The sequence below is a fragment of the Chitinophaga sp. RAB17 genome (assembly GCF_052114225.1).
GTDB lineage: Bacteria > Bacteroidota > Bacteroidia > Chitinophagales > Chitinophagaceae > Chitinophaga.
In genome coordinates this window covers 1,211,101-1,326,443 of sequence record NZ_JBFREI010000001.1, presented here as the reverse complement: position 1 = coordinate 1,326,443, position 115,343 = coordinate 1,211,101, and the positions used below count along the sequence as shown (strand labels likewise).

Below are 115,343 nucleotides of genomic sequence, written 5' to 3'. Positions count from 1 at the left end.
AAAATAAGTTCAGTTATTTTCCTTCTGTGTCCGCAGGCTGGATCGTTTCTGAAGAACCTTTCATGAAAGACCAGCAATTATTCAGTAACCTGAAATTACGCGGCAGCTGGGGATTAACAGGAAGTGAAGGCGTAGGTCCTTACAGTACCTTCTCCGCTTACTCCAACAGGATAGCCTCATTTACCAACTCCACTTTCCTGAATGGTATTGTATTGGGCAATATTGGTAACCCTGACCTGAAGTGGGAAACCACTGAGCAACAAAACATTGGATTGGATATCGGATTTTTAAAAGGGCGGATTAATGTGAGCGCAGATTATTTTGAGAAAAATACCCGTGACCTGTTGCTGAATGAAACTTTGCCTATTTACCTTGGCGGAAATGTGATCACCCGAAATGTGGGTACTGTGCGGAATAAAGGCTGGGAAGTAGCTGTGGACGCAGATGTAGTTAATGACAGATTCGTGAAGTGGAATACCGCCGTGAATGTTTCCTTCATTAAAAATAATGTAGTGTCTATTGGCGCCGGTAAAACCATTCTGTTTGATCCCAATAACCGTAAGATCGGTTCCGGTATGTCGCCTCAATCTGAATTTGTGGTGATGCCTGGTCAGCCATTAGGGGCTATTTGGGGCCTTACGTACCTCGGTACATGGAAACCGTCGGAAGCAACAGAAGCGGCCAAATTTGGGGCTAAACCCGGCGATTCCAGGTACCTGGATCTGAAAGCAGATGGTGTGATAGATGCCAATGATTATGGCGTGATCGGCACCGGTATTCCTAAAACATCTGTAGGTTGGAATAACACGGTTTCTTACAAACATTTTTCCCTCAATATATTCTTCCAGGGTATGTTTGGTTTCGATCGCCTGAACTATAACAATGCCGCAACCATGTACTATGGCGGCGATGCCAGGGAAGCTACCCTGCGCCAGATCAAAGACCGGTACATTCCGGGTGTAAATGAAACATCGAATATTCCGGCTTTCAGTACTACCAACAGGAACTTCACGCAATCTACCCGTTTCCTGGAAAAGGCAGATTTTATACGGTTGAAGAATATCAGTCTGTCCTATGAATTCCCTAAATCTGCTATACGGAACATTGCCGCCATCAAGGTTTTCATTGGCGCCACCAACCTCCTCACGATTACAGATTATAGCGGTATAGATCCGGAAGCCAATTCTTCCGCAGGAGACTTCCGCCAGGGTATTGACTACGGTTCTTATCCGAATGCTAAAACTATTACGGGCGGTTTTTCGCTTAGTTTTTAAATCATTATCAAACGGTTCCACATGAAAAAGATATATTCATTTGTACTCATCATCATATTAACAGGTTGCAGTAAAGCGCTGGAAGAAGATCCAAAAGGTCTGATAGCAGGAAACGCAGGTCTCAGTAGCCAGGCTGGTTTGGAAGCGGCACTCACAGGTGCCTACGGCAGCCTGATGGTGCCATGGGAAAGTGGCTTTACTACGGTATCACAAATTGCTATGTGCATGGGAGGAGATGATCTTACTACCCATCCGGGTTCCAATAAAGAAGAATTCCGGGAGTTTGACCGGTTCAATGTTTCTTCTCTCAATAGCCGTATGGTGCCTATCTGGCGGGGCTGTTACAAAACTATTCAATCTACTACCAACATTATCAATAACTACAACGCCGTATTGGATGGCAACGAAACCACTATCCAAACCATTGTGGGAGAAGCTTACTTTTTACGTGCCCTCTGTTACTACTGGTTAACAAGATATTGGGGAGAAGTACCAGTGATTCCATCTGAAAAATACACATCAGATTTGCTGACCCTGAAAAAGAGTACGCCGGCGGTAGTATACAAACTGATAGAAGCAGATTTGCTTAAAGCAGAAGCGTGGGTGCCTAATGCCAAACGTGATCCGGGAAGACCTAACAAGGGGTCGGTGAAAGCATTGCTGGCAGACGTATACCTCACCGAAGGTGGCTGGCCTTTGAAAGATGTATCGAAATATGCATTGGCTGCTGCAAAAGCGAAAGAAGTAATCGACAATAAAGCCACCTACAAGTTTGACCTTTACCAGGATGGGTACCTGAAAATTTTTGCGGGTGGTACTTCGGAAGATGTGTTCGCACTGTTTACACGTGGGCAGTGGTCTACTTATAATTCTTTCTATGGCCTGTCTACCATGCCGGAAAACGAAGGCGGTTGGTCTGACTTCTTCCCGGAAATTAATTTCTTTAATAACTTCCCTGCAGGCACGCGGAAAGATGCCACTTTCTCCACACAGTTTGTGATAAAAGGCGATACTATTTCCTGGCAGAATGTAACCACCAAACACCCATACTATAAAAAATTCACTATCCAAACCGGGCAGAAAGATACGTACATGTCTAACAACCCCGTGATCATGTTGCGTTATGCACAGGTGTTGCTTACGTATGCAGAAGCACAGGCGCGCGCTACCGGCATACCCAATGAAGAAGCCTATGCCGCCATTGATGCCGTACGTTTGAGAGCTGGTCTCGGAAAACTCACCGCAGGCTTATCAGGTCCTGATTTCGCCGAAGCAGTGGTCAATGAAAGAGCCTGGGAATTAGCCGGAGAATGGAATCGTTGGTTTGATCTTATCCGCCTGGAAAAGGTGGAAGCGGCCAATGCGAATAAAGATCCCAATGATCTGCCCTTGAGTGGCGCTATTACCAAACAAAAATACTGGATGCCTATTCCGGGTGTAGATGCTGTTATCAATCCGAATCTCTAGTGATTTTTATTCCGCGATAAAATAATACCCGTTATGAAAAAAACTTTACTGCTCGTATTGTGCAGCATACTGCTGTGCAATATCCTCCATGCCCAGTACCTGCTACTGGACGATATGGAAGGCCATGGTCCCTGCTCCGGCAGATGGTCGTATTACGCAGGGGCAGGGGCCACCGGGTCGGTACTATTTCATGTAGCCAATCCAGCTCCCTCCTCTGTAAATCCCAGTCCCTATGTAGCAAAATTCACGAAGGACACTTCCTGTTTTGAGTACATGAGCGCCAGCTGTCCGCTCACTTCCACCTTCGATCTTTCGTCCAACAGTACTTTCAATATGCTGGTATACAGCAATGTGAAAGAAGAAATTATGTTTAAACTGCAGCCTGGCAGTGACTACACGAAGGCTGTATTTTTCACGTACAAGGTCACTAACATCAATCAATGGGAAGAAGCTACTTTCAATTTCCAAAGTGTAAAGAACAGAACAGATCTGAACAATATTTCGGTACAATTTATTGATGGTAAAAAAGCCAATGGCATTTTGTATTTCGACCTGGTACAGGCGCCTAATCCTGTCGGGATCACGTTAACGAATACACGTATCCTGATGGGACAGGAAAATGGAGCCATCATTCCTGCAAAGCTGAATGGTGCTGCGTTTAAACCAACCCTGAATAAAGGGGCCTGGAGTGCTGCGAATCTTCCACCCGGTGTTACGATCGACAGTATTCAACGGGTAAATGATACCATTGCCAACATCGTACTGGCAGGTAATTCGGCTGCCAACTATTCCAAAAGAACCTTGCAGTTATCTGTTGCAGGCACGGAACTGGATACTGCCAATACCCCTTTTTATATGGCTAAAGGAAATGCTGTGTTTGAAGGGAACCCGGCGTGGACCATGATCTTCGGTGATGAATTCAATACAGGTGGATTACCTGATCGCACAAAGTGGACAGTAGATCCACGCCCAAAAGGATGGATCAATGGAGAACAACAGGTGTACACGGATACCACGCATGACAACATCCGCGTGAGGAATGGCGACCTGGTAATCACCGGAAAAAAAGATTTTCCGAATGGAAATACCACGGAGCCGTGGTCTTCCGGCAGATTGATTTCCCAGGGTAAGATGGATTTTACCTACGGTAAAGTAGAAGTACGGGCCAAACTACCCAAAGCCAGGGGCTCCTGGCCAGCCATCTGGCTCATGCCCACTACCAGTGCATATGGTGCATGGCCCCGTAGTGGTGAACTGGATATCATGGAACACGTAGGTAATAATCTTCGTACTGTATTATCCACGGTGCATACGCAAAATAACAACTGGACAAACGGTGGGCATCTGAGTGCCTCCCGTGTGATCCCGGATGTAAATACTGCTTACCACGTATATGCAATGGAGTGGTCAGCAGATTCATTGATCTTCACTTATGACAGCAGTCGCGTGTATGCATATGCAAATCCGCAAACAGACTGGAAAGACTGGCCCTTTGATCAGAAATTTCATGTAATCCTGAACCTGGCCATAGGTGGGGGAATGGGTGGTACCATTACGGAGGCTGACTGGCCGGATAGTATGAATGTAGATTATGTAAGAATTTACCAGAAAGGTTTGGGTACACCGGTACTGGATACTATCCTGGTGGCTCCTGCCAACCAGGTATTGCTTCCTGGCAAGTCCATTCAGTACACCGCTACCGCCAATGATCAGAACGGACGCCCTATAACAATCAGTCCTGTGTGGAGTATCACTGGTGCCGGCAATACTATTACTACCGGTGGCCTGGCGACCTTCCAGTCTTCCGGCACTATAACGGCAACGGCTACTGTAGATAGCGTTACCAGGTCTACCACTACCTACGCCAATATCCGCCCTACCAATTATAAACCGATACCGGCGAGGATAGAAGCGGAAGCTTTTGATAACAGCAATACCTGCTGTACAGAACCGGCAGGAGATACGAGTGGCGCGGTAAACGTGAGCTACATTGGAAAAGGCAGCTGGATGGAATATGATATTGATGTACCGGATAGCGCTATGTACCGGATCCAGTTTAGGGTAGCAGTTAGTACAGTATCGAACATATCTGTTCAACTGGATACCACCAACCTGGTGACCATGAACCTGCCCGTGTCCGGTGGCTGGCAGAATTGGAGTACCGTCTCTTCTCCCGCTTTCAAACTAAAAAAAGGACGGCAAACGATCCGGATCTACGCCAATACTTCCGGCTGGAATTTCAACTGGCTGAAGTTCATTCCTGCAAATGCAGTGGCACTTAACTCCATTACCGTTGCACCGGATTCTGTATCAGTGACGGCACTCGCCACAAAGCAGTTTACGGCCAACGGATTTGATCAGTTTGGAGATAAGATGGCTATTACGCCGGAATGGAAAGTGAATAATAGTTTTACGATGATCAACCAGGCGGGTTTATTTACCGCCGCAGATACCAGCGGATACTTCACCATTCAGGCAAGGGACTGCGGTGTTACAGGCACTGCAACGGTGAAGGTATTGCCACTGCCAGTGCTCACGCGTATCAGGATATTCCCTGACACTGTTACCATTCCGGTGACTGCCAGTTATACATTCACCGCTAAAGGATATGATCAGCTGGATAGCACCATGATTTTGCCATCTTCCAAAATATGGGCGGTAACAGGTGCCGGTAATAGTATTAATGCCAATGGTGTTTTAACAGCCGGTAATACAACCGGCAATTACCAGGTAACATTAACCGCGGGTGCTATAAGAGATACGGCCAACATATCACTGGTATACGGTTGTACAGTGAATAGTAAGTATGAAGCGGAATCCGCATCTTCTATTTCTTCCGGCCCGGTACTGGAAGCCTGTACTGATGAGGGGGGCGGTCAGAATTATAAAAACCTGTATGCAGGACATTGGTTTGCCTACAGTACGCTGAATGTGCCGGTAGCCCGCAGGTATAATATCAGTCTGAGAGTATTGTCCACTGCGCCATCACAGGCATCGGTAGGCCATGGTGGTCAGACGTTTGGCACCATCAACATTCCTTCTACCGGTGGTGTCTGGAAAACAATTAAAGATACCATCACACTGCCGGCATTATCTTATACCGGTATTCATGTGGTATCGGGTACCTTTAAGTTCAATTGGTTCAGTATTGATGATTGTGTAGCACCACCACCTCCGCCATTGGCGAGAATTGAGCTGACACCGGGTGATGTATCGCTGCCAGTCAGATCAGCACAGCAGTTCACCGCCAAAGGATATGATGCGGATAGTAACGAAGTAATATTGGCTGCACCAGTTTGGTCTGTAACCGGAGCGGGTAATGTTATCAGTGCAGGTGGATTGTTCACGGCAGATACTACAATAGGTAATTATACAGTAACCGTTACCGCGGGAGGCATCAGCAAAACTGCCACGATCCACATTGCAGAATACAATTGCTCGGTGAATAACAAATACGAAGCAGAAAGTGCGTCTGCCCGCATCTCCGGCCCGGTACTGGAAACCTGTACTGATGTTGGCGGCGGACAGGATTTTACAAATTTAAAAGTGAGCGATTGGTTTGCGTATAACAACCTGGTTGTGCCAACTGCCGGTAAGTATACGCTGCGCATTCGTGTATCCACCACTGCTCCTGCGCAAGTTGGTATTGGTAATGGGGGCGTGGTTTTCGGCGTTGTTAATCTGCCTAATACCGGGGGGACCTGGCAAACCATCAGCGACACCGTTACATTGCCGGCATTGACTTATACCGGTATTCTCGTGAGAGCCGGCACGTTTAAATACAATTGGTTTATCATTGATAATTGTACACCGATACAGCCATTATCCGGTATGACGTCGGCTGTGGCAGCACCTTTCAAAACAATTACCCTATCAAAAACACGGGTTTATCCAAATCCTTTTGCAACGCAACTCACCATTGAGTTCCAGGAAGCTTATCATACTGCCACTTTGATAGATATAACAGGCAAGGTGATACAACAATGGAAGATAGCACCAGGGACGTTCAGGATGAATAAAAATCTCGGGAATCTGCGGAGAGGAATGTATCTGCTAACGTTGGAAGGAAGAGGGAAGAGCGAAGTGATAAAGGTGATTAAGTTATAATTGAAGAAGGCTGACCTAAGAGGGTCAGCCTTTTTTCTTATGTTTCTGAGAAATTATTCAATATCAAAATCCAACAATAAAGAAAGGTCAACTTCTAACCCCTATGCTAATTCTGTTACTGCAATTAAAGTAACATTCACTTTCCCCATTTCCATTGCACTTATTTTACTGTAATCCACCCTGTACTTCTTAAGGAAATAAATGTATGTGACTTTCCTTGTATTGACAGGAAATGCGGCGTTGTATCAAAGAAACTTATTAACTTAGTTGTCTCAAAAACCCACAATAAGTATCGTTTAAATTCCCTCATTTTTAAACTTATAACCATGACACCATTATCCAACAACTCCGGCAACAGCGTGCAGCCGGCAGGTGCACAAACTGCAGTATTATTAACTTATGTAACGTATGCTTCCGATCCTGTTAATGACATCAGCAGCTACTTACCCGGATGGAAAATAGTCTGGAATGGTATCCAGACCTCCGACGGTAACTATGCTTTTATAGCAGTAGATGCTACCGGGGCAAATTACGCGCTGGCAATCCGTGGCTCCCTGCCTCCGCAGGATGTATTTGATAACTGGGATGCTTTTGCGAACTGGATACTAGAGGACCTGGATGTAGTAACGCAGGTAAGCTGGCCTTATGCTTCCACCCCTAATCCACTGATCAGCAACGGCGCCAATACTTCCTTTACCAATCTGCTGGACATGCAGGACGCACTTGGCTCCGGTGTGTCGCTTACTGATTACCTGGTAACCAATGTTATTCAACCAGGGAATCCGCTGACGATTGCAGGGCATAGCCTGGGCGGTAATATTGCCAATGTATTTACTTCTTATTTCATCACCACCATTACCGGCGAGCAATATTCTTCGGATAATGTGTCTCTTTATACTTTTGCGGCGCCTGCACCAGGAAATGGTGATTTCGCCACTGACCTGGATACCAAGTTACCGGCAGCCTGGCATTACCAGAATGCGAATGATATTGTACCCAATTTCCCGGTTTCTGATACTATCTTCCTTACCGGATTTTTATACGATCCTGCTCCGGCGGCTTCTGCAATCACGGTTACCTACAAAGGCTATACAGTTAGTCTTCGGGAGGCATTTTTCCTGTTATCCGGCGTGTTCCTGCTGTATGGTTATCAACAGCAGAGTAATAACTACACGATCTTTAATACCGCCCTGTATACGGAGTATGAAAGCAATACTGCCGACGACTGGTTTGCACAGGCGGGTAGTCAACATGCGGTGAGTAACTACGCTGCATTCCTGGGGGTGATGCTGCCATTGCAGCCGGCCACTCAGGGGGTGTAAATTCCTGTCATATTACGACCGGCAGCAAGCGATGCATGCCGGTCGTAATATTGATTATTTCTTCACCGTACTCGCTGTACAGCCGCCACCAACGTTCATCCCCCGTTTTTTTAAAGTAACATTAATTATTTATCTACCGGTGTAGGATTCTTAATAAAAAATAATCCATCAAATACATTGGGCCACATACCAATAGTTGGTATATAATCCATGATCATACCCGTTGCCGGATAACCTATCTTACCTTTCATCGTTTGATAATTAGTGAAGCTGTACTTGTAACCGGTTTTTGACAGCTGGCCTTCTATACTTTCCGGCGTTACCGGAGGAATAGTTTGCAGTTTACCATCATTGAAATCTATGAAGGTACCTGCCGCCCCGGTAAAGCCAATCGTATAGGCTTCCTCGCCAAAATGCTGATGAACAGCAACACCCAGTGGTACATAGGATGCGTAGAAACCGGTCAGTCCGGGATTCTCCGCTTTAAGGTCGCTGGTGCCTTTAGATACATGGAGGTTATGCGCCCATACAATGATTTTTTGGCCGGGGTATACTTTTTCTGCCAGCCATATGATGTTCTCCGCCATTTGCAGATCACGTACACTCATTTCATTGCCTTGTACCATTTCCCAATATCGGGTGGCTTCTGATTCAATGCTGCATACTACCCGGTACCAGAATCCGCCGGAAGTTATGAAGTGATTTTCAGGCGTCACATCGTTAGGTGATAATGTCTTTTTCAGTTCCGCCAGTTTGCTGAAAAATACTTTCTTCTCTTCAGCAGCAGGACGGTAGGCCCGGGAAGCCATAGTTGCTACGGAAAGTTTTTTGAATACTTCCCAGTCAGGCCCCAGCAGGGAAGGGTATTTGCCTTGCAGGAATTTTTCGAAATCAGGAAATAGCAGTGTCTTTGCTTTTTCGCCGGAGTGCTGACTTTCAAATCCTGTTACCGTCAATTGATCGGGTTGATGCACTTTTGACTGGATGTAATCGAACAAAGGAATCATCTGTTTACTGCCGGCATACATGTAGAATAAGCTGCCGGGAATTTCTTTTCTAAAGCTGCCATTGTTGAGTGTATTTTCCCAGATGCGGGCTACATCATAAAAGCCGCTTTCAAATGCGAGTACGTTGAAACCCAATTTTTCATGCAGATATTTTATGATTCTCGTTTTTGCTAGATAAGTTGATCCTTCGCCATGGGTTTGCTCTCCCAGCAGCACAATCCGGGAATCGCCTATGGCATCTTTGATGCTTTGCAGGTCAGAGAAATCGGTATCAGCAGGATCAATAGATCTGATGGCCGAAATATTTTTTGCAGGGATTTGTTGCTGGCTGCTGCAGGGTAATGCGAGCAAGAGGAGACCGGTGAGTAGCCGGCTTATACGGACAGGGGACATAGCATAATTTTGAGGTTGTAAACATAAGGGTTCGCTGGCAAAATATTTCAATGGCAGCGCTCTTTTGTTGGTTAAATGTGATGGGTGGTATTTACCGGAGGGAACAGCATTCAGCCAGGTGTTGTTCCCCTTGTTTTGCCCCGGTATTTTAAATGTAAAATGTTTTGATTAACCTTGTATCCCGGCGGGATGAAATGCCGCTCGTACCCTTAATATAATCACCTTTTCATTAAATACTAACTGTTATGAATCTACGATTACCAGTTGCCATTGGTATTATTGCATTTGCCCTTGCTTCCTGCGGAGAAAAAAAAGCCCCTGTAACAGCTGCTGAAGCACTGCCACTCACAGGTACCTGGAAATTAGCCTATAGTAAAATGATTAAGAATGGTGACACCAGCACCACTTATCCTGTACCAGGTAAGCCTAATGAAATGATTAAAATGTTTAACGGTAGTCATTTCTCCTTTTTTTCACATGACCTGTCGAAAGGAAGTGATAGCGCTACGGCTGCCTTTAGTTCGGGTGCGGGCACTTATACCTTAACAGGTGATAAGTACGAAGAGCATCTGCAATATTGCAGTTTCCGCGGTTGGGAAGATAAACACTTTTCTTTTACACTCACTTTACAAAATGATACGCTGATACAACGAGGCATCGAAAAGATTGATAGCCTGAATGTAAATCACGAAATTGTAGAAGCGTATACCCGTTTACGTTAAACCTGGTACATATGAGTGCAAATATTCCTTTCCAGACAATAGACTGGTCTGCCATAGAAAAAACAATTCATCCTGGAGAAACCGGAACGTCCTGGTGGCAAACGTTACAGCTGCCGGGGCTTAGAATAAGGATCGTAGAGTATTCGCCTGGTTACCTGGCGGATCACTGGTGCCGGAAAGGACATATTGTTCACTGTTTACAGGGAGCGTTCATCAGTGAGATGGAGAATGGAGAACGTTTTGAGTTGTCTGCCGGTATGAGTTATGTGGTATCAGATGAATTAAGTTCTCATCGTTCGGTTGCTGATGAAGGCGTAAAACTGTTAATAGTAGATGGAGATTTTTTGAAACCATAAGTTTGAATTTTAAAAGAAAACGGAGATAGGTAGGTATGCTACTTATCTCCGTTTTTTATTTGAAGGATTTTTACTGCTTTTTGAGAGGTACTTTTTAATGTAACCATTTGGTTACATTAATTCGGCTCGTTAGCAAATGCATTCTTTCCCTGATCGGCCATGGGCGTGATTCTTACCATTTTTTAAACATTCGTGCTTAACAACTGCTTAACCAGTTGGCTCATTTTATAGCATTACTTTTAAGTTAAGTTTTAAAAAAGGGATGTGAAATAAACCACTTTCAACCACCGTGTTAAACCAGTAGAAAAGTAATTTTCTAAAACCGGACAGCTTAAAAAATCATGTAAATTTTTCCTAAACCAGTCTCTCAAAAAGGAAATGAGAATGCAACAAAACAACCAAGATGCAGTCCTCCTGGAACTGCTAAAAGATGGTAGTGCCGAAGCTTTTACGACAGTGTACACTAAGTATCACCGTATTTTGATGATGCTCGCCGTAGACATGCTCAAAGACGAAGATAAGGCAGAAGATCTTATTCAGGAGTTTTTTATCGATTTCTGGCAGAAGAAATTGTTTCTGAAAATTGACGCTAATTATCAGAATCGCGACAGGGCTTCTATCATGAAGTGTTATCTGTATGCCAGCGTACGTAATCGCTGTCTCAATAAAATTACGAGGGAGAAGAAATTTACCAGTGTCATTCCGGATGAAGCCTTTCTGCCAAGTGATCCACTGGAAAGCAAAGAAATTTATTTCCAGGTAAATACTGCCCTGAAAAAGAAAGTACCACCTAAATCATCCACCGCTTTCCGTTTAAGGCATTATGACCAAAAGAGTCATAAAGAAATAGCCGAAGAAATGAATACCAGTATTCAAACGGTTAAAAACCAGATCGGAACCGCTGTAAAAATTTTACGTGGTCATTTTAGTCCTGCCCACCTGTAAATCCAGGTAAACCTCTCATAGCATTTGTTAAACGCTTATACCTTGTTGCGCACCGCCTTTTAATAGGCACAGGAATTGGCATGTCAATATATTGGTAATCCGGGCTTAACAAGCCCGGACTGCCCTTTTAACGAATGGTCAAAACGGTTGCCTTTGTGAATAAATAAATAATTCCTTATTGCGTAAATCGTTTTCCCGATTGCGTAGCTGCTTTTGTCTTTTATAGCCTCTCTTTGCACCTGCGAAAATGCTAAACAAAGACCAAAAATGATAAGGGTATATCTTCTTCTTGCCTTCTTTATACTTCCCTTTTTTACCTATGGTGGTATCCCGGACGAAGGGGCCAGTAATAGCGTACAGGGCGTAATTACTACAACAGACGGCCATCCGGCCAGTAATGTAACGGTGCTGCTGAAAGGAATTTCAAAAGGAACCGTTACCAACCAAAGCGGGGAGTTTCTTTTTAAGAATGTTGCCAATGGGCATTATCAGCTGGAAGTTTCTATGATAGGATTCGAAACGATCCGGCAAGCCATTACTGTGGAAAACGGTAAAAATGTGGTGCTACAGATCGTTCTGCAAACTTCTTCCCAAAAACTGGAAGAAGTAGTGATTACCAGCGGCGGTAACCGTTTTGCCAAAAAGGAAAGCGAGGACGTATCTAAACTACCCCTGAAAAACCTGGAGAATCCACAGGTGTACAGTGTAGTAGGAAAGGAGCTGATGAAAGAACAGGTGATCACCGACTATAACAGTGCTTTTAAGAATATTCCCGGAGCAGGCATCCCCATTGTATATAACCAGGGCAGAAGCTCGGCGATCTCCAGGGGATTCACCACCGCTAACCTGGTACGTAATGGGGTAGGTAGTTTTGTGTATACCAACGTAGATCCGGCTAACCTGGAACGGATTGAAGTCATTAAAGGCCCCTCTGCTACTTTATTCGGCAGTACTTTATCCTCTTACGGTGGATTATTTAACCGGGTCACTAAAAAGCCCTTCGAAAGTTTTAAAGGAGAAGTATCCTATTCAGGTGGTAGCCGGGATCTGAACCGCTTAACGCTGGATGTGAATACTCCTTTGAATGAGAAGAAAACGGCCTTATTCCGCTTTAATGGCGCTGCACATACAGAACGCAGCTTCCAGGATGCCGGCTTCAGTAAAAACTTTTTGCTGGCGCCCAGCTTTTCCTATAAGGCAAACGACCGCCTAACCTTCCTGCTCGATGCGGAAATGAGCGGTTATAAAGCCACCTCCCCGGTTAGAATGAACACTTACGCCAAAGGGAAAGCGCATAGCGTGGAAGATATGGGTGTGCCTTACAATATGTCTTTTGCGGATAACGCTATCTATTACACCAGTCAGCAGTTGAACATATTTGCCCAGATAAAGTATAAACTGTCCGATAAATGGACTTCACAAACCGTTGCTTCCTGGACACGCTCTTCTTCGGAAGGCTATACTACCCAGCTGAACGTAGTGAGCGATAGTACTCTCAGCCAGGCAGTTACTTCACAAACCTATCCCTATCATGGGCTGGACATTCAACAAAACTTTATAGGGGACTTCCATATCGGTAACATGCGTAACCGGTTGGTAGTTGGGGCGGATTTTTACCGCCTGAGAGCTTCCCGCAATGATGCGACTATCAGTATGCCTGCAGTGAATTTCAGAACGCCGCCTCCGGGTTATAACGGCTTTAACCGCGATAAAGTAGGTCCGCTGTTCAATAAAGTACCTTTTACCATTTTCGACAGTAACCGGGAAAATACCTACAGTGTTTATTTTTCTGATGTGATCAATATTACGGAGCAACTGCTGGTAATGGCCAGCTTACGGTTAGATGATTACCATAACCTGGGTGCTTATTATCCCGGTAAGGATTCTACGGCCGGAGCATTCAGCCAAACGGCTCTCTCACCCAAGTTTGGTGCAGTATACCAGATTATCAAAAGCCGCTTGTCTTTATTTGCCAACTATATGAATGGGTTTCAAAATCAGAGTGGTACCGATTTTAATGGCAATACTTTCAAACCACAGCAGGCCAACCAGATCGAAGGGGGCGCCAAACTGGACCTTTTCAATGAAAAGCTGAACGCTACTTTCAGTTATTATAATATCTCCGTAACCAATTCCACCTATGATGACCCGGCACATGGCGGTTATCAACTTCAGGATGGTACCCAGGTGAGTAAAGGATTTGAGGCAGAAGTGATTGCCAATCCTTTAGCTGGACTTAACATCATCGCCGGATATACTTACAACGAAAGTAAGATGGATAAAGCATCGCCTAAATTACAGGGATTACGCCCCAGCGCTGCGGGACCAGCTACCATGGCTAACCTGTGGATTAGCTATCGATTGGTGAAAGGCGCTGTAAAAGGCCTGGGGCTTGCCTTTGGCGGAAACTATGGCAGCCAGTCTTTCCAGACCAATACCAGTACTTTTGCGTTCACGATACCGTCTTATACCGTTATGGATGCATCCGTATTCTACGACCGGAAAAAATACAGGATCGGGGTAAAAGTGGATAACCTCACCAACGAAAAATACTGGTCTAATCGTCTGGCGGCCCAGAACACCACAAGGGTGACCGGAAATATTACCGTGAAATTTTAGCATAAGTAAACCCTGCATAATAGCAAAAGGGAAGTACCCGGTGTTTTCCGGTGCTTCCCTTTTTTGCAACAGGCTTTTATCCCTGGTATACTACGTTATGTAAATGCTGCTCTTTAATAATCTTTCCCGCTTTCCAGTGAGCTACTGAAATCTGGCGGTAGTTGACCGCACCTATTTTACTGTTGGTAAACTGGTAATGCCATTGCGCTACGGAGTAATTATCGATGACGATACTGTTTTCCAGCATCATTTTCATATCCGTGGTATTGCCTAAAAAACCGGTAGCCGCCTTGCGCAATGCTTCCAGTCCATTAATGGCCGGACCATCATTATCTGCCGAGCTTACGTTTTCATCATAATACTGGTCCAGTGCTTCCATAAATTTACCTTGCCCAACCAGGTGGTGAAACGCTGCTACCCTTGCTTTGAAGTCTTCCATACTTTTTTTACCAAATTTCCTCCATTAAAGTTTGGCAGTATTGTAAAAAGGCGACAATATGCAGGATGCCTGCATTTGAAAAGAAGCAAGACGTTCCGACAGGAATCCTGAACCGGGAGAAAGGAGCCCCTTTCTTTCAGTTGAACAGGTATTTCCCTACTGCATGGCTGGCCGATTTTGTAGAGCATTACTGGATCGTGGAGTGGTCATTGCCGGCAGGATATACCCATGTGCAGGAGGTATTGCCCACGTTGTCTGTACAGCTGGCATTTCAGCTCAATGAAGCCATTGTACACGGTGTTAAAAAGCAACGATTTATTCAGCACATCTCCGGAACAGGCAGGGTAGTAGGCGTGAAGTTTAAACCGGGCGGCTTTTATCCTTTTCTCAAAAAATCAGTATTAACGATTGCACATCACGAAATGGACGCATATGCCCTACTGGGCATTACAACGCCACCCGTACACGTTCCTGTGTCCGGTGAACACGGGCCTGTGCTTGAAGCAATAGAAGTCCTGCTGCATTCCCTTCTCCCGAAAAAAGAAGAAAAAATGCTACTGGTACAACAGATCGCTGCTACTGCATTGGCTGATAGAACGATGATTTCTACTGCCAGGCTGGCGGCACATTTCCACCTGACCATCCGCACATTGGAGCGGCTTTTCAGTAAGTATGCCGGTATCAATCCTAAATGGGTGATTAAGATTTTCAGGTTTCATGATATCGTAGAACGTATTGCCGGCAGCAATGAAGTGAACTGGGCCCAGCTGGCAATCGATCTTGGATACTTCGATCAGGCACACTTTATAAAAGATTTTCGGATGATCATGGGGAAAACGCCCCAGGAGTATGCGTTGGAGTGCAGGAAATCATAGCAGCTGCGATCAGGATGAGAGCGCTTTTCATTTTAATGCCGCAAGCAACGATTAAAGGTAATTATACGTAGTACCTATAAACAGCTGTTATGAAAAAAGTATCTTTTTTCCGTCTTTACAGGACACAGTTGCTGGCATACAGTTTAGTGGTAATTGCTGCATGGCTGGCCGCTTGTAGTAAAGGTAACGGATATGGAGGTGGCGATGGTACCAATCCACCTCCTGCGGGAACATCTTACACCCTGAGTGCAACTCTTAATGGCGCACAGGAAACACCTCCTAATTCAACTACCGGTTCAGGAACACTTACGGGTACTTATGACCCTATTTCGTACCAGGTGAATTACACCGTTACATGGACAGGGATCAGTGGTGCTCCTAATGGTATGCACCTGCATGGCCCGGCAGTGGCGGGGCAAAGTGCTGCGGTAGTAGTAGGGATTACCGGCTTTTCCGCAACCACTTATGGCAGTGTTTCCGGATCTGCGGTGATCACGCAAAGTCAGGGCACTGATTTGATAGCCGGGAAATATTATGTTAATATTCATACTGCCGCTTATCCTGGCGGAGAAATAAGGGGACAGATCAGCAGCATGAAAAAATAGTATTCATACGGAATGCGCAGAAACGCAGCGTTCATTTGGCCTTAAATGGGCCATCCTTGCATATTTATGGCCAAATTGAAAACAGGCATCCGGCGCCTGTTTTTTTTGCATAAAACAAACAGATAGGACTTACCGCATTAGCTTTATGGGAACGATATTATTATATTGCGGACCAAAATCGATCAATTGATTGTTCCGGTTTTGCCGGGCTAAGGACATGCATAGGTCTTATCATTACTAAAATAATTTTTACTTGCCGGATATTTCTTCATATAACGAGAAGGAGTTCCTGAATGCTATTGCGGAGGGTGATGACGTAGCTTATGCGCAATTATACAGGCATTACTGGAATGAAGTGTACTCACTTGCGCTGGCGTTCTTGAAATCTCCTGCCCTGGCAGAGGATACCATACAGGAAGTATTTGTAAAGCTTTGGCTAAAAAAAGAAAGTATTACTGAATGGAAGGATTTCAGGGCTTATTTTATGGCGATGGTGCGTAATGAAATCATCAATACATTGCGCCAGGGAAAACGTCATATGCTGATCCGGAATATCAACCCCGAAATCGAAACAACCCAATCTTCTCCCCAGGAAGAATTATTGCGTAGTAAGGAAGCAGCTACCCTGATACAGGAAGCGCTGAGCAGTTTACCCGTAAAACAACAAACTGCCTTTTCCCTGAGCCGCACAAACGGGCTTACGCACGACCAGATTGCCGCACAAATGCAGCTCTCAAAAAAAACAGTGGCTAACCTCATTACGCTTGCGCTGAACCATATCCGGGATTATCTTCATCGAAAAGGATATCTCCTGGAAGTCTTATTGGTGGCTATAAGTCTGCTTTTTTTAAAAAAATAGCTGTTTTTTCGGGAGTATCATTTTCATTTTACGTCTTATATCTACACATATGTGTCCGATCCATAAAAGAAGTATGTTCATGAACACGCCATTTATTGAACTGATTGATGCCTGGCTGACTGATGCTTTGACTCCCCGGGAGGAAGAGGCTTTTATAATTATGCTGGAAGACAAGGCTAATTATGACATACTGGAAAGGGTTATAGCAGAAAAAGCCGAAGCACAATCCCTGATCGGCCTGGAAGATGTGAACCGCAGAGAGAAAAGCCTATTGGCTTTGCAGCAAAAATTGGAGGTATTGAATAAAGAATTGCCTGTTGTGCCATTGATACGTCCCCTGTATAAGCGGATATGGGCAGCTGCGGCAGTGCTGTTGGTACTGGCCGCAGGAATATATTTCCTGCTACCTGCTGGTCAGCAGAAGCGCTTTGTTGCTGTGCCACCTACTGCTAAGTCATCCGACATTGCGCCGGGAAGAAATGGAGCGATACTAACGCTTTCAGATGGATCAGCTATAGTACTGGATAGTGTGAAAGATGGGCTGGTGGCCAATCAGAACGGCGCAAAGATAATGTTACAGCAAGATGCATTGACTTATGCTTCCAGTGGACGAAAAACGGGAGAAGTCACTTTGAATATGATATCTACTCCACGGGGCCGGCAGTTCAGAGTAGTTTTGCCGGATGGTACAAAGGTTTGGTTAAATGCTGCTTCTTCTGTTAAGTATCCTACTGCTTTCAGTGGACGGGAAAGAAGAGTGACTGTTACCGGAGAAGCCTACTTTGAAGTGGCTGAAGATGCACAGGCGCCCTTTTACGTAGGTATCAACCGGGAAACCGAAATACAGGTATTAGGAACAGATTTTAATATTAATGCCTATGGGGATGAACCGGTTATTAAAACCACGCTGTTGACAGGGAGCGTGAAAATAGTCAGGGGGAACAGGGCAAGCATACTGAAACCGGGAGAAGAAGCGGCAGTGCACACGATCAATGCTCCCAATACAACTATTAGTATACAACCGGCGGATATTGAGAAAGTCGTTGCCTGGAAAAAAGGCATCTTCGATATGGAAGGAGAAGGGACCGCCACCTTTATGCGTCAGCTATCGAGGTGGTATGACCTGGAAATAGTATATAATGGCCCGGTACCTGAAAGAAAATTTCATGGAAAATTAGGAAGAGACCTGCAGCTGTCACAGATACTGGATGTGCTTTCACAATTCAATATCCGGTATCAATTAACCGGAAAAGTATTAACAATAGAATAAACCACCATTAAGATAAGTAAATCACTATTAAATGATCTGACTATGATTAGATGAAATGACATCTGAAAAAACAGCAGAAAAAAACCGGAAGTGTTACTAGCACTCCCGGTATAAAACGCTGGCTGATTTCAAAAACAACTTGCACTTCAATACAGGACTGCCTTATTATCAACCAACAAACTGATGCAAAAGTATGCAATTAAATGCTTTTTGTAACCGGGGAAGCTTTGTGTTCACAAACTGCCGGTTAATCAACCAAACTTTGCGAGTTATGAAATTGACCGCATTTATTTCCCTTGTCTTTTGCCTGCATATTTCAGCCAGGAGTTTTTCTCAGAAGATAACTTTTACAGGGAGTAAAATGAAATTGGAAAGAGTATTGGAAGCGGTAGAGCGGCAAACAGGCTTCGTTGCCTTTTATGATGAAGAGGCATTGAAAACTGCTCATCCCGTAACCGTTTCAGCCAACAACCAATCTTTAGAAGTATTCCTGAAAGAAATCTTTAAGGATCAGGCGCTGGGGTTTACCATAAAGAATACCTCCATTATCATCAGCAGAAAAAATATACCTTCTGAACAGGCGAATGTGTTGCCATCTTCGCTTTCCATACCGCCCATTAAGGGAACCATCCGTGGTCCCGATGGTATTGCACTTTCTGGAGTATCCGTTCGCATACAGGGATCCAACAAGGGGGCCATAACGGATGCAAATGGTCAATTCACCATCACCGTGAAGGAAAATGATATACTGATGATCTCTTACGTAGGATTTACCGGCCTTTTTTTTAAGGTAAATGTTTCAGGTGCACTTTCCCTTATGGCAACTGATAAGCAGGTAAACTCAGCGCTGGTGCTACTCAACACGGCTGATGGTCCTGTGATCCGGCTGGAACCAGATCCCACACAGTTGGAAACAATTACGGTGAATACCGGCTATCAGCAGATTTCAAAAGAAAGAAGTGCAGGCGCTTTTTCCAACCCGGAAATGAGCGTGGTGAGAGATCGCAGCACCAGTATGAATATCCTGCAAAGGATAGAAGGACTCGTGCCCGGTTTCGTGGTCAACAACTCCCCCAGCGCTGCTACTGATGGTACCACATTCCAGATACGTGGACTCAGCACCATCAAAGCAGATAAGAATCCATTGTATGTAGTGGATGGTATGCCGGTGAGCAATGTAACTTTCATTAATCCGCAGGATGTAGCGGATATCAGTGTGTTGAAAGATGCTACGGCTGCTTCGATCTGGGGCGCCAGGGCATCTAACGGTGTTGTTGTGATCACCACTAAAAAAGGATATGCGCACAATAAATTAAGTGTGGCATATGATGGCTTTGTGAGCTTTCAGGGAAAACCGGATTTCAGTTATTTCCCCGTATTAAACAGTCAGCAATACATACAGGCTGCTAAGGAAACTTTTGATCCGGTTAATCAGCCATACAGTATTGCCAGTACCTACACTCCCGGCGCAGGAAATCATACAGGGCTTTCTCCGGACCGGCAAATACTGTATGATATGTATAGGGGAGTGCTTTCCGCTGCTCAGGGTAATGCCAGGCTGGATAGTTTATCCGGTATCAATAACCTCGATCAGATAAAGGATAGCTGGTACCGGCCGGCCAGGCTAACGAATCATACCGTATCCGTATCAGGGGGCTCAGAGAAGCACACGTTTTACGGATCCATGGCCTACACCGGCACAACAGACAATACCCCTGGTAATAGTAACAATACCTATAAGTTAAATGCCCGTCAGGACTTTAACTTTAATAAAAACCTGAAGGTTTTCCTGCTGACAGATATTACTAACCAGGCGGTTGCTACCCGGCGCGCTATATCTCCGGACGCCCGCTTTTTGCCATACCAGTTATTCACCGATGCTTCCGGTAAAAGCATTTCCATGCCATACATGGGGTACCTGGGCAATGAATCCAGGGCAGATATGGAAGCGAGAAGCAGGATTAATCTCGACTATAATCCGGTCGATAATATCAGCACAGGTTATACAAAAGGGAATGCATTGCTCGCACGCATCAATACAGGCATTACCATTAATCTGACACATGGTTTTCGGTTTGAGGGCATGTATGGCTATATAAAGGGGAATAACAGGACGGTTGTTTATGATGATAATACCAACTATCAGCAACGGGTGAAGGTGGTTAACTTTACGGTAGCACCAAATGCTGCCGCTATTCCTGTATATAATCTGCCAACAACCGGTGGACAGTATAATGTAGTCGGCACTAATCAGGACAACTGGATAGTAAGGAATCAACTGGTATTTGACCGTAGCTGGAAAAACAGCCGTCATCAGTTGACAGCGCTGGCGGGACAGGAAGCACAGGAACAGAAAGTTATTTTTAATAACAACCGGCAATATGGTTATGATGAGCGGCTGCAGACATATGCACTGGTTAATTACCAGGCATTAGCAGCTACCGGGGTTAAAAATCCGGTAATGGCCAGCTCCTCCAATGGCTCCTTTTTAACAGATACGATTTTCTCCCAGTCAGAAACGGTGTCTCGCTTTACTTCCTGGTATCTGAATGCTGCATATACTTTCAACCGCAAATATTCGTTGAATACCGCCTGGCGCAAGGATCAGAGTAACTTGTTCGGGAAAAATAAATCTGCCCAAAGTAAACCAGTATGGAGTGTAGGGCTCAAATGGGATATTTGTAATGAACCATTCTTTGATGCGGTAAAAGGTGTTAATAACCTGGCATTACGAGCTACTTATGGTATTACAGGTATCTCTCCAACTCCAGGCAGTGCCTCTTCTTATGATATTTTGTCGGCTGCTAATGCTCCCAATGCTCCTGGTGGGAAAAGTCTGTATGTGTCATCCCCTGCCAACCCGAATCTGACATGGGAAAGCACCAAAACCTTTAATGTTGGGGTTGACTTTGCATTTCTCGGTCAACGCCTTACAGGGTCGGTAGATGTATACCGGAAAAAAACGACCAACCTACTCGGTAGCATGCCGGTAAACCCACTCACGGGCTATACCAGCATATTTGGAAATACCGGAGATATTACCAATAAAGGAATAGAGCTTACACTTTCTTCCGGCAATATCATGACGAAAAATTTCAAGTGGATTACCATGCTGACGATGTCGTACAATAAGAATAAGATAGATAAATTAGTACAGCAATTCCCTTATACGACTGGTGGCCAGGTGATCAACAGCGCAAATTATCGCGAAGGATATCCCGCCTTCGCTCTCTGGGCATATAATTTTGCAGGATTGGATAATATGGGCGATCCGCTGGTAAAACTGAATGATAAAACAGTCACAAAAGATCCTACCGCGGTGAAAGCAGGTGATGTGGTTTATATGGGCGTTTATCAGCAGCCCTGGAGTGGCGGACTGTCCAATATTTTCAGCTATAAATCTTTTATGCTGAACGTAAATATTATTTATAACGTGGGGAATAAAATGTTCAGGAATGTAAACCGCACCTATACCGGTTATAGCTTTATCAATAACCAGGACTTCTCCTCCGGTAATCTGCATGCAGATTTTGCCAATCGCTGGAAACAACCGGGCGATGAATCCCACACCAATATTCCGTCTTTTGTAACCACAGCAGAAAATACCACCAGGCGAAATACGGATTATTACATATTCGGTGATCTCAACGTGGTAGATGCTTCTTATGCCAAGATCCGCGATATTTCACTGTCTTATTCGCTATCACCCGCTGTTGTCAAAAAGATACACGCAGAACAACTGACATTTCGTGTACAGGTATCCAACCTGATGCTGTGGAAAGCCAATCACGATAATATTGATCCGGAATTTCAGGACGCAAGATTTGGTATCCGTAGTGGTATGCCGGTGAACCAGGGGGCGCTCACCATCGGCGCTCATTTAACATTCTAAAAAAATAAGGAAATGCTGATGCTGAATAAAAAAATCATTTACCCTTTTATAGCACTACTGGCCCTTACAATAGGGGGCGGGTGTAAAAAAGATTTCCTGGAAATCAATCCAAAGGGAGTACTGATTGCTGAAAAAACATCCGACTATGATCAGCTACTGAACTCAAATATCACGGTCACCTTACAACCTCAATTAGTATCAGGGGATGAATTGGCGGGCATCATGCCCTATGTTGCCGGAGAAATGACACCGGAGTTCCAGAAGGCATTCAGATGGGAAGATGACGTTTACCTTCCGGATGCTTCCCAGACCGAATGGACGATGCTCATGCGCCTGATGTATCAATACAATAAGGTGATTAATGAAGTGATGGATTCCAAAGAAGGAAGCGATGTACAAAAGCAGTCTATCCGTGCGGAAGCCCTTGCCTGCCGCGCCTGGTGCAACTTTATGATGGTAAATTTTTACGGTAAGCCGTATAATGAAGCCACGGCAGCTACGGACCTGGCTATCCCCAAATTGCTGGCCGCCGACGTAACACAAACAAAATTTACACGCGCTTCAGTAAAGGAAATTTATGAACTTATTATCAGCGATCTTTCCAATGCGCTGCCCAATTTACCGGCTACACTCACCAATCGCATCAGGATGTCCAAACCAGCCGCAGAAGGATTATTGGGTAAAGTATATGTCTTCATGGGGCAATTTGATAAAGCCCTGGTGCAGCTCAATGCGGCAGTAAATGATTTGCCCGGTGCCAGTATCCCTGTTGGGTTGTATGATTACCAGAAAGAGTTTGCATCCGGAGGCGCTTTTACTCCCGTAAGCCCGGTTACAGGGCCTTCCAGAGGAATTCTTAATATCGACCAGGAAGTCCTTTATCTGCGGCAAACGTTTAACTATTTCGGTTTCGTATTCTCTTCCGTTGTGCTGAATTCCCGGGCTGTTAGTCTGTACTTGCCGGGTGACTACCGACGGGGATTTTTAACACCCAACCCATTCGGTGATTTCACAAATGTATATCCGGATGGTATGCTCCGGGCCTGGGGTAATGGTGCTGTCACCAATGTTGGTATCAATGTCCCTGACATCTATTTGCTGAGGGCTGAATGTAAATCACGTGGGAACGATCTGGCTGGTGCGGTGGCAGATATGGAAGCCTTCCGGCAGAAGAGAATGCCGGCAGCAGAAGTGGCAATACCCACTGCTATAGCCACCGATAAGATAGCCCTGACAACATTCATCCTGAACGAAAGGATCCGCGAATTCCCCGTGCAGGGATACCGCTGGTTTGATATGCGCCGACTTTCGGTGGATCCTGTTTATAAGTCAACAGTGGGTACCACGCATACAATATATGATATGAGCGGAGCAGTAACGGGCACTTATACCCTGCGACCAGAGCGGTTAACGCTTCGGATTCCGCTATACATCTCTAACAGTAACCCGGATATGGCGCAAAATCCATAACCCTATTTTTAAAAATAATAAATCAAGAATAAAATGCGACTATTTTTCATTTGCCTCCTTTGTGCTATTACAATAGGATTGCAGGCACAAAAAAAGACAGTAATCATTGCAAAAGTGAATGGCCTGGAAAAAGATACCGCCGTATGGGGCATCCGGGGATTTGATGAAACGGTACACCCTGCGATCGAAATATGGCAAACTGCAAAGCCAGGTAGTGATCATATGGTGAGGTTTGAGTTTCAGCTGAATCATCCTCAGGAATTGTTGTTCTATACCACACATACAAGAGCGGCGGTTTTTATGGCGCCGGGAGACGTAATAGAGTTGAGCTACGATGCCATCAATCCGGATTCTACAATGGTATTCAGCGGAGGAGGAGCAAAAAGTTCTGCCGTATTAAATCAGTTGAACAAGATTTTTGCGACAGACTGGAATAAGCTGGATAGTACTACTACGGGCAATACTTTTGCTGCATTCTATAAGAATGTATACGCTAAGCAACTAGCCATTTTACAACAAAACAAAAAGGTGCTGCCCCCTTATTTTTATACTTATGCAGCAGCAAGTATCTATGCGTATGAATTTTCCGGTTTAATTAGTGTGCCTGGCCTTTTGCAGATGGTTAAGCAAAAAAAGAAATCCGATTGGCTGCCCGCTGACTACTGGTCATATATTAATTCCGTTAAACTGGATAACAAGTGGTTGATTAATCCTAATTATATTAAACTGCTTAATTATTCCTATCCCGCTTTATTACTGGATAAAACCCGCATGGATAAAGGACTGTATGATGAGCCACTGGAAAGAGGCGATAAGCTGCTGAGTATATACGAAATCCAAAAGGAGAAGTATAAAAAGTATCCGGAAATTATGGCCAAAGCATTGCCATCTGCCATCACCAATGTACTCCAGAATTCGCCTGATGTTACTAAGAGAAAAGAATTGCTGGATGATTACCTGGAGAACTACTGTAAGAATGATAAAGAACGGGATGAGCTGAAAGCACTCTATGGCAGACTGGCAGCTGTTGGGACAGGAAAAGTGCCGCCGCCTTTTACCCTAAAGGACCTGTATGGTAAAGATGTTTCATTGGCCGATTTTAAAGGCAAGGTGATATATATTGATTTCTGGGCCAGCTGGTGTACTCCCTGCAGAGCACAAATGAAAGAAGCGGCTCCGGCATTACATAAGAAGTTCGAAGACAATAAAGACGTGGTATTTCTTTATATCAGTATAGATGATAATGCCAATGCCTGGAAAAAAGCGATTGAAGATGATAAAATAACCGGGATTCACCTGTTGTCTGATAATGGCGCGAAAGGGCGTCTGGCGCAACTGTTTAATATCAGTGGTGTTCCGCGTTATATGATTATCGATAAGCAGGGAAAGGTATTTGATAATGATGCGCCCCGGCCAAGTGAAAGTAAAACAGAAGAAAGGATAAAAGACGCGTTAAAGGCTTCTTAGCCGGCTAAATAGCGACTACTGTATTATTATAAACCGGGGCACGATATGAGGTGCTCCGGTTTCTTTACTTTAAAACAGTTCACTTCAATACCAGAATTCAGACTAATGTCGGGTAGAGCATATGGAATAGCTAACCAGTCATCCCTCCTGATTCATTTTCGCTGTTCTTCATTTTCGCTTCATCTTCCCGTTTTAGTTTTGTTCTGACATTAAAATATTGAACAACCTAAAACCAGGATCATGAAAGCAAATGGATTAATGGCCATCGCCTTATTATTCTCAACTGCTGCCTTTGCACAGCAGGCATCAGTAAAAACTACTACAAATGTAAATAGTCAGGTCAGCGCAGGAAAGACCAGTCTGGGTGCTGGTAGTACAACTACCAGCTCTTCCACAGCTACCGTGAACCCCGGTAACAACAGCACGGCGGGCAGCAATGGGACGCAGATCAGTTCCACCGGCAGCGGTAGTGTAACAGGCGTAGAAAGTGCCGGAAATATTACTGCACATCAGGCTACCGGTGCCGCTATAGCGGTAGAAAATACCGTGGGAAATACCTTGCAGACTGCCGGAAACGCCGGTTTGAAGTTGGAAAACAAGGTGAGTAATACTATTAAACCCGCCACCAGCATTAATACCACATTGAATCATACCTTGAATATACAATCTGCTCCTATCCGTATTAATACCCGTATAGGAGGAGGTGCCGCCCTGGGCATCTTGTAGATTTACCTGAAAAAGCAGATTTTTGCTGCTATTTGCAACAAAAATCTGCTACTTTTATCATGATGATTAAATTCCTTTTATCTGCGCTCGTTGTTGTGCCGGCACTGCTGCTGGCTAAACCACATGCGGGTTATGGGAATATACCTACTGCTGATACACTGCAACCTGTCAGGACAACGTCCGATAAACCAATTGAAAAACCAGTTGAAAAATTGCAGGAGCATTTACCAGAGATAAAAGAAGTGCCAAAATCGAGGCGTTTAATTAAACCGATGGCTGTTCCCTCTCCATTGCCCATTAAGCCAATCCGGATCATTAAGCCGAAAATCATCCCGGGAAAAATATTCTGACCGGGCAAAAGATGACCATATGAAATGTATACTGATATTATCGGTTGTATGGCTATGCCATGCCACTGCAGCGCAGGCGCAAACAGACACCACACATATATCCGCTGACACTACAGCTGTAAGCAGGAAGGTGACCCTGACAATGGGATTGCTATATTCCAATAATGCTAATTATTACGGGCAGACGGCGATCAAACCAATGCCTTACGCTGCGGCCAGCGCCACTTTACAGTTCCGTTCCGGGATCTATTTTTCAGGAGTGGGATACCGTTTACTGAATGATTCCGGAAGCATCGTTTCTGCCACCAGCGCAGGTGTGGGTTGGGGATTTAAGATGGGAAAGAAGCTAACGGGAGATATCAGTTATAGCCATACTTTCTTTCCTGCCAACTCCCCGTTTCTCCAGGCAGCAAATACAGATAATGCCACCGCTGCACTGAAATACCACTACTGGATGACTTCCGGGCTGAACGTAGATTACGCATTCGGAAAACAGCAGGACCTTTTTGTAACGCTGAGTACAGAGAAACAGATCCATTTGGGTAGCTTTTCCAAAGGGAAAGACCTGATCACCCTGACGCCTTCTGTGGAAGCGGTTGGGGGCTCCCAGCATTTTTATCAGACGTATGTCAAAGAAAGAAAGTTCCTGGGATTGCCGCTGCCTGTATTGCCTGGCATTCCGGGGGCCTCTGAAATGGTGACGGAAGAAGCTTCCAGGTTTGACCTCCTTTCTTACGGTATCCGGGTACCACTGGCCTATAACAGGGCGCATTACATGATAGAAGTGGCTTATCAGCTGTCTGTGCTTGGTGACAAAGCACTCAGTGGTGCAGGCAATACCAACTCTTTTTTCAATTGTAGTTTCTATTACCAGTTTTAGTCAAATGAAAGTACTGATCATAGAAGATGAAAAGGCCATGGCCACAGAAATGCAGGTGTTCCTGGAAAAAGCACACTACCGTTGTGACCTGGCTCATACCGCCAGGTTGGGATTGGAGAAAATGGAAGAGCATCAGTATGATTTCATCCTGCTGGATCTTGGGCTTCCTGATAAGGATGGACTGGTACTGCTGCAGGAGGCGCGGAAAGATTATCCACAAACATCTTATATTATTCTCACTGCACGCGGACAGTTGGAAGACCGCATAAAAGGGCTGCAGGCAGGAGCAGATGATTATCTGCCCAAACCCTTTTCCCTGCTGGAGTTACTGGCCAGAATGCAAGCCATTTCGAGGCGGAAGTTCGGGCTAACGGATAATGAAATACTCCTCGAAGATTTTACAGTAGACCTGCATAAACGAAGCATCTTTTTTGAAAAACAGGAAATCTCTTTATCGAGAAGAGAATTTGACCTGCTTAGTTATATGCTGTTACATAAAAACAGACCTGTCACAAGAATGCAGCTGAGTGAGCATATCTGGGGAGATCTGGCAGATGACGACTACGACTCTAATTATATAGATGTGCATATCAAAAATATACGGAAAAAATTATCGGCCTTTGCATCCGTTGAATGGCTCCAAACTATCAGACATGTAGGTTATAAAATAAAGCTCTGAGCGTGAAACTGTTTACCAAACTTACATTTTTTATCACGCTGTCGAAGATGGCCATAGCTATTCTGTTCGTACTGCTGCTGCCAGTCCTGGTAGAGGATATCGCTTTCAGGTACAACGACTATTACCTGAAAGAACAAAAGAAAAAAGTTTTAGAGGTAGTATGGAAAAACGGAATTGAAGCTTATCTGCAAGGGGAAGAAAGCTATGGCAGCTACACCATGCTGAAGGAAGAATATATTTCGATGGAACCCGCCGGTAAAGATTCACTACCCGATACCATTGCTACTTTACAACGTGTAGTGGAAAGTGATACACTTACTTATCGCGTGCTAAGCCACGTTTTTGATTATCGCCACAAAAGATATATGCTGGAAGTGGGCAAAAAAACAGCTACCATCAGCCAGTATAACCGTCCCTTGCAAAAGGTGGCCCTGTATGTATTGTTCGGGCTGATAGTACTCACCACCCTGGTAGATCTTATATTTACCAGGCTGTTACTTCGTCCACTTGGTGTAATCATCAGGACGAAATTAGTGAACAGAAAATTTCCATTTAAAGAGCATATTCCTCCCATTCATACCACTACCAAAGATTTCAGGTACCTGGATGCTTCATTGATTGAACTGATGGGAAAAATCAATGAAGCCTTTGAAAAAGAGCGGGAGTTTACCGCCAACGCTTCCCATGAGCTGATGACACCTATCACCATACTTCAAAACAAAATGGAGAACCTGATGGTGGAAGACTCCCCCGATGAAGAGCTGCAGAAAAAGATCATCGGTATGATGAAAACACTCAACCGGCTGAAGAAGATAGTTCATTCGTTGCTACTCATCTCCCGGATTGAGAATGACCAGTTTCCAAAAGATGATCAGCTGACTCCCGCTGCGCTGGTAACTGAAGTGATGGAGGAGCTGGAGCACCGGTTAGAAGAAAAGCAATTATCATTCACCAACAATATCTCTCATATAGTTGTACTGCATCACCTGAATCATGACCTGATATTTCAATTACTGTATAACCTGTTGAATAATGCCATAAAGTATAATACATCCGGTGGAAAAATTTTGGTAAGCGATCAAATGATCCCTGGTGAATCCTATCAGCTAATCATCAGCGATACGGGTATAGGTATCAGCGAACAGGAAATAGGTACCATCTTCCACCGGTTTAAGAAAGTAGCAAGAACAGCAGGAGAAGGTTATGGACTGGGGCTGTCTATTGCAGGTACTATTGCGCAGTATCATCATGTGAAAATTACAGTTTCCTCTACTGTTAATGTCGGGACCACTTTTACCATCAACTTTCCGCTTACCTGATTAGTGCTATCTGTATACGTTTATTGCCCGAGTGTAACAGGCGTTATAATAAATCCTTTTTTACGTAAGACTTCGATGATGCCTTTGTTTTTATCGACAAAGAAATGCCCGGCGCCGACAGCTATAAAGCAATTGTCCTGCTCTAATAGGGAAACCAGCTGTGGTATCCACGCGGCATTTCTGGTTATCACCTGGAAGGGATCATTATCGCGATAAATCCTGCGCTTCTCATAATCAGTCAATCCTGATTTGTATTGGTTGGAAGATGCCAGCAGATCTGATTTTGCGCGCTCTTCTTCCGGACTGAGAACGGGTGTATCAAGGAAATGTACTAATTGTACTATTTGACTACTGATGGAATTACTACCTTCTGTAAAGTGGATATCTGACAATATAGCTGCATAATCAAGTGTAACTATCTTTTTTTTGTTTTCAACTGCATGGTTTAACAATGCCTTATCCATGCTGATCTTTTCTGTTGCAATTCCTATCCTGTTCATCTGCTGAAATATCAGTGGGGATGCCATGCGCATTATCATTCGGTTTTGCTCGCCTGCAGTATGCATTTTATTCATTAATTCAGAAGGCTTTTCTTTCCAACCCATGTTCAGAAAATGGCGGTCTACAAAGCTGGTCGCCCTTCCGAAAATCTGTTCCGCCGTTTTCCTGGATTTGTCAGCACTGATGCTATCTATCTGATTCCCCAATACACTGGTATCAGTGGTGGATTCACAGATGAATATGTTAGCAAGGTCAATATGCTGATAAAATTCCGGGTGACTATCTACCCAACTTTTACCAAATGGATGGTAGCTTCCAAGCAGGTAGGAAATTTTGCCGGAATGAGGTGCTTCTATTTTCCAGTATACAGATTGTATATGCCGGCTATTTTGTTTTTGGGCTTGCGCAAGGCTACTTATTAACAGTATTAAGGTGCTGACTAGCAATGATGTCAATACGTTATGGAAGTTGTGGCGGGTTAATTTCATACGTTGGAGTTTTCGAATGAGGTTAGAATGGGTACTAAAAATACCACAAATTTTTTTGACAGATAGTTATATTCGGGACAGTATATTGTATTCCATCTTTTCATAATTTGGCTTCAATAGCGTTTCCCGCCGCTGCTATTGCTTTTTCGGTATCGAGTCCTTATTGACGTCGAGCCTATAATCATCCTGGGTAATACCTTTTACGCCTTTATGTTTTTTACGGGTTGGAATAGTATACACTGTATCAAAAACCCGGACCGGATCCTTCGTGTTCGGCAGGGCTAACGAATCTATTTTGATCGGAGCCGCCTTTTGTGTAGACACGGAATCGGTACTGATGGAGATATTCAGCGTGTCATTTGGTAATGACTTTTCTTTTTTTATGTTAACTGGTGCTGGCCTAGTGTTTTTTTCTTCTATGTTATTTATTAATGTATTGCTATCTGTAACAGGAGAAGGCTTTTCTGTGGCAGGTGACGATTTTAAAGGAGTTATGTTTTCAGGTGCATGATTTTTATGATGATAATACCAGAATAGTAAAGTAGTCACCACTACTATTGCGGCAAAGCCATACCAGCCTTTACCCTTATATTTTAGGGAAGGTTTTTCCGCTGGCGCATCGGGAACCGCATCCAACTGCATTTCAATGCTGTTCCAGATACTGTCGGCCATATCCGGCACAGGTATTTGATCCAGCTTTGCTGCTATTAAATTTTCGTATGGTGTGGTTGTATTCACTAATTTTTTATAGCGGTTATTTTTTGTTGAAGAATTTTTCTTGCTTCGCTCAAATGCCATTTGCTGGTACCCTCACTGATATTTAATTGCGCTGCAATTTCTTTGTGAGTATAACCATCAATGGCATATAATACAAACACGGCATGCGTAGCTCTTGGTAATTGTCTTACCAATTGCAGTATAGCGGCTGCATCTGTCTTTTCAATAATGCTGTTTTGGACAAACGGTTCTTCTACGGTATCTAATTCCAGGCTGGTAAAGCGGCTGCGCTGTTTTATATGATCTAATGATTCATTGATAATTATTTTTTTCAGCCAGCCGTGAAAGTTCCCTTTCGTTGCATCATAGGAGTTGATACTCCTGAACATTTTCACAAAAGCATGGCCCAGGATATCGGCCGCCTCGTGTTCACCGGTAGCATAGCGCATGGCAATAGTCATAGCAAAACCATAGAGCTGCCGGTACAGCAGCTCCTGTGCTTTTCTATTGCCGCTGCGGCAATCAATGATAATATTTTCTAAATCTTGTTCCAGGACTTATTTCAACAATTTATTTACCTTATAGTAAAGGTTCATATCAGCGGCATCCCCTTTGCCGTAGCTGTTTCAATGTTAGTCTGCTACCCATCATGAGGTAGGGAATCACCATTTTACATCGTGTACCTTTCTGGCGAAAATAGCGGTGGCGATGGCGCCTATATTTAACCTTTCTGCAGCATCCAGTTCATTATAAAACCAGATATTCCTGTCTATTACATCAATGATCGCAATCACACCATCATTGGTGTTTAGCTCGTAACCAGACAGCAATTTGAACGGCAGCTGTCCTGTTTTGCCATTGGATAATGCTGTTTTTTTGATGCTGAGCGGTTTTATAAAAATGGTATCAGTTCCATTTGTGGCAAGCCCATTGTCATCCGGCTTAATAAAAGTAAACGGATTTTTATCATTTGCTGCTTTCCGGTCGTAAATATTCGTCATCAACAACTCCCAGTTTTTGTAGCCCCGGGTGGTATCTGCACTAATAATCGCTGAGAAGATATATTTGTATTCCTGCAATTGCTCGAAGCCATTGAGTATGCTGGGACGGTTAATGGTTTCATATTCCAGCTTTTTTATCATCTCTTTATCATCTGCATATATTTCCACTTTATTTCTTCCGTCTGACAAAGAGTAGCGGAATCTTGTTTTTTCCTGGGTCGTTGTTTCACTTTTCTGAATGCCAATTTGATTCAACAGCATATTTTCCAGTAGAAATCCGCGTCCACCCCAGGACCACACAGGAGAGTTGATATGCAGCCCCCTTTTTATTTTAGATGTCGAAAAGTTAGCGAACGACATTTTATTACCTCTCGCCCCCTTCACATGTTGCATGGTGGCTTGTTCCTTGAATTTGTCGGGTATAGCCAGTTTTATTGAAGTACAACCGCCCACTAACCCCGCGATGGCAAATGCTAATACTGTATTTTTCATTTTAGTTTTTAAAACACCACAATTTATTTATCCCATGTAGTAAGTCCTGGTACAGACTGACCTTTTTCAGTAATACCCTGTTTTTCAGGCAATGGTTGGGTATCTCTCAAAAAAAATATTTTTTCATTTTATCCAACCTTTTAGGTCAATGGGAGGGTATTGCTATCAAACAAAGTTATATCTAAACCAAATATATGAAGACAACCACAATGAAATGGGCTTTGATAGCAATGACAGCAGGCACTATGATTTTTGCCTGCAAAAAAGAGAAAAGTAGCACCCCGGAGTGCAGCATTAATGTGACCAGTCTTTCCGGCGCTTATAAATTAACGGCGTTGCAATACAAAGCTTCCGCAACAGCCGCTCCAGTGGACTATTTAGCATTCATGGAGCCCTGCGAAAAAGATGATATCATCACCCTGAAGAGTGACGGCACCTATAAGTACAACAATGCCGGAACTGTTTGTGAATCTGATAAAATCGGGGACGGTACCTGGCAGCTAAGCGGTAATACATTAACCAGTGACGGTCAGCTAAATGGTACTATTGCCAGCTACGATTGTAAAACATTGACTTATTATGTAGAAAATTCAATACAACCAGGGGATAAGCTGGTATTTACCATGGTGAAGCAGTAGCTATTTTTTATATTTAGAAGGACAATGGCTGCTCGTATGAGTGGCCTTTCCTGGTATAGGGCTGTTCTTGCCACAACCCGGATAGCGGTCTGGTAGCATTTTGTAATTCCGGAATCAGACAAAAATGGTAAATTGTATTACGAAAGGATAATATTATTAATGTAACCGCTACTTCCTTCAATTGATAAAAAGATTGCAAGGAAACCTACCTGATATGAGTAACTGGAAAAATAGAGAATTTGTAAACCCAACCGGCGCAAGCGCGAATAGCAGCATCCTGCTTGCGATAGTAAGAATTCTATTAGGCGTATGTTTGTTATATACTGATCCTTTATCATCCCGGTTCGGATATCTCCTTGTATTTTTTTTCGTTATTTCCGTTGCAAGGCATCTTCTTTTTTATTTCAGTAAGCCAATACCGGATAACATCTACAATTTCTGGCTGGACCTGTTCACGCCATGCCTGTATGGATTTATTCTGTTTCATGTTTTATCCATCTACAATTCTTCTCTTTTGTCGCTTGCCGTCAGCATTTTTTTACCCGCCATCATGTATACTTTTTTATTTGCGGGAGATGGTATTACAGTGATGAGTAAAGGGGTTTTTTGGAGTGGACTGGCTGCGTATGTGATGATTTTTCTGGCCACATTAAATTATGTATTCGACTTTTCAAATCCTGCAGTAGAGAAGTATTTTTTGGCAAAAAAATACGCTGTAACCACCCTGGCTGAAGATGGAGGCCCAGGGGGAGATGCCTACTATTTTGATCTTATTCATGTAGACAGTGTTTCCATGCCAGCACAGTGGATAGAAGTCAATCAGAAAATGTACAATCGCTATGAGCATAGCTGGAAATACAAAAGGCTTACCCTGGACAGTACGGTATTTATAATATTGGATAAGAAAGGAAAATCAGCAGGCCGCCCTCCGTATTATTTTCTCTTGCTGAAAACCAATGGTCCCTTTTATGCTAAAATTATGACGGAACCGGATTATGCCCGGTTTGAGAATGGAGATACTTTCCACGTTGAGAAGCACAAGGGGATGCTGGGGGTAGAGTGGCTGACTTACCGTTGATAAAAATTAGATTTTTTACATGATAGGTTAGTAGGGCTTGGGCAGCGCGAATCCGCCTGCAGTGATGGCCGACAGAACTTTATCTATATTTGCCCCTGGTTTTGATCTTATGGAACGCTACCAATACTTCAAACAATTTCACGATATCAGCATGGCTGACTATCGTTTGCTGACGGAAAATCTTCAACCCCGTTCGTTTAAGAAGGGAGAGTTCATTATTGTACCCGGCCAGATCCAAAGAGAGCTTTACTTTGTAAAAAGTGGCGTTCAGATGGCTTACTTAGATACAGCCGACAAAGCCTACGTCATTGCTTTTAACTACTTCCCTAACTTATGCGGCATCGCTGAATCCTTTTCATTCCAGGTACCTTCTAAATACCATTTAACCTGCTTAACAGACAGCGAATTGGAGTCTCTCAGCTATGAGGATCTGCAGAAACTGGTGGATCAGTCCCAGCAAATAGAACGACTCTTCAGGCGGATGAGCGAATCCATGTTAGCCGGCATGATCGATCTCCACATTGATCTGCGCGCCATGACCATAGAAGAACGATACAAGGCATTTTGCCGGAAAAGCCCGCAATTGCTGCACCTGGTGCCCCACAAATACATTGCTTCCTATTTAGGTATAGACCCAACGAACTTCAGCAAACTATTTAACCGTGTGAAATTTTGATGTTGGTGTACACCAAGAATTGTTTGCCTGCTGCTTGCGAACTTCGCATCAATGCAAACAATAAGCGCCATGATCACTACAGCAATCAACGGAAACTATGCGAACGTCAACGGACTGAAGATGTACTATGAAGTGCATGGAACCGGAAAGCCGTTGTTACTCCTGCCTGGAGCGGTGTCTGGAGTCAGTACTGCATTCGGGAATTTAATTCCCCTGCTGGCAAAAGACCATCAGGTCATAGCCGTTGAATTCCAGGGCTATGGACGGACAGCTGATATTCCGGAGCGTCCCCTTTCTTATGAACAATTTGCGGATGACGTTATTGCGTTACTGGAAGTTTTAAATATAGAACAAACGGATATTTTTGGATACAGTACCGGAGCTGGTGTAGCGCTGCTGGTAGCCATGCGCCAACCTGCCCTTGTTGGCAAGCTAATCCTGGCTTCGGTTATCTATAACAGCAGCGGGCGCCATCCTGTCCTCACAGAACTGGAAAAACTGCTTACTGCTGAAGCCATGAAAGGCACTGTCTATGAAGCAGAATATTTCAGGACTGCCCCAAGGCCGCAGGACTGGCCTAAACACCTGGCTAAAGTGACAACGTTCAATCAAAAAGTTCAGGACTGGTCAGCAGATGATATTCGAAACATTCAGGCGCCTGCGTTGATTATTGCCGGTGATGCAGATATTGTTCAACCGGAGCATGTAGTGGAATTGTATAAACTGCTGGGTGGCGGTGGTGTAGGTGAGTTATCAATGCCGAAGTCACAACTGGCGATATTGCCAGGAACCATGCATACAGCGTTGACAGGAAGAACAGATTTATTAATGACAATGATTCCCGCGTTTCTTAATGATCATGCCAACAATGATTAGGCTTAGTAGCCATGAACAAACCTTCCGCTTATTCGTTCAATCTGGCCGTAACTTATTGTTCAGATAGGGTTATGGCCAATTGAATTTATTGTAGCGAGGACAGATCTATTTAGTAAAGGGCAACCCGGTACAAATATAGAAATTCGATGGACGGAGATTTAAAAAAGCATTACCTTTTAACCACCTGATACCGTACCCACTTTAAGAAACATAAAAAGAGTGTAAGAAAGAAAATACCACAGTATATGAGTTTTGGAAGAGATAAAAAGAAGATTATTAACTATCCACCGGAAGAATTAAGAACCTTTAGTGTCGTGATGTATGAATGGATTGACAACCTGAATTTTACCATCAGGCCTGACGAGTGTTTGACAAACGTAGAGGACTATACGAAAATTGTAAATGAAATGTTCCTGGAGGCTGGTTGGGATGGAGACGGGGAAATAGAGCTAATGTGGATACCTCCTTTTATGTTCGAAGGAGAGAAGACGGAAGAATTCACCGTTGGCGTAACAATTTGGCATGTTAAGCAACTTGAAGATGGAATATCCTGGTTACTAACCCCTGTGAAATTACCTTGTTAATTACCTGGCCGACATTTAGATAGCCACCAGTGCTCTATCTTTTACTTCCAATAAATGCAATAAACATGATGTTGGATGTATTTTTATGTTAGTATGTATATACATAATGAATGTATATAAAAGGGTAGCTTTTGCTCCTGAAAACAATGAAAGGGAAAATAATCAGGGGGTACGCCTGCTCTCAACAGTGTAGACGAAGCTCTCTGCTTTGTAATAGCCCAGATTGTACTCAATGGACCGCTCTGCCTGATCAAAAACATATCTTTTCCTGAATAGGATAGGGCTGTCCGCATTAATTTCCAGTTTAGCAGCAATGAATTTATCGGCGGTCCTGGCGCTGATTTCCTCCTTTGACAAAGTAGCCACCACATAATGATCCTGCTGCAGCATTTCATACAAGGGCTGCTTAAAATCTTCGTCGCCGGTGAGGCCGATCCTGGGGTGAAAATAGGAAACGAAGTAAACAAATGGCTCCTGGGGATTGCCCCGCAAACGCTCCAGCTTCATCACCTTTTTGTCTGTTTTGATATCAAAGAAATTCGCGACCTGCTCGTCGGGATACACCCAGCTGATATGCAATTCATAATTCTTTATGGTAACTCCCCTGGCTTGCATTTCCTGTGTAAAGCTCATCCAGTTCATGGACTTGGAACTCATTTTCTGATGGGCCACTTTGGTACCCACTCTTTTTTTCCGCACCAGCAATTCTTCGTACACCAGCTTATTGATGGCCTGGCGCAACGTAGGACGCGAAATAGCCAGCTTCCTGGCCAGCTCTATTTCATTGGGCAACAGCTTTCCAGCCTGGTATTCCGGCTGTTTTATCAGTTCCCGTAAAAGGTTTTCCACCTGTATGTGTAGTGGGGTCCCGCTCTGATGATCGATTGCTAAATTCATATATGTAGTAACATAGAAGCCGTGCAAGTTAATAAATAGCGGCATTTTTTAAGACTTTTGATGTCCACCAGGCAATTTCACTTGATAAGAGCAGTGGGTATTTAAAGGAAATACAAATAAATATTTTAATAAAATAATATATAAATCATTTATTGTTAGTTAAGGCAGATGATCTGTAAATTTTTATTTCGAAAAAGTTTGACGCTATCGTTTTAATATGTACTTATGTATATACAAACCGAAATCTAATTACTCATTTGTCTGCACTGTTATGAAAAAACGCGTCCCAACTATCCTGCGACAGAAATATCTGTGCTTTCTATTGTTCCTGTTTACAGGAAATGCCTCATTTGGTCAGACACTATTCACCGTAACAGGTAAAGTGCTGGACACAAAAGGACAAGGCATGCCAGGAGTAACCATAAAGGTGAAACATCGGCCCGCCGGCACCGTCACCACCTCCTCCGGAGAGTATTCCATCAAACTAACAACCGCTTCGGATACCTTGACATTCTCCTCCCTGGGATACCAGCCGCAGGAGATCCCGGTGAACGGACGGAGCACCATCCTCGTAACATTACTGGATAACCGGAACGACCTGAACGACGTAGTGGTGGTCGCCTACGGCCAGCAAAAGAAACAAAGCATGGTCAGTTCTATTACGGCCATAAATCCCAAAGAGATCAAAGGGCCTACCAGCAATCTGACCACTATGCTCGCCGGACGTATATCCGGATTGGTATCGTACCAACGGAGTGGTGAACCGGGAGCAGATAATGCTTCCTTCTTTATCCGCGGCATCACCTCTTTTGGATCAGGTAAACTGGATCCCTTGATATTAATCGATGGAATGGAATCCACTTCCACTGAACTGGCGCGTCTGCAGCCGGATGATATCGCCGGCTTCTCCGTCCTGAAAGATGCCGCGGCTGCATCTCTGTACGGCGCACGGGGTGCCAATGGCGTCATACTGGTTGTTACCAAAACAGGTAAATCCGGCGTAACGAAAATGAATATTCGCCTTGAAAACTCTTTCTCCTCCAACACCCGGAACATTGAGCTGGCGGATAATATCTCTTACATGGAACTGGCCAACGAAGCAGCCATCACCAGAAACAGGCTGGCGCCGTTGCCTTATAGCCAGAACAAGATTGATCATACCAAAGCAGGCGACAATCCTTACCTGTACCCCAGCAATAACTGGCTGGGAACACTGATCAAAAATTTTACAAATAACCAGCGCCTCAATCTCAATCTCTCCGGCGGCGGACAGAAAGCACAATACTATGTAGGCGCTACGATGAACCAGGATAATGGTATCCTGAGAACACAAAGTGATAACAACTTCAATAACAATATCAAGTTAAGGAGCTATGAGATTCGCTCTAACGTGAATCTGAAACTTACCTCTACCACGGAAGCCATCATCAGAACTACCGGGAATTTCGATGACTACAATGGTCCTGTTGGTGGTGGTGCTGCTATCTTCAAAAGTGCATTGAACTCAAATCCGGTGTTGTTCCCTGCTACCTTCCCCGCCAGTGATCTGCCTAACGTGAAACATCCTTTGTTCGGCAACACTTCCCGCGGTTCCAATGGTGAAGTATATAATAATCCCTACGCATCTATGGTGTCCGGATTTCAACAATACAACACCTCTACATTGAATGTACAACTGGAAGTAAAACAGGACCTGAGTTTCATTACACAGGGCCTTTCCGCCAGGGTCATGGCGTATACCAAACGCTATTCCTACTTTAATCTGAGCCGGCAGTATAATCCGTTCTTCTACTCAGCCAGTCCTACAGTAAAGGACCCGGATAAATATTCGCTGTCCCTGCTAAATGAAAAAACGGCTACGGAATATCTTAATTATACACCCGGCGATAAGATCGTGAATACTACCACCTACATGGAAGCGGCGGTGAACTACAATCGTACGTTCAACCGTGTGCATAGCATCGGTGGCTTATTGATTGGTATCCGCCGGAACTATCTGAACGGAAATGCAGGCGATCTGCAACTGTCGCTTCCCTTCCGCAACCAGGGCGTTTCCGGAAGATTCACCTATGGCTATGATAACCGCTACCTGTTGGAAGGAAATTTCGGATACAACGGATCGGAACGTTTTGCAAGTAATAATCGTTACGGCTTTTTTCCCTCTATCGGTGTAGCCTGGAATGCAGGTAATGAAAAGTTCCTGGCAGGATTAACCGATGTAATATCGCAGCTAAAATTCCGTGCTACCTATGGCCTCGTAGGTAATGACCAGATCGGGAATGCCAACGACCGTTTCTTCTACCTGTCCAATGTGAATCTGAACGACGGCAACTTCAGTTCATACTTTGGAGAAAACTACGGATATGTAAAATCGGGCGTTTCTATTTCCAGGTATCCGAATAATAACATCACCTGGGAGAAATCCCAGAAGACTAACATCGGTCTGGATCTCGGGTTGTGGAATGCGCTGACGGTGACCGTAGATGCCTATAAAGAACGCCGCAGCAGCATCCTGATGTCGCGGGCTTATATTCCATCTACCATGGGGCTTACCGCGCCAATCAGCGCCAATGTAGGTGTGGCAGAAGGCCGCGGTATAGATTTATCCATGGACTACAACAAGAACTTCGGAAAAACCTGGTTACAGGTGCGGGGAACATTCACCTATGCCGCGAGTAAACTGTTGGTGAACGAAGAACCACAATACGCCGATAACATGCAATATCTTTCCCGCGTTGGTCATTCGCTGGGCCAGGTATATGGACTTGTGGCAGAAAGATTGTTTGTGGATGAAGAAGATGTTAAGAACTCACCCCGCCAGAATTTCGGAGAAGTAAAAGGAGGAGACATCAAATACCGCGACCTGAACGGCGATGGACAAATCTCCAAACTGGATATGGTGAATGCGCTGGGATACCCTACCACGCCGGAGATCATCTATGGATTCGGATTCTCTTTTGGATATAAGAATTTCGATATCAGTACCTTTTTTCAGGGCTCTGCCAGATCTTCCTTTTTCATAGATCCTGCTGCTATCTCTCCTTTTGTTGTGGATGGTGGTAATCAACACGGACTGCTCAATGTTATTGCTCAGAACCACTGGTCAGAAGACAACCGTAACCAGTATGCCTTCTGGCCGAGACTGGGTCTTACGCAAAATGAAAACAACAATCAGCCTTCCAATTGGTGGCTGCGCAATGGCGCTTTTCTCCGGATGAAGAGTGCAGAAATCGGCTATAATATCGGCGAGAAAGGAATGAAAAGGTATCACATATCCGGGCTGAGGATCTATGCCAACGGTACCAACCTGTTCCTGATCAGTGCATTTAAATTGTGGGACCCCGAGCAAGGTGGCAACGCCCTGGGCTATCCTGTTCAACGCGTGTTTAATATAGGCATCAACATTCAGTTATAGTATCCGGATAAAATCTACCACTATGCAATTATCATATACTTGTTTAACATCAGTGAAATGTATGCGCAGCCAACGTATTGCTGTGTGGACGCTGAGCGCTTTGGTGATGCTTTTTACTTCGTGTAAAAAAGGATTTCTTGATATCATACCCGATAACGTACCCACGATCGAGCATGCTTTTGCCAACCGTGTGGAAGCGGAAAAGTATTTATTTACCTGTTATGCTTATCTGCCTAAAGAAGGACACCCGGATAAGAACCCCGCATTTAGTGGTTGTGATGAGGCCTGGACCTACTGGCCCATGAGCGAGGATTATTTTTATCTCGATCCTTATAACATTGCCCGCGGTAATCAGAACAGCGCCGGTCCGTACATGAACTATTGGGATGGATACGATGGAAAGTCATTGTGGCAGGGTATCAGGGCCTGTAATATTTTCCTGGAGAATGTTGGTAAAGTGATAGACCTGCAACCCTATGAAAGAGACCGATGGATCGCGGAAACGAAATTCCTGAAGGCATATTTCCACTGGTATTTATTCAGGATGTATGGCCCTATCCCAATCATAGATAAAAACCTGCCCATTACGGCATCACCGGATGAAGTGCGGGTGTTCAGGCAACCTGTAGATTCAGTAGTGAATTATATAGCCGGCCTGTTAGATGAAGCTGCTGCCGGTGAAAATACGGGGCTACCACTGTCTATCACCAGCGCCACTACAGAACTCGGACGTATCACGAAAGTTGCAGCCCTGGCTATCAAAGCGCGGGTACTGGTAACAGCCGCCAGTCCCTTGTTCAATGGCAATAACGATTTTGCAGGCATGAAAAATAAAAATGGACAGGTGCTTTTTAATCCGCAATACGATGCCTCCAAATGGACGAGGGCACGGGAAGCCTGCAAAAAAGCCATCGATCTTGCACAGGCAGCAGGAGTGAAACTATACCACTTCAATCCTTCCATTTTTGAAGTAGATCATGCTACGCAAATAGAAATGAATATTCGCAATGCCGTGTGCGAAAAATGGAACAGTGAACTTATATGGGGACTGACCTCAGACGGAGATCCTACCTACTGGCTGCAAACATATGCCTGCCCGCAATTAGATCCCAATGCATTCAACCTTAACCTGAAAGGTAAGCTGGCGCCCCCTTTGAAAATAGCTGAAATGTTTTATACACAGCATGGTGTACCGATAGAGGAGGATAAAACCTGGGACTATGCAAACCGTTTCAAGCTACGCACGGTGGCTGCAAAGGATACCGCGATGCAGGAAGGATACAGAACAGTGGGACTACATTTTGAAAGAGAACCACGGTTCTACGCAGACATGGCATTTGATGGTTCCAAATGGTTCATGAAAAACAACAACTACAATATTCAAAGTAAGCTGGAACAATATTCCGGGAAAAAACAAAGCCGCTTGTATTCTATCACCGGCTACTATACCAAAAAAATCGTGAGCTGGAATATGGTCTTTACTGCTACTTCATTGCAAACGGAGTCATATCCCTGGCCTGTTATGCGCCTGTCAGACCTTTATCTCCTGTATGCAGAAGCACTGAATGAAACCGGAGCTTCCGCTGAAGCATTGACTTATCTGAACCAGATCCGTGAAAGAGCGGGGCTACAGTCCGTAGAAACGTCATGGACTACTTATTCCAACAATCCATCGAAGTATGCGTCTGTAGCCGGACTCCGCGACATTATCAGGCAGGAGCGCAGTATAGAAATGGCGTTTGAAGGCAGTCGCTTCTGGGATCTGCGCAGGTGGAAAACGGCACCGCAAGTACTGAACAGCCCTATCTACGGATGGGATATCCTGCAATCAACTTATGAGGATTATAATCGTAAGGTGTTTGTGTTCAATATGCAGTTTGTGGCGCCACGCGATTATTTCTGGCCGATCAAGGAAGATAATCTGCAAGTAAACCCCAACCTCGTGCAAAACCCCGGTTGGTAATGGCGCTTTATTCTGTTAAAATATTTGTACCTGCCTAAATGCACTGATATGAACAAACGAACTTATTTCAATAGCATATTAATATCCCTGCTGGCCATCTGCTCCTGTAAAAAAGAGGAGCCCAGGTCTGTTCAACAAGACAGCACACCTCCGGGAATCGTTGGTAATGTAACCGTAACGAATCTCAACGGCGCAGCGAAGATCAGCTATACCTTACCGGGCGATGCTGATCTGTTATGTGTAAAAGCGCTGTACCAAACCACGAAAGGGACAAAACATGAAACCAAAGTAAGCCGCTACAATAACAGCTTACTGGTAGAAGGGTTTGGAGATACCAGTACATACAAAGTATTGTTGTATGTGGTGGATAAAAGTGAGAACGTTTCCCCCGCCGTTGAAGTGACGGTACACCCACTGGAACCACCGATCTGGATAGTGAGAAGATCATTGGCCATAGTGCCTGATTTTGGTGGTGTAAATGTAAAATATATCAATGGGGGAGAAGATGACCTGGCACTGGTGGTGCTGGCGAATGACTCTCTTGGCCAGTTCTCTCCGGTAACTACTCAGTATACTAATCTCAAGGAAGGAAATTTCTCTACCCGAAATATGAAGGATGTACAAACGCAATTCGGCGTGTATGTCCGGGACCGGTGGGGTAATTTATCCGATACCCTGCAGGTGAAACTGACACCGCTATTTGAAGAGCTGCTGGATCGTAACAAAATGAAAGAAGTGATATTGCCGGGTGATGCGCCTTTAGGTTATGGCGGCAATGTAGCAGGTCTTTTTGATGGCAACACTACCAGCGGTTTTTATCATTCGGGAGACGCTGCCAGGATGCCCCAGTGGTTTACCTATGATATGGGCGTAACGGCTAAACTAAGCCGGCTGGTATGGTTCATGAGACCCGAATATTATTACTCGCTGCATAATCCCAGGGTAGTGGAAATATGGGGATCCAATAAACCTAATCCAAATGGAAGTTTTGATGCCAGCTGGACACTGTTGGCCACCACTACCCAGGTGAAACCATCCGGGTTACCGGAAGGACAGCTTTCACAGGCGGACATAGATGCCGCGTTGGCTGGGTGGACGGTCACATTCCCGTTGAATTCGCCCAAAGTGCGTTATATCCGGTTTAAAACGCTGAAGAACTGGTCTAACGGTACTTACGTGAATTTTCATGAGATCATGATGTGGGGAGATACAAAATAAATTATCTGTCAACCAAGAAATAAACAACATGAAGGATATTAAATTTTTCACTTTTTTATGGATACTCGCCATCACTGGTTTTATGGTATCCTGCACCAAAACCAGGGGCGATGCCTACAGAGACTATATGAAAGGCGGTGAGATCACTTATCCTGGTAGAGCAGACACCGTGTTTGTACGCTCTGGCCTCAACCGGATACAGCTGTCTGTTATACTGGGCAACGATCCATTAGTGACGCAACTAAAAGTTTTCTGGAACAATAACAGCGACTCCCTGGAGCGCGCTGTAAAACGAACAACCGGGATCGACACGATTGATGTACTGGTGCCGGGTCTGAAGGAGGGCGATTATAATTTTATCATTTACACTTACGACAAGGAAAGCCATCGGTCAGTGATGGTGAATGCTTTCGGGGTAGCCATTGGTCAGAACTATGTTAGCACGCTCACGAACCGAACCTTGCAATCCTATACGCAATCTGCTGATGGCAACCAGGTGATACTGAACTGGGGTGCACCTGCTGCGGGAGAACAAGGTATCGAGGTGAGTTATACCGGCGCCGATGGAGCTGCCCGTAAAATAACAGTACCAGCCACCGAAACACGTACCGTACTTCCGGATTATAAAGAAAGTTCACCACTGACTTACAATTCAAGATACAAGCCTGACTCCACTGCATTTGAATATTTTTATCCCAAAGCAGGCACCATCACTTTGCCGGCATTTGAAAAAGAACTGCCCAAAGCTGGCTTTAAAGTACTTGAATTGCCGACCGATGTAAAGGATGGCGGCTATGGTTGGTTGATCAATTATTTGTGGGATGAAAATTATAATCCCCCTGGTTTTGCCTCACAGTCAATTATCCCCTGCTGGTTCACCATTGATTGCGGTAAAACGGCTACACTCAGTCGTTTTAAAGTATGGCAAGCCAATGATCGCCTATATGAAAAGGAAAGCGTAAAGACCTTTGAATTATACGGTAGTAATCAGCCTGCAGCGGATGGTAGCTGGGGCAGCTGGACAAAAATCAATGCTTATGAGTCCATCAAACCATCCGGTTTGCCTGTTGGACAAAATTCGGATGATGACATCACTTATGCCAAAGCAGGAGAAGTGTTTGGCATACCTCCCGGTACAGCCCCATTCCGGTATTATAGGTTTAAATTACTAACAAACTGGGGCAAGAATACGTTTATGACTATGGAAGAATTTACTTTTTATACACACGACAAGTAAGCAAAAATGAAACGACTATTTATACTACCATGCCTCATACTGGCCATGGCTGCACACGCGCAGAAAGGAGAATTGAAGTTGTTATCCTATCCCGGCCGGGTAGAAACAGCGCAGATCAGCAATGCTACATTAGCTAAACAGATATTGGCGGACCATCGCCTGGATACCGTACAGGCGTGGGCGTTAAAAGTACTGACCGGTTTCAATGCAGGCACCGGTTATGGCGAGATTTGGATCAGAGATTTTAACACCTTTATCAAAGGTTCTTTGAAAGTGCGCAGCAGTCAGGACGTAAAAGAGGCATTGCTGCTCTTCTTCAAATTACAAGGTGCAGATGGTAATATTCCTGATGGAGCTATCAATGAGAAACAGGCAAACATCGGGTATAAGTATGCTTATTCTGAACTGGCACCAGGCTGGGCCAGCCATAAGAACACCGTAGAAACGGACCAGGAATCATCCCTGATACAAGCTGTCAGACAGTATATCGATGTAACGGGAGATAAAAGTATTCTCCAGGAAAAGATAGGCAATCAAACGGTGCTGCAAAGAATGGAAGCTGCGCTGCGTTTTGTAATGACGGAGCGTTGGTCCAAAGAATATGGTCTTGTTAAAGGTGCTACTACCATAGATTGGGGAGATGTACAACCAGAGAGTGGATGGGGCGTTGCACTGAATGATAAAACCAAATGGGCTATCGATATCTACGACAATGCCATGTTCCTGTCGGCTGTCAACGATTTCCTGGCGATAAAACCTGCGTCTTATACTGCACAGGACAATTGGAATAATGTAGCAGCTTCTCTCAGAAAGAATATCCGCAAACATTTATGGGATGCCGGAGCAGCCAAATACATCCCGCATATTTATTTGAATGGCAGCCCGTTTGCACCGGACTTCAACGAACGCGGTATACTTTACACCGGTGGCACCGCCTGTGCTATCCTGGCCGGATTACATGATAAGAAGGAGATCCGGCAGATCAACCAGCAGTTCCTGGCCGCAGCGGAAAAAGAACCATTCGCCACCATTGGGATGACAGTCTATCCACCCTACCCGGTAGAAGTGTTTCCAAATATGGCAGCCTACGTTTATCAGAATGCCGGCGACTGGACCTGGTTCGGTGGACGTATGATCTCCGCATTGACCATCAATGGTATGCCGCTGGAGGCTTATGCGGAAATGAGCCCGATGCTGGACCGCGTGATCAGTAACAAAGGATTTAATGAGTGGTATGATGTGCGCACCGGCAAAGCATCCGGCTCCGGCGATTTCCGGGGAGAAGCCGGCGTATTGTATGATGCGATTAATCGTCTCAAAGCCTGGGCAGGAAAAATGAAGTAACAGGTTTTAGTGAGGACTGCCGGCTATATTATTATATTATTATGTACTGCAAAATTATACCTGAAAACAGGTAGAAAAATCCCATAGAAAGTTATATTCTATGGGATTTTTTGTGTCTTATTTCAGCCCTTGTGTAGAAAGGCTGGAAAGCATTTGGAATTGGTGATTCCATTATTATCTGGAATGCAGGAATAAAGGAATGAAAATTGAAATGTATTTATTTTTATTACTATATATAGGCGTTCCGGTTATACCCACATAAGTATATTTTTACCGGATATTAATGGATTTTTGTATTGAAGAATATATTAAATTAGCCTTATTGATTTTCCTGTTACCCGGAAGTAAATTGCCATTCTTTATTAAAAACCCAGGATAATGTCACTCCATACGTTAACTACCGTCTCTATTGCTGGCCAACAGTTTCAGCAGTTCATATCGCTTCGCCTTGAGCAAACACTCGATAGTCATCATGACTTTGAATTGAAAATAGGTTATGACTGGTTATTAAAAATAGGTAAGAATATTCTCTCCGCCAGCAAAGCCTTCCTCGGCAAAGAAGTCAATATCGTTATCAATGCTGTTCAGCAGGGTACTGAGATGGAAGCGATGATCTTCAATGGTATTGTGATGTCTATCAGTGCCGGCAAAGATTATGATGGTACCCACGGATTCTGTATCATTCGCGGATCAGGCCCATCGGTCCTCCTGGACAATGATCCTCACATACAATGTTTTGAAGCACAATCGCTGTCCGCCATTGCCCAAACCGCGCTGAAGCCCTGTTTGCCGTATACGGCTTCTCCCAAAGTGGCGCCTGAAACAACGACTAATCTCAAATATATAGTGCAGTATAAAGAATCAAATTTTGATTTTCTCCACCGCCTCTCACAACGTTTTGGAGAATGGTTCTTTTACAATGGACAACAAATCGTATTTGGCCAGTACACAGGTAAAAAAATAAATCTGGTGCATATGGTGGACCTGCTGGAATTTGAATTGCAACTAAAGGTGAAATCAAATAACCAGCTCTTCAATGGTTATGACTACCGCGAACACCAGGTAGTGCAAAAAAATACACAGGAACAGTCCTCTGGAAATATGGATGCATATACCCAACAGGTACAATCACTCAGTGAAAAACTATATAATAAGCCTTCTCTTTTTAAAATGACCTATGCGTTCACTACGAATGCCAAAGCAGAACTGGACCAGTTACTTACCCGACAGAAAAAAGGACGGCTGGCAGATATGGTACACCTGAAAGGCAATAGTAAAAATACTGCGATACGTATAGGCGATACCGTTTCTGTAAAAGAAAATGTATATAATGAAGAAGATCACGGTGAGTTTTTCATCACGGCTATCACACATTATTGCAATGGCAATGGACAATATCATAATGAATTTACCGGCATCCCGGCAGAAGTAGCCGCTCCTGCCGTTGATATTGAAAACTTTCCTCATTGTGAAGCCCAAAGTGCTACAGTGGTAGACAACCATGATCCGAAAGGGCTCGGTCGCATAAAAGTAAAATTCAAATGGCAGCAACAGGGTAGTACTCCCTGGTTACAGATCATTTCTCCCCACGGCGGAGGAGATAAAGGATTTTATATGGTCCCGGAAAAAGGGGAAGAAGTAATAGTGGATTTTGAAGGAGGTAACCCGGAACTACCTATGGTAATGGGTACCACCTATAACGGCAAAGCCAAAAGCAGCTTCGGTAATGCCGGTAACGATGTAAAAGCGTTCAAAACCAGGAGTGGTATTTCCTTCTTAATGAACGACGCCGCCGGTAGTGTTACCATTAATGATCCCAGCGGCAACCAGGTGATTATGCATGGCAATAAACATGTGACCATCAATGCCCCGGAGAAACTGGTTATTAACTCAAAAGATATTGTCATTAACGGCTCCAACTCTATTAAAATTGGTACAGGCGCCGATCCTACACATGTGGTGATTGACACAACAGGTAATAAGATCGATATCAAAAGTGATACAAATAGTATTCATGGAAAAGACAATACTATCACCGGCACCTCTAACAAGGTGAACGGACAAAATAATCATATCCAGGGTGAAAGCAAACTGGACGGAGGAAACGTTTTCATCAACTAATATAAGTCCAGCCCATGTTTGGTAATAACAACCCGGAGAAACAACTTTTCTTTAGAAAGCCATTTTCTGAGAAATACACACTTACGATCAAAGCAGATGTATTGGCAGGCTCCATGCCTATTAAAACCACTACTGAAATCAGGTGGAATCTGCAGGTAATAAAGGTAGAAGAAGATCTGATCGAAATAGAGCTGATAACACTGGATAATGAATTGCTGGCAACCAATAACCCTGCACTGAAAGATCTCGCACGTATGAATCAGGCTTTTGCCAGGATGTACAATGAAATACATGTATTGATAGATAGGAGCGGGAAAGTGAAAAAGGTATTGAATGAAGAATTGATTAAGCGCAAATGGGCTTCTACCAAAGCAGAAATGCAGGCAATAGAAAACCAGGTAGAGGCTGTAAAAGGCATCATTATACTCAATGACGAGATCTTTACTTCTCCCGAAAAAATAGTGACAGCTGTTCAAAACAATGAGTTTTTCAGCATTTACTTTCATCATGTATATGGCCGCAAACTGCCCGGTGATACGCCCGTAGAAACCAGGTGGAATCATTTTCAGCAGGCGCAGGTAGACTGGAGTTATAGCATCCGGTCTAATGTTACCCTACCGGTAATGACCAACCAGTCTTCTGTAATAATAGATGTAACAGGCTATCCCGTTACACGCCTGGACAACAACTGGATAAAGAAAGCATACAGCGCTTTTCAGAATGTTGATACCAGCCAGATTAAGCCACATCTAACAGAACTGGGCAAATATAATATTGACCCGCAAACGGGCAGGCTAAAAGAAGCTTATCTGTTGAAAGAGGAAATAGCTCACCCACAGTTTATTTTCTCAAAAATGGAATATACCATGAAGGCTGCCAATTAATATAAACTTAGATCAATCATCCATATCTAAACCTATTGCGATGGGGGCAAAAATAACTACGGAAAAAGAGTTCTGGCAATGCAGTGGGGGCCTGATGCCTGCGCCTATGCAGAGTACTCAGCTGGTAACCAAGAAAAAAGATGGCAATAAATATATCACCATAAATGATAAAAGCACACAAAGCTTTGTTGATTTTGCCTGTAAAAAAATGATGTGGCTGATGGCCCTGATAGCCGCCATCGTAGTTGTGGCGGTAGTCGCTACAGGAGGTGCTGCGCTGATAGCCATCGGTGCTTTGGCAGGTGCTGCCGGGGCTGTACTAGGCGCAGTGGTAGGGAGTCTTATCTGCGGACAAAGAGCCGCTATTGCGCGTATCTGGATAGGTGAAAAGGCGGATTTCAAAATCCTCGAAACACCTACTGTTACAGGAGAGCATAAAATGGTTTGTAATATTTTTGGTGAACAGATTTCGTATGCACCCAATGTCAAAAGCTGGTGGCAGGCGATATCGTTGGGTGCCGCCAATTTTATTGGCGGAGTACTGGAAGGTGCGATGGTAGGCGCCGCAGTAGGAGGCGGTGTTGCCTTTATGGAAGGTGGTATGGCGGCACTCGCGGAAGGAGGCATCGGCGGATTGGGACGTAGTGCTTTACAGCTGGTCAAATCGTTGCCGGGTAACTTGTTGAAAAATTTCGTAAGTTCATGGACCACCGGACTAGGCGCTGGTTTAAGAGCTACTACAGGCGTACAACAGGTCGCACAAACTTACGGTGAAACCGGAACAGCCGGCGTGGGCGATTTCGGCAAAGGAGTAGTAGGTATGGAAACCGGTACTGCTGAATCTGCTCAGCGAATATTTACCGGACAGGGTACTGCCATGGACTATATTGGTATTGCGATGTGGTTTACACCCGCACATAAGTCTGCAGAGGAAGCCAAAAAGGGTAATAAAGGCGGAAATGAAGAGCAAAACCGGAGTAATCGGGAAGAGGGAGAAACACCTGTAAATGATGGGCCTCCACCTGAAAATGAAGCAACTGCCCGTCCTGATGGAGAAGCATTTGAAGATCCTGCACCACTTAGAAATTCAGCCATAGGAGATATAGGGGAAGCAGCAGTAGTAGACAGATTGATCGCCGACGGTTACACTGAAATATTACAGGTACAAAATAATTCAGGTCATGGTGTAGATATCATCGGAAGAAATCCAACGAATGGGCATGTTAAAGCCATTGAAGTAAAAGCGAATACTTCCCGATTAAGTGAAGCACAGCAACAAGGCGGTGAAGTATATGTGGAAGACAGGCTTAGAAGGGCTGCCAACGGTGAACGTGGCTACGGGGTTCCTCCTAATCCACCTGAACTGCCACAGCAGGCAAGACAGGCACAGAGATGGATAGAAAATGCACCTAATGTTGATTACGAAGTGCATCGCGTGCCAGTAGACAGAACTACCGGCGTAGTAGGAGAGCCGGAAGTTTCACCATGGGACCCACCGGCACCGGAACCCGAAGAATAATTAGTATCATTTTTGAGAAGAAATAATTTCAAAATATCATTATATGGCATTAACAGAACAAAAGGTACAAGAGGTTGTCAGCGAATTAAAAGAATGGTTTAGTAAACCAAATGCAGAAGATTTCCATTTTAAAGAACCAACCAATCAGATTGAAACTATACTGAAGGAATCTAAAGTGCAGAAAGCCGTAATGGTTGATTTAAAAACATTGAACAACTGGTACGGAAATAAGTTTGTTTACCAGGCATTGGCAGAGAATGACCTCTCCACCGAACCTGTTTTCTTCGCCAGCAGTTATTATGTAAGTGTCATCGCAGATATCTTTGCATTGGGATATCCTGGTAACCCACCCAAATTACTGTTTACTGATCTGGCCATGTTTCTTGCCAATTGCCTGCAGGCAAAATGGTATGATAAAAGCCATGAAATAATCGATATTATCAACAAAGGCCTCAGTACTAAATTTCTTAAAGGAGGATTGAACTACGCGAAAGCCGCCTGGTTTATTACAGAAATCGCCAATAAGGCATTCAATATAACAGCAGACTATTCCAATTATAAGTATCCCAGTACACTTGGAGTCTATCAACAGGCATTAGATAAATGGAACACGACCGATCTTGCTGAAGTAGATAAAATGGTATCCGAAATGTGTGATTACCATTTAAGTCAGGCTGATTTTAGTGAAGAAACGCCCTTAGAATTCAGCTTCGTAAAAGAATTTGTTTTTACTTACGAAATACTTGCCTGGTTATCGATCAGAGAGAAAGCGGGAATAAAAAACCCGGAAAGCTTTACCCACGCGTTAATGCAACTGCCTGTAAATAAATTGCCTGAGCAGCCAATCGCATTCAACAACATTAAATTGTTTGAGGAGATTTTGAAAAAGCTGAAGGAAGAATTCCCTGCATAGCGGATTAAATAATAATCAAAGTTAGCGTGGTTACAAAAGACACCAGTGGTGCGAGGCACCACTGGCTCATTATTGCCAACCGGGATAATCTTTCTGCACCTATCAACGGCACTGTTGGAGGAAGTTGTTCTACTCCACAAAAAAGAATTTTTAGTTTCAAAATGAAAGGGAAATTGAATCGCGCTACAAAAATTGGCATATCCATTTGGGTGCTTATCATAGTTATAATTGGATCTATTTTAGTCAGCATGCGTGTCCGATTTGCAAAAAAAATGAAAATCATTCATGAAAATAGCCTGACAGGTATTATTACCGCCTATGAATCCAGGGGAAGGGATACTTATGATCTGATAATAGAAGATAAGGGGCAGTCGAAAGTAATTCCTTGTCCCGCTTTTGGGGAGACCCTTAAATCAATTCAAATAGGAGATTCGATTTATAAAGCCGCATTTTCAGATTCCGCCTATTTTTTCCGAAAAGATAGTAATGGCGTACCCCATCTTAAGAAAGTAGACACAATCCGGTTTTGAATTGGAAGATTAGAAATGTTGCTTCTGCTGCTATGCTAACTTTTAGCAATTTGTGCATTACGATGCGCACTGAAGGATAATGCTACTTAACTCCACATGGAAATGTCTGCGGAGCTGTTGTAGGGTCTTGCACCACCCATTTTCCATCGGGCAATATCTTCATCCGGTCTATGAAAACAACGCGCTTATCATCCGTTCCCGATGTGCGGCTATGGTAGGCAGATTATAAGCGCTATATTTGGATATTGACCTAATGAGCATGGGTAAAAAAACAACATCTATTCCGGTAAATCATTTTGGGGGGGAGTTTAACGCTGGTATTGCCATTGAGAAAATAGCTTTTAAAAACTTACCCGAACTGGAGGAATGGGCGCAACCAGAGCGCCACAGTCATCATTCATTCTTCTTGCTTGAAAAAGGAAGCGTTACTATTGAAATTGATTTTAGAAAGCATACTATCAAGTCTCCTTCTTTGTTCTACATGCACCACAACCAGGTCCATCGTATTTTAGCATTTGAAAATGTAACTGTCAGCAGTCTGGGAATTAATAATGAAAATCTGAATCCTGAATATCTGAAATTGCTGGAAAACATCACGCCTGCAAAGCCTTTATCATTAAAGAAAGAACCATTTTCCATTATTTCTGAAGCAGTATCGCTTAGCATAAAACTTTCTGAAAGGAAACATGACAAACTATATCATTCCTTACTAAAAGACAGCTGCAATACATTGGTTGCATTAATTATTTCACAGTACCTGGAACGGACAAAGCCAACAGACAAACTTTCAAGATTTGAAAACCTTACCAAAGCCTTCAATGAAGCATTGGAGCTTAATTATTCTTCTCTCAAGCGTCCGGCAATGTATGCGCGAAAACTAAATATATCTACTCCTTACCTGAACGAATGTATCAAATATACAACGGGCTATCCCGTGTCACATCATATACAGCAGCGTATTATTTTAGAAGCAAAACGCTTACTGCATTACTCCAATAAATCGGTAAAAGAAATTGCCGTAGCATTAGGCTATGATGATTACTCTTATTTTTCACGGCTATTTATCAAGGTTACGGGGATGACCGCGGTAGCTTTTCGAAACAAAAACCTCGATTAGTCCTATAATTACTATGTATTACTGTTTTTTATCGCTGCCATGCGGTACACCTTTACATGGAAAAAACTCCTATAAAAATGGACTTACTAAAGGGAAAAAAAGTACTCGTTTCAGGCGCAAGTATGGCCGGACTTTCAACTGCTTATTGGATGAAAAAATTAGGTTATAAAGTAACGGTTGTTGAAATGGCAACTGAACCCCGGACTGCCGGTGGGGCTGTAGATATAAAGGGAGCAGCTGTTGGTGTGGTAAAGCGTATGGGGATTTATGAGCAATTGAAATCAAACGCGTTGAATTTGGAAATGATAGTATTTAAAAACGCAGCCGATGTAACGGAAAATTCAATTTCGCTAACGGATAGAAGCGAGGAGCATGTAAGCGATGAAATAGAAATAGAGCGGGATAAATTTGTACGTATTTTATTAAACGTGCTTGAAGGTGAAGTTGAGTTTATTTTCAATAACAACATTATCGGATTGAACGAAACAAAGGACAATATACAGGTTGCCTTTAAAAGTGGTCCTGATCGTGCTTTTGATCTGGTGTTTGGCTGTGACGGTATTCATTCGGGTGTAAGAAAAATCTGGTTTGGTCACGAAAGTGAATACTCCCATTTTTTGGGTGCCTACTCTTCTATCATCATCTTAAACAAATTGCTGGTAAAGCAAAATACCATGCAAATGTATAATGTGCCAAACAAGGCTGTTATGCTTAACGCTTACAACAATAAAACCGATATTATCTTTTGCTTCAATTCAGAAAGAGAAATTTCTTACGATTACCGTAATGTGGAGCAACAAAGAAAAATTATATTAGAACAGTTTAGCGGCCAAAGCTGGAGAACCGCAGAATTACTGGAGGAAGTGCAACATTCGAAGAATTTTTACTTTGATAAATTCTGTCAGATAAAAATGCCCTCATGGACAAAAGGCCGGGTGGCCCTGGTAGGCGATGCAGGCTATTGCGCTTCACCGGCTGCGGGAATGGGTGCATCATTAGCAATAGGGGGAGCCGGGGCCTTAGCGGATGCTCTTCAAAAACACAACGGTGATTTTGAATTGGCATTTCAGGATTACGACAGAAATTGGCGGCCGTTTATAGCCGAAGTTCAAGCCGAAGCTGAAATGAATTTGAGGGCAAGCTTTATTCCCAGAACTGAAGCAGCTATTCGCAAAAGAAATGCAGCAGGCTTTTAGCATTTCCCATAGTCAATTTGGCCCTAACTGGCTATTAAAATATAGTTAGGGCTAAATTGAATGCATATTTTCTAATCTTCGTAGCAGGAAAGCCTGAAGTGTTGCTCCTGCTGCTATGCTAACTTTTAGCAATTTGTGCATTACGATGCGCGCACTGAAGTACAATGCTACTTAACTCCACTTGGAAACGCTTGCTGAGCTGTTGTAGGGCCTTGCACCACCAATTTTCCATCGGGCAATATCTTCATCCGGTCTATGAAAACAACGCGCTTATCACCGGTTTCCGATGTGCGGCCATGGTATACACAGAACATTTCTTTGCCATCCGGAGAATATGTGATGCTATTATGCCCGGTGCCTGTTACCACACCACCTTGCTCAAGATTCTGTTGCAGCACGGGATTGTTGGCTGCTTTTTTAAAAGGTCCTAAAGGACTTTTAGCCGTAGCATAACCTACCGCATAATTTTTGCCGCCAAAGTAATTGGCAGAATACATCATGTAATAGGCATTTTCTTTTTTGAAGATGGTGGAACCTTCCGTCCAGCGGCGATTTACTTCTTTCGATGTAACCGATCGGCTTTCCCATTCAGCCTGTTTATCTTTCATGCTTACCGGCGGGCGCAATAGTAGCACCGGTTTGCCGATTGCACCACTGAGATCTGGTTTTAATTCCACTCCATATACCCAGCTTTCTTCGATTTCATTGAACCAGCCTTTGTTTTTTGCCCAGGTAGCTATTTCACTTTGTACCGGATGTTTGTAGCAACAGCGGGAATAATAGAGGTATACTTTTCCATTTGTTTCGAATAGTACATTAGCATCGATGATGGGGTAGCCTGGGTCAAAAATGGGCTTGTTGTTTACATCGATAAATGGCCCGGTTGGTTTATCGGCCACTGCAACGCCAATGCGGAAGTTTTCGACTTCTTTGGTGGGATTGTCTTTCCATTGAGCACTATAAAACAGGTAGTATTTCCCTTTTATAGCATATACTTCAGGTGCCCAATAAGCGCCTTCCCAGGCGGCTTTTGGATCGCTCCAACCATTTTTGTTATCGTGAAAATATACCTGGCCCTCGTTTTTCCAATTAACCAGATCGGTGGAGGAATAGGCTGCGAAGCCGTTCCTGGCGCCACCGGTCCCATACATATAATATTTGTCGCCTTTCACATGTAATACATAGGGATCACCCAAATCAACAGCCAGGGGATTGCTATACGTCAATTGCTGTGCGTTCAGGGATATAGCCGCTACTATTAAAAAAGAGATCAGCATGATTTTTTTCATATTCCAAGATATTAATTTTCAGGGAATGGCCATACCGTTCTGTAGATGCACTTTGTTATGATTCAGGTAAAGCTACTGTCAGTAGTGCCCTGTTGCGCCGGCTTTCTGTATAACTACCTCCCGGAAACCCCTGGCTAACACTACTTATAAGATAATCTTAGTACTTTTAATACATTGACTATATTTATAGTGATAGTAAACAGAGAGAATGCACTATTATGAGAATGGCCAATATAGTTATCCTGCATCAATATCCGGGGTTGGCAGCGAGAATGATTAAGACGTTGCATCATCCGCAATTTGATTTTTACGTGCACCTGGATAAAAAGGTCGATATTTTGCCCTTCGAATACCTGGCAACACTACCGAATACCTGGTTTGTAACAGACCGGAAAAATGTGAATTGGGCTGGATTCAGCCAGGTGGAGGCCATTGAGGCATCCCTAGATGCTATATTTTCCAGTGGCCGTTCCTACGATTGTATCAATCTCCTGAGCGGGCAGGACTACCCGATTAAACCAACGGAGGATATATACGCATTTTTCGAGGCTCATCCGGGCCTCTCTTTTCTTGCTTCGGAAACGCCACCTTCTCCCTGGTGGGATGAGGCTATACGGCGGGTTACCCGGTATCATCTCATCGATTATAATTTTAGAGGGAAACATCGGTTGGAAAATATGCTTTCACTCCTCCTGCCGGAAAGGAATTTGTCGTTGCCGGTGCAGCTTTACGGAGGCCCTCAGGCTGCTTACTGGACATTAAGCGCAGCTGCAGCTGCTTACCTGCACAAATCCCTGGCGGAAAGTAACCATCGGTTCTTTTTCAAACATACCTGGGCGCCCGATGAGTTTCTGATAAATACCATCCTGATGAACAGCCCTTTCAGGGATCATATTGTGAATGATAATTACCGTTATATAGACAGGTCAAATGGTGGAGCACATCCCAAAGTACTTACGATGGCAGATCTGAGCAGTTTGCAGTCCAGCAGCCGGTTGTTTGCAAGAAAATTTGATCCGACCGTAGATGCCAGGGTACTGGACCGGATTGATGAAATGATCCTCCATCATAAAAAAAAGGTATAAGCCAGCGCTCGGGCAGCGTATTAACTATATAAAGCAATACAACCAATGGAAAATAAAGACGCCTGGGACTGGGAGATCAGCTCCGGCACAAAATGGTTTCAGTGGCACCTGTCGGAGATCTGGCATTATAAAGACTTGCTCCTGCGGCTTGTCAGAAGAGACCTGCTTGCCAACTACCAGCAAACCTTACTGGGTCCGTTCTGGGTATTTCTGCAACCGGTGCTGACCACACTGGTGTATTACCTGGTTTTTGGAAGAATTGTAAAGATCTCTACCAGTGGAATTCCTCCCATCCTTTTTTATCTTTCCGGTATACTCTTCTGGAGCTACTTTTCAGATTGCCTGAATGGTACCATGTACACTTTCCTGCAAAATGCCAATGTTTTCAGCAAGGTTTATTTTCCCCGGCTCATCGTTCCTCTCAGTAGTGTGATCTCTCACACAGTGAGAACCGCCATCCAGCTGTTGTTGTTTATTTTCATATACCTGTATTACTGCTCTCTTGGAGAAATTACAGCTACTTATTATATCTTATTAACGCCGGTGTTGCTGTTGATTACCGCAGGTTTCGGACTGGGAGCAGGGTTGATTGTGAGCGTACTCACCGCCCGGTATCGGGATCTGGATTATACCCTTCAGTTCCTGTTGCGACTCTTTATGTTCGCTACGCCGGTGGTATACCCCACATCCATTGTACCGGAGCAATACAAGATTTTGTTCTGGCTTAATCCGCTTACGGCAGTGATAGAAACTTTCCGGGCAGGGTTCTTTTCAAATGAACCAGTGTATATCCTGCACTTGCTCTTTAGCTGTGGGGAAGTGCTGTTGCTGATACTGGTAGGCATCACCTTATTTAAGAAACAGGAATTAAAAGTAATGGATGTGATATGATCGCCATCAAAGCAGAAAATATTTCCAAATCTTATCGTCTTGGTACTACTGGTGCCGGTCGTTTGCGGGAAGATATCCGCTACTGGCTGAAGAAGCAGCCCGCAAAAGATTCTCTGATATGGGCATTAAAAGATGTGAGCTTCGAGGTAAACCAGGGAGAAGTGATGGGATTTATCGGCAATAATGGTGCTGGTAAGTCAACACTGCTGAAGATTATTTCCCGCATAGCAGCCCCCACTTCCGGACGGGCATTTGGTAAGGGCCGGGTAGCAAGCTTGCTGGAAGTGGGCTCAGGCTTCCACGGAGAACTCTCCGGACGCGAGAATATTTTTCTTAACGGGAATATCCTGGGCATGAAAAAACGTGAGATCCAGGCTTGCTTCGATGAAATTGTTGCCTTTTCCGGGGTAGAACAGTTCATCGATACCCCTGTAAAGCGTTATTCCAGCGGGATGTACATGAGACTGGCCTTTGCCGTAGCCGCTCACCTCAACCCGGAAATTCTGGTGGTTGACGAAGTGCTGGCTGTGGGCGATGTGGAATTCCAACGGAAATGCCTTGGCAAAATGAAAGAAATTTCCGGTCGCAAGGGAAAAACAGTATTGTTTGTAAGCCATAACACCCAGGCGCTGCTTAATCTTTGCGATCGGGTGATCACCTTGCATAAAGGTCAGCTCATCAACGAAGGTAACCCGGCAGAAGTCATTGGCAGCTACCTGAAAAACCTGCAATCGGACTATCTTCACCAGGAATACAATACCCCGGATTCAGCACCAGGTAACGACTATATCAGGATAAAGAAAGTATCCCTGGAATATGACACGGAATTGTTCGATATCCGTACGCCCTTTATCGTCCGGTTTGAGTGCTGGTATGCTGATCCCAATCCCGGTAGCCTGATCGCCGGAATACACCTGTTTAATATGGCCGGCGAATGCATTTTTGATGTAGCGTCAAAAGGAGCGCTATTACAACCCGGCATCATCAGCGGTGAATGCCGGATACCAGGTAATTTCCTGAACGATGGCGCCTATTATCTTTCCATCGTATTTGTAAAAGATACCACCACGCGTCTTTTTTACTTTGAATGTTGTCTTTCATTTAATGTGGAAGACTATCGGGAAAATACAGCCTGGTTTGGGAAATGGATGGGATATGTACGCCCGGATTTTCCTGTGATTTTAAATCAACAGCATGTTGTATAAAATATCTCATGTACAGCTCACGGAACTGGATAGCCTGGTATTAACTGCCGGTCATCAGTATGTGGTGGTTTGGTGGAATAACATCCCTTTGGGCCATGCCTGGATCACTCAGCCGGAAGAAGCGCGTGAAAAGCTCCGGGTAGCTATCCAGCCTGCATTAGACTACTACCGGGAGCATGGCTCTTCATTGCATACCGTCAATACTGGGGAGAGGTTGTCTGTAGTGATCTGTACCCGCAACCGGCCGCATTCACTCGCGGTCTGTCTGCAATCCCTGTTATCCTGCACAGACCAGGATTTCGAACTGCTGGTGATTGATAACGCACCTGATGACGATGCCACCTATGAGGTTACACGTAAATTTCCAGCTGTAAAATATGTGCGCGAAAAAAGGAAAGGACTTGACATTGCACGCAATACAGGTGCCCGCACCGCTACCGGCGATCTGATTGCATATACCGATGATGATGTAAAGATCCCTGCCAACTGGATTGCCAACCTCAAAGCCTGTTTCAGCGATCCGCTAATAATGGCTGTTACTGGTCTCGTGATCCCTGCCTCCCTGGACACCTATGCACAATATATTTTTGAAAAGAAATGGGGATTCAATAAAGGGTATCTGCCTCGTCTGTTCGATCACCGTTATTTTCTTGATCATAGTGTTTATGGGGTGCCTGCATGGGATGTTGGCGCCGGCGCCAACATGGCCTTTCGAAAAGACGTATTCCTGCTCGCCGGCTTTTTTGATGAACGACTCGATGTCGGAGCGTCCGGCTGCAGTGGCGATTCAGAGATGTGGTACCGGGTACTGGCAGAAGGCTGGAATTGCTATTATATACCGGAACTATACGTATTTCATGAACACCGGTCATCCGATACCGGCCTGCGTCAGCAGCTGTTCAGCTACATGCGCGGACATGTAAGCGCCCTGCTGGTACAATATGAAAACTACCAGCAACGTGGAGAACTGCGGCGTTTGTACAAAGGGCTGCCACACTATTATCTAAAACGGCTGAAACAATGGCTGCAGCGGAACCACAATGAAAGTCTCCGGCATATTATGATGGAGATAAAAGGCTGCTATTCAGGCTGGCGGTTTTATAATGCACATAAACAATTTCAACGACAGGATATTACCGTGTTTCCATCTGCCTTACAGCAACCCGTTCCGGTAACTGAGCAGAGCATTGTTTCTGTTATTATTCCATGTTACAATCATGCAGAGTATCTGAAACAGGCCATCGACAGTGCACTCGGACAAACCTGGAAACAGGTAGAGGTGATTGTGATCGATGATGGATCTACCGATAATACAGCAGCCGTGTGCGCGCATTATTCAACACAGATTAGGTATACACGTGTAGAGCGGGTAGGATTATCTGCCGCCCGGAATATAGGGGTGCAGCTTAGCAAAGGACAATTCCTGATCTTCCTGGACGCGGATGATTATTTATATGCAGGGGCAGCAGAATTGCAACTGTATTACTTCAAACTATATCCACATGCAGGATTTATTTCCGGTGCACATGACCGCGTGGATAAATCCGGTGCTTTCCTGAACACCGTATATCATAGTGGTGACGGATATTTGTCGTTGTTGCAAGGGAATTACATTGGTATGGAATCATGTATTCTTTATAGACGCGATCTTTTTTTTCATTTCCATTTTGATACCCGGCTAAGCGTTTGTGAAGATTATGATCTCAATCTCAACATTGCCCGACACCTTTTTGTTTTTCATCACAATAATAGAATTGCTGCCTACCGAATTCATGATATGAACATGTCCACCAATAAAACACGTATGCTGAAATGGGCGCGCCAGGTATTACAGAAACAGCTGCCGGCATTGCAAAATGAACAGGAAAGACTTGCTTTGCAGCAGGGATTGAACAACTGGACATCCTATTATACTAAAAGAAACCAGCATGAAAATAAGTGAGCGGATACCAGGTGAACCACCATTAATACCACCTGTTGCTCCCGGAGTGCACCGTCCTCTCTGGTCGGTGATGATACCTACGTATAACTGTAGCCGTTATCTGGCGGCTACCCTGCAAAGCGTGTTGATGCAGGACCCGGGTCCTGAGCTGATGCAAATAGAAGTAGTGGATGATTGTAGCACGGATGCCGATATAGCGGCATTGGTAGCCTCCATCGGCAAAGGCCGCATTGAATTTTACCAACAGCCTGAGAATTGTGGCAGTCTGCGGAATTTTGAAACATGTTTAAACCGCGCCAGGGGGAAGTTAATTCACCTGTTGCATGGTGATGACATGGCCGGTGATGGGCTGTATGCGGTTACTGCATCCCTGTTTGAACAATATCCCGAAGCAGGGGCTGTGTGTACAGGCTATTCATATATCGATGAAGAAGGTAATTTTATGTGGCCGGGAAATACGCTGTTGCCGGCGCCAGGCGTTATCAGCGAGTGGCTGCCTGCCATTGCAACGCAACAAAAATTGCAACCACCGGCGGTAGTAGTAAAGAGAGCTGTATACGAACATCTGGGTGGATTTTTTGGTATTCATTATGGAGAAGACTGGGAGATGTGGGTGAGAATAGCCGCGCATTACCCGGTTGCCTATACCCCTCAAACCCTTGCTGCTTACCGGGTACATAGCACCAATATTACAAGCCGGTATTTTCAGTCGGGTCAGCATATCAAGGATATCACAAAGGTCATCAACATCATACAGGCTTACCTGCCGGCACAACAGCAACGGCAGTTAAAACGAAAGGCACAGCGCAACTGGTCTTTGTATTTTGCGCACACATCAGACATGGCCTATCATAAATACAATAGGCCCCGGCAGGCGCTGGAACAGGCGTTACGGTCATTTTTGCTGCATCAGAACAGGGTGACGGCTTATTTCGTGCTTAAGATATTCCTGAAGGTATTGATACGGTATAAACAGGGAGAGCAGAAGTAGGGGGAAGATGCCTGACATTTTTTACTTTTATTCGGCGACGAACGTCTGCTGGCGCTTGTCGCCGAATATACACTCTTCACATACATGCTCCCGGAATATTACTGGTAATTGGCTGAATAGGGTATGAAGCGCTAACGCTGCATTTGAATTGTTTGTCGAAACTGTGATTGCAATATCTTTTTACATCATTTAATAATTGTAGGGTTAAAAAAGAAATGAAAGGAGAAGAAGGGATTGTAAATTAGCGGGTATAAAAAATGGTGTAGGTTGAGTTCCTGTTTTGAAAGGTCATAGTTTTGAGTAAAGAGACCAATACAAACATGCTTAGTATTTTATCATCCCTCAAGAGTAATAAACTATGATGTATTCAACGGCGCATTTGGACGAAGTTATTCTACCCCTCAAAAAAAAAATTACTTTCGGGAAAAAATAAATACTGCTATGGAGAAATTGAATCGTATTGCAAAGATTGGCTTGTCTGTTTGGGCACTTGGTATAGTGATAATCGCGGGGATTTTAATCAGAAACTACATCAGATCTTCTGAAGAAATGAGCGTCATTCATGAAAATATTCTGACGGGCATTATTACCAGCTATGAATTTACAGGAAGAGACGCTTATGATCTGAAAATAGAAAATAATGGGCGTTCAAAAGTAATACATTGTCCCTCTTTTGGAGAGACTATTAAATCAATTCAAATAGGAGACTCTATTTATAAAGCCGCATTTTCAGATTCCGCCTATTTTTTTCGAAAAGATAGTAATGGCGTACCCCATCTTAAGAAAGTAGACACAATCCGGTATTGAATAGGGAGATTGGCTTAATTAGTAATAAATAATACGTAAGAATCAATTTATGTAACTGCTACGTATTGATTGATAACAAGTTGTGATTTTTTCTTCTCTTATTTAGGTTAGATTTGAGAGGATAATTATCATTTTTATGGAAGGAAAATTAAAAATTAATAGAATAAAAGCAGTACTAGCTGATAAGGATATTAAGCAAAAAGACCTTGCTGAGATGATAGGCAAAACCCCCAGTGCCGTTACGCGTATGTGTAATAATAATTTTCAACCAACATTAAAAGTGCTGCGTGATATTGCCATAGCCCTTGACGTTAGTATGTGTGAATTGTTGATTGATCCCAGGAAGGAGAAGAAGTAATCATGGCTATGCATTAAAGAGGTGAGGATAAGCAGGTAGGTTGAACGCCGCTTAGAAGATGAGTAGCCAATGCTTAGTACCCGCTATGCACCTACAGAAACACCGCAGGAGAGGTGGACTTGATGCGGGGATGAGGTTCGGATGTATAACCCGGATGAAATTGAATCAGAAGACGGATGGAGGTTAGAATTGGCCATAGCAGTACTGCTTCAGTACCAGGCTGTAGCTGCGGAAAGAGATGTACTATTCAAAGGAAGCAGGCATAAAAGGTTTATTCATCAAAATATCTCCGGAGGCAAGATGGCTTTATTCCAGTTGAATGATAGCTGGATAGGCGTGTGTATAGGTAAGTTTGGGAAGTAATCTTGTCCGCTTTGGATAAGTACGTTTTTTAGCATATTTGGGTACCTGTGGCGCTGCCACCGCAATAACATCGGCGGCCACATTTTGTCTGCTACGCGATGGGCCATCCTTGTACATCGCTCTTACCTGGAAAACTACTACGAGTGAACCCTGTCCCGGTACATCCAGCGAAACATTTGTTTCCTGGAAAGTGGTATCTGGCTCTATCATTAGCGTAACCGTTTCGCTACCCACGACCTGACGTGATGTAAAATCAATACGGGTTGCGATCACTTTTACCTCCAGCGCAGCCATACCTTTATACCCATCGATGGTTTGTGCGGGAATATTTAATATCCCATTACTCAAAAGGCGGGGAGCTACCGCAAAGAAGCGATCTACTCCGGTATGCTGATTAAAGCGGAAGCCAGTTATGGCCTCATGATGATCACCAGCAGCAATGAGCATCCTGTTGAGACGATTGATGTGGCCACCGTCACAATGGATATCCAGGTGGTTGTAGAAAGCATGCCGGATAAAAGCGCCTTTCCTGCTGGCGATGCCAAAGCGCCTGGATGCGCGGCGGGTAGCAGTGGTTTGGCGTACACTTTCCGGCATGGAGCGCAGAAAGTATTGGCCATTGCGCTTATACCCAATGAGAGGACCGAGTTTTCCCGTAAAGCGAATGACAGACATTTGTTTTGCCATGGGAGATTATTTTGATTACTATAAATATAACATAATTCGGGGAACGTGTTTTCGGGATAGATGGAAGATTAGCTAATGGGAGTGTATGGAGTATTGTATAATATTCAAAGATAGTGCAGTGGGGATTTGACAATGGCAAACACGAGTGTATGAGCATTTAGAGAATATTGAAAAAAGGATAATTCCCAGGTTTTTAATTTGATTCTATAATGCCAGATATAGCAAATTAAACAGGTATGAATTGAAACTCGCATAGAATACAAATTCTATAGGGAGTTTCTAATCTTTTGTAGCGAGGAAGGGCGGAATATCTAACCAAATATTGAAAGCTTGTGTAATAGTCGATAGTCTTCCTACCTAAAAATGAATTTATACAAAATGAAAAAAGCTCCGTAAGGAGCTTTATATAATTAATTCCTTAAAGGATGTTTAGAGTTAGTTTCTATAGAATTTAATTCTTGTTGATTTATATTTATTTGTTTTCTCTCCATAGCAATCTCCTTTTTTATTTGTATCTGTTGTGTGGCAACAGAGGCGTTTTTAAATAATTGACTTGCCTCTTCTTTTGCATGCTTTACATACATAGTTGTTAAACAAATATAGAACCCTAGTAAAAAGAACTTTCTAACCCTAAACCATCCTCCAGAACACCTGGGTGCTGATTTATTAAATCTGAATTGCAAATTTTACGCCAAACGTAAAATATATAATTAAAATTAGAAAAGGCTTCCAGCATCGCTGAAAGCCTTTTCTAATTTCGTAGGGGCAGCGGGAGGCATTGGGAACCCGTGATTTCGTTATTGTCTGAAATGCAGGGGATAATCGACAGTGATTTTTTAATGTATTATAAATGAAGCAACTGTATGTTTACTGCAGCATACCTCTCTATTTTTGAAGCAACCTTCTAAATAAATATTAAGGAAAAATACAGCATGATAATATGCTTCAATGATGTACAGTCTGTATAGGCAACAGACGCCATTTATTATAAAGTAGTAAAAGGTATTCAACATTTTTTGCCAGATTTTGAAAACACGGCGCACTATTTCGGCACGACATTAAATGGATGGAAATCTGCCTCTTCCACAAGTTTTTGATTAATCAATTTCAAAAGTAGCGCCCAGGGTATAAGACAGCACATTTATCGCTAAACATAAACTATAATATGCTACCTGAAGAATTCAAATCCAGCAACTATCTTCCTTTAAATTATTATCCATGGCCCAATCTTGTGAATTCGCATATAGAGCAAATGGGGAGGGATATGGATTCCTGGATCGACAATGATTACACTTTTCTGACGGACGAACAAAAGGTGAAATACAAGAAGATGCGATTGCATGCCTGTACCGCCTGTATGTGGCCCGACCTGACGTATGAGCAAGCTATTCCCTGCAATAGGTTCATGCTCCAATATGTTGTTCTCGATGATCAATTGGAAGATTCCTCACTTCAGGAAATCCAACAACAGCGGATCCGTTGTACAGCTATTCTTAAAGGTGAAGAACCAGGGCCAGATGAAAATGCACTTTATCAACATCTGGCGATCCTCAGAAACGAATTCCGTGCTTTCATGCCTGAAATATGGATGGAGCGTTTCATCTACTATTTTTATCAATCCTTCAGATATGGGATTGAATTGGAATATTCTTTTAAAGTAACCAATCTGCCCCCTTCTTTGAGCCTTTTCCAAGTCATTCGTGAGTTTTCTGTTCTTATGCGTCCGTATCTGATCTTTGGTGAAATTGAATCAGGCCTTGTTCTGCCGAACCATATCATTGAGCATCCCGTTATACTAAAGATCATTTCCCTGATTGTCAGAGTTGTTGCATGGCAAAACGATATTCATTCTCTGCCAAAGGAAATGGCAAAGGGAACAGAAGTGTTTAACCTGGTCTTTGTGCTGCAACGGGAATATCATCTATCGCTGGAAGAAGCTTGTACAGAGGCTCTCCGTATTCATAATGCGGATTTGGAAGAAGTGATTGCCTTACATAGGGACTATCGTGAGTTTGGTGAATACCAGGAACATGTAGATAAGTTCTTTTACTATGCGGGAGTCGGGCTTCAGGGAGTAAATACATTTTATTTACAAGAAACGGAGAGATACCTGCATGGAGGAGTAGGGTTTGCCTGGCCCGAAGAGAAGAGTCCTCGCTGAGATGTTCCTTAAAAGGCTAAGAAATAAGCATTCATATTGCACCGCCGTGCTCAAATAAACAAGCCACAAACACTTTGTAGTAAGTGTTTGCGGCTTGTTATCTGTAGGGGGATCGGACAGAATGTTTAACCGATTGCTACAAGATTTATTTACTTTTAAGGCATGGACCCAAAACAACTACTAAAAGAACATATAGCCAAAACGGCTAAACTTTCGGATAATGAGTTCGATGATTTCTTCGATTGCTTCACAACCAAATCTTATAAGAAAGGATCCTATATTATTACTGCAGGTGAAAGAATAGATTGTGAATATTTTGTGCTTAGTGGCTGCATTAAAACCTTCTATGTAAATGATAACCAAAAAATGTTTGTTTTGCAGTTTGCAATGCCTTCGTGCTGGGCATCGGACTACAGCGCTTTGTATAGTGGTACAAGAGCTACTATTAGTATAGGTTGTATTACAGATACCGAATTGTTGTGCCTGTCGCACAAAGCCCGGGAGAACGCCTGTAAAAGGTTTCATGAGGTAGAGCATTTTTTCCGCGCTCGTATGACCAATGAGTATGTGGCTTCTCAAAAAAGATTACTAAGCACAATGAACAACGATGTAAAATATCGTTATGAAGAGCTGATAACTTTATTCCCTGAGTTGTACAATATGGTGCCAAAAAGACTGATTGCCGCTTATTTAGGCGTTTCGAGAGAAACGCTTTACCGTCTGAATAACTCCTGAGTTGCTGTCCTCAGAAGTTGTGATCTGCATCACACAATTTACTTTCGCGCCCTTCATACCTTCACGCCATACTAAACATATAAAGAATGACAACTCAACCAACAACGTATGACGCCAGCATTGCGCAGGCATTGGAAGAATATTATTTTCAGGGAAGTTATGAAGGTGATTTGAATAAGCTAAAACAGATCTTTCACCCAGATACAAGGCTGTTCGGTGATGTAAAAGGACAACCTTATAGCAAAACATTCGCTGAATGGCTGGATGTGGTAGCGAATCGGGAGAGCCCGAAAGATTCAGGTAAGCCGTTTAATGGAGAAATTTTGAGTATAAAGCAGGTGAACTCTGTTGCGGTGGCAGAGGTACAGGTGAAAGCGTATGATATGGTTTATCATGATTTTCTTTCATTACACAGGATTGATGGTAAGTGGGTCATTGTTAGTAAAATTATGAGTGGCATCAATCAATAAACAAGTTCAATTACTTGCTGGGGCGTGCTAACAAAATAAAGCGAAGGCATTACGTTCATCGGTAAAAAATAGCAGATTGGGTTGAACGTTGAGATGGCGTTGAAGCGCAATAAAAATGGCTTCACTTTTGTGAAGCCATTTTGCCATTGTAGCGAGATCGGGAGTTGAACCCGAGACCTTTGGGTTATGAATCCAACGCTCTAACCACCTGAGCTACCTCGCCTTTTATCTCCACTTTGACCGCTGTAACTACTATCAGTAGCGCCTGCTGCTCCAAAACGGGAGTGCAAAGATAACGGCTTAAAAATGAAAATTCAAAATGTATCCGACGTTTTTTTATAATTTTTTTTAAACAGTGCCGTCAGGCGCGGGTTTGTCCCACTTTTTCAGCAAGGCTTCATCGATAGACCTTACATGCAGATCCTGCTGTGGATAAGGCAATTCGATGCCTGCTTTGTTGAGTGCGTCATAGATAAATGTGAGCACATCGCTTTGCTGGGTGCCGGCAACATCCAGGTCGGCGACCCAGAAATATACCCGGAAATTGATGGAGCTGGCGCCAAATTCATATAGCTGTACCACTGGGGAGGGGGCTGTAAGTATGCCTTTCCTGTCTGTAAAAGCGGATTGTATTATGTCGGTCACTTGTTTTACATCGCTGCCGTATCCTACGCCGAGGGTGAAAGTCACGCGGCGGATCCGGTTGGTTCTGGTCCAGTTGATTAGTTGCTGGGAGATGAGGTCGCCATTGGGAACAATGATTTCTGATCCGTCGTAGGCGCTGATTTTGCTGGAGCGGATGCCGATTTCCTTTACTACGCCGGAACGGGTGCCGAGTTCTATCACATCGCCTACTTCCAGGGGCTTTTCAAAAGCGAGGATGATACCGGATACCAGGTTGTTGACAACATTCTGCAAGCCGAAGCCGATACCTACGCCCAATGCACCGATCACGATGGTGAGCTTATCCATGGGAATGCCGGAGGCGGCAAATGCCAGCAGTACGCCGCCGGCGAGTACCGCGAGACGAAGCAGCAGCAGGGCGGAACCAAACTTTGTTTTCCTGGAGGGGTTGGCGCTTTGGCCGGTGTTGCCAAACATATAGGCGATGAGCTGGGAAGCAACGGTGGCTACCCATATTACCAGTATGAAAATAATAATGCTGCTGAAAGTAAAGTCGGAGTTACCGATAGTATGCCGTGAAGAAAGAAAGCCCGTGATGGCTTCATAGATCGCATCGTATAAATAAACGTTGCGGGTAACGATGATCAGCCAGCCTACGACGGCAAGTATGCTCAGGAATGTTTTCAGTTTTCGCTGTACATCCTGGTAGTCCATGAAAGAGATGAACGTGCTGGAATCTTTATTTGCTTCTACCTGCAGGTATACTGCTTCCATCAATATTTTCACGAGGGCAAAAAGACTAAGTGCCATCACTGTGTTGACCACCGCGCTGGAACCAATTATTTTGGCAGTGCCCACTCTGGCGAAAATAACGAGCAACAGGGAAAACGCGCTGGTAATCAAAAATAGCTGCAGCACCGGCCGGGTATATTTAGGTTGTGCAAACGTGGTGAGCGACGATTCTTTTAATAACCTGTTGGCAAGTACGATAGAAAGAATGGCGCCAATCAGCAGGCCCCATTGCTCTGCATAGGTGACTTCTATCAGCAGGTTATTGAGGCTGTAAATGAATAATAAGCCTATCAGCAGCAGCCAGTTTTTGAATAATGTTTTAGGGAAATGAGAGCGGAAAATAATGGTCAGCGCAATGGCGGCAAGTCCCCAGGTGATTTCTGTAAACAGGATCGGATAACGCACAGATAGTACAGCCGACAACGTAGTAATAAATACAACGATGCTGGCTACCGGGAAGCGATATACATATTTCGCATGCTGTAATATCGTTTCCCCTTCCTGTTCTGTATGGTTTTGCCGGATTCTTCTGATGTTGTTATAGATCCACCAGGAGAGTAACACCGCCAGTAGTAACCACACAAAAAATACCGGCCATTGGATAGAGAAAAATATCCCCAGCACTTTGGTGCTTTTGTGTAGGGAGTTTTTTAGTACCGGGAAAAATTCAAGCGGATTAATGCTGTCCCGGTGGGGCTTCCAGAGGTAACGGTAATCGCGGGTAAACATGTTGGCAGAATATTGTTGCAGCCGGTAGTCCATGTCTTCATATAAATTGGAAACATCTATGTACCGGTTGGCGACTTTATTTTGCAGCAGTCCCATTTTGATCAGGTTGTACCTATTGGCGCTGTCTACTGCGCGGAACTTAAGTATGAGGTTGGTCATCTGCCCCAGGTAAAAGCCATACAGCTCATCTTCTGCAGGTATATTTCGCATGGCGGTATCATTCCTTAGGGAATGAATGGTGTCGTTGATGTTGACCAGTTTATCATAATAAGAAAAAAGAGAGCTTTGCCAGGAGGTGAGTCTGCGTTGCAGCTGTTCCAGCATTACTTTGTTGGTATAAATATCGTTGATGTTGGGGGTGCGACCCAGACTGGCAATGTTGTATTTAACGAGGGCAATAGAGGTGTCTGTCAGCGGAAGACCAGCGCTGATGCTGGCGGTATCAAACCCGCGCCTGAGTGAGCTCATCAGGTCATTCAGCATCAGGGTGTAGTTTTCAATACGATTAATAAGGATGGCTACAGCCGTATCGGATTTTTTTATACGGTTGGTGTCTTTAGACAGGGCCGCAATGTTTTTCCGGATAGTGGCGCTATCTATGGCTACCAGGTGAATGGTGTCCGGAGTTTTTTTCTGCGCAGCTGTGGAGAAGCTGCCGCTGATAATAGCCATCAGCAATATGATTTGTAGCAAAAATGGTTTAACCTTCATGAACATAAGCAAGTGCATATAATTTCCTGCGCCGGCAGAAATGGGTAATCCTTTTGGAGGAACATTTTTTCACGCCTAAATGTTCCTGAATTTAAAACTTTTAACCGGCTAGACCGTTAAGTTTTCTGGAATCGGCTGTTTAACTTTTGCTCGGTATATAATTCCGCTGTATTTTGTAAGTAATTGCCAGACCAATGAAAACTCGCTTATGAACAGAGAAATGCTCGTTACTGCACTTAGAAAGGATCTTGAACCCTGGGACATCGTTGTGATTGGTGGTGGCGCCACGGGGTTGGGGGCCGCGCTGGAAGCGGTAACAAGAGGTTACCGGACTTTGCTGCTGGAGCAGGTGGATTTCGCAAAATCCACATCCAGTAAAAGCACCAAATTAGTGCATGGAGGGGTGCGTTACCTGGCACAGGGAGATGTGTCCCTGGTAAGAGAAGCCAGCGTGGAGCGTGGATTGCTGGCCGCTAATGCTCCCCACCTGGTGCGTAACCTGGCATTTGTAATTCCTACGTTTAATTTCTGGGAGAATTTAAAATACACCATCGGCCTCAAAATGTACGATTGGCTGGCAGGACGACTCAGTCTGGGTAAGTCCGTGCATATTTCCAGGTCAGAAACGCTGAAGCGTTTATCTACGCTCAAACAGGATAAACTCGCTGGTGGCGTATTGTATCACGATGGTCAGTTTGACGATAGTCGTCTGGCGATCAACCTGGCGCAAACGATCGCAGATAAAGGAGGTACCGTGTTGAATTATATGCGGGTGACCAGCCTGGATAAGGATTCCGAAGGAAATATCAGCGGCCTAACGGTAAAGGATACACTGGATGGTGGAGATGATATCCATATCAATACAAGGGCGGTGATTAATGCTACCGGCGTTTTTGCGGATGATATTCTGGAGATGGATAACCCACAGGCACCTAAGTCTATTGCGGCCAGCCAGGGTGTGCACCTGGTGCTCGACAGCGAGTTTCTTCCCGGGCACAATGCCCTGATGATTCCTGCTACCAGCGATGGCAGGGTACTGTTTGTAGTACCCTGGCATAACAAAGTAGTGGTAGGAACTACGGATACGCCGGTAAATCATATCAGCCTGGAGCCAAGAGCGCTGGAAAATGAAATTGCTTTTATTCTCAGTACTGCCGGGCAGTATCTTTCCCGGCCACCTCAGCGCTCCGATGTACGCAGTGTATGGGCTGGTCTTCGCCCACTGGCGGCTGCTAAAGCAGAAGGACATAAAACGAAGGAAATTTCCCGCAGCCATAAAATTATTGTCGCTAAATCAGGACTCATCACTATTATCGGTGGTAAATGGACCACCTACCGCCGCATGGCGGAAGATGTAGTGCATAAGCTGGAAGAAGTATTGCGCTGGAAAGAAACGACCACCGCTACGCCTCATCTCAAAATCCATGGCGCGACAGATAATGTGAACTGGGATGATCCCTGGTATTTTTACGGCAGCGATGTATTACATATTCATCAGATGGTAGCCCGTCAGCCGGATTTGCAGGAGGAGCTGAGCCGGGACTATCACATCATTAAAGCGCAGGTAGTATGGGCCGTGAGAGAAGAAATGGCCCGTAATATTGAAGATTTTCTGGCACGCCGTACCCGGCTTCTTTTCCTCGATGCAAAGGAGGCGCTACGTATAGCCCCTGCCGTAGCCAGGATTATGGCAACAGAATTACATAAAGATGAGCACTGGGTAGCCACACAGATAAGCAGTTTTGAAGCAGAGGCAAGAGGCTATTTATTAGCCGAAGCATAAAGCTGAAGGCATAAAGCAAAAAGCTATAGAAGCGCATGATGAACAGTATATCACTAACATCATGCGCTTCTATAGCTTTTTGCTTTATGCCTTTAGCTTTACGCTTACTTCCAAACGAACTTCTCTGAAGATGGTTTTACCCTTCTTCCAGGTTGCGCAGGTTCGTCTGTGTAACCGAGGTAAAAGAAACCCAATACCAGGTCTTCATCTCCCAAACCCAGGTAATCCTGCATGGCAGGGTGGTAGGTCATACCACCGGAACCCCAGTAGCCTGCAAGATTAAGTGCAGTTGCTCCCAGCCAGATATTTTCCACTGCGCAGGATACTGCCGCAATTTCTTCCAGTGCCGGAATCTTTGGATTATTGCCCCGTTTCATGCAAATGGCCAGCACGTGCGAAGCGAGGTTGCCCTGGTTTTTCAATTTGTCGTAATTGCCCGGAATATATTTGTCTGCCGGGGTGTATTGCTTATACAGGTCGGCGTGATCTGAACAAAACTGCTGCACTTTATCTCCGCTGTATACCACAAAATACCAGGGCTCCGTATAGCCGTGGGTGGGAGCCCAGTCGGCCAGTTGCAATAATTGCTGAACGGTTTCATCTGGTATCTTCCTGCCGTTCATGCTGGTAGGTTTCACCGTACGACGTGCTGTAATCACTTGCTCCACAGATGTGGCTAATGTTGTTGTATCCATCATATGTTGTATTTATTTTCCTGTTTCCAGGCAGGCCTTCATGTCGGCCGGTAACTTCATTATTTTGCGAAGATGGTAATCGAAACAAATCATGCCGGTTTTGGCTTCGGCAATCGTGATCGTTTGTTCATTCCTGTTAGTAGTGATGCGATAAAACAATTCAAAGCCAAAGGCATTAAATTCTCCTGCGGCTATCGCTACTTCAAAAATATCTCCATGAAATCCTTCTCCTTTGTAAGCTACTGCCACATCTGCCATAATCAAGCCTTTACCGGCTTCATGATCCAGTTCTTTGTAGCCGATGCTGTTGAGGAACTGAATCCTTGATTCGTGCATGATAGCCAGTATAGCATCGTTGCCTACATGGTTACCATAATTAATGTCCTGTATGCGTACAGGTATTTGTATAATAAAAGGAAATATTGCCGGTAAATCTATCTTAATCCTTGCCATATTATTTTTTAGGGAGATGCTAAACGTTTGCTGTTTGTTTCAGGAAGGCCACAAATTTTTCAAAGGCCCTGGCCCGGTGGCTGTATTTATTCTTTTCTGTCAGGTCCATTTCTGCAAAAGCCCTGGTTTCACCTTCGGGAACAAAAATGGGGTCATAGCCAAATCCTTTTTCACCTTTCGTTTCCGTAGTGATGTGGCCCTGGCTCACGCCTTCAAACTGATGTTCCTTGCCATCCAGTATAAGGGAAATCACGGTACGGAACTGCGCACTGCGGTCACTTTGTCCTTCCAGTTCCTGTAATACTTTTACAATATTATCAGCTGCTTCCTTTTGCTCACCGGCATAACGGGCAGATAAAACACCCGGGGCACCATTTAATGCGGCGATTTCCAGGCCGGTGTCTTCTGCAAAGCAGTTTTGTCCGGTCATCTGGTGAATGGTAGCCGATTTCTCGGTGGCATTGGCTTCCAGGGTATCGTGAGGTTCCGGAATATCGATGTCTATGCCGGCTTCCAGCAGGGTGATGATTTCAAACTGATCTCCCAGCAATGACCGGAACTCTTTTACTTTGTTTTGATTGTTGGTAGCAAATATCAATTTCATATAGTCGGATGAGAATGCGGTTTATTGTATTAAATACCTAGTAATTGTTTTAGTCCTGCCCATAACCTGGCTTTCAGCGCTTTGTCGGTGCCAATGAGTGCTAATTCATCTGAAAAGAGGAGGGTAGTACCATTTACCGTCACGAGCTGATAAAGTGGAATATCACTGAGTCCAAGTTGTTCCGGTGCAATCCCAAATACAACGCTCCGTTCTATCTTCACAGCTGTTTGCCAGTCAGGAAATGTAAGGGAAGGGTGGTGCGACACGTTAAAAAGCGACACATCCTGCATCCCTAGTTTACAGGCATTTAATATATTGGTGAGGAGGTTGAATAATTCTTCGTTTAGATACGCTTCGTTTTCGTTTTGTATGAAGAGCGCAATGTTTTTTTGATTTTCTCCTAAATATTTGACTTTGGGCACCACTTTTTCCGCGGCCTCAGCCGGCACGCTTTTCCCGGGAATGATTGGCTGGGTAAAGATTTTAGCCAGAAAGTAAGGATCCAGTTGGTATTGCTCAAGCGACATATTTATTATCGTTTAATTTAATATGAAAACCCCGGCTGGGGAAAAATCAGTTTATTTGCACTGCCTTACCGTAAAGGTTTTGGCGACACAGCGATTAAAAATGTAAAAATATTGAGATAAAATTGATTAACCATGATGGTAGATAAATCAACAGTTAAGGAAGAGGCACTAAAGAAGATCAAAGTCACCGGAACTACGCATAGCAGGCTGAGTGAAGTGGATTTCAATAACCTGGCATTTGGTAAAATGTATGCTGATCATATGCTGGTGGCTGATTTTGATGGTAAGGAGTGGAAAAATGCGGAAATTTTACCTTTTCAGAACCTGTCTGTAAGTCCTTCCAATGCCGCCTGGCACTATGGGCAGGCAATTTTCGAAGGCATTAAAGCCTATAAAGATCCCCAGGGCCAACCAATGATCTTCAGGCCATATGATAACTACAAACGCTTTAACACCTCTGCAGAAAGAATGGGAATGCCCCAGGTACCTGAGTGGCTGTTTATTGGCGGTCTGGATATATTAATAGATATGGACCGCGACTGGGTACCTACCGGAGCGGGCTGTTCTCTCTACCTGCGTCCTTTTATGATTGCTGCGGATGAGTTTATAGGCGTACGTCCTTCTGATACTTATAAATTTGCCATCATCAATTCTCCTTCTGGTCCTTATTTTAATAAGCCTATTAAATTATTGGTGCAGGATAAATATGTACGTGCTTTTCCGGGTGGGGTGGGTTATGCCAAAGCTGCCGGTAACTATGGAGGTACTATGTATCCTACCATGCAGGCTAAGAAACAGGGGTATGATCAGATTTTGTGGGTAGATGGATATGAACACAAATACCTCCAGGAATGCGGTACCATGAATGTTTTTGCGATCATAGGCAATACTGCCATTACCCCGGACCTTACACAGGGAACCATCCTGGAAGGGGTTACCAGGGCCAGCGTAATGGATGTTCTCATTGATATGGGCCTTAAAGTAGAAGAAAGACCTATTTCTATTGATGAAGTAGTGGCTGCCCATAAAGAGGGTACCCTCAGGGAAGTTTTTGGAACAGGAACAGCTTCCAGTGTGGCCTATGTAGAACAGCTGGATTACCTGGATACACAAATCAAACTGGATACTACCAAATACGAAATAGGAGCAGAAGTGATCCGTCGTTTGGATGATATCCGCACCGGACGGGCAACAGATACCCGCCATTGGAATTACATAATCGACAAGAAATAAGAGCTGAAACGGCATAAAGCTGAAGGCAGAAAGCAAAAAGCTATTGTCCCGGACACCCATCCGCTTCAATAGCTTTTTGCTTTCTGCCTTCAGCTTTCCGCTCCTTCAAAAAACCAATATTTTTTTATGGTTGTTTCTAAGGGAAATCATACCTTTGCAATCCGGTTTTTGGTAATCCTGAGCTGCTACCAGAATAATAAGACCTTTCCCTGTTTATACAGAAGATCATCCCGGTAAAAATATTTTCGAAACAATTTTGTTATTCACACATATAGTTTTACCTTTGCCGTCCCAAAATCCCTTTGTGGGGAATTTGGATGTCATTGTAAACCGACATAAAAAAACTAGGTAAAGAATGCCTACTATACAACAATTAGTAAGAAAAGGAAGAGAAATTATCCGGGCTAAGTCTAAGTCCAGGGCATTAGATAGCTGCCCTCAGCGTCGTGGCGTTTGTACTCGTGTATACACTACCACGCCTAAGAAACCGAACTCCGCTCTGCGTAAAGTAGCGAAAGTGCGTTTAACCAACAAAGTTGAGGTGATTGCCTATATCCCTGGTGAAGGTCACAACTTGCAGGAGCACTCTATCGTACTGATCCGTGGTGGAAGGGTAAAAGATTTACCAGGTGTTCGTTACCACATCGTTCGCGGTTCTTTGGATACTGCAGGTGTGAAAGACAGAAAGCAGAGCCGTTCCAAATATGGTACTAAAAAGGAAAAGGCTAAGAAATAACAATTATAAATAGTCGTAATTTTCAATAAATGAGAAAGCAAGCTGCAAAGAAATTGCCTCTGGCTCCAGATCCTAGGTTTAATGACAAGCTGGTAACCCGCTTTGTTAATAACGTTATGGAACAAGGAAAAAAGAGCATTGCCTATAAAATTTTCTACGATGCTGTGGATAAGGTAAGCCAAATGACCGGTGAAAACGGTTACGAGGTTTGGAGAAAAGCATTAACCAATGTTACTCCTGGTGTAGAAGTTAGAAGCCGTCGTATTGGTGGTGCTACCTTCCAGATTCCTGCGGAAGTTCGTCCTGATAGAAAGATCTCCCTGAGCATCAAATGGTTAGTACGCTTTGCCGGCGAAAGAAACGGTAAGAGCATGGCTGACAAGCTGGCGAATGAAATCGTAGCAGCAAGCAAAGGTGAAGGCGCAGCGTTCAAGAAGAAAGAAGACACGCATCGTATGGCAGAAGCGAACAAAGCTTTCTCTCACTTCAGAATCTAGTTATAGCCTTAACAGGCAACTCAATATATTCGGCAAACAGTTCCTTTGGAGCTGTTTGCCTTTTTGTGTTTATACCTTCCCGGTAAACGCCAGTTACATCCACTGTCCTGCCTCCTCCATCTCACAAAAAGAACATTCAATACGGAGGGCATGTCACCTTGAAAGCGCATGGCTGCTGAAAGAATAAGCTGATCCGCTGCAGCCCACTCAGCACATCTCACAAAAAAACAGGCACCCATAACGGATGCCTGCCAATTGAAAATACCTGGATATTTAGGAACACTGGATTATTATTTCACATTTACCAGCACATTAATCTTACCGGCTTCACCATCAAATTCCTGTAATGCCTTTCCAATTACCTGTCCTGGCTTCACTTTATCAATATCTGCTTTCATGGCATAACCTGCTTTACTGGAAGTCACCAGTAAATCACCCCGGTGAATAATGCCATTTTCATTACATACTTTAGTCGGAATCACGCCAACTACTCCCATCGGAACTTCTTCAGAAAGGTCTGTTTCTATATCGTGTTCAGTCAGCAATACACCTGGCCTGGTGGCAAACACACCTGCCACAAGGGTGGAATAAGGCTCCGCTGATTTTTCCACCATACGGTCTGTATGAGTCGAAATCACCAGTACATCCCCGGCTTCATAGGTAGCCCGTGCGCCTGATACAGCAAATGATTCCGCCAGATCCGCACCTCCGGTTTGTGTACCGCCGTTAAAGAACCCCCGTCCGGCACTATTGATCCTGGCTACATTTACAGTAGCCGGGTCGCCACTTCTGAATACAGCAAGATTGCTGGTACTGTGTGATTCTACCCGTAGTACGTCAGTCGCATTGGCGTTATTGAAATTGACGAATCTGGCAGCGCGACCGGTACCAAAATTAGGTACCCAACCGTAAACGGCATTACCAGTGCCGTTAACAGTGCTTTCTACGCCGTCACCCAGGTTGGCAGCATTGGCAGTGATACCATTGCCATTTCCCTTAGCGATAGCAATGAGTGCAGGTCCATTACCAGTTACACTGGAAGAATAGAACAATCCGCCAAATCCACCAGTACCGGCATTTTCACCATATATGGCCGCAGTACCAAAGTTGGAGAACTGTGAATTTACCTTGCCGTGTACAGCGGGAGAAGTACCGTTAGTAGTATTCACTTCAAAATAGCCCGCTGTACCATTGCCTATTGTTTTAGCCGTCACCACATTGTTGGTGTTGGCATCATTGAAAATCTCGAAATCCGCAGCCTGACCGGTACCGAAGGAGGGCACCCAGCCATAGATGGCTTTACCGGTTCCATTAACATTACCTTCAATGGCATTACCATCCTTTTTTACATTGGCTACAATAGCATCGCCATTACCGTTATTGATAGACACTAGTGTATTGCCGCTGCCTCCTGTATTGGAGGTGTAAAATAATCCAGCAAAGCCGCCGGTACCGGCAGACTCAGAGAAAACGCCCGCAGCGCCGAAGTTGCCAAATATTGTATTCACTTTGGCCTTTACAGCCGGAGCTACAGAGTTGGCATTGTTTACTTCAAAAGCCCCGGCAGCCCCTGTACCAACTACACCCGGATCACCCTGAGAGTTGGTGTAGGCCGTCATATTATCAACTGAGTTAGCTGTATTGTTGTTTTCAAAACGTCCGGAGGCGCCTGTGCTACCGCTTAGTCCAATCTGGCCAAATACGCCTATAGCGGTACCAGTAGTATTGCCAGACACAAAGCCACGTACACCGTAACCACCACCATCATTACGCCCTACTACCGCACCAGCAATATCAGACGTGGTCCGTCCAACTACAGCTTCTCCAGCACCAGTATTATCACCAATTACACCTGCAGCCGTTTGTACAGCTGTGCTACCATGCACACCTGTGTTATTCGTGCTGCTGGCATCGATACCGAACCCGCCGCCGGCGGAGGCTGTGATCGCGGAGCCATTCCCTAAAGTGCTGACATTGAGTGCGTTATTGTTATTTGCATTATTAAAGATTGAGATGGTTGCTGGTATTCCATTGTTGCTGGTAGCAGTTAAACCGGTGCCAGAATTACTGTTGGCATATACGCCAGTTCCTGCTGCACTGGAGTTACCATATACACCGAGTCCGTTAGGCGTTACGCCATAAACTCCCCAGCCAGAGCCAGCCTGAGACCCCCACATACCTATTCCCAATCCACCGGTACCACTATTGATACCTCTTACCGCAGAAGAAAAGCCGCCGGGAGAGGCGGAGCTAACAATGCCCCGTATAGCCGCGATAGAAGAAGAAGTGGTGTTATTAATGCCTTCCAGGGAAGTACCATCTCCGTCATTAGTAATGCTGAATAGCGTAGCGGGGTTATTTTCTGTGGCTACAAAAGGAAGGGTAAGTCCGCCTCCCGGGGCAGCAGTTGCCAGCCATTGTACACCATCAAATTTTAATATCTGGTTGGCCAGCGGCGCTGCGTTACTCACTGGTTTACCCTGCAATCCTGCTACTACAGGAGCTGGATAACTGCCACTCAGATCACCGCCGGCGGGGCCGTTAGGAGGTAAGGTAGTGGGTATAACGCCTGGAGCTATTTTAGCCAGGGTAACTTTTCCGTTTCCAATCAGGGGATTAGGATAGGTACCTGAGAGATCTCCTCCTGCTGCTATGCCGTTGATATTACCGGCCGGGCCTTGTATACCCTGAGGTCCTGCAGGTCCCATTGGTCCGATCGGTCCAATTGGGCCAGCCACACCCGCAGGTCCGGCTACACCGGGATCACCTTTAGGGCCCTGTATACCGGCAGGTCCAGCTACACCGGGATCACCTTTAGGGCCTTGTATGCCAGCAGGCCCGGCTACACCAGGATCACCTTTAGGGCCTTGTATGCCCGCAGGTCCTGCTACCCCTGGATCGCCTTTAACACCCTGTATTCCCTGAGGTCCAGCAGGACCTACAGGTCCTGTCGCTCCTGCTGGTCCAACGGCACCAGGGTCTCCTTTAATGCCTTGAATGCCCTGAGGACCTGCAGGTCCGGTGGCGCCATTAGGTCCTATCGGACCCGGATCGCCTTTGGCACCCACCGGTCCTACCGGTCCGGTAGCCCCGATAGGTCCCACTGGTCCGATGGGTCCAATTGGCCCCACCGCGCCTGGATCTCCTTTGGTACCCGCTGGCCCTACTGGTCCGATTGGTCCGTTAGGTCCGATAGGCCCCACTGGCCCAACTGCACCTGGATCACCTTTAGCACCCGCAGGTCCTGCAGGTCCCGGATTTCCGTTTGCCGCAAATAAAGCATACGGCACACTCATTAATTGTGAAGTACCCAGCTCGCTGAAATTGCTTCCGTTGATGGATATTTCTACTTTCAAATATTGGTTGGCATTTGCCCAGGGAACAGTACTATAAGTACCTGTCAATGGAGTACCCTTTCCTATTTGTAAAGTAAATAAGCCTAAATTATTGGTGGTAGCATTATGTGTTTCCTGGTATTGCACAGGTCCGGCAGCGGAGCCACCGAGTACAGAAAAACGTACGGTCAGCGATTGATTACCGAGAACAGTGCCATTCGCATTACGTGCTACAGCCTGGTAGTTAGTTCCGGCAAGCCCGCTCTGAGCCTGCACATATTGGGATGATACCGCTAAGAGTAATATTGCCAGGTAGAATATCTTTTTCATAATAATCATTTTAGTAGGTTACAGCAGGCTTAGCTCTTTTTCTTTACAGGTGCGCTATTCACTTCGCTGCCCTGATTGGGGATGACAATTGGTTTTACGGTCTGTGCTGCCTTCGCAGCTTTCAGTTTATTCGCTGCGTCCGTAGCAGATAGGTCTGAAGCCATGGGAGATGGAGTCGCACTGGTTTTCAGTAAACGCGCATTCGAATTGTTATGAACAACGGGCGCCTTATAATTTGTGAAAAGCCGGTTTTCAATAGGCGTAGATATTATAGCCTTATCCGGTTGAGACTTTATCTCTTTGGTCTGCAGTTTTGCAAGATCCGCCTGTAGATCGGGGAATAAAAAGTCGATCGGATTACGACCATCGTTAACAGTTTCATTCCTGGATGCCGGACGAACCTGTGCATGGGTGAATGATTGCATTCCCGCAGTGACAAGGAATAAAGTTATGAGCAGTGATTTCATATGATTGAGAATTATAGATACATGAATGAAAAGTTGTTTTACCTGTTGGTGATAGCTGTTTTTTCTTTTTCCTGTTTAATCATTTACAGCAATCATTAAATAGTTAATGACGGTTATACTAATGTTGTACAGCTTCATCACGTGTTCCGCCGATGTTGTATACCAGTGAAAATTTCAGGGTTCTTTTCTGCACCAGGCTTTCTCCTGTAGGCATCTGGTAAGCAATGTCCAGCGCCAGGTTCGATACCCGTACACCTACTCCTGCCGAGAAATGTTGCCGGTAACCTTTATACGGGTGTTCATAGAAATATCCTGCCCGCACAAAAAATACCTGGCGATATCCGTATTCGATGCCGGAACCAATGGTAAACTCTCTCAGCTCTTCATGGAAGCCGTCAGGAGCATCTCCAAAAGAAGAAAACATCGCTTCTACTACTCCCCGGTTAGGATCTTTACCCTTTAAAATCTGGTTGGTTTCTATGCCATTGGAATCCAGTGCATACAATGGGGGGGTGGGTACCAGTAATTTATTAATATCAACGGAAAGGGTGAACTCATGCTCCTGGGTATGTACAAACGTATAGCCGCCACCGATACGAAGACTCATTGGCAGAAAACTCTTCCTGTTGTTATCGTCGGTGTATTGAAGTTTGGTGCCGATATTGGTAATACTTATACCAAAACAGTAACGGTTGCCGAAATCGAGCCGGTCTACACTATTTTGATAATAGTAACTCAGATCGCCGGCCACGGCTGATGCAGGTTTCTGCTGGAGACTATTATAGGAGCCTTGTCCCAGCTGACTGCGCACATATCTGATGCCCAATGCCAGCGACATATGATTACCCAGTTTCCGGGCATAAGAACCATCTATCGAAAATTCTTTCGGATTATAATCCTGCAGTACTGTTCCGTTATCATCGCGGAAAGTAACAGCGCCGTAATTGAAGTATTTCATGGAAATACCCACGCCTTCAGACGCATTCCAGTTTTTATAGGCAGCTACATAAGCCATATTAGACTTATTGTTATTCAGCTCCCACATCCAGGGGGAGTAATTGGCGCTTACGCCCCAATCGCCGGCAAAAACTATTTTAGCTGCATTGGAAAACAGGGAATTGGCATCAGGCGTTAGTCCAATGCTGGCATCTCCGGTTCCACTGCTTCGGGCATCCGGATTAACCAGTAAGAAACTGGCGCCTATGTTAGGCGGTTTTTGGGTGATCTTTTGTGCTGATAAAGGGATACCAGCTGTCAAAATACCTGCAAGAAGTATAATTGTATAACCGTATTTCATGTGTCATCAATTAAGTTGTGATGGGGGGCTACAGGAGCGTATTACTGCACAATGAGCTTTTCAAAAAAGACATTACCACTTACATTTAACATAACCGTGTATATGCCTGCTGCAAAGCGGTTGACGGGCAATATGACCGTATTTTTGCCCGCACCCATTTGCAGATACTGATGATAAATGCTTTGGCCTGCCGGATTAATCACCTCAATGGTTACATTCACATTTGACAGCAGATCAAATTGAATCTTGGTATTGGTAACTGCCGGGTTGGGGAATAAAATATAGCTCTTAACAGGACTTACACCGGGAGGGAGTTTGGGTAATTCTTCCGGTTGTTGAAATCCTTGCGTAAGCAGGGTTTTGCCATTGGTGACAGGCAATACTATTGCTTCTCCTACGGTATACTGGATCTGGATGTTCTGAACAACACCATTTCCGCCGGCACTGGCTACTACCTGCCGGTTCAGAATTACCTGGGCCTTTGATGAAGTACAGACACACGTCAGTAACAACAGTGCACAGGAGTACCTGAGTACAAATGTTCTCATATAGAAAGGTTAATCAGTAAATGAAGATGCTGGAATAATGCTACAGCCTTATGCCGGGAATGCTATGGTAATAAATAACCTGGTTACCTGTTGATCAGGTATAGTGTAAAGTTTTTCATTCATGATAAATCTGTGTTTTAGGGGGAAACCGAATAATACTTTGCTACGTTTCTTGTTTTTTCGTGTTGGGGGAAATCTAACCTTTTAACAATTCGCTACGAATTTGATGCAAATACAGCAACGGGAAAACTATAATTTAACTTTTGGTTGTATTTGATAAAAAAATGGTAGATCCCAACTAAAAACTGGTTTTCGGTCTTATACTTATTTAAGACAATTTTAATGTGACAGAATGCCCGCGCTTGTTAAAAAGAAATAACAATTTGGAAAAGCTGGTCGTTTTATTTATTGTCAAAAATAAGTTACCTTTGCCCCCCAAATTGCATTATTTAGTCACTTTAATATTATGGCAGACTTAAAATTTCAAAGGAACTTTGGTATTGCGGCGCACATCGATGCGGGTAAAACCACTACCACAGAACGTATCCTGTATTATACAGGTAAATCCCACAAAATTGGAGAAGTGCACGAGGGCGCTGCTACAATGGACTGGATGGCACAGGAGCAGGAGAGAGGTATTACCATCACATCTGCGGCAACCACTTGTTTCTGGAATTTTCCAACCTTACAAGGTAAAGCCCAACCTGATACCAAACAATATAAATTCAATATCATCGATACCCCGGGTCACGTGGACTTTACTGTTGAGGTAGAGCGTTCCCTGCGTGTACTGGATGGTCTGGTGGCATTGTTCTGCGCTGTATCCGGTGTTGAACCTCAGTCTGAAACCGTTTGGCGTCAGGCTAACCGCTACCGTGTACCACGTATCGGTTTCGTAAATAAAATGGACCGTTCAGGAGCTGACTTCCTGAATGTGGTTAAGCAGGTGAAAGAAATGCTGGGTGCTAACCCCGTTCCTTTGACTTTGCCAATCGGTGCAGAAGACTCCTTTAAGGGTGTTGTGGACCTGATTACCATGAAAGGTATTATCTGGGATGAAGAAGGAAAAGGTGCTACTTACCAGGAAATTCCTATTCCGGAAGATATGCAGGCTGAAGCAGAAGAGTGGAGAGCTAAACTCGTAGAAGCAGTTGCTGAATACGATGATACCCTGATGGAGAAATTCTTCGAAGATCCTAATTCAATCTCTGAAGACGAAATCCACGAAGCAATCCGTAAAGCTACTATCGATATCGCTATCATCCCGATGATGTGCGGTTCTTCCTTCAAAAACAAAGGTGTACAGAAGATGCTGGATGCGGTTTGCCGTTACCTGCCTTCTCCAATGGACGTTGAAGCGGTAAAAGGTACCAACCCTGACACCGGTGAAGAAATCGAGCGTAAACCAGATGCAAAAGCACCATTGTCTGCACTGGCATTCAAAATTGCAACCGATCCTTTCGTAGGTCGTCTGGCGTTCTTCCGGGTTTATTCCGGTCACCTGGATGCGGGTTCTTATGTACTGAACACCCGTACCGGTAAAAACGAGCGTATCAGCCGTATCATGCAGATGCATGCTAACAAGCAGAATCCTATCGATTTCATCGAAGCTGGTGATATCGGTGCTGCTGTTGGTTTTAAAGATATCAAAACCGGTGATACCCTGTGCGATGAAAAAGCACCGATTATCCTGGAATCAATGACATTCCCTGAACCAGTTATCCACATCGCCATTGAGCCTAAAACTCAGGCAGACGTTGATAAAATGGGTCTGGCTATCTCTAAACTGGTAGAAGAAGATCCTACCCTGAGAGCTAAAACTGACGAAGAAACCGGCCAAACCATTTTGAGTGGTATGGGTGAGCTTCACCTCGAAATCATCGTTGACCGTATGCGTCGCGAGTTCAAGGTAGAAGTTAACCAGGGTGCTCCGCAAGTTGCTTACAAAGAAGCACTGACTACCAAAGTTGAACACCGTGAGGTATTCAAGAAACAAACTGGTGGTCGTGGTAAATTCGCGGATATCCAGATCGAAATCGGACCTGCAGACGCAGAATGGTTGAAAGAAAACGAAGGCAAATCCTTCCAGTTCGTAAATGATATCTTTGGTGGTTCCATCCCTAAAGAATTCATCCCTGCAGTACAGAAAGGTTTTGAACAGTCCCTCAACCAGGGTGTTCTCGCAAACTTCCCGCTGGTGAATCTGAGAGTACGTCTGTTTGACGGTTCTTACCACCAGGTGGATTCTGATGCGATGTCATTCGAATTGTGCGCTAAATCCGCTTTCCGTGAAGCTGCCCGCAAAGCTAAACCAGTATTGCTGGAGCCAATCATGAAAGTAGAAGTACTGACTCCAGACCAATACATGGGTGATGTTACAGGTGATCTGAACCGTCGTCGTGGTATGCTGGAAGGTATGGACTCCAAAAACGGTGTTCAGGTAATTAAAGCTAAAGTTCCGTTGAGCGAAATGTTCGGTTACGTAACTCAGCTGCGTTCCCTGTCTTCCGGTCGCGCAAGCTCTATCATGGAATTCTCCCACTATGCACCAGCTCCAAACAACGTAGCTGAAGAAGTGGTAGCTAAAGTGAAAGGCAAAGTAAACGCTTAATCATAGCTTCTTTTATATCGGAAAGGTTGTCCTGCCAAAGCGGGACAACCTTTCTGCTTTTTTGCCGGCAACTGACATGAACATGCTATTGCCATGAAAAGAATATTCGATATTTTACGTTGAAATAACCTACAACTGCAATTTACTTTTTGCTAACTGCCAGGGTCCTGTTCTACAGGACCTTTTTTATTTTTTATACCTCATGATAGGGGGAGGCTCTTCTTTTGGCGTCATTGTATTGAATCTCATCCATTCAACCTATATTTTTTACAGATAGCCTTGAAATTTATGTCAATAGAGTTATTGCAAGCACCTCCTACAACTGTAATTTCGACATCGGGAGAAATGGTAACGCTTACTCCTGGCCTTGACCTGATTCTGCCCTGTTGGAACCCTTCGGGCCCCTGGGTGGAATCACTTATCAGGCACTATCACGAGGTGACAACGATCATGGGAAAAGTGCCTGTTCAGTTGATTCTTGTGAATGATGGTTCTGAGCGAAATTTCACTGCACAACATATAGCCTGGCTCGAAGCTGCCATTCCTGATATTATCATTGTTAGCTATACCCGCAACCGTGGTAAAGGATATGCAGTAAGAGAGGGTGTAAAACGTTCTCAGCATGCTTACCAGGTGTATACTGACCTGGATTTCCCCTTTGGCATATATGCCGTGAAGGAAGCCTATGACCGTCTGCAACAGGGACTGGATGTTGTGGCAGGGGAGAGAGGGGCTGCCTATCTTCGCGCGTTACCCCGTAAGCGCCGTACAATTACCCGTATCAGCCGGTTTTTAAACAGGATAGTGCTGGACCTGAAGGTAGAAGATGCCCAGGCTGGCCTCAAAGGCTTTAATGCGTATGGTAGAAACATACTGTTGAAAACCCGTATAGATGGCTTTTTGTATGATAGCGAATTTCTATATCATGCAGGCCGCCGCCCACATGTTAAAATTGGTGCAGTTGCAGTATCTTGCCGTCCCGGCATACAGTTCTCATCTTTCCGTTTCAAACTATTGATGAAGGAGATGATGAATTATTGCAAGATCATCATCGGCTCTAAAGCCGCTTAGTTTTTTATGGAACAAACGAACAGGATACTGATCAGTGTAGATGTGGAAGAATTTGATATCCCCGAAGAATTCGGTCAACAGGTATCATTACAGGAGAAGCTGGAAGTTTCCAGAAGTGGACTGCAGGCTACACTGGCACTATTTGATAAATATAACGTACGCGCTACCTTTTTCGTGACTGCCTACTGGGCGCAGCATTACCCCGAATTAATCCGGCAGATGGCGGCAAAGCATGAAATAGCCTCCCACGCATATTATCACAGCTCATTTGCAGAGGCCGATCTGGAAGGCTCCAGATTGGCCTTGCAGGAGATCAGCGGACAGCATATACAAGGCTTTAGGATGCCCCGTTTGCGGAAAGTGAATATGGAGGCCCTAAAGGCCGCCGGCTACCTGTATGATGCCTCTGTGAACCCTACATGGCTTCCCGGCAGGTACAATAACTGGCATCTGCCAAGAACTGTTTTTAAAGAAAAGGATACCTGGATCATCCCATCTTCGGTATCTCCCCTCATAAGATATCCCATATTCTGGCTGAGTGTTAAAAATATGCCCCTGTGGATAACCCGGCATTTCAGCAGAAGAGTATTAAAGAAAGATAATTATCTCTCTTTTTATTTCCATCCCTGGGAACTGATAGATATTAATGCTTATACATTACCTGCTTATATCAGGCGTATTTCCGGCGAAAAAATGCAACGTAAAATGGACGGATTCCTAAATTTTTTACAAAAACAGGGAACTTTCTGTACACACGCTGATCTGCTAAAATCCCGCTAGTATTGTTTTACAGCTGATAACGTTCACGACCGGATTTCCCGGACGTGAAAGAACCTGTTTTTTATGCAACAACATTTAACTTATAAATGTTATAGTAATAATGAATAAGGATAAGTAGTCATGTTGAGGGAATTTTCGAACTGTGCGGCAAGAATTTTTTTAAGATTTTTTTATAAGATTAGACTCTTATTATATTCATTTTCAGTAGTTTTGTAATAGACAAGAATCTATTGTCGTGTGATGTTTGTTTAACGAAAATCAAGACTACGTCCCCATTATCCCCCCTGCCTTTTATTTTTTTGATGGCTGCTATCGACAGCTCAGTTGCAAATGGAAGTATTTGCCTGGAAGTTTCTTATTCATTCAACATGTTAAATTGTTAAAACTAAAAATCAGACTATGAAAAGAATTCGTCTCTTAACCCTTGCACTTTCAGCTGTATTGTTTGGTTCTGCTGCTAACGCTCAAATTCAGAAAGGAAATATTATGGTTGGTGCGGATCTTACCAATCTTAATGTTGTTTTCCAAAAGGAAAGCACTGCTTTTAATTTTAATCTTTCTCCAAAAGTTGGTTGGTTTATCAAAGACGGTCTGGCTATTGGTGGTTATGTTAATTTTGGAGCAAACACCACAAAGAATAAAACGACTGACACCAGGGCTTCCAATACAAGCTACGGTGTAGGAGCTTTTGCACGTTATTTTGTGGAAGATAAAAATGTTAGAAAACTGGAGTTCTCCAAAAGAACCCGTTTCTTCCTGGAGGCAAATGCAGGTTTTGCTGGTCAAAATCCGGCAAGTGGTGCTTCTACCAATGGTTTTAACGTGGGTATAGGCCCCGGCATTTCCTATTTTATTACTCCCAACATTGGTTTGGAAGGATTGTTTAAATATGATCTTACTGTGGGTGGAGGTAATTCAACTACCGCAAACAGGCTTAGTTTGGGCATAGGTTTCCAGATCTATCTGCCATCAGCCAAAGCTAAAGCGATCTATAAAGAAGAAAGAGGTAAATAAATTTACATATCAACTTACCAATGGTTACGGCTGCATTTTTTGCGGCCGTAACCATTTTCATTAGTGTTCCTAACCGGATAAGCAGGCGCTGAATAAAATGAATACGGAAACCCGGAATGAACTAATTGAATGGAGGCTTTTCAGCAGGAACAGGTTATTTTAGTAGCTTATCTGCATAAACACAGACAGGGGATTGCTGAAAACCCAGGATAGAGTAAGCGTTACGTCCAAAAATACTCCGGTATGTTGAACACTATTCTTCAGGCTGTGCTTAAGTTTTTGCACACCGTAGCAGGTGCACTGTAGTTTTCTACATTGTTACACAAGGATATTTCCTAATGGGATTGCCGAAAACCATATAAGAGAGTAGGCCAAAAAACATCATCCAAAAAATCATCGCCTTATGATCCTTGATGCATTAAACACATTCCTGACAGGGTTACTGGCATTGCTGGTATCTGCCCTCGGAGGTATCTGATTGTGTAGTAGCACAAGCGGCTACCCCTTGCGGTAACTTTCAGACGATCCATTGTAGTGGTCTGGTTGGTATTTTATAATGCTTTCTGTGGCCATTGATGTAAACCTGATAAGGTGCTGTTGTTGGTAGCCCACGAAACACTCGTCAAAAGTATTAGCGTATTTTACAATCTATTTTAGTAAAGAGAGCTTTGGTGGTATGCCAAAGCTCTCTTTGGTTTAAAGGAACCCTCACTGGAATGGGATTGAACAATTCGAAATTAGGATTCCGAACTGAACAAAATGAACGAACGGATTTAAGTGAATAGATTTTAATTTCGACATGCACTTAAAAAAGTAGGTGCCCTGGGATTGCCGAAAACCAAATCAAGAGAGTAGGTATCACCCGTAGTAAAAACTATCTTATGGATTTACTGACTCAATTGCTGGCGACTATCGTTGCATTGCTGAAATCTCTGCTGGGAGGTCTGTAAGAAGATTTCCTTTTGGTAAGGGATTCATTTCGTACTTAAGTTATGCTATTTCCCTTACACTCATCATCCTTTTGGCTGTTCATACCCTGAACAGCCTTTTTTTTGTGTGCATGTTCCTCGTTAAACGGCTGTGGTGGCTGAATGAACAGCATGATTAAATGTTGCCGGAATGAACAAAATGAACGACTGCATATTGAATGATAGCTTTTAATTTTAGTCCTGTTAACTGAATAACAACTGGGAATGCCGAAAACCAGACAATAGAGTAGGCAATATCTTATAAAAACCTTTTCCCATGGATTTAGTGAATCAATTGCTGGCGTTAATTCTTGGCCTGCTGAAATCTCTGCTGGGCGGTCTGTAAGCAGATTTCCTGTAAGGGATTATTTCGTATTTAGTTATGCTATTTCCTTACAAACATTATCCGAGGCTGTTCACCACGAACAGCCTCTTTTTTACCCGCAGATTCCCCGGAAATTGGCAGTGATAGCTGAATGAACAGGAGAGGGGACTGTTGTTGGAATGAACAAGATGAACGGCTGCATATTGAATGATAGCTTTTAATTCTGTTAACTGAATAACAACTGGGGAATGCCGAAAACCAGACAATAGAGTAGGCAATATCTTATAAAAACCTTTTCCCATGGATTTACTAAATCAACTGCTGGCATTAATCTTAGGATTAATTCAATCATTATTGGGTGGTTTAGGCGGTGGCTTACCGCTTTAATCGGATGGTCGCCCGACCATAGGTGTACTCAAACCACTTTAATTATTCAGCAAAGGGCTGTTCCGGTAAGCAGGAACAGCCCTTTGTGTTGAGTATGGGTCTTCACTATGCCACCTGAGCCGGAAGATATCATTCAATGTCTTTGGGGTCAATAAAAGTCCGGACCTGAAGAAAGTTGGCAGTCCTTCCGCATCCTTCTTCCTTCAGTTTATGCCCTCTCTGTTATGGGAGCGCCCTGAAATCTTCCAATGGATATTGTGCAGTAACTGTCCTCCTGCCATTGATTTTACCCTGGTAAAACCGGTTTTACCTGTCTCCCCGAAAAAAGTTATAAAGAAATTTGCCTTTTTTTGGTTTTGAAATTTGTTTTCCTATATTTGTCAAAACGAGCATGTGAAGTTACCTTAAGGCTTAACACACACACAATGAATGTTTTCTGAAGCCTTATTGCCCGATAATTTTGTTTTCACCCCCTTCCAACTGCCGCCGGAGCTAGCCTTTTGCCCGGGATCTTTTATTTTTTCCTGAGATTTATTTGCCAAATAGAAAAAACGGGTTACCTTTGCCCTCCCAAATTGTATTGGGAAAAAACAAGAAGAAGTTCATTGCATATGTCTCAGAGAATAAGAATCAAGCTGAAGTCCTACGATCATAACCTGGTAGACAAGTCTGCTGAGAAGATCGTTAAAACCGTGCGTAACACGGGTGCCGTGGTAACAGGTCCAATTCCTTTACCTACCGAGAAGAAAATATTTACAGTATTACGTTCTCCGCACGTTAATAAGAAAGCGCGCGAGCAGTTCCAACTGTGTACACACAAACGTTTACTGGATATTTACACGTCTTCTTCCAGAACTGTAGACGCGCTGAGTAAGCTCGATCTGCCTTCCGGAGTGGAAGTTGAAATTAAAGCATAGGACAACAGCAAGGCGGGCGAAAGGCCGGCCTTTTATTGATTTATGGTTACCTCGCTGATTATCAGCAAGGTAACAATTTTAACAAGCAAACATAGGTCGCGCCTTCTGGGCGGCCGCCCAATAAATGTATTTAAACCGCCCATCCTGGGGATAGCACGAAATCCCCCAGGCGCTGGGTAAAATCATATAAAAAATGAAAGGTATTATTGGCAAAAAGATTGGTATGACCAGCATCTTCGAAGCTAATGGTAAGCAAACTGCTGTTACCATTATCGAAGCGGGTCCCAACGTTGTAACCCAGGTAAAAACCCTGGAAACAGATGGTTACAATGCAATTCAGGTTTCTTTCGGTGAGAAGAAAGAAAAGCACACCACAAAAGCAGAAAGCAATCACTTCGCGAAAGCAAGCACCTCTCCCAAACGTTTTGTAAAAGAACTCCGCAACCCGGACGTACAGAAAGCCCTCGGTGAATCTATCACATGCGAAATCTTCGCAGAAGGTGAATCAATTGACGTTGTAGGCACTTCCAAAGGTAAAGGTTTCCAGGGTGTTGTAAAACGCCACGGATTCAGCGGTGTGGGTGAAGCTACCCACGGTCAGCACGATAGAAGCAGAGCTCCTGGTTCTGTTGGTGGATCATCTTATCCTTCCCGCGTTTTCAAGGGTATGCGTATGGCCGGCCAGACAGGTAACGAAAGAATAAAAGTGAAAGGTCTGAAGATCGTGAAAATATTCCCTGAAAAGAATTATATCCTGGTAAGTGGTTCCGTTCCCGGCCACATTGGTTCAATCGTTTTAATCCAGAAGTAACATGCAAATCGATATTTTAAATATAGAAGGTAAGAAAACCGGAAGGTCAATTGAACTTCCAGAGGAGATCTTTGGTGTTGAACCTAACAACCACGTCATCTACCTGGCTGTTAAACAATACCTCGCTGCTCAGCGTCAGGGTACCCACAAGGTAAAAACCAGAGCTGAAGTACAAGGTGCTTCCCGCAAACTGCACAAACAGAAAGGTACTGGTGGTGCCCGTAAAGGTAACATCCGTAACCCATTGTATAAAGGTGGTGGTACCATCTTTGGACCAAAACCGCACGGTTGGGGTTTTAAACTGAACAGAAAAGTGAAAGATCTCGCTAAGATCTCCGCCCTGTCAGTAAAAGCTAAAGAAAACAGCATCATCATTGTTGAAGATCTGCAGCTCGAAACACCTAAAACAAAACAATTCGTTGGATTCCTGAAGAACCTGAACATCAACGTTGAAGGCAGAAAGACTATGTTCATCACGCCTGAATACAATGACAATGTTTATCTGTCTTTGAGAAACATCCCTACTGTAGACGGTACTGTACTGAGCGACGTAAACACTTACGACATCATGAACAGCAATTACATCGTTTTCACAGAAAGCGCTGCTAAAATCTTCACAGAAGAGCCTGCAGAAGCTGAAGCTTAGGATGTCAAAACCAATTAAATAACAGCTCGCGGCCAACGCCAACAGCTAAATGCTATAAAGAAAATGAAACTTTCTGACGTTTTAATCAAACCGGTGGTATCCGAAAAGGTTAATAAAGCAACCGAAAAATTCAACCGCTACTACTTCATCGTTGACAAAAAAGCCAACAAACTGGAGATCAAAAAAGCAGTAGAAGAATTTTACGGTGTAACCGTAGCAGATGTAAACACTGCAGTAATGCCAGGTAAAGCTAAATTCCGCTTTACTAAAGCCGGTTTCATCGCAGGTAAAAAACCGTCTTACAAAAAGGCGATCATTACCGTTGCAACTGGTGAAACTATAGATCTGTATGCTAACATGTAGTGCCGTTCCGGCCTGAACAGCCGGGATGTGGATGTATATACAGATCACGATTTATATTTAATAACATTTAACTTTTTAGGAAGTAATGGCACTGAAGAAGTTCAAACCAATGACGGCCGGTACCCGCTGGAAAATAGGCAACGCTTACGCTGAGCTGACATCGGATACCCCTGAGAAAAGCCTGCTGGAACCGATCAAAAGAACCGGCGGTAGAAATGCGCAAGGAAGAATGTCCATGCGCTACATAGGTGGTGGTCACAAGAAACAATACCGTGTAATTGATTTCAAACGTGATAAAGAGAATGTACCTGCTACAGTTAAAACGATCGAATATGATCCTAACCGTAGCGCATTCATCGCACTGGTAAACTATGCTGATGGTGAAAAACGTTATATCATTGCTCCACAGGGCTTACAAGTTGGCGGTACCGTTATCAGCGGCGCTGACGTAGCTCCGGAAGTAGGTAACGCTTTACCATTGAAAAATATGCCACTGGGTACTGTAGTACACAACATTGAGCTGCAGCCTGGTAAAGGTGGTGCGATCGCAAGAAGCGCCGGCGCTTATGCTCAGTTATCCAACAAGGAAGAAAAGTATGCCGTACTGAAAATGCCTTCCGGTGAGCTCCGCAAAGTATTAAATACTTGTAAAGCAACCGTAGGTACTGTTTCTAACTCCGACCACGCTCTGCAATCCATCGGTAAAGCAGGTGCTAACCGTTGGAGAGGTATCCGCCCCCGCAACCGTGGTGTGGCTATGAACCCTGTGGATCACCCAATGGGTGGTGGTGAAGGTAAATCTTCCGGAGGCCATCCAAGATCAAGAACTGGTAAATATGCGAAAGGTCTGAAAACCAGAAAACCGCATAAGAGTTCTGATAAGCTGATCATTAGCAGAAAAAACGGTAAAAAATTATAATATTTCGGAATTCGGGCTCCGGTAGCAGTACCGGATCTCGGGTTTGAAAAATCATAAATCAGTAAGACATGGCTCGTTCCATAAAAAAAGGTCCTTACGTAGACCTGAAATTAGAAACAAAAGTTGAGAAGATGAATACCGGTACCAAGCGTTCTGTTATCAAGACCTGGAGCCGTCGTTCTACTATCACACCTGATTTCGTTGGTCACACGTTCGCAGTACACAATGGCAACAAATTTATTCCTGTTTATGTAACAGAATTCATGGTTGGTCATAAACTGGGCGAATTTGCTCCTACACGTAACTTCAGAGGACACGTTAACAAGAAAATGTAAATTATAGTCTGAGGTTTGAGGTTTGAAGTATTCAGTTTCAAACCGATAACATCAAACATCAGGCATCAGACACTTAATAATAAAAGAAATTAATTACAATGGAAGCAGTAGCTAAGCTGAATAATAATCCTACATCTCCCCGCAAAATGCGTTTGCTGGCAGACTTAATCCGCGGTCTGGATGTAGAAAAGGCTTTGAATATTTTGAAATTCCATCCGAAACACCCGAGCGTACCTTTAGAAAAACTGCTGGTATCCGCTATCGCTAACTGGAAAGTTAAAAACGAAGGTGCAAGGGTAGAAGATGCTAACCTGATCGTAAAAACCGTTTTTGTTGATGGTGGCCGCACACTGAAAAGAATGCGTCCAGCTCCACAGGGAAGGGGTTACCGTATCCGCAAGAGAAGTAACCACGTAACGATTGTAGTTGACGGTAAAGCACAGTAATTAGTGCACATCGGAAACGAGATAGAAACAAAACTATTAAACTAATAGACAAATAACCAGAACATGGGTCAGAAAACAAATCCTATTGGTAACAGGTTAGGTATCATCAGAGGATGGGACTCTAATTGGTATGGCAGCAAAAAAGACTTTGCTGTTAAACTGATCGAAGATAACAAGATCAGAACTTATCTGAATGCCCGTATCAACAAAGGCGGTATTTCAAGAGTTGTGATCGAAAGAACTTTAGGTAAGTTAATCATCACTGTTCATACTTCTAAGCCTGGTATCATCATTGGTAAAGGCGGTAACGAAGTTGATCGCATCAAGGAAGAACTGAAGAAGCTGACAGGTAAAGAAGATGTTCAGATCAACATCCTCGAAATCCGTCGTCCCGAAATGGATGCTAACATCGTTGCTGAAACAATTGCAAAACAAATTGAAAGCCGTATCAACTACAAACGTGCTATCAAAATGGCAATTGCTACTGCTCTGAGAATGGGTGCAGAAGGTATCAAGGTTAAAATCAGTGGCCGTTTAGGTGGTGCTGAAATTGCCCGTTCCGAAGAAATGAAACAAGGTCGCGTGCCTTTACATACTTTCCGTATGGACATCGATTACGCTTCCCTGTTCGCTTTAACGGTTTATGGTAAAATCGGTATCAAAGTATGGATCTGTAAAGGTGAAGTACTGGGTAAACGCGATCTTAACCCGAACGTTTTAACCGGTAAAGAAGGCGATAATCGTGGCACTGGTCATGGTGGTGAACGCAGAGAACATCACGGTGAACGTAGAGATAACCGCGGTGGTGGCGAAAGAAGAGGCGGTGGAGAACACCGTGGCGGCGGCCGCAGATAGTATCTGGCGGTAGAGCAGACATTAACAATTACTATTAACATTAACAACATAGACGATGTTACAGCCAAAAAGAACGAAACACAGGAAGATGCACAAAGGCCGCATCAAAGGGAACGCTAAAAGAGGCGCTACCCTCTCCTTTGGTACTTTCGGTCTTAAAGCATTAGAACCTAAGTGGATCACCGACAGGCAGATCGAAGCTGCTCGTGTGGCACTCACAAGACACATGAAACGTGAAGGTAACGTGTGGATCCGCATATTCCCTGACAAACCTATCACTGCTAAGCCTTTGGAAGTGAGGATGGGTAAAGGTAAAGGTGCTCCTGACCATTGGGCAGCAGTAGTGAAGCCAGGTAGAATTTTATTTGAAGCTGATGGCGTTTCCTTACAGGTAGCAAAAGAAGCAATGGAACTCGCAGCTCAGAAACTGCCCATCAAAGTAAAATTTGTAACCAGCCGCGACTTCGTAGCTTAATTACAGGTACACAATAACTAAAAATCCGGTAATCCTGCCCCGGCAGCTAACCGAATCAAATTCAATACAATGGCAAAAGAAAAGCTGGAACTGAAAGGCCTGAGCGAACAAGATCTGAAAGAGAAAATCTCTGCAGAAGAACTCCGCTTGAAAAAAATGACCTTTGGTCACGCAATTACGCCAATCGAAAATCCAATGAGCATCCGCGCCGTAAGACGCGATATCGCTCGGATGAACACCGAACTGCGTAAAAGACAACTGGGCTTCTGATTCGTCAGTCCCGGTGACCCCGGGACTGCTGACATAGCATTAGTATAACACAATTTATGACCTCCTCACGGAGGGTTAAATACTTTCAACAATGACGACCGAAAGAAAATTAAGAAAAACCAGGATTGGTGTGGTTGCCAGCAACAAAATGGATAAAACCATCACCGTTAAGGTGGAGCGTAAGGTAAAGCACCCGATCTATGGTAAATTCGTGAAAAAAACTACCAAGTTCATGGCACACGACGATAAGAACGAGTGCAGCATTGGCGATACCGTGAAAATCGCGGAAACTCGTCCTTTGAGCAAGAACAAGTGCTGGAGACTGGTAGAAGTAATCGCTAAAGTAAAATAATTATTTATTTGTTTCAAGCTGTATCCGGCGATCCCGGTTACAGCCGCTGACTAAACAATATCAAATCTCATTTCGATGATACAACAAGAATCAAGACTGAGTGTAGCTGACAACAGCGGTGCCAAAGAAGTACTTTGCATCCGCGTGTTAGGTAACTCCGGTCAGGACTACGCTGGCGTAGGCGATAAGATTGTAGTAACCGTGAAGGATGCAATGCCAGGCGGTGGTGTTAAGAAAGGTATGGTTACTAAAGCTGTAATCGTAAGAACTAAGAACAAATTACGTCGTAAAGACGGTTCTTATATCCGTTTCGATGATAACGCAGTAGTACTGCTGAATAACTCAGACGAACCTCGCGGTACCCGTATTTTCGGTCCGGTTGCACGTGAGTTGAGAGACAAGGGTTATATGAAAATTATCTCCCTCGCTCCTGAGGTATTATAAGATATTATCGATTGAGGGATTCAGGATTTTTCAGATAAATTTCCTGAATCCCAAAATTCATAAATATTTCTTATCTTTGCAGCCCGTTTGCAAAACGAGAAAAAACATTAATCAAGCGAAACAACTGTTTCGCTTGGCGTTTATAAATAAATCAAAGTAATGAAAACTAGATTTAAGCCTAAATTCAACATTAAGAAGGGCGACCTGGTTGCGGTAATTGCCGGTGATGACAAGGACAGGACCAAAGCGCGTAAAGTGCTGGAAGTTCAGCCTGATAAAGCCCGCATTCTTGTAGAAGGCGTTAACATTATTACCAAGCACACAAAGCCTACCGCTCAGAATACCAAAGGTGGTATTGTTAAGCAGGAAGCTCCTATTGCTATCTCCAACGTGATGCTGTGGGACGCCAAAACTGGTGCTCCAACCAAAGTTAACAGGAAGAGAGAAAACGGTAAATTAATTCGTATCGCTAAAAAATCAGGGGAGGAAATTAAATAATGTCAAACACAAAATATACTCCGAGACTGCAGACCAAATACCACGAGGAAGTTAAATCTGCACTGATGAAGAAATTCAACTACAAAAGTGTAATGCAGGTTCCTCGCCTGGTAAAAATTTGCCTGAACCAGGGTATCAATGGTGCAGTAGGTGATAAGAAACTGGTAGACATCGCAGTAGACGAAATGACCCGCATCGCTGGTCAGAAAGCTATCGCTACTATGTCTAAGAAGGATATCTCCAACTTCAAACTGAGAAAGAACATGCCTATCGGTGCACGTGTAACTTTACGCGCTACCAATATGTATGACTTCCTGGATCGTTTGATCGCTGTATCCCTCCCACGTGTACGTGACTTCAAAGGTGTGAACGAAAAAGCTTTTGATGGTCGTGGTAACTACACTATGGGTATCACCGAACAAATCATCTTCCCTGAAATCGATATCGATAAAGTAACGAAAATGTCCGGTATGGATATCACTTTTGTTACAACTGCAAACACCAATGAAGAAGCTTACGAGCTCCTGAAAGAAATGGGTATGCCGTTCAAGGGTATGAAAAAAGATAATCAGTAAATCGAAACGATAATATAATTATGGCAAAAGAATCCGTAAAAGCCAGACAAAGGAAAAGAGAAGCTATGGTAGCAAAGTTCGCTGAAAAGCGTGCTGCCCTGAAAGCTGCCGGTGACTACGCTGCACTGGACCAACTTCCAAAAAATGCTTCTCCTGTTCGTCTGCACAACAGATGCCAGCTGACCGGTCGTCCTAAAGGATACATGCGTCACTTTGGTCTTTGCAGGAACATGTTCCGTGACCTGGCACTCGCAGGTAAAATCCCTGGCGTTAGAAAAGCCAGCTGGTAATTAAAGATTGACTGCATTTGGTTATTTATTCCATGAACAAATAGCCAGATCTGTAAATCTCTGAATGTAAGTTATTTTGATTCCCATCTTATTACGATTGGATATCGCATTGTAAACATTATCAAACTATTTCAACAATGGTTACTGATCCAATAGCAGACTTCCTGACACGTATCCGGAACGCGCAAATGGCCACCCACAGGATTGTGGAAATTCCGGCTTCCAAGCTGAAAAAACGTATTACAGAAATTCTGTACGACAAAGGTTATATCCTGAAGTACAAATTCGAAGAAGATACTAAACAAGGCGTTATCAAAATCGCTTTGAAGTACGATCCGATCTCTAAAGAGCCCGCTATCAAGGAAATACAACGCATTAGCCGTCCAGGTTTGCGTCAGTACGCTAAACCAGAAGAGTTTAAGCGCGTGAAGAACGGTTTAGGCGTGGCGATCATCTCTACTTCTAAAGGTGTAATGACCGATAAAGAAGCAAAAGCTCAAAACGTAGGTGGCGAAGTAGTTTGCTACGTATATTAATATATTGAATGATTGGTTGTTGTACAACCAGTCATTCACTTAAGTTATCTGACAATTAAGCTCTCTATACGGCGCTGAACACGGATAACCGGTACACAAATATCAAACAACTTTAAATTAAAGTTATGTCTCGTATAGGTAAAAGTCCTATCAAGTTGGCTAGCGGTGTTACAGTTTCTGTTTCCCCCTCCAATGAAGTAACCGTAAAGGGCCCAAAAGGTGAACTGAAAAGGAACATCGACAGGGATATGAAGATAGAAGTGAAGGAAGGCGTGCTGACTATCATCCGCCCAACTGAACAGATCCGTCACAAAGCACTCCACGGTTTATACCGCGCTTTGCTGGCGAACATGGTTACTGGTGTAACTGATGGCTTCAAGAAACAACTGGAACTGGTGGGTGTTGGTTATAAAGCCGCAAACAACGGTCAGTTACTCGATCTCGCGTTAGGTTATTCTCACAATATCATTTTCGAAATTCCTAAAGAACTGAAGGTAGCTACCCTGACTGAAAAAGGTCAGAACCCTAAGATCATGCTGGAAGGTATCGATAATCAATTACTGGGTCAGGTGGCTGCTAAAATCCGTGGCCTGCGTAAACCAGAGCCTTACAAAGGTAAAGGTGTTCGCTACAGTGATGAAGTGGTACGTAAGAAAGCTGGTAAATCAGCTGGTAAATAAAATTTTTAATTGGCTAATCAGCTTACAAAGCTGGTTAGCTGATTTTAACAGATATCCCGGCAGCATCGGGGTAATAAAATAAAACTCAAAATGAGCACAAAAGTTAACAGGAGACAGAAAATCCGCTACCGCATCCGTAAGAAAATCTCCGGTACTGCACAAGCACCAAGATTATCTGTATTTCGCAGCAACAGCGATATCTATGTGCAATTGATAGATGATACCAATGGCACTACCCTGGCTTCAGCTTCTTCCCGTGATAAGGACATCAAAGCCCAGCAAGGAACTAAAATCGAAAAATCTGCACTGGTAGGTAAAGCGCTGGCTGTTAAAGCACTGGCACTGGGTCTGACCACCTGCATCTTCGATAGAAGTGGTTATTTATATCATGGCCGCGTGAAAAGCGTAGCTGACGGAGCAAGAGAAGGCGGTCTTCAGTTTTAATCACGAAGTCCGAATCTTATAATTCTGAACAAGTAATTCTTATAAAATAAAATGGCAAAGAATTCATTCAATAAAGTAAAGGCTGGTGATCTGGAGCTGAAAGAAAAAGTGGTGGCGATCAACCGTGTTACTAAAACAACTAAAGGCGGTCGTACATTTAGTTTCTCCGCACTGGTAGTAGTAGGTAACGAAAACGGTGTTGTAGGTCATGGTCTTGGTAAAGCGAAAGAAGTGCAGCAGGCTATCACTAAAGGTATAGACGATGCAAAAAAGAACCTGATCAAGGTTCCTGTTATGCACGGCACTATTCCTCACGATCAGTTTGCTAAAGAAGGCGCTGCCAAAGTTTTGATCAAACCAGCTGCTCATGGTACTGGTGTGATCGCTGGAGGTTCTATGCGCGCAGTGCTGGAAAGCGCTGGTGTAACGGACGTTCTGGCTAAATCTTTAGGTTCTGCTAACCCACACAACGTGGTGAAGGCTACCTTCAAAGCACTGGGTATGTTACGCGAGCCTATCAGCATCGCTAAAACCAGAGGCGTTTCCCTGAAGAAAGTTTTCAACGGATAATTAATACCCACCTCTCTCCGGAGACCGAGGTATTTTTCCCCCGAGGAAATTTTGAAAATAATTCATTAACAATTAAATTACTCCGCCTTAGGCGGATAGGGGTTTATGGCAAAGATTAAGATCACTCAAGTGAAAAGTGGTATAGACCGTCCTGAGAGGCAGAAATTGACCTTGAAGGCACTGGGCCTGACTAAGATGCACGCTACTGTTGAAGTAGAAGCAACTCCTCAGATCCTGGGAATGGTCCGTAAAGTTAATCACCTTGTAACGGTAGAAACAGTTAACGCTTAATTTAAGTAACACTGCTGTGGGATTGTCTTTTGATAATCTTACCTTTACATTTGTGACTTTACCATTTTTATTTTAGAATAAAGCGAGCGGTTAATTTCCGCGCAAGTAAAACAATTAGATATGAATCTGCATTCATTACAGCCTGCACAAGGCGCTGTACATAAAGAAAAACGTCTGGGACGTGGTGAGGCTTCCGGTAAAGGTGGTACCTCTACAAAAGGTAACAAAGGTATCCAGCAACGTGCTGGTTACTCCAGCAAAAGAGGCTTCGAAGGTGGCCAGATGCCCATCCAACGCCGTATGCCTAAACGCGGTTTCATCAACAATAACCGTGAAGAATACAAAATCTTCAACCTGGGCCAACTGGATCAATTAGTTGAGAAATATGGCCTCCAGGAGTTTAATCTGGAAAACCTGTTCATGAACGGTCTGATTAACAGAACAGCTAAAGTTAAGATTCTCGCTAACGGAGAACTCAAAACCAAGGTTACTGTTAAGGTTAACGCGATCAGCGAAAAAGCTAAACAGGCCATCGAAACAGCAGGTGGATCAGTAGAACTGGTATAAGACTTTGACTGAGGAGACGCCTACGGAGTAGTGCGTCTTTTCATATTTAATAGCGCTATTAAACCTTTATCTTCCTGTGAAGAAATTTATCGAAACGATTAAGAATATCTGGAGTATTGAGGATTTGCGTAACCGCATCCTGACCACCCTGCTCCTGGTCCTCATCTACCGTGTAGGATCCTATATCGCTTTGCCTGGCATTGATGCAAACGCGCTGACCAACTTTGAGAAAAATTCTAATCAGGGTATCTTAGGTTTGGTGAACATGTTTGCGGGCGGATCGTTTTCAAGGGCCTCCATATTTGCGTTGGGTATCATGCCCTACATTTCTGCGTCAATTGCTATCCAGTTATTAACGATAGCCGTTCCGTATTTCCAGAAACTGCAGAAAGAAGGTGAAAGCGGCCGCAAAAAGATTAACCAGTTTACCCGTTATCTCACAGTAATAGTAACAGGTTTCCAGGCGAGTGCTTACGTAGCTTATCTGCGTAATCAATCCGGTGGCGCTATTATTGCTGAATATGGCACCTTTTTCTTCTGGCTCTCCACTACCGTTGTACTTACCGCAGGTACCCTGTTTGTAATGTGGCTCGGTGAAAAGATCACAGATAAAGGTATTGGTAATGGTACCTCCATCATCATCATGATGGGTATCCTTGCCCGTTTGCCACAGGCTTTAGTCGCAGAATTCTCCAGTAAAGTGAGTGGAGAAATGGGTGGCCCCATCCTTTTCCTCATTGAAATAGCTGTCTTTATCTTAATCACCGTAGGCCTGATCCTGCTCGTTCAGGGTACCAGGAAAATACCGGTGAACTATGCTAAACGTATTGTGGGCAACAAACAATATGGTGGTGTACGCCAGTTCATTCCCCTGAAGGTGAATGCTGCAGGTGTAATGCCAATCATCTTTGCCCAGGCTATCATGTTCATCCCGGCTACTGCGATAGGCTTTGCTACTTCTTCTGAAAGTGCTTCCGGCTTTATCCGCATCTTTAGTGACCACACTAATGGCTGGTATAACCTGATATACGCTGTGCTTGTTATCGTATTTACCTACTTCTATACTGCGTTGATCTTCAACCCCACTCAAATGGCGGATGAAATGAAACGTAATAACGGTTTTATTCCAGGCATTAAACCTGGTAAAGCTACTGCTGATTACATCGGCGCAGTAATGGACCGTATCACTTTGCCTGGTGCATTTTTCCTGGCATTGGTGGGTATCATGCCAGGTCTGGCTGCTGCCTTCAAGGTGAACAGTAACTTTGCTACCTTCTTTGGTGGTACTTCCCTGTTGATCATGGTAGGAGTTATCCTGGATACACTGCAACAGATTGAAAGCCAGCTCCTCATGCGCCATTACGATGGTTTGATGAGCACCGGCCGTATCAAAGGCAGAACTGCCCCGGCTAACGCATAAGTAATTGAACACGAAAGTGTTACAATAACAATAAAATAGCCACAGAAGCTTTCCCGCTTTAGTGGCTATATTATTTAGAAGCTACTAGCCGTTAGCATTTAGCTATTAGTTTTAAAAGCTAAATGCTAATCTAAAAGCTAATGGCTAACAGCTAAAAGCTGAATGTATGATTCACTATAAGACGAAGGAAGAAATAGAGCTGATGCGCAAAAGTGCCCTGCTCCTGAGTGCTGCGCTGGCAGAAGTAGCCAGAACCCTGAAACCAGGTATGAGCACACTGGATGTAGACGCAATTGCAGATAAGTTTATCGTGGAAAATGGTGCAACTCCTTCTTTCAAAAATTACAAAGGGTTCCCCAATGCCTGCTGCATTTCTGTAAATGAAGAAGTAGTGCATGGTATTCCCAATAAGTATGTGCTGAAAGACGGTGATATCCTCACCGTAGATGTAGGCGTTTACATGAATGGGTATCATTCTGATAGTGCCTATACTTTTGCTATTGGTAATGTTCCTGAAAACGTGCTCCGGCTGATGACGGCTACCAAAGCGTCCCTTTACAAAGGCATCGAAAAAGCCATTGTTGGAAACAGGATAGGTGACATCTCCTACGCAATACAGGAGTATACCGAAAAAGAACGTGGTTACGGCGTTGTAAGAGAACTGGTGGGGCATGGCCTTGGCCGCAATCTCCACGAGGATCCGCAGGTGCCTAACTACGGTAAGAGGGGAAGTGGCCCGGTAATGAAAGAAGGTTTGGTGATTGCCATCGAACCTATGATCAATCTCCGCTCCAAGGACGTTGAATACCTGGAAGATGGTTGGACCGTAGCTACCCGTGACGGCAGTCCTTCTGTTCACTTTGAACATACGGTGGCTGTTGGAAAAGGGAAGGCAGATGTATTATCTACCTACGTGGACATAGAAAGAGAAGAGAAAAATAACCCTGAATTGAACTCGAATTACTAGTTTGAGCATTTGGAATTGTCTAATACAAGAGGGGTTTTAACGGTAAAAAAGACAGGGTTTAGTATAAAAACTGGCAATAATAATAATAATCACGGTAAATTTTTCTATTTCAAAAGATAAATGCTATCTTTGCAGTCCTAAAAATTTTTATGGCAAAACAGGCACTCATTAAACAGGATGGAATTATATTAGAAGCCTTGTCGAACGCTATGTTCCGTGTAAAATTGGAAAACGGGCATGAGATCCTGGCCACCATTTCTGGAAAAATGAGAATGCACTACATCCGCATTCTGCCAGGAGATAAGGTTGGCGTAGAGATGAGCCCATACGATTTGTCAAGAGGCCGTATAATTTTCAGATACAAATAAGACGGGACAGGGTAGAGGTGATTGAAAGTACAATTTAATAAATATCATAACCTTTTATAAAGTATTAATCATGAAGGTAAGAGCTGCAATCAAAAAAAGAAGTGCGGATTGTAAAATAGTTCGTAGAAAAGGTGTTTTGTTGGTAATCAACAAAAAGAATCCTCGTTTTAAACAACGCCAGGGTTAATCGATTCCCCTAACGGAATTTGATTTTTTAATCAGAATCATAAAATCTAAAATAGAAATATGGCACGTATAGCCGGTATAGATCTTCCTAAAAATAAAAGAGGAGAAATTGGCCTCACCTATATCTTTGGTATAGGCCGTTCTACCGCCCAATATATCCTGAACAAGGCGGAAATTGATTTCAATAAAAAAGTGCGGGATTGGAATGACGATGAACAAGCTGCCATCCGTAACGTTATCAACGGTGAGTTTAAGGTAGAGGGTCAACTGCGTTCTGAAGTACAAATGAATATCAAGCGTCTGCTGGATATCGCTTGCTACCGCGGTCTGCGTCACAGGAAAGGCTTACCGGTAAGAGGTCAGCGTACACGTACCAACAGCCGTACCCGTAAAGGTAAACGTAAGACAGTGGCTGGTAAGAAAAAAGCAACTAAGAAATAATAAATAAAATCCCAGGTTGAAATCCCACATTCCGAATCAGAGGGGTTTCAATGACCGTGAGTCGTGTAAATTTGGGATCTGGAATTTCATATTTGGAATTTAAATCATTATGGCAAAAGCAAATAATACAAAAACTGCTGCTAATAAAAAGAGGGTAGTAAAAGTAGATAACTACGGAGACGTTCATATCTCCGCTAGCTTTAACAACATCATTGTTAGCATCACCAACAAGCATGGTCAGGTTATTTCCTGGTCTTCTGCTGGTAAAATGGRCTTCAGAGGTTCTAAAAAGAACACTCCATATGCAGCTCAGCTGGCTGCACAGGATGCTGCTAAAGTTGCTATGGACTCAGGTCTGAAAAGAGCAGATGTTTTTGTGAAAGGACCGGGAGCTGGTCGTGAAAGTGCTATCCGCGCTATCGCCAACTCTGGTATCGAAGTGAATATGATTAAAGACGTTACGCCTTTACCTCACAACGGTTGCCGTCCTCCTAAGAAGAGAAGAGTATAGTAATATATATTTACAATATCCAGATACCAGATTTCATTAGAAGTTTGGTATTTGGACGTTGTAATTTATTATTAGATAAATGGGTGTATGATCAGGTTTTCAGATTTTTTGAAGAGCATGCACCATTAACTAAAAAATCTAAAGTATATTTAAAACATGGCAAGGTACACAGGACCAAAGACCAAAATTTCCAGAATTTTTGGTGAACCCATTCTCGGTAATGGTAAGTATTTAAGTAAGAACAGCAACCCTCCGGGTCAGCATGGTGCAAACCGTAAACGCAAACAATTAGGCGAATACGCACTGCAGCTGAGAGAAAAACAAAAAGCAAAGTACACTTACGGTTTGCTGGAGCGTCAGTTCCGTAACCTGTTCGACGAAGCTACCCGTAGAAAAGGTGTTGCCGGTGAAGTATTGATCAAATTGCTCGAAGCCCGTCTGGATAACACTGTGTTCCGTCTGGGTATCGCACCTTCCCGTCCTGCTGCCCGTCAGCTGGTTTCTCACAAACACGTTACTGTTAACGGTGTTGTGGTTAACACTCCTTCTTTCCAACTGAAACCAGGAGACGTTATCAGCCTGAAAAATAAAACAGCAAACAATTCTGCACTGACCAGCGTTATCCGTGGAAAAAATCCAAAGTTCAGCTGGTTGGATTGGAGCGAAAAAGAAATGAAAGGTATATTCATTGCTTATCCTGAGAGAGAGAGCGTTCCTGAAAATATCAAGGAACAACTGATCGTAGAATTGTACTCTAAGTAATAAATAATTAGTCCATGGCCAAAGGTCATGGACTAACCTCATATTTAACAAATAAATCTATCACATCAATGGCAATTTTAAATTTCCAGAAACCTGATAAGATCGTATTGCAGAAGTCTACCGACTTTGAAGCTCAATTCGAATTCCGTCCATTAGAACCAGGTTATGCTGTGACAGTCGGTAATGCGTTACGTCGCGTACTGTTGTCTTCTTTGGAGGGCTATGCCATTGTGGGTATTAAAATTGAAGGAGCAGATCACGAGTTCGCTACACTGAAAGGTGTTACTGAAGACGTTACTGAGATCATTCTGAATCTGAAACAAGTTCGTTTCAAAAGGATCTCTGAGAGTGATGTAACGAACGAAAAGATCACGCTGTCGATCAAAGGTAAAACAGAATTCCGCGCAGACATGATCGAAAAAGCCACCAGCGCTTTCCAGATCATGAACCCTGAGCTGTTAATCTGCACCTTGGATCCTTCTGCCAAGCTGGATATCGAACTGACTATCGGTAAAGGCCGTGGTTATGTTCCAGCTGAGGAAAACAAACCCAAAGATGCAATATTTGGCTACATCGCGATCGACTCTATCTTTACGCCTATCAAAAACGTAAAGTACAGCATAGAAAATACACGTGTGGAGCAAAAAACTGACTATGAGAAACTCGTAATGGAGGTGATCACAGACGGTACTATCCACCCGGAAGAAGCAGTAAAACAAGCTTCCCGCATCCTGATTCAGCACCTGATGATCATTACTGATGAAAACATCAGCTTTGATACTAAAGACACTGAAAAAGAAGATGTAGTGGACGAACAAACACTGCAACTGCGTAAGATACTGAAAACACCACTGGAAGATCTCGATCTGAGCGTACGTGCATTCAACTGTCTGAAAGCAGCGAAAATCAATTCCCTCAGCGAACTGGTACAATACGAACAGGAAGAACTGATGAAGTTCAGAAACTTCGGCCAGAAATCCCTCAGCGAAATTGAACAGGTATTAGGCGAAAGAGGTCTGCACTTCGGTATGGATCTGTCTAAACTGAAACTCGAAGAAGAATAGTAAAAGTAGCTTTTAGCTGTTAGCCTCTAGCTATTAGTAATAGCGAGGATAAAAGCCAGGCATATTCAATGCTGATAGCCAATCGCTATTAGCTAATATCTAAACATACCTTGCAATTCCTGACACGGTGTAAGGGTTAAAACAAAAATGTCATGCGTCACGGAGTTAAATTAAACAAATTAAGCAGAACTGCTTCCCACCGTAAAGCCCTGATGTCGAATCTGGCTTGCGAACTGATCAGCCACAAACGTATCAACACTACACTGGCAAAGGCGAAAGCTCTCCGCGTGTACGTTGAGCCGCTGCTGACAAGAGGCAAAAGCGATACTACCCACAACCGTAGAATCGTGTTCAGCTACCTGCAGGATAAAGAAGCTATCAAAGAACTGTTCAGCACGATCAGTGAGAAAATAGCTACCCGTCCTGGAGGTTACACCCGTATCATTAAACTGGGTAAACGTCATGGGGATAACGCGGAAGTTGCAATGATTGAACTGGTAGATTTCAACGAGATCTATGGTAAATCAGAAGAAAAAGCAGCTGCTAAGAAAACCCGTCGTGCCGGTGGTGCTAAGAAGAAAGCAGAAGAAGCAACTGAAACCAAAGCTGCTGATACTGCAACAGAAGAAAAATCTGCTGAGTAATCTTATTTCAACGATACGAAAAAAGAGGGTGTCATTTTTAATGACACCCTCTTTCCGTTTTATACCATTACAATTATTTTCCTTTTGTAACAGCGATATCATCGATTGCTACATTGGCATTGCCCGTATTTTTAAAATAAATACGTACCGTCTTCATATTATTTCCATACTCCTTACCACTACGGAAGTCAATCGTTTTACGCACAAATGAGGTACTGCCCCCAGTCGTTTGCTCCGCCATCTTCTCCCGATCTCCTGTTACCAGCTTCACATTTTCGATGGACGCATACAATTGACCACGGCCGTTTTCCCAATAAGCCAGTTGATAAGGCTCATTGTTATTCAGATAAACATATTGCTCTATTTCCTGACCTGGCGCCAGTAGCAACGCGTGTTTACCACTCCGTTTTATATCAGCAGATAAGGTAGCAGTACCTTCCCAGGGAAGCAGACTTTTATTGGCTTCAAATCCAGGGTTAGGCAATTCATTATTACCAGCCAATGGCCATTGATAACCCCTGATGTAATCCACTTCCATGTCTACAGATCCGCCACCACCATAACTTCCCAGGAACATATTCATGAAATGGTTCGGAGAATAGATCTGGTGTTTATTCGTATAGGCTTTGATCAGCTGACCATTGATATAATGTTTGATACTATTGGGCGTCCAGAGGATACCATGCACTACCCAGTTGTTATCGTGCTTAAACCCTTCCGCAATATGTGTGGCCAGGTTATGAACAAATCTTCCATTGGCATCAACATGTCCATGCAATACAAACTGCGCATCCAGGTTTTCAAATACATCGATTTCAAATACCTGTCCTTTAGGCCTAATGCCAGTTGTTCCTTCCAGGGTAGTTCCTTCCTGTAAGTAATATTTTAGATCAGGGCCAGGAGAATCCAGCCAGAAGGCAGTATTAAGCCCCTGGGGGCGCCCTGTATAACTCCGCCTTACCCTTACCTCAAAATACCCACCGCGGCTGTTATCGAGCTTATTTTCATTGGTTCTCCAGTCATACGTCTGGATAGAGGAAATTTTTCTGCCATTGCCCGGGTAAAATGCTTTTGCCGGCAGGGAATCGTTGGTGAAAAGATGAATAGAGTGACCCGTAAATGTGTAGGCCGCTTCGGGCAGACTATCTCCCAGCATCGCCTGCAGATTGTCTTTCTTCAGAAAGTCGATATTGGAATAATAAACAGTGTTCCATTTATTGCGATCCAGCAATGTATCATTGAATTCATCCTGCCAGAATATTTCCATGCCTTCCGGTACAGCAGCAGAACCGGGGACATCCAGTTGCCGCCCCGCTGCGGTATCCAGCGTCCATTTGGTAGCTGTAGTTACAGCACCTTTTACGCTCCTGCTTTTCCCTTTAGCAGCAAAGGCTTCTACCCAGATATAATAGTTGGTTTTTGCAGCTATTTGCTGAATGTAAAAGCGGGTACTGTTGGGAGGAAGAATGGCGGAAGGAGCTGCAGGTTGCTGCTTAGTGGCAGACCAGTAGATATTATACCCGGTTTCATTGTCAGCATTATCTTTCCAGTCAAGCCGTATCCAGCTCCTGGTACCATATAGCTGAAGATTTGTGGGCGCAGCTGGTTGCTGTGCCCACAAATTTGAGGATATTAAAAAAAACAGACCAAACAATTGTTTCATAATCACTAGTTATATCCTTCGTTTTGTTTGATAACACCATTACTTTGGTTCACAACGGTTCTTGGTAACGGCAGCAAGGCTTTATAGGCTTGCGCAGTAGTAGATCCATCATTCACGGCACGTTGGGTGTACATGTTCCAGCGGATCAGGTCATCTTTTCTCCAACCTTCTCCCCATAATTCAAACAATCTTTCATCCTGTATTTTTGCCAGGAACTGGCTTTTGGACAAGCCGGCAGGTAAGTCGCCAAGTCCGGCTCTTTTTCTCACCGCATTAATAGCATCATATGCTTCCTGGTTAGGAGCACCGTTAGCTTCATTGATACTTTCTGCCAGCATTAACAATACATCTGCATAACGGTATATCGGGAAATCAATAGCACTATTCTGGGAGTTTGCTTTGGAAGGATCCGGTGCAAATTTCATAGGCACTGCACCCAGCTGTCCGTCTGTTCTGGCATTTTTGTAGATCACTTTACCATCTGCTGTTTTGCCTGTAGGATAACTCTCCAGCAGCACTTTTAAGCGTTTATCTTTTTTATCGAATTTATCGTAGCTGGTCCATGGCATTTTATAACCGCCCCATGCGGTCAATGGAATACCTGTTGAATCTGCGTAATCGCCGGGCAGTGAGTGAGCCAGCCACATATTGGAATACTGGTCACCACCAGTAGCGGAGCATACCACTGCAAGAATCATTTCCGTAGAGTTGCCTCCTTTACTGTTCATGTTGAAGTTATCTTCGTAGTTAGACAGCAGAGCGTAACCCATCTGGGTGATGGCTTTACCGGTAGTTACGGCATCATTCCATCTTTTTTCGTGCATGTACAACTTCATCAGTCCGGTGAGGGCTGCTGCTTTGGAAAACCGTCCGTAGTCCTGTCCGGAGAATTTGTCTGGCAGCGCATCGGCGGCTTCTTTGAAATCTTTTTCTATCTGTGCTACCGCTACTTCTTTCGTAGGTCTTGGCACATAAGGTGCATTTGGATCAGCCGCTATTTTGGCGTCTGTTACAATCGTAACAGGGCCATAGTTGAAATACAACATTTCCGCATAGTGTGCTCTCAGTGCTTTCAGCTCACCGAGATATCTCTTTTTCAGCGTTTCATCGATAGCGAGATTGCCGATATCATTTAAAGAAATAGTGATCCGCGAAATGTAAGGCATATACCGGGTATAGTTATGCGTTACCCAGTCGAAGTCCGGAGTATAGTTCAGTGCGCGGAGTGGTAACCAGTTACCTCCCCAGGCACAAACACCTTCGTCTGTTGTCATCATGGCCTGTGTACGCCATGCATAGGTGCCGGCATCCCAGCCTCCCTGCCAGTCGGCTCCACCGGCTAATCCGGTATAAGCGGCATTCACATTTGCTACGGCTCCCTGTGGAGTAGTGACTACGGAAGATAAGTCGCCATAACTTTTATATTCAAGACCTTTTTCGCATGCGGTCAAAGCAACCGCACTTGCCAGTAGCACTAACTTGAGTTGATTATATATACATTTCATGATTTCTCTGTTAATTGTTAGAATGATACGTTAACGCCAAAAACATAGCTTTTCACTAACGGATATAAGTTGTCTGGGTTCAGCTCAGGATCAAGCCCCGGATACTTCGTGATGGTAAATGGATTCTGTACATCAAATGAAAACCGGACAGCAGAAAATGTATGTTGCTTAGACAACATTTTTGAAGGAAGTGCATAGCCCAGTGTTATATTTCTGCAACGCAAGAAGGAAGCATCGGCCAACCAATAGCTGGCAGCATTTTGAAACTGGGAATAGGAACCATCTGTTAATGATGTTGGGAAATTACCGGTTGGATGCTGGAAGCTCCAGCGATTGGAGGATACCGGCATTGCATTAAAACCGAAACTGTTCATGGTATTTTCCTGCGCTCTGCCAGCCGCATATGGAGACCATTTCTTTTGTACCAACCCGGACATGAAAATGCTCAGATCAAAACCTTTGTAGGAAAACGTATTACCAATACCAAAGTTGAACCGGGGATCTGCATTACCAATTAAGGTTTTGTCAGCTGCGGTGATGGCGCCGTCAGGTCCTGTTACATTTCCTGCTGCATCAAAGCCATGCGTATCCTTTAAAATAAGACCGCCGGGAAGCATGCCGGGCATGTAAGATGGAATACCTGCTTTATCTCCTTTGTAAATGCCGATAGATTCATAACCGTATATCGGATTGAATAACGCATTTTTACCACTTGGAGCTTCATATTTATCCAAAGCAGCCAGCATCTCAGGGCTTCTCTTTACCCAGTAATTGAGATAGTGGGAGAAATTAACGTTGGTAGACCAGGTGAAGCCGCCGGGAGAAATGATATTTCTGCTTTGCAGCGCGATTTCATAGCCAGTGGACCTGGTTTGACCGGCGTTTTGGAAAACACCGTCAATAATAAATCCAGTGGGATATTTAACATATGAAATAAGATTCCGGATGTTTTTGTTGAAATAATCTACTGATCCGCTGAGCCGGTTGTTGAAAAAGGCAAAGTCCAACCCGGTATTAAATTCTCCTGCAGTTTCCCAGGTAAGATTAGGATTGGCATTGCGGACGAGTACCAGTGCAGAATTTACATTACCAGTTCCAAAGTAAGGGCTTAAACTTGTATTATAAAGCGCAAATGCAGCGGCCATCTCACTCGCCGTTCCTGTTTTACCGAAGTAGCTATTTCCTGTTTCACCGTAGCCCACTCTCAGTTTCAGGAATGACAAGGCTTTCAGGTTTTGCATAAATGACTCATCTGAAATCACCCAACCGGCTGAAACACCTGGGAAGTTCCCCCATTTTATGTTATTGGCGAAAACAGAAGCGCCGTCACGCCGAATGGATGCCTGTAAGGTGAGGTTGCCTTTGAACACATAGATAGCTCTTGCAAAATAGGAAGCCCAGACGGTTTGTGATTTACTGGAGCCAACTGATGGAGAGATTGCCTGGCCTGACTGTAAGCTATAATATTGAGATATATCTGACAGAAAATTCTGATTGGCAGCGTTGAAACCTTCCCAATCACTTTTCTGATAACTATAGCCGGCTACCGCACTGATGGAGTGTTTAGGAGAGAAGGTTTTATTATAAGACAGCGTATATTCCAGTAATTTCACTTTAGCATCGGATGCTGAGATACCTGCAGAACCATTTACTTTTGCGCCGTAACTAAAAGTTGTTGGAAAATAAGATGACCGTTTGGAATTAGAGTTATCCAGGCTGAAACGGGTAGTTGCTTTCAGGTCCGGGATAATGGCCCATTCTGCATATGCACTACTCAGTGTACGGTTGGAAACAGTTAGATCTGTAACGGTACCATATGATAGCGGGTTGGGTATATTGGAATAATAAGGGTTGAGTGGGTAGCTGCCATCTGCATTTTGCAGGGGCTGTACCGGCGCCCAGTAAATTGCTGAAGTGATAATACCGCCATTTTCATTTGCACCACCAGTAATAGTATTATTGGCGGAAGAATTAGAAAGGATAACGCTGGCGCCTATCTTAATTTTGTCGGAAACTATTTGGTCAATGCTCAAGCGACCATTATAACGCTTGTAGTCAGTTCCGATGATCACGCCTTTTTGGTCGAAATAGTTACCGGAAGCGTAATAGGTGGTTTTGCCGTTGCCTCCGGAGAGGGAGAGGTTATGTTGTTGTGTGAAGCCCGCCCTGGTAATTGCATCGGTGGCTTTTTCATGATTGCTTTGCGCAGAGTCGATCTGGCCCTTGGAATAAATAGGGCTAAAAGGTGAAACAGTGGATGGATCAATAGTTCCGTAATACGGCGCAATTTTATTGTCGCGGTACCATATTTCTTCCTTCAGTAAATTCCGTTGGGTCATGTAGTCTGCGGCACCGTATACAGGATACATTTTGTCTACACGCTGTATGCCATAGCTGCCGGTATAATCCAGCCTTGGTTTACCCGAACCGCCTTTTTTGGTAGTGATTAACACCACGCCGGCTCCTGCTCTCGCGCCATATATAGAAGCGGCACTCGCATCCTTCAATATTTCGATGGAAGCAATGTCATTAGGATTGATGAAATTTAAAGGGGATTTATCCACCCCACCAACGCCATATTTTGATCCACCTACATTACCGCTGAGCTGAGGCTGATCAGCTGCATCATTCACCGGAACGCCATCCACAACATACAGTACACCGGCATCTGCATTGGAAGGATTACTCCTGATCTGCACTTTTACGCCGGCCCCAGGTTGTCCAGTAGCCTGTGTTACCTGTACGCCGGCTGCTTTACCTTGTAAGGCCGACTGAAAGGTAGTGGTGGTACTTACATCCAGGTCCTTGCCTTTCACCGTTGTCACTGCACCTGTCAGGTTCTTTTTTGCCACAGAACCATAACCAATTACTACTACATCGGTTAAGCTATTGGTAGATTTTTTCATTGTAATATCGAGTGTGGTCTGGCCGGTATAGCTGATTTCTTTGGGCTCAAATCCTACGCAGGTCACCAATAGGATATCTCCTTTTGTCAGTTGCAGTGAGAAACCACCGTCAGTGGAAGAAATAGCTCCTTTGCTGGTACCTTTGACAACGATGCTAACGAAGGGCAGGGGATGACCTTCATCATCGAGGACTTTACCACGCACGTCAGAGAAACTGGCGATGGGGGCAGCCGGTATTTCTTTCTTCTTAATGGTAATTTCTTTGTCTTCTATTAGATAGGTGAGTGGTTGATCTGCAAAAATTAGTTTCAATGCCTCTGCCAGTGAAGTATTTGATAGCTCTACATTCACAGGTTTTGCTGCGTTCAGGTGGTCTTTTACATAAAAGAAATTGTAACCGGTTTGTGTCCGTATTTTACGTATCACAGAAGACAGCGAACCATTTTTTTCAGAAAGCGTAACCTTCTGCGCGCTGGCTGCAGCACTGAGGCTGACAAAAAGAGCAAGTAATAGCGGTGTGGCAAGTCGCATAAAAAAGATGATTTTTGAAGGCAGGCAATAGTTCGCCCTGCCCTCCTTGTCAAGAAGGCTTAATTTCATACCTTTACTTTGTTTGGTTTTAAATTAGATTGTTGATCTTTCTACTCATGAAACTCAATGCTGATTTGGCCTTACAGGTAACGTGGAAGTGCTTCCTCACTTTCACGTTTTTTTTATTCAGCAAGGGATAATTTTGGCTGTTTACTTCATAATTGACTGGAATTTAATTGTTGATTTTTTCAAAAACTGTTCACTTGCTATTTCAATATTTGTTCACATAAATTTTCTTTTGTTCTATCCTGAATTTGAGCAGACCTGCTTTTTGAATGGTATTTAAAACCTTGGAAACATTCTCGTACCGGGAGATGGTGCCTTCCATCTCATTCATCGGTATATCGCCTTCGTAAATCACTTCTACATTATACCAGCGCGCTATTTTGCGCATGATTTCATAAATATTTTCATCGTTGAATTCGAAATAGCCGTTTTTCCAGGCGATGGCAGCTTCTGTAGATACAGTGGCAATTCTTAAGGAACCATCTTTGCTGCTGATGGCTTGTTGACCTGGTGTCAGCGTTTTTTCATTGTTAATTTTAACGGCGCCCTGCAGTAAGGTTGTTTTGGCAAATGGTTCGTCCAGGTAATTGTTTATATTGAAATGTGTGCCTAATACTTTTATTTCCTGTTTGCTGGCATTTACTATGAATGGATGTGCAGGATCAGCTACCACCTCAAAATATGCTTCGCCGGTAACTTCCACTTTCCGGGCAGCCATGTTGGCAAAGGAAGTAGGGAAAGTGAGGGTGGTGGAGGCATTCAGCCATACTTTTGTACCATCTGGCAGTGTAATCTGGTATTGCTCTCCCCGTGCGGTACTTAATTTATTGTATTGAGGAGCAACAGTGCCGGTGGCTACCGGATGGTATTCCAGCGCACCATCTGCGGTTTTGGTCACTTCCGACCCGGCCTGTTCTGTTAGTTTTCCGTCCTGGCTATCTGCGAGCACAATCTTTTTTCCATTGGCCAGCGTTAAAGTGGCGGTATTTTTTCCGGAAGATATATTGTTATTGATCGCTATGGTAGCTGCAGGCGTTGGGCGGACCGCACTGCGATTGGTATATCTGTACAGATAC

The 115,343-nt window shown here is 44.0% G+C and carries 107 protein-coding genes and 1 tRNA gene (2 of these 108 only partly in view); 85 read left to right on the top strand and 23 right to left on the bottom strand.

Annotated elements, in window-relative coordinates:
• The 4 genes from AB4Z08_RS05250 to AB4Z08_RS05235 all read left to right on the top strand — a co-directional run.
• A protein-coding gene (locus AB4Z08_RS05250; RefSeq protein WP_441572677.1) for a TonB-dependent receptor crosses the window boundary here: on the top strand, positions 1-1,274 show its 3' portion. The gene continues 2,002 nt to the left of window position 1, outside the view; only the last 1,274 of its 3,276 coding nucleotides appear in the window; its start codon lies off the left edge, out of view; the stop codon is at positions 1,272-1,274.
• Positions 1,275-1,295: 21 nt separating this feature from the next.
• Entirely contained in the window at positions 1,296-2,741 is a 1,446-nt protein-coding gene (locus AB4Z08_RS05245) for a RagB/SusD family nutrient uptake outer membrane protein (RefSeq protein ID WP_441572676.1), read from the top strand.
• A gap of 33 nt (positions 2,742-2,774) precedes the next feature.
• Positions 2,775-6,848 carry a carbohydrate-binding protein gene (locus AB4Z08_RS05240; protein ID WP_441572675.1) on the top strand — a complete coding sequence of 1,358 codons (4,074 nt, stop codon included), beginning with the start codon at positions 2,775-2,777 and terminating at the stop codon, positions 6,846-6,848.
• 326 nt (positions 6,849-7,174) lie between these two features.
• Positions 7,175-8,170 (top strand): lipase family protein, encoded by a 996-nt coding sequence (locus AB4Z08_RS05235; RefSeq protein WP_441572674.1) that lies wholly within the window; start codon positions 7,175-7,177, stop codon positions 8,168-8,170.
• A 125-nt stretch (positions 8,171-8,295) separates the two neighbouring features.
• On the opposite strand, the gene AB4Z08_RS05230 is transcribed toward AB4Z08_RS05235, so the two are convergent.
• The gene (locus AB4Z08_RS05230) at positions 8,296-9,570 is read right to left on the bottom strand and encodes an erythromycin esterase family protein (protein WP_441572673.1); all 1,275 of its coding nucleotides are present in this window, start codon (positions 9,568-9,570) and stop codon (positions 8,296-8,298) included.
• A 245-nt stretch (positions 9,571-9,815) separates the two neighbouring features.
• Between AB4Z08_RS05230 and AB4Z08_RS05225 the strand changes: the two genes are divergently transcribed.
• From AB4Z08_RS05225 to AB4Z08_RS05210, 4 genes are all read left to right on the top strand, one after another.
• Positions 9,816-10,292, top strand: coding sequence for a hypothetical protein (locus tag AB4Z08_RS05225; RefSeq protein WP_441572672.1), 477 nt, complete (start codon positions 9,816-9,818; stop codon positions 10,290-10,292).
• A gap of 11 nt (positions 10,293-10,303) precedes the next feature.
• On the top strand, positions 10,304-10,648 hold the full coding sequence (locus tag AB4Z08_RS05220) for a DHCW motif cupin fold protein (protein ID WP_441572671.1): 345 nt from the start codon (positions 10,304-10,306) through the stop codon (positions 10,646-10,648).
• 384 nt (positions 10,649-11,032) lie between these two features.
• Positions 11,033-11,593 carry an RNA polymerase sigma factor gene (locus AB4Z08_RS05215; protein WP_441572670.1) on the top strand — a complete coding sequence of 187 codons (561 nt, stop codon included), beginning with the start codon at positions 11,033-11,035 and terminating at the stop codon, positions 11,591-11,593.
• A 267-nt stretch (positions 11,594-11,860) separates the two neighbouring features.
• Entirely contained in the window at positions 11,861-14,212 is a 2,352-nt protein-coding gene (locus AB4Z08_RS05210) for a TonB-dependent siderophore receptor (protein WP_441572669.1), read from the top strand.
• Between the two features lie 76 nt (positions 14,213-14,288).
• Here AB4Z08_RS05210 and AB4Z08_RS05205 read toward each other — a convergent pair whose 3' ends face one another.
• Positions 14,289-14,651: a nuclear transport factor 2 family protein gene (locus AB4Z08_RS05205; protein WP_441572668.1), complete on the bottom strand. Its 363-nt coding sequence runs from the start codon at positions 14,649-14,651 to the stop codon at positions 14,289-14,291.
• 65 nt (positions 14,652-14,716) lie between these two features.
• On the opposite strand from AB4Z08_RS05205, the gene AB4Z08_RS05200 reads away from it, so the two are divergent.
• From AB4Z08_RS05200 to AB4Z08_RS05145, 12 genes are all read left to right on the top strand, one after another.
• Positions 14,717-15,526 (top strand): AraC family transcriptional regulator, encoded by an 810-nt coding sequence (locus tag AB4Z08_RS05200; RefSeq protein WP_441572667.1) that lies wholly within the window; start codon positions 14,717-14,719, stop codon positions 15,524-15,526.
• 89 nt (positions 15,527-15,615) lie between these two features.
• Positions 15,616-16,131, top strand: coding sequence for a CHRD domain-containing protein (locus AB4Z08_RS05195; protein WP_441572666.1), 516 nt, complete (start codon positions 15,616-15,618; stop codon positions 16,129-16,131).
• 253 nt (positions 16,132-16,384) lie between these two features.
• Positions 16,385-16,990: an RNA polymerase sigma factor gene (locus AB4Z08_RS05190; RefSeq protein WP_441572665.1), complete on the top strand. Its 606-nt coding sequence runs from the start codon at positions 16,385-16,387 to the stop codon at positions 16,988-16,990.
• A gap of 79 nt (positions 16,991-17,069) precedes the next feature.
• Complete coding sequence (locus AB4Z08_RS05185; RefSeq protein ID WP_441572664.1) at positions 17,070-18,260, top strand: FecR family protein; 1,191 nt, start codon at positions 17,070-17,072, stop codon at positions 18,258-18,260.
• Between the two features lie 361 nt (positions 18,261-18,621).
• Positions 18,622-22,152, top strand: coding sequence for a SusC/RagA family TonB-linked outer membrane protein (locus AB4Z08_RS05180; protein ID WP_441572663.1), 3,531 nt, complete (start codon positions 18,622-18,624; stop codon positions 22,150-22,152).
• An 18-nt stretch (positions 22,153-22,170) separates the two neighbouring features.
• On the top strand, positions 22,171-23,622 hold the full coding sequence (locus AB4Z08_RS05175) for a RagB/SusD family nutrient uptake outer membrane protein (RefSeq protein WP_441572662.1): 1,452 nt from the start codon (positions 22,171-22,173) through the stop codon (positions 23,620-23,622).
• Positions 23,623-23,655: 33 nt separating this feature from the next.
• Positions 23,656-25,089 (top strand): TlpA family protein disulfide reductase, encoded by a 1,434-nt coding sequence (locus AB4Z08_RS05170; RefSeq protein WP_441572661.1) that lies wholly within the window; start codon positions 23,656-23,658, stop codon positions 25,087-25,089.
• Between the two features lie 240 nt (positions 25,090-25,329).
• A complete protein-coding gene (locus AB4Z08_RS05165; protein WP_441572660.1) occupies positions 25,330-25,815 on the top strand; it encodes a hypothetical protein in 486 nt (161 codons plus the stop codon).
• 59 nt (positions 25,816-25,874) lie between these two features.
• Entirely contained in the window at positions 25,875-26,165 is a 291-nt protein-coding gene (locus tag AB4Z08_RS05160) for a hypothetical protein (protein ID WP_441572659.1), read from the top strand.
• A 19-nt stretch (positions 26,166-26,184) separates the two neighbouring features.
• Complete coding sequence (locus AB4Z08_RS05155) at positions 26,185-27,045, top strand: hypothetical protein (protein WP_441572658.1); 861 nt, start codon at positions 26,185-26,187, stop codon at positions 27,043-27,045.
• A gap of 4 nt (positions 27,046-27,049) precedes the next feature.
• Entirely contained in the window at positions 27,050-27,724 is a 675-nt protein-coding gene (locus AB4Z08_RS05150) for a response regulator transcription factor (RefSeq protein ID WP_441572657.1), read from the top strand.
• Between the two features lie 2 nt (positions 27,725-27,726).
• Entirely contained in the window at positions 27,727-29,043 is a 1,317-nt protein-coding gene (locus AB4Z08_RS05145) for a sensor histidine kinase (protein WP_441572656.1), read from the top strand.
• A gap of 20 nt (positions 29,044-29,063) precedes the next feature.
• Here the strand turns inward: AB4Z08_RS05145 and AB4Z08_RS05140 are convergent, their stop codons facing one another.
• From AB4Z08_RS05140 to AB4Z08_RS05125, 4 genes are all read right to left on the bottom strand, one after another.
• Positions 29,064-30,032 (bottom strand): TraB/GumN family protein, encoded by a 969-nt coding sequence (locus AB4Z08_RS05140; protein ID WP_441572655.1) that lies wholly within the window; start codon positions 30,030-30,032, stop codon positions 29,064-29,066.
• Between the two features lie 135 nt (positions 30,033-30,167).
• Positions 30,168-30,830, bottom strand: coding sequence for a hypothetical protein (locus AB4Z08_RS05135; protein ID WP_441572654.1), 663 nt, complete (start codon positions 30,828-30,830; stop codon positions 30,168-30,170).
• A complete protein-coding gene (locus AB4Z08_RS05130; RefSeq protein WP_441572832.1) occupies positions 30,770-31,276 on the bottom strand; it encodes an RNA polymerase sigma factor in 507 nt (168 codons plus the stop codon). Before AB4Z08_RS05130 ends, AB4Z08_RS05135 begins: the two co-directional genes overlap by 61 nt.
• Positions 31,277-31,411: 135 nt before the next feature.
• On the bottom strand, positions 31,412-32,242 hold the full coding sequence (locus tag AB4Z08_RS05125) for a hypothetical protein (protein ID WP_441572653.1): 831 nt from the start codon (positions 32,240-32,242) through the stop codon (positions 31,412-31,414).
• Positions 32,243-32,436: 194 nt separating this feature from the next.
• Between AB4Z08_RS05125 and AB4Z08_RS05120 the strand changes: the two genes are divergently transcribed.
• The 5 genes from AB4Z08_RS05120 to AB4Z08_RS05100 all read left to right on the top strand — a co-directional run bounded on the left by AB4Z08_RS05120 (position 32,437) and on the right by AB4Z08_RS05100 (position 36,094).
• Positions 32,437-32,880: a lipocalin family protein gene (locus AB4Z08_RS05120; RefSeq protein ID WP_441572652.1), complete on the top strand. Its 444-nt coding sequence runs from the start codon at positions 32,437-32,439 to the stop codon at positions 32,878-32,880.
• 214 nt (positions 32,881-33,094) lie between these two features.
• Positions 33,095-33,958, top strand: a complete 864-nt coding sequence (locus AB4Z08_RS05115; RefSeq protein WP_441572651.1) for a hypothetical protein — start codon at positions 33,095-33,097, stop codon at positions 33,956-33,958.
• A 64-nt stretch (positions 33,959-34,022) separates the two neighbouring features.
• Positions 34,023-34,634, top strand: a complete 612-nt coding sequence (locus tag AB4Z08_RS05110) for a Crp/Fnr family transcriptional regulator (protein ID WP_441572650.1) — start codon at positions 34,023-34,025, stop codon at positions 34,632-34,634.
• A gap of 69 nt (positions 34,635-34,703) precedes the next feature.
• Positions 34,704-35,510 carry an alpha/beta fold hydrolase gene (locus AB4Z08_RS05105; RefSeq protein WP_441572649.1) on the top strand — a complete coding sequence of 269 codons (807 nt, stop codon included), beginning with the start codon at positions 34,704-34,706 and terminating at the stop codon, positions 35,508-35,510.
• Between the two features lie 245 nt (positions 35,511-35,755).
• On the top strand, positions 35,756-36,094 hold the full coding sequence (locus tag AB4Z08_RS05100) for a hypothetical protein (RefSeq protein WP_441572648.1): 339 nt from the start codon (positions 35,756-35,758) through the stop codon (positions 36,092-36,094).
• Positions 36,095-36,256: 162 nt separating this feature from the next.
• On the opposite strand, the gene AB4Z08_RS05095 is transcribed toward AB4Z08_RS05100, so the two are convergent.
• Positions 36,257-36,991 carry a GntR family transcriptional regulator gene (locus AB4Z08_RS05095; protein WP_441572647.1) on the bottom strand — a complete coding sequence of 245 codons (735 nt, stop codon included), beginning with the start codon at positions 36,989-36,991 and terminating at the stop codon, positions 36,257-36,259.
• 271 nt (positions 36,992-37,262) lie between these two features.
• Here AB4Z08_RS05095 and AB4Z08_RS05090 point away from each other — a divergent pair, with 271 nt between their 5' ends.
• The 12 genes from AB4Z08_RS05090 (at position 37,263) to AB4Z08_RS05035 (ending at position 54,448) form a co-directional block, all read left to right on the top strand.
• A complete protein-coding gene (locus tag AB4Z08_RS05090) occupies positions 37,263-40,406 on the top strand; it encodes a SusC/RagA family TonB-linked outer membrane protein (protein WP_441572646.1) in 3,144 nt (1,047 codons plus the stop codon).
• Positions 40,407-40,467: 61 nt separating this feature from the next.
• Positions 40,468-42,369 (top strand): RagB/SusD family nutrient uptake outer membrane protein, encoded by a 1,902-nt coding sequence (locus AB4Z08_RS05085; RefSeq protein WP_441572645.1) that lies wholly within the window; start codon positions 40,468-40,470, stop codon positions 42,367-42,369.
• Positions 42,370-42,417: 48 nt separating this feature from the next.
• Positions 42,418-43,587, top strand: coding sequence for a DUF5000 domain-containing lipoprotein (locus AB4Z08_RS05080; protein WP_441572644.1), 1,170 nt, complete (start codon positions 42,418-42,420; stop codon positions 43,585-43,587).
• 28 nt (positions 43,588-43,615) lie between these two features.
• The gene (locus AB4Z08_RS05075) at positions 43,616-44,824 is read left to right on the top strand and encodes a DUF4998 domain-containing protein (protein WP_441572643.1); all 1,209 of its coding nucleotides are present in this window, start codon (positions 43,616-43,618) and stop codon (positions 44,822-44,824) included.
• A gap of 6 nt (positions 44,825-44,830) precedes the next feature.
• Positions 44,831-46,168: a hypothetical protein gene (locus AB4Z08_RS05070; RefSeq protein WP_441572642.1), complete on the top strand. Its 1,338-nt coding sequence runs from the start codon at positions 44,831-44,833 to the stop codon at positions 46,166-46,168.
• Positions 46,169-46,546: 378 nt separating this feature from the next.
• Positions 46,547-48,289 (top strand): type VI secretion system Vgr family protein, encoded by a 1,743-nt coding sequence (locus AB4Z08_RS05065; RefSeq protein ID WP_441572641.1) that lies wholly within the window; start codon positions 46,547-46,549, stop codon positions 48,287-48,289.
• A 14-nt stretch (positions 48,290-48,303) separates the two neighbouring features.
• Positions 48,304-49,173: a hypothetical protein gene (locus AB4Z08_RS05060; protein ID WP_441572640.1), complete on the top strand. Its 870-nt coding sequence runs from the start codon at positions 48,304-48,306 to the stop codon at positions 49,171-49,173.
• 40 nt (positions 49,174-49,213) lie between these two features.
• Positions 49,214-50,692 carry a hypothetical protein gene (locus AB4Z08_RS05055; protein WP_441572639.1) on the top strand — a complete coding sequence of 493 codons (1,479 nt, stop codon included), beginning with the start codon at positions 49,214-49,216 and terminating at the stop codon, positions 50,690-50,692.
• A 43-nt stretch (positions 50,693-50,735) separates the two neighbouring features.
• A complete protein-coding gene (locus AB4Z08_RS05050; RefSeq protein ID WP_441572638.1) occupies positions 50,736-51,605 on the top strand; it encodes a hypothetical protein in 870 nt (289 codons plus the stop codon).
• A 26-nt stretch (positions 51,606-51,631) separates the two neighbouring features.
• Positions 51,632-52,135, top strand: a complete 504-nt coding sequence (locus AB4Z08_RS05045; RefSeq protein ID WP_441572637.1) for a hypothetical protein — start codon at positions 51,632-51,634, stop codon at positions 52,133-52,135.
• A 238-nt stretch (positions 52,136-52,373) separates the two neighbouring features.
• A complete protein-coding gene (locus AB4Z08_RS05040) occupies positions 52,374-53,252 on the top strand; it encodes a helix-turn-helix domain-containing protein (protein ID WP_441572636.1) in 879 nt (292 codons plus the stop codon).
• Positions 53,253-53,329: 77 nt separating this feature from the next.
• Positions 53,330-54,448, top strand: a complete 1,119-nt coding sequence (locus AB4Z08_RS05035; RefSeq protein WP_441572635.1) for an FAD-dependent monooxygenase — start codon at positions 53,330-53,332, stop codon at positions 54,446-54,448.
• Between the two features lie 167 nt (positions 54,449-54,615).
• On the opposite strand, the gene AB4Z08_RS05030 is transcribed toward AB4Z08_RS05035, so the two are convergent.
• On the bottom strand, positions 54,616-55,737 hold the full coding sequence (locus tag AB4Z08_RS05030) for a glycoside hydrolase family 43 protein (RefSeq protein WP_441572634.1): 1,122 nt from the start codon (positions 55,735-55,737) through the stop codon (positions 54,616-54,618).
• A 224-nt stretch (positions 55,738-55,961) separates the two neighbouring features.
• On the opposite strand from AB4Z08_RS05030, the gene AB4Z08_RS05025 reads away from it, so the two are divergent.
• The 7 genes from AB4Z08_RS05025 (at position 55,962) to AB4Z08_RS04995 (ending at position 63,016) form a co-directional block, all read left to right on the top strand.
• A complete protein-coding gene (locus AB4Z08_RS05025; protein ID WP_441572633.1) occupies positions 55,962-56,822 on the top strand; it encodes a beta-1,6-N-acetylglucosaminyltransferase in 861 nt (286 codons plus the stop codon).
• A gap of 45 nt (positions 56,823-56,867) precedes the next feature.
• Positions 56,868-57,713 (top strand): ABC transporter permease, encoded by an 846-nt coding sequence (locus AB4Z08_RS05020; RefSeq protein WP_441572632.1) that lies wholly within the window; start codon positions 56,868-56,870, stop codon positions 57,711-57,713.
• Positions 57,710-58,918, top strand: coding sequence for an ABC transporter ATP-binding protein (locus tag AB4Z08_RS05015; protein WP_441572631.1), 1,209 nt, complete (start codon positions 57,710-57,712; stop codon positions 58,916-58,918). Before AB4Z08_RS05020 ends, AB4Z08_RS05015 begins: the two co-directional genes overlap by 4 nt.
• The gene (locus AB4Z08_RS05010; RefSeq protein ID WP_441572630.1) at positions 58,908-60,860 is read left to right on the top strand and encodes a glycosyltransferase family 2 protein; all 1,953 of its coding nucleotides are present in this window, start codon (positions 58,908-58,910) and stop codon (positions 60,858-60,860) included. The genes AB4Z08_RS05015 and AB4Z08_RS05010 overlap by 11 nt, the downstream gene beginning before the upstream one ends.
• Complete coding sequence (locus AB4Z08_RS05005) at positions 60,847-61,851, top strand: glycosyltransferase family 2 protein (protein ID WP_441572629.1); 1,005 nt, start codon at positions 60,847-60,849, stop codon at positions 61,849-61,851. The genes AB4Z08_RS05010 and AB4Z08_RS05005 overlap by 14 nt, the downstream gene beginning before the upstream one ends.
• A 441-nt stretch (positions 61,852-62,292) precedes the next feature.
• A complete protein-coding gene (locus tag AB4Z08_RS05000; RefSeq protein WP_441572628.1) occupies positions 62,293-62,658 on the top strand; it encodes a hypothetical protein in 366 nt (121 codons plus the stop codon).
• Positions 62,659-62,794: 136 nt separating this feature from the next.
• Positions 62,795-63,016, top strand: coding sequence for a helix-turn-helix transcriptional regulator (locus AB4Z08_RS04995; protein ID WP_441572627.1), 222 nt, complete (start codon positions 62,795-62,797; stop codon positions 63,014-63,016).
• A 306-nt stretch (positions 63,017-63,322) separates the two neighbouring features.
• On the opposite strand, the gene AB4Z08_RS04990 is transcribed toward AB4Z08_RS04995, so the two are convergent.
• Complete coding sequence (locus tag AB4Z08_RS04990; protein WP_441572626.1) at positions 63,323-64,066, bottom strand: hypothetical protein; 744 nt, start codon at positions 64,064-64,066, stop codon at positions 63,323-63,325.
• Positions 64,067-65,231: 1,165 nt separating this feature from the next.
• Here AB4Z08_RS04990 and AB4Z08_RS04985 point away from each other — a divergent pair.
• From AB4Z08_RS04985 to AB4Z08_RS04975, 3 genes are all read left to right on the top strand, one after another.
• Positions 65,232-66,227 carry a terpene synthase family protein gene (locus AB4Z08_RS04985; RefSeq protein ID WP_441572625.1) on the top strand — a complete coding sequence of 332 codons (996 nt, stop codon included), beginning with the start codon at positions 65,232-65,234 and terminating at the stop codon, positions 66,225-66,227.
• Between the two features lie 162 nt (positions 66,228-66,389).
• Positions 66,390-66,962 (top strand): Crp/Fnr family transcriptional regulator, encoded by a 573-nt coding sequence (locus AB4Z08_RS04980; RefSeq protein ID WP_441572624.1) that lies wholly within the window; start codon positions 66,390-66,392, stop codon positions 66,960-66,962.
• Positions 66,963-67,048: 86 nt separating this feature from the next.
• Entirely contained in the window at positions 67,049-67,432 is a 384-nt protein-coding gene (locus AB4Z08_RS04975; protein ID WP_441572623.1) for a nuclear transport factor 2 family protein, read from the top strand.
• A gap of 149 nt (positions 67,433-67,581) precedes the next feature.
• Here the strand turns inward: AB4Z08_RS04975 and AB4Z08_RS04970 are convergent.
• A tRNA-Met gene (locus AB4Z08_RS04970) sits at positions 67,582-67,655 on the bottom strand.
• Between the two features lie 125 nt (positions 67,656-67,780).
• Positions 67,781-70,249: a mechanosensitive ion channel family protein gene (locus AB4Z08_RS04965; RefSeq protein ID WP_441572622.1), complete on the bottom strand. Its 2,469-nt coding sequence runs from the start codon at positions 70,247-70,249 to the stop codon at positions 67,781-67,783.
• Positions 70,250-70,496: 247 nt separating this feature from the next.
• Between AB4Z08_RS04965 and AB4Z08_RS04960 the strand changes: the two genes are divergently transcribed.
• Positions 70,497-72,071 (top strand): glycerol-3-phosphate dehydrogenase/oxidase, encoded by a 1,575-nt coding sequence (locus AB4Z08_RS04960; protein WP_441572621.1) that lies wholly within the window; start codon positions 70,497-70,499, stop codon positions 72,069-72,071.
• 104 nt (positions 72,072-72,175) lie between these two features.
• Here the strand turns inward: AB4Z08_RS04960 and AB4Z08_RS04955 are convergent, their stop codons facing one another.
• From AB4Z08_RS04955 to AB4Z08_RS04940, 4 genes are read right to left on the bottom strand one after another with little or no spacing between them, the layout of a single operon-like run.
• Positions 72,176-72,769, bottom strand: coding sequence for a nitroreductase family protein (locus AB4Z08_RS04955; protein WP_441572620.1), 594 nt, complete (start codon positions 72,767-72,769; stop codon positions 72,176-72,178).
• 9 nt (positions 72,770-72,778) lie between these two features.
• Complete coding sequence (locus tag AB4Z08_RS04950) at positions 72,779-73,219, bottom strand: acyl-CoA thioesterase (RefSeq protein ID WP_441572619.1); 441 nt, start codon at positions 73,217-73,219, stop codon at positions 72,779-72,781.
• A 19-nt stretch (positions 73,220-73,238) separates the two neighbouring features.
• Positions 73,239-73,823 carry an RdgB/HAM1 family non-canonical purine NTP pyrophosphatase gene (gene rdgB / locus AB4Z08_RS04945; RefSeq protein ID WP_441572618.1) on the bottom strand — a complete coding sequence of 195 codons (585 nt, stop codon included), beginning with the start codon at positions 73,821-73,823 and terminating at the stop codon, positions 73,239-73,241.
• Between the two features lie 29 nt (positions 73,824-73,852).
• Entirely contained in the window at positions 73,853-74,350 is a 498-nt protein-coding gene (locus AB4Z08_RS04940) for a hypothetical protein (RefSeq protein ID WP_441572617.1), read from the bottom strand.
• 132 nt (positions 74,351-74,482) lie between these two features.
• Between AB4Z08_RS04940 and AB4Z08_RS04935 the strand changes: the two genes are divergently transcribed.
• From AB4Z08_RS04935 to rpsG, 3 genes are all read left to right on the top strand, one after another.
• The gene (locus AB4Z08_RS04935) at positions 74,483-75,583 is read left to right on the top strand and encodes a branched-chain amino acid aminotransferase (protein ID WP_441572616.1); all 1,101 of its coding nucleotides are present in this window, start codon (positions 74,483-74,485) and stop codon (positions 75,581-75,583) included.
• Between the two features lie 355 nt (positions 75,584-75,938).
• Positions 75,939-76,319, top strand: a complete 381-nt coding sequence (rpsL, locus tag AB4Z08_RS04930) for a 30S ribosomal protein S12 (protein WP_012789278.1) — start codon at positions 75,939-75,941, stop codon at positions 76,317-76,319.
• A 29-nt stretch (positions 76,320-76,348) separates the two neighbouring features.
• A complete protein-coding gene (gene rpsG, locus AB4Z08_RS04925; protein ID WP_089903272.1) occupies positions 76,349-76,816 on the top strand; it encodes a 30S ribosomal protein S7 in 468 nt (155 codons plus the stop codon).
• 290 nt (positions 76,817-77,106) lie between these two features.
• Here the strand turns inward: rpsG and AB4Z08_RS04920 are convergent, their stop codons facing one another.
• The 4 genes from AB4Z08_RS04920 to AB4Z08_RS04905 all read right to left on the bottom strand — a co-directional run bounded on the left by AB4Z08_RS04920 (position 77,107) and on the right by AB4Z08_RS04905 (position 82,793).
• Positions 77,107-80,481, bottom strand: a complete 3,375-nt coding sequence (locus tag AB4Z08_RS04920) for a hypothetical protein (RefSeq protein ID WP_441572615.1) — start codon at positions 80,479-80,481, stop codon at positions 77,107-77,109.
• Between the two features lie 29 nt (positions 80,482-80,510).
• On the bottom strand, positions 80,511-80,948 hold the full coding sequence (locus tag AB4Z08_RS04915; RefSeq protein WP_441572614.1) for a hypothetical protein: 438 nt from the start codon (positions 80,946-80,948) through the stop codon (positions 80,511-80,513).
• Positions 80,949-81,066: 118 nt separating this feature from the next.
• Positions 81,067-82,245, bottom strand: coding sequence for a type IX secretion system outer membrane channel protein PorV (gene porV / locus AB4Z08_RS04910; protein ID WP_441572613.1), 1,179 nt, complete (start codon positions 82,243-82,245; stop codon positions 81,067-81,069).
• A 41-nt stretch (positions 82,246-82,286) separates the two neighbouring features.
• Positions 82,287-82,793 carry a T9SS type A sorting domain-containing protein gene (locus AB4Z08_RS04905; protein ID WP_441572612.1) on the bottom strand — a complete coding sequence of 169 codons (507 nt, stop codon included), beginning with the start codon at positions 82,791-82,793 and terminating at the stop codon, positions 82,287-82,289.
• 466 nt (positions 82,794-83,259) lie between these two features.
• Here AB4Z08_RS04905 and fusA point away from each other — a divergent pair, with 466 nt between their 5' ends.
• The 34 genes from fusA to rplQ all read left to right on the top strand — a co-directional run bounded on the left by fusA (position 83,260) and on the right by rplQ (position 107,596).
• A complete protein-coding gene (fusA, locus tag AB4Z08_RS04900; RefSeq protein ID WP_441572611.1) occupies positions 83,260-85,404 on the top strand; it encodes an elongation factor G in 2,145 nt (714 codons plus the stop codon).
• 288 nt (positions 85,405-85,692) lie between these two features.
• Positions 85,693-86,475, top strand: a complete 783-nt coding sequence (locus tag AB4Z08_RS04895) for a glycosyltransferase (RefSeq protein WP_441572610.1) — start codon at positions 85,693-85,695, stop codon at positions 86,473-86,475.
• Between the two features lie 6 nt (positions 86,476-86,481).
• Complete coding sequence (locus tag AB4Z08_RS04890; protein ID WP_441572609.1) at positions 86,482-87,255, top strand: polysaccharide deacetylase family protein; 774 nt, start codon at positions 86,482-86,484, stop codon at positions 87,253-87,255.
• A 399-nt stretch (positions 87,256-87,654) separates the two neighbouring features.
• Positions 87,655-88,269 carry an outer membrane beta-barrel protein gene (locus AB4Z08_RS04885; protein ID WP_441572608.1) on the top strand — a complete coding sequence of 205 codons (615 nt, stop codon included), beginning with the start codon at positions 87,655-87,657 and terminating at the stop codon, positions 88,267-88,269.
• 2,291 nt (positions 88,270-90,560) lie between these two features.
• A complete protein-coding gene (rpsJ, locus tag AB4Z08_RS04880) occupies positions 90,561-90,866 on the top strand; it encodes a 30S ribosomal protein S10 (RefSeq protein ID WP_012789286.1) in 306 nt (101 codons plus the stop codon).
• 193 nt (positions 90,867-91,059) lie between these two features.
• A complete protein-coding gene (gene rplC / locus AB4Z08_RS04875) occupies positions 91,060-91,677 on the top strand; it encodes a 50S ribosomal protein L3 (RefSeq protein WP_133808646.1) in 618 nt (205 codons plus the stop codon).
• A 1-nt stretch (position 91,678) separates the two neighbouring features.
• The gene (gene rplD / locus AB4Z08_RS04870; protein ID WP_133808647.1) at positions 91,679-92,323 is read left to right on the top strand and encodes a 50S ribosomal protein L4; all 645 of its coding nucleotides are present in this window, start codon (positions 91,679-91,681) and stop codon (positions 92,321-92,323) included.
• Positions 92,324-92,386: 63 nt separating this feature from the next.
• Entirely contained in the window at positions 92,387-92,686 is a 300-nt protein-coding gene (gene rplW / locus AB4Z08_RS04865; RefSeq protein ID WP_133808648.1) for a 50S ribosomal protein L23, read from the top strand.
• Positions 92,687-92,771: 85 nt separating this feature from the next.
• The gene (gene rplB, locus AB4Z08_RS04860) at positions 92,772-93,605 is read left to right on the top strand and encodes a 50S ribosomal protein L2 (RefSeq protein ID WP_133808649.1); all 834 of its coding nucleotides are present in this window, start codon (positions 92,772-92,774) and stop codon (positions 93,603-93,605) included.
• Positions 93,606-93,673: 68 nt separating this feature from the next.
• Positions 93,674-93,940: a 30S ribosomal protein S19 gene (gene rpsS / locus AB4Z08_RS04855; RefSeq protein WP_079470771.1), complete on the top strand. Its 267-nt coding sequence runs from the start codon at positions 93,674-93,676 to the stop codon at positions 93,938-93,940.
• Between the two features lie 98 nt (positions 93,941-94,038).
• A complete protein-coding gene (gene rplV, locus AB4Z08_RS04850) occupies positions 94,039-94,386 on the top strand; it encodes a 50S ribosomal protein L22 (protein ID WP_106527845.1) in 348 nt (115 codons plus the stop codon).
• A 63-nt stretch (positions 94,387-94,449) separates the two neighbouring features.
• Positions 94,450-95,241, top strand: coding sequence for a 30S ribosomal protein S3 (rpsC, locus tag AB4Z08_RS04845; RefSeq protein WP_079470769.1), 792 nt, complete (start codon positions 94,450-94,452; stop codon positions 95,239-95,241).
• Between the two features lie 55 nt (positions 95,242-95,296).
• Positions 95,297-95,716, top strand: coding sequence for a 50S ribosomal protein L16 (gene rplP / locus AB4Z08_RS04840; RefSeq protein ID WP_106527847.1), 420 nt, complete (start codon positions 95,297-95,299; stop codon positions 95,714-95,716).
• 69 nt (positions 95,717-95,785) lie between these two features.
• Positions 95,786-95,986, top strand: a complete 201-nt coding sequence (rpmC, locus tag AB4Z08_RS04835) for a 50S ribosomal protein L29 (protein ID WP_079470767.1) — start codon at positions 95,786-95,788, stop codon at positions 95,984-95,986.
• Between the two features lie 91 nt (positions 95,987-96,077).
• A complete protein-coding gene (gene rpsQ / locus AB4Z08_RS04830; protein WP_079470766.1) occupies positions 96,078-96,338 on the top strand; it encodes a 30S ribosomal protein S17 in 261 nt (86 codons plus the stop codon).
• A 75-nt stretch (positions 96,339-96,413) separates the two neighbouring features.
• The gene (gene rplN, locus AB4Z08_RS04825) at positions 96,414-96,782 is read left to right on the top strand and encodes a 50S ribosomal protein L14 (RefSeq protein WP_079470765.1); all 369 of its coding nucleotides are present in this window, start codon (positions 96,414-96,416) and stop codon (positions 96,780-96,782) included.
• A gap of 159 nt (positions 96,783-96,941) precedes the next feature.
• Positions 96,942-97,280, top strand: a complete 339-nt coding sequence (gene rplX, locus AB4Z08_RS04820; RefSeq protein WP_133808650.1) for a 50S ribosomal protein L24 — start codon at positions 96,942-96,944, stop codon at positions 97,278-97,280.
• Positions 97,280-97,855, top strand: a complete 576-nt coding sequence (rplE, locus tag AB4Z08_RS04815; protein WP_133808651.1) for a 50S ribosomal protein L5 — start codon at positions 97,280-97,282, stop codon at positions 97,853-97,855. Before rplX ends, rplE begins: the two co-directional genes overlap by 1 nt.
• Before the next feature lie 20 nt (positions 97,856-97,875).
• Positions 97,876-98,145 (top strand): 30S ribosomal protein S14, encoded by a 270-nt coding sequence (gene rpsN, locus AB4Z08_RS04810; RefSeq protein WP_079470762.1) that lies wholly within the window; start codon positions 97,876-97,878, stop codon positions 98,143-98,145.
• Between the two features lie 137 nt (positions 98,146-98,282).
• Positions 98,283-98,681 carry a 30S ribosomal protein S8 gene (gene rpsH, locus AB4Z08_RS04805; protein ID WP_133808653.1) on the top strand — a complete coding sequence of 133 codons (399 nt, stop codon included), beginning with the start codon at positions 98,283-98,285 and terminating at the stop codon, positions 98,679-98,681.
• A 125-nt stretch (positions 98,682-98,806) separates the two neighbouring features.
• Positions 98,807-99,361, top strand: a complete 555-nt coding sequence (rplF, locus tag AB4Z08_RS04800; protein ID WP_441572607.1) for a 50S ribosomal protein L6 — start codon at positions 98,807-98,809, stop codon at positions 99,359-99,361.
• A 90-nt stretch (positions 99,362-99,451) separates the two neighbouring features.
• Entirely contained in the window at positions 99,452-99,805 is a 354-nt protein-coding gene (rplR, locus tag AB4Z08_RS04795) for a 50S ribosomal protein L18 (protein ID WP_133808655.1), read from the top strand.
• Between the two features lie 51 nt (positions 99,806-99,856).
• Positions 99,857-100,375, top strand: a complete 519-nt coding sequence (rpsE, locus tag AB4Z08_RS04790; protein WP_133808656.1) for a 30S ribosomal protein S5 — start codon at positions 99,857-99,859, stop codon at positions 100,373-100,375.
• A gap of 105 nt (positions 100,376-100,480) precedes the next feature.
• Positions 100,481-100,666, top strand: coding sequence for a 50S ribosomal protein L30 (rpmD, locus tag AB4Z08_RS04785; RefSeq protein ID WP_079470757.1), 186 nt, complete (start codon positions 100,481-100,483; stop codon positions 100,664-100,666).
• Positions 100,667-100,786: 120 nt separating this feature from the next.
• On the top strand, positions 100,787-101,233 hold the full coding sequence (gene rplO, locus AB4Z08_RS04780) for a 50S ribosomal protein L15 (RefSeq protein WP_133808658.1): 447 nt from the start codon (positions 100,787-100,789) through the stop codon (positions 101,231-101,233).
• 76 nt (positions 101,234-101,309) lie between these two features.
• Entirely contained in the window at positions 101,310-102,653 is a 1,344-nt protein-coding gene (gene secY, locus AB4Z08_RS04775) for a preprotein translocase subunit SecY (protein WP_133808659.1), read from the top strand.
• A 166-nt stretch (positions 102,654-102,819) separates the two neighbouring features.
• Entirely contained in the window at positions 102,820-103,620 is an 801-nt protein-coding gene (gene map, locus AB4Z08_RS04770; protein ID WP_441572606.1) for a type I methionyl aminopeptidase, read from the top strand.
• A 149-nt stretch (positions 103,621-103,769) separates the two neighbouring features.
• Positions 103,770-103,988: a translation initiation factor IF-1 gene (gene infA, locus AB4Z08_RS04765; RefSeq protein ID WP_012789309.1), complete on the top strand. Its 219-nt coding sequence runs from the start codon at positions 103,770-103,772 to the stop codon at positions 103,986-103,988.
• A 70-nt stretch (positions 103,989-104,058) separates the two neighbouring features.
• A complete protein-coding gene (rpmJ, locus tag AB4Z08_RS04760) occupies positions 104,059-104,175 on the top strand; it encodes a 50S ribosomal protein L36 (RefSeq protein ID WP_073083232.1) in 117 nt (38 codons plus the stop codon).
• Positions 104,176-104,234: 59 nt separating this feature from the next.
• Positions 104,235-104,615, top strand: coding sequence for a 30S ribosomal protein S13 (gene rpsM / locus AB4Z08_RS04755; RefSeq protein WP_106527861.1), 381 nt, complete (start codon positions 104,235-104,237; stop codon positions 104,613-104,615).
• A 109-nt stretch (positions 104,616-104,724) separates the two neighbouring features.
• Positions 104,725-105,126 (top strand): 30S ribosomal protein S11, encoded by a 402-nt coding sequence (gene rpsK / locus AB4Z08_RS04750; protein ID WP_441572605.1) that lies wholly within the window; start codon positions 104,725-104,727, stop codon positions 105,124-105,126.
• A 156-nt stretch (positions 105,127-105,282) separates the two neighbouring features.
• Positions 105,283-105,888: a 30S ribosomal protein S4 gene (gene rpsD, locus AB4Z08_RS04745; RefSeq protein WP_106528791.1), complete on the top strand. Its 606-nt coding sequence runs from the start codon at positions 105,283-105,285 to the stop codon at positions 105,886-105,888.
• 68 nt (positions 105,889-105,956) lie between these two features.
• Complete coding sequence (locus tag AB4Z08_RS04740; RefSeq protein ID WP_331969494.1) at positions 105,957-106,952, top strand: DNA-directed RNA polymerase subunit alpha; 996 nt, start codon at positions 105,957-105,959, stop codon at positions 106,950-106,952.
• A gap of 152 nt (positions 106,953-107,104) precedes the next feature.
• Entirely contained in the window at positions 107,105-107,596 is a 492-nt protein-coding gene (gene rplQ, locus AB4Z08_RS04735) for a 50S ribosomal protein L17 (protein ID WP_441572604.1), read from the top strand.
• A 73-nt stretch (positions 107,597-107,669) separates the two neighbouring features.
• On the opposite strand, the gene AB4Z08_RS04730 is transcribed toward rplQ, so the two are convergent.
• The 4 genes from AB4Z08_RS04730 to AB4Z08_RS04715 form a co-directional block, all read right to left on the bottom strand.
• Positions 107,670-109,259: a family 16 glycosylhydrolase gene (locus tag AB4Z08_RS04730; protein WP_441572603.1), complete on the bottom strand. Its 1,590-nt coding sequence runs from the start codon at positions 109,257-109,259 to the stop codon at positions 107,670-107,672.
• Between the two features lie 5 nt (positions 109,260-109,264).
• Positions 109,265-110,764, bottom strand: coding sequence for a RagB/SusD family nutrient uptake outer membrane protein (locus tag AB4Z08_RS04725; RefSeq protein WP_441572602.1), 1,500 nt, complete (start codon positions 110,762-110,764; stop codon positions 109,265-109,267).
• 17 nt (positions 110,765-110,781) lie between these two features.
• Complete coding sequence (locus AB4Z08_RS04720; RefSeq protein WP_441572601.1) at positions 110,782-114,270, bottom strand: TonB-dependent receptor; 3,489 nt, start codon at positions 114,268-114,270, stop codon at positions 110,782-110,784.
• A gap of 202 nt (positions 114,271-114,472) precedes the next feature.
• On the bottom strand, positions 114,473-115,343 hold the 3' portion of the coding sequence (locus AB4Z08_RS04715; protein WP_441572600.1) for a FecR family protein. 251 nt of this gene lie beyond the right edge of the window; only the last 871 of its 1,122 coding nucleotides appear in the window; its start codon lies beyond the right edge, outside the window; the stop codon is at positions 114,473-114,475.

Excerpts from the sequence above, each read along its gene's own strand:
- AB4Z08_RS05245 (WP_441572676.1), top strand. The coding sequence starts at position 1,296 with ATGAAAAAGATATATTCATTTGTACTCATCATCATATTAACAGGTTGC.
- AB4Z08_RS05240 (WP_441572675.1), top strand. The coding sequence starts at position 2,775 with ATGAAAAAAACTTTACTGCTCGTATTGTGCAGCATACTGCTGTGCAAT.
- AB4Z08_RS05235 (WP_441572674.1), top strand. The coding sequence starts at position 7,175 with ATGACACCATTATCCAACAACTCCGGCAACAGCGTGCAGCCGGCAGGT.
- AB4Z08_RS05230 (WP_441572673.1), bottom strand. The coding sequence starts at position 9,570 with ATGTCCCCTGTCCGTATAAGCCGGCTACTCACCGGTCTCCTCTTGCTC.
- AB4Z08_RS05225 (WP_441572672.1), top strand. The coding sequence starts at position 9,816 with ATGAATCTACGATTACCAGTTGCCATTGGTATTATTGCATTTGCCCTT.
- AB4Z08_RS05220 (WP_441572671.1), top strand. The coding sequence starts at position 10,304 with ATGAGTGCAAATATTCCTTTCCAGACAATAGACTGGTCTGCCATAGAA.
- AB4Z08_RS05215 (WP_441572670.1), top strand. The coding sequence starts at position 11,033 with ATGCAACAAAACAACCAAGATGCAGTCCTCCTGGAACTGCTAAAAGAT.
- AB4Z08_RS05210 (WP_441572669.1), top strand. The coding sequence starts at position 11,861 with ATGATAAGGGTATATCTTCTTCTTGCCTTCTTTATACTTCCCTTTTTT.
- AB4Z08_RS05205 (WP_441572668.1), bottom strand. The coding sequence starts at position 14,651 with ATGGAAGACTTCAAAGCAAGGGTAGCAGCGTTTCACCACCTGGTTGGG.
- AB4Z08_RS05200 (WP_441572667.1), top strand. The coding sequence starts at position 14,717 with ATGCCTGCATTTGAAAAGAAGCAAGACGTTCCGACAGGAATCCTGAAC.
- AB4Z08_RS05195 (WP_441572666.1), top strand. The coding sequence starts at position 15,616 with ATGAAAAAAGTATCTTTTTTCCGTCTTTACAGGACACAGTTGCTGGCA.
- AB4Z08_RS05185 (WP_441572664.1), top strand. The coding sequence starts at position 17,070 with ATGAACACGCCATTTATTGAACTGATTGATGCCTGGCTGACTGATGCT.
- AB4Z08_RS05180 (WP_441572663.1), top strand. The coding sequence starts at position 18,622 with ATGAAATTGGAAAGAGTATTGGAAGCGGTAGAGCGGCAAACAGGCTTC.
- AB4Z08_RS05175 (WP_441572662.1), top strand. The coding sequence starts at position 22,171 with ATGCTGAATAAAAAAATCATTTACCCTTTTATAGCACTACTGGCCCTT.
- AB4Z08_RS05170 (WP_441572661.1), top strand. The coding sequence starts at position 23,656 with ATGCGACTATTTTTCATTTGCCTCCTTTGTGCTATTACAATAGGATTG.
- AB4Z08_RS05165 (WP_441572660.1), top strand. The coding sequence starts at position 25,330 with ATGAAAGCAAATGGATTAATGGCCATCGCCTTATTATTCTCAACTGCT.
- AB4Z08_RS05160 (WP_441572659.1), top strand. The coding sequence starts at position 25,875 with ATGATGATTAAATTCCTTTTATCTGCGCTCGTTGTTGTGCCGGCACTG.
- AB4Z08_RS05155 (WP_441572658.1), top strand. The coding sequence starts at position 26,185 with ATGAAATGTATACTGATATTATCGGTTGTATGGCTATGCCATGCCACT.
- AB4Z08_RS05150 (WP_441572657.1), top strand. The coding sequence starts at position 27,050 with ATGAAAGTACTGATCATAGAAGATGAAAAGGCCATGGCCACAGAAATG.
- AB4Z08_RS05140 (WP_441572655.1), bottom strand. The coding sequence starts at position 30,032 with ATGAAATTAACCCGCCACAACTTCCATAACGTATTGACATCATTGCTA.
- AB4Z08_RS05135 (WP_441572654.1), bottom strand. The coding sequence starts at position 30,830 with ATGGCATTTGAGCGAAGCAAGAAAAATTCTTCAACAAAAAATAACCGC.
- AB4Z08_RS05125 (WP_441572653.1), bottom strand. The coding sequence starts at position 32,242 with ATGAAAAATACAGTATTAGCATTTGCCATCGCGGGGTTAGTGGGCGGT.
- AB4Z08_RS05120 (WP_441572652.1), top strand. The coding sequence starts at position 32,437 with ATGAAGACAACCACAATGAAATGGGCTTTGATAGCAATGACAGCAGGC.
- AB4Z08_RS05115 (WP_441572651.1), top strand. The coding sequence starts at position 33,095 with ATGAGTAACTGGAAAAATAGAGAATTTGTAAACCCAACCGGCGCAAGC.
- AB4Z08_RS05110 (WP_441572650.1), top strand. The coding sequence starts at position 34,023 with ATGGCCGACAGAACTTTATCTATATTTGCCCCTGGTTTTGATCTTATG.
- AB4Z08_RS05105 (WP_441572649.1), top strand. The coding sequence starts at position 34,704 with ATGATCACTACAGCAATCAACGGAAACTATGCGAACGTCAACGGACTG.
- AB4Z08_RS05100 (WP_441572648.1), top strand. The coding sequence starts at position 35,756 with ATGAGTTTTGGAAGAGATAAAAAGAAGATTATTAACTATCCACCGGAA.
- AB4Z08_RS05095 (WP_441572647.1), bottom strand. The coding sequence starts at position 36,991 with ATGAATTTAGCAATCGATCATCAGAGCGGGACCCCACTACACATACAG.
- AB4Z08_RS05090 (WP_441572646.1), top strand. The coding sequence starts at position 37,263 with ATGAAAAAACGCGTCCCAACTATCCTGCGACAGAAATATCTGTGCTTT.
- AB4Z08_RS05085 (WP_441572645.1), top strand. The coding sequence starts at position 40,468 with ATGCGCAGCCAACGTATTGCTGTGTGGACGCTGAGCGCTTTGGTGATG.
- AB4Z08_RS05080 (WP_441572644.1), top strand. The coding sequence starts at position 42,418 with ATGAACAAACGAACTTATTTCAATAGCATATTAATATCCCTGCTGGCC.
- AB4Z08_RS05075 (WP_441572643.1), top strand. The coding sequence starts at position 43,616 with ATGAAGGATATTAAATTTTTCACTTTTTTATGGATACTCGCCATCACT.
- AB4Z08_RS05070 (WP_441572642.1), top strand. The coding sequence starts at position 44,831 with ATGAAACGACTATTTATACTACCATGCCTCATACTGGCCATGGCTGCA.
- AB4Z08_RS05065 (WP_441572641.1), top strand. The coding sequence starts at position 46,547 with ATGTCACTCCATACGTTAACTACCGTCTCTATTGCTGGCCAACAGTTT.
- AB4Z08_RS05060 (WP_441572640.1), top strand. The coding sequence starts at position 48,304 with ATGTTTGGTAATAACAACCCGGAGAAACAACTTTTCTTTAGAAAGCCA.
- AB4Z08_RS05055 (WP_441572639.1), top strand. The coding sequence starts at position 49,214 with ATGGGGGCAAAAATAACTACGGAAAAAGAGTTCTGGCAATGCAGTGGG.
- AB4Z08_RS05050 (WP_441572638.1), top strand. The coding sequence starts at position 50,736 with ATGGCATTAACAGAACAAAAGGTACAAGAGGTTGTCAGCGAATTAAAA.
- AB4Z08_RS05035 (WP_441572635.1), top strand. The coding sequence starts at position 53,330 with ATGGACTTACTAAAGGGAAAAAAAGTACTCGTTTCAGGCGCAAGTATG.
- AB4Z08_RS05030 (WP_441572634.1), bottom strand. The coding sequence starts at position 55,737 with ATGAAAAAAATCATGCTGATCTCTTTTTTAATAGTAGCGGCTATATCC.
- AB4Z08_RS05025 (WP_441572633.1), top strand. The coding sequence starts at position 55,962 with ATGGCCAATATAGTTATCCTGCATCAATATCCGGGGTTGGCAGCGAGA.
- AB4Z08_RS05020 (WP_441572632.1), top strand. The coding sequence starts at position 56,868 with ATGGAAAATAAAGACGCCTGGGACTGGGAGATCAGCTCCGGCACAAAA.
- AB4Z08_RS05015 (WP_441572631.1), top strand. The coding sequence starts at position 57,710 with ATGATCGCCATCAAAGCAGAAAATATTTCCAAATCTTATCGTCTTGGT.
- AB4Z08_RS05010 (WP_441572630.1), top strand. The coding sequence starts at position 58,908 with ATGTTGTATAAAATATCTCATGTACAGCTCACGGAACTGGATAGCCTG.
- AB4Z08_RS05005 (WP_441572629.1), top strand. The coding sequence starts at position 60,847 with ATGAAAATAAGTGAGCGGATACCAGGTGAACCACCATTAATACCACCT.
- AB4Z08_RS05000 (WP_441572628.1), top strand. The coding sequence starts at position 62,293 with ATGGAGAAATTGAATCGTATTGCAAAGATTGGCTTGTCTGTTTGGGCA.
- AB4Z08_RS04995 (WP_441572627.1), top strand. The coding sequence starts at position 62,795 with ATGGAAGGAAAATTAAAAATTAATAGAATAAAAGCAGTACTAGCTGAT.
- AB4Z08_RS04990 (WP_441572626.1), bottom strand. The coding sequence starts at position 64,066 with ATGGCAAAACAAATGTCTGTCATTCGCTTTACGGGAAAACTCGGTCCT.
- AB4Z08_RS04985 (WP_441572625.1), top strand. The coding sequence starts at position 65,232 with ATGCTACCTGAAGAATTCAAATCCAGCAACTATCTTCCTTTAAATTAT.
- AB4Z08_RS04980 (WP_441572624.1), top strand. The coding sequence starts at position 66,390 with ATGGACCCAAAACAACTACTAAAAGAACATATAGCCAAAACGGCTAAA.
- AB4Z08_RS04975 (WP_441572623.1), top strand. The coding sequence starts at position 67,049 with ATGACAACTCAACCAACAACGTATGACGCCAGCATTGCGCAGGCATTG.
- AB4Z08_RS04965 (WP_441572622.1), bottom strand. The coding sequence starts at position 70,249 with ATGGCTATTATCAGCGGCAGCTTCTCCACAGCTGCGCAGAAAAAAACT.
- AB4Z08_RS04960 (WP_441572621.1), top strand. The coding sequence starts at position 70,497 with ATGAACAGAGAAATGCTCGTTACTGCACTTAGAAAGGATCTTGAACCC.
- AB4Z08_RS04955 (WP_441572620.1), bottom strand. The coding sequence starts at position 72,769 with ATGATGGATACAACAACATTAGCCACATCTGTGGAGCAAGTGATTACA.
- AB4Z08_RS04950 (WP_441572619.1), bottom strand. The coding sequence starts at position 73,219 with ATGGCAAGGATTAAGATAGATTTACCGGCAATATTTCCTTTTATTATA.
- rdgB (WP_441572618.1), bottom strand. The coding sequence starts at position 73,823 with ATGAAATTGATATTTGCTACCAACAATCAAAACAAAGTAAAAGAGTTC.
- AB4Z08_RS04940 (WP_441572617.1), bottom strand. The coding sequence starts at position 74,350 with ATGTCGCTTGAGCAATACCAACTGGATCCTTACTTTCTGGCTAAAATC.
- AB4Z08_RS04935 (WP_441572616.1), top strand. The coding sequence starts at position 74,483 with ATGATGGTAGATAAATCAACAGTTAAGGAAGAGGCACTAAAGAAGATC.
- rpsL (WP_012789278.1), top strand. The coding sequence starts at position 75,939 with ATGCCTACTATACAACAATTAGTAAGAAAAGGAAGAGAAATTATCCGG.
- rpsG (WP_089903272.1), top strand. The coding sequence starts at position 76,349 with ATGAGAAAGCAAGCTGCAAAGAAATTGCCTCTGGCTCCAGATCCTAGG.
- AB4Z08_RS04920 (WP_441572615.1), bottom strand. The coding sequence starts at position 80,481 with ATGAAAAAGATATTCTACCTGGCAATATTACTCTTAGCGGTATCATCC.
- AB4Z08_RS04915 (WP_441572614.1), bottom strand. The coding sequence starts at position 80,948 with ATGAAATCACTGCTCATAACTTTATTCCTTGTCACTGCGGGAATGCAA.
- porV (WP_441572613.1), bottom strand. The coding sequence starts at position 82,245 with ATGAAATACGGTTATACAATTATACTTCTTGCAGGTATTTTGACAGCT.
- AB4Z08_RS04905 (WP_441572612.1), bottom strand. The coding sequence starts at position 82,793 with ATGAGAACATTTGTACTCAGGTACTCCTGTGCACTGTTGTTACTGACG.
- fusA (WP_441572611.1), top strand. The coding sequence starts at position 83,260 with ATGGCAGACTTAAAATTTCAAAGGAACTTTGGTATTGCGGCGCACATC.
- AB4Z08_RS04895 (WP_441572610.1), top strand. The coding sequence starts at position 85,693 with ATGTCAATAGAGTTATTGCAAGCACCTCCTACAACTGTAATTTCGACA.
- AB4Z08_RS04890 (WP_441572609.1), top strand. The coding sequence starts at position 86,482 with ATGGAACAAACGAACAGGATACTGATCAGTGTAGATGTGGAAGAATTT.
- AB4Z08_RS04885 (WP_441572608.1), top strand. The coding sequence starts at position 87,655 with ATGAAAAGAATTCGTCTCTTAACCCTTGCACTTTCAGCTGTATTGTTT.
- rpsJ (WP_012789286.1), top strand. The coding sequence starts at position 90,561 with ATGTCTCAGAGAATAAGAATCAAGCTGAAGTCCTACGATCATAACCTG.
- rplC (WP_133808646.1), top strand. The coding sequence starts at position 91,060 with ATGAAAGGTATTATTGGCAAAAAGATTGGTATGACCAGCATCTTCGAA.
- rplD (WP_133808647.1), top strand. The coding sequence starts at position 91,679 with ATGCAAATCGATATTTTAAATATAGAAGGTAAGAAAACCGGAAGGTCA.
- rplW (WP_133808648.1), top strand. The coding sequence starts at position 92,387 with ATGAAACTTTCTGACGTTTTAATCAAACCGGTGGTATCCGAAAAGGTT.
- rplB (WP_133808649.1), top strand. The coding sequence starts at position 92,772 with ATGGCACTGAAGAAGTTCAAACCAATGACGGCCGGTACCCGCTGGAAA.
- rpsS (WP_079470771.1), top strand. The coding sequence starts at position 93,674 with ATGGCTCGTTCCATAAAAAAAGGTCCTTACGTAGACCTGAAATTAGAA.
- rplV (WP_106527845.1), top strand. The coding sequence starts at position 94,039 with ATGGAAGCAGTAGCTAAGCTGAATAATAATCCTACATCTCCCCGCAAA.
- rpsC (WP_079470769.1), top strand. The coding sequence starts at position 94,450 with ATGGGTCAGAAAACAAATCCTATTGGTAACAGGTTAGGTATCATCAGA.
- rplP (WP_106527847.1), top strand. The coding sequence starts at position 95,297 with ATGTTACAGCCAAAAAGAACGAAACACAGGAAGATGCACAAAGGCCGC.
- rpmC (WP_079470767.1), top strand. The coding sequence starts at position 95,786 with ATGGCAAAAGAAAAGCTGGAACTGAAAGGCCTGAGCGAACAAGATCTG.
- rpsQ (WP_079470766.1), top strand. The coding sequence starts at position 96,078 with ATGACGACCGAAAGAAAATTAAGAAAAACCAGGATTGGTGTGGTTGCC.
- rplN (WP_079470765.1), top strand. The coding sequence starts at position 96,414 with ATGATACAACAAGAATCAAGACTGAGTGTAGCTGACAACAGCGGTGCC.
- rplX (WP_133808650.1), top strand. The coding sequence starts at position 96,942 with ATGAAAACTAGATTTAAGCCTAAATTCAACATTAAGAAGGGCGACCTG.
- rplE (WP_133808651.1), top strand. The coding sequence starts at position 97,280 with ATGTCAAACACAAAATATACTCCGAGACTGCAGACCAAATACCACGAG.
- rpsN (WP_079470762.1), top strand. The coding sequence starts at position 97,876 with ATGGCAAAAGAATCCGTAAAAGCCAGACAAAGGAAAAGAGAAGCTATG.
- rpsH (WP_133808653.1), top strand. The coding sequence starts at position 98,283 with ATGGTTACTGATCCAATAGCAGACTTCCTGACACGTATCCGGAACGCG.
- rplF (WP_441572607.1), top strand. The coding sequence starts at position 98,807 with ATGTCTCGTATAGGTAAAAGTCCTATCAAGTTGGCTAGCGGTGTTACA.
- rplR (WP_133808655.1), top strand. The coding sequence starts at position 99,452 with ATGAGCACAAAAGTTAACAGGAGACAGAAAATCCGCTACCGCATCCGT.
- rpsE (WP_133808656.1), top strand. The coding sequence starts at position 99,857 with ATGGCAAAGAATTCATTCAATAAAGTAAAGGCTGGTGATCTGGAGCTG.
- rpmD (WP_079470757.1), top strand. The coding sequence starts at position 100,481 with ATGGCAAAGATTAAGATCACTCAAGTGAAAAGTGGTATAGACCGTCCT.
- rplO (WP_133808658.1), top strand. The coding sequence starts at position 100,787 with ATGAATCTGCATTCATTACAGCCTGCACAAGGCGCTGTACATAAAGAA.
- map (WP_441572606.1), top strand. The coding sequence starts at position 102,820 with ATGATTCACTATAAGACGAAGGAAGAAATAGAGCTGATGCGCAAAAGT.
- infA (WP_012789309.1), top strand. The coding sequence starts at position 103,770 with ATGGCAAAACAGGCACTCATTAAACAGGATGGAATTATATTAGAAGCC.
- rpmJ (WP_073083232.1), top strand. The coding sequence starts at position 104,059 with ATGAAGGTAAGAGCTGCAATCAAAAAAAGAAGTGCGGATTGTAAAATA.
- rpsM (WP_106527861.1), top strand. The coding sequence starts at position 104,235 with ATGGCACGTATAGCCGGTATAGATCTTCCTAAAAATAAAAGAGGAGAA.
- rpsD (WP_106528791.1), top strand. The coding sequence starts at position 105,283 with ATGGCAAGGTACACAGGACCAAAGACCAAAATTTCCAGAATTTTTGGT.
- AB4Z08_RS04740 (WP_331969494.1), top strand. The coding sequence starts at position 105,957 with ATGGCAATTTTAAATTTCCAGAAACCTGATAAGATCGTATTGCAGAAG.
- rplQ (WP_441572604.1), top strand. The coding sequence starts at position 107,105 with ATGCGTCACGGAGTTAAATTAAACAAATTAAGCAGAACTGCTTCCCAC.
- AB4Z08_RS04730 (WP_441572603.1), bottom strand. The coding sequence starts at position 109,259 with ATGAAACAATTGTTTGGTCTGTTTTTTTTAATATCCTCAAATTTGTGG.
- AB4Z08_RS04725 (WP_441572602.1), bottom strand. The coding sequence starts at position 110,764 with ATGAAATGTATATATAATCAACTCAAGTTAGTGCTACTGGCAAGTGCG.
- AB4Z08_RS04720 (WP_441572601.1), bottom strand. The coding sequence starts at position 114,270 with ATGAAATTAAGCCTTCTTGACAAGGAGGGCAGGGCGAACTATTGCCTG.